Annotated in this window: 107 protein-coding genes, 1 other RNA gene and 2 pseudogenes (2 of these 110 cut by a window edge); 38 read left to right on the forward strand and 72 right to left on the reverse strand. The window is 64.9% G+C overall.

What is annotated here, in order from left to right; all coding sequences use genetic code 11:
• The 18 genes and pseudogenes from SKP52_RS14880 to SKP52_RS14965 form a co-directional block, all read right to left on the reverse strand.
• Positions 1–172, reverse strand: the 5' portion of a protein-coding gene (locus tag SKP52_RS14880; protein WP_039575976.1) for a DNA gyrase inhibitor YacG. 11 nt of this gene lie to the left of the window's left edge; the window shows 172 of its 183 coding nt (coding positions 1–172); its start codon is at positions 170–172; the stop codon falls past the left edge of the window.
• On the reverse strand, positions 162–1,151 hold the full coding sequence (locus SKP52_RS14885; protein ID WP_039575978.1) for a ribonuclease: 990 nt from the start codon (positions 1,149–1,151) through the stop codon (positions 162–164). The genes SKP52_RS14880 and SKP52_RS14885 overlap by 11 nt, the downstream gene beginning before the upstream one ends.
• Positions 1,144–1,734, reverse strand: a complete 591-nt coding sequence (locus tag SKP52_RS14890; RefSeq protein ID WP_081997395.1) for a Maf family protein — start codon at positions 1,732–1,734, stop codon at positions 1,144–1,146. Before SKP52_RS14890 ends, SKP52_RS14885 begins: the two co-directional genes overlap by 8 nt.
• On the reverse strand, positions 1,731–1,949 hold the full coding sequence (gene infA, locus SKP52_RS14895; protein ID WP_010162480.1) for a translation initiation factor IF-1: 219 nt from the start codon (positions 1,947–1,949) through the stop codon (positions 1,731–1,733). The genes SKP52_RS14890 and infA overlap by 4 nt, the downstream gene beginning before the upstream one ends.
• 82 nt (positions 1,950–2,031) lie before the next feature.
• Positions 2,032–2,898 carry a cupin-like domain-containing protein gene (locus SKP52_RS14900; protein WP_039575989.1) on the reverse strand — a complete coding sequence of 289 codons (867 nt, stop codon included), beginning with the start codon at positions 2,896–2,898 and terminating at the stop codon, positions 2,032–2,034.
• Positions 2,895–4,079 (reverse strand): GNAT family N-acetyltransferase, encoded by a 1,185-nt coding sequence (locus SKP52_RS14905; RefSeq protein ID WP_039575991.1) that lies wholly within the window; start codon positions 4,077–4,079, stop codon positions 2,895–2,897. Before SKP52_RS14905 ends, SKP52_RS14900 begins: the two co-directional genes overlap by 4 nt.
• 77 nt (positions 4,080–4,156) lie before the next feature.
• Positions 4,157–6,051: pseudogene (locus SKP52_RS14910) on the reverse strand (XrtA/PEP-CTERM system amidotransferase).
• An 11-nt stretch (positions 6,052–6,062) separates the two neighbouring features.
• Entirely contained in the window at positions 6,063–7,538 is a 1,476-nt protein-coding gene (xrtA, locus tag SKP52_RS14915; RefSeq protein WP_052208355.1) for an exosortase A, read from the reverse strand.
• Complete coding sequence (locus SKP52_RS14920; protein WP_039575993.1) at positions 7,535–8,740, reverse strand: TIGR03087 family PEP-CTERM/XrtA system glycosyltransferase; 1,206 nt, start codon at positions 8,738–8,740, stop codon at positions 7,535–7,537. The genes xrtA and SKP52_RS14920 overlap by 4 nt, the downstream gene beginning before the upstream one ends.
• Positions 8,740–9,801 carry a FemAB family XrtA/PEP-CTERM system-associated protein gene (locus SKP52_RS14925; protein WP_228383662.1) on the reverse strand — a complete coding sequence of 354 codons (1,062 nt, stop codon included), beginning with the start codon at positions 9,799–9,801 and terminating at the stop codon, positions 8,740–8,742. The genes SKP52_RS14920 and SKP52_RS14925 overlap by 1 nt, the downstream gene beginning before the upstream one ends.
• Positions 9,798–10,658 (reverse strand): XrtA system polysaccharide deacetylase, encoded by an 861-nt coding sequence (locus SKP52_RS14930; protein ID WP_039575995.1) that lies wholly within the window; start codon positions 10,656–10,658, stop codon positions 9,798–9,800. Before SKP52_RS14930 ends, SKP52_RS14925 begins: the two co-directional genes overlap by 4 nt.
• A gap of 45 nt (positions 10,659–10,703) precedes the next feature.
• Entirely contained in the window at positions 10,704–11,945 is a 1,242-nt protein-coding gene (locus SKP52_RS14935; protein ID WP_039575997.1) for an XrtA/PEP-CTERM system-associated ATPase, read from the reverse strand.
• A 21-nt stretch (positions 11,946–11,966) separates the two neighbouring features.
• On the reverse strand, positions 11,967–13,679 hold the full coding sequence (locus tag SKP52_RS14940) for a hypothetical protein (RefSeq protein ID WP_039575999.1): 1,713 nt from the start codon (positions 13,677–13,679) through the stop codon (positions 11,967–11,969).
• A complete protein-coding gene (locus tag SKP52_RS14945) occupies positions 13,679–14,716 on the reverse strand; it encodes a P-loop NTPase (RefSeq protein ID WP_039581202.1) in 1,038 nt (345 codons plus the stop codon). Before SKP52_RS14945 ends, SKP52_RS14940 begins: the two co-directional genes overlap by 1 nt.
• A gap of 14 nt (positions 14,717–14,730) precedes the next feature.
• Positions 14,731–16,272: an XrtA system polysaccharide chain length determinant gene (locus SKP52_RS14950; RefSeq protein ID WP_039576001.1), complete on the reverse strand. Its 1,542-nt coding sequence runs from the start codon at positions 16,270–16,272 to the stop codon at positions 14,731–14,733.
• A gap of 46 nt (positions 16,273–16,318) precedes the next feature.
• Positions 16,319–16,975: an XrtA/PEP-CTERM system exopolysaccharide export protein gene (locus SKP52_RS14955; RefSeq protein WP_039576003.1), complete on the reverse strand. Its 657-nt coding sequence runs from the start codon at positions 16,973–16,975 to the stop codon at positions 16,319–16,321.
• A gap of 174 nt (positions 16,976–17,149) precedes the next feature.
• Positions 17,150–18,379 carry a pyridoxal-dependent decarboxylase, exosortase A system-associated gene (locus SKP52_RS14960; RefSeq protein ID WP_039576005.1) on the reverse strand — a complete coding sequence of 410 codons (1,230 nt, stop codon included), beginning with the start codon at positions 18,377–18,379 and terminating at the stop codon, positions 17,150–17,152.
• Positions 18,376–19,908: an acyl-CoA ligase (AMP-forming), exosortase A system-associated gene (locus tag SKP52_RS14965; protein ID WP_039576007.1), complete on the reverse strand. Its 1,533-nt coding sequence runs from the start codon at positions 19,906–19,908 to the stop codon at positions 18,376–18,378. The genes SKP52_RS14960 and SKP52_RS14965 overlap by 4 nt, the downstream gene beginning before the upstream one ends.
• Positions 19,909–19,976: 68 nt before the next feature.
• Here SKP52_RS14965 and SKP52_RS14970 point away from each other — a divergent pair, with 68 nt between their 5' ends.
• From SKP52_RS14970 to SKP52_RS14985, 4 genes are read left to right on the forward strand one after another with little or no spacing between them, the layout of a single operon-like run.
• Positions 19,977–20,945 carry a GNAT family N-acetyltransferase gene (locus tag SKP52_RS14970; RefSeq protein ID WP_228383663.1) on the forward strand — a complete coding sequence of 323 codons (969 nt, stop codon included), beginning with the start codon at positions 19,977–19,979 and terminating at the stop codon, positions 20,943–20,945.
• Positions 20,935–21,201 (forward strand): acyl carrier protein, encoded by a 267-nt coding sequence (locus SKP52_RS14975; protein WP_039576011.1) that lies wholly within the window; start codon positions 20,935–20,937, stop codon positions 21,199–21,201. The genes SKP52_RS14970 and SKP52_RS14975 overlap by 11 nt, the downstream gene beginning before the upstream one ends.
• Positions 21,202–21,214: 13 nt before the next feature.
• Positions 21,215–21,883 (forward strand): alpha/beta hydrolase family protein, encoded by a 669-nt coding sequence (locus tag SKP52_RS14980; protein WP_039576013.1) that lies wholly within the window; start codon positions 21,215–21,217, stop codon positions 21,881–21,883.
• A complete protein-coding gene (locus tag SKP52_RS14985; RefSeq protein WP_039576014.1) occupies positions 21,868–22,662 on the forward strand; it encodes a hydrolase 1, exosortase A system-associated in 795 nt (264 codons plus the stop codon). The genes SKP52_RS14980 and SKP52_RS14985 overlap by 16 nt, the downstream gene beginning before the upstream one ends.
• A 315-nt stretch (positions 22,663–22,977) precedes the next feature.
• Here SKP52_RS14985 and trxB read toward each other — a convergent pair whose 3' ends face one another.
• Positions 22,978–23,943, reverse strand: coding sequence for a thioredoxin-disulfide reductase (gene trxB, locus SKP52_RS14995; RefSeq protein WP_039576018.1), 966 nt, complete (start codon positions 23,941–23,943; stop codon positions 22,978–22,980).
• A 93-nt stretch (positions 23,944–24,036) separates the two neighbouring features.
• Here trxB and SKP52_RS15000 point away from each other — a divergent pair, with 93 nt between their 5' ends.
• The gene (locus tag SKP52_RS15000) at positions 24,037–24,660 is read left to right on the forward strand and encodes a class I SAM-dependent methyltransferase (protein ID WP_039576019.1); all 624 of its coding nucleotides are present in this window, start codon (positions 24,037–24,039) and stop codon (positions 24,658–24,660) included.
• Positions 24,661–24,675: 15 nt separating this feature from the next.
• Here the strand turns inward: SKP52_RS15000 and trhO are convergent, their stop codons facing one another.
• Positions 24,676–25,410, reverse strand: a complete 735-nt coding sequence (trhO, locus tag SKP52_RS15005; protein WP_081997573.1) for an oxygen-dependent tRNA uridine(34) hydroxylase TrhO — start codon at positions 25,408–25,410, stop codon at positions 24,676–24,678.
• Positions 25,411–25,438: 28 nt separating this feature from the next.
• Positions 25,439–27,454, reverse strand: coding sequence for a GMC family oxidoreductase N-terminal domain-containing protein (locus SKP52_RS15010; protein ID WP_039576022.1), 2,016 nt, complete (start codon positions 27,452–27,454; stop codon positions 25,439–25,441).
• Positions 27,455–27,656: 202 nt separating this feature from the next.
• Here SKP52_RS15010 and SKP52_RS26185 point away from each other — a divergent pair, with 202 nt between their 5' ends.
• Entirely contained in the window at positions 27,657–28,199 is a 543-nt protein-coding gene (locus tag SKP52_RS26185) for a hypothetical protein (RefSeq protein ID WP_148309150.1), read from the forward strand.
• Between the two features lie 145 nt (positions 28,200–28,344).
• Here SKP52_RS26185 and SKP52_RS15020 read toward each other — a convergent pair whose 3' ends face one another.
• Together SKP52_RS15020 and SKP52_RS15025 are read right to left on the reverse strand one after the other, a co-directional pair.
• The gene (locus SKP52_RS15020; protein ID WP_052208360.1) at positions 28,345–28,722 is read right to left on the reverse strand and encodes a GFA family protein; all 378 of its coding nucleotides are present in this window, start codon (positions 28,720–28,722) and stop codon (positions 28,345–28,347) included.
• The gene (locus SKP52_RS15025) at positions 28,722–30,818 is read right to left on the reverse strand and encodes a malate synthase G (protein ID WP_039576027.1); all 2,097 of its coding nucleotides are present in this window, start codon (positions 30,816–30,818) and stop codon (positions 28,722–28,724) included. Before SKP52_RS15025 ends, SKP52_RS15020 begins: the two co-directional genes overlap by 1 nt.
• 202 nt (positions 30,819–31,020) lie before the next feature.
• On the opposite strand from SKP52_RS15025, the gene SKP52_RS15030 reads away from it, so the two are divergent.
• The gene (locus SKP52_RS15030) at positions 31,021–31,320 is read left to right on the forward strand and encodes a WYL domain-containing protein (protein ID WP_039576029.1); all 300 of its coding nucleotides are present in this window, start codon (positions 31,021–31,023) and stop codon (positions 31,318–31,320) included.
• Position 31,321: 1 nt separating this feature from the next.
• Here SKP52_RS15030 and SKP52_RS15035 read toward each other — a convergent pair whose 3' ends face one another.
• A complete protein-coding gene (locus tag SKP52_RS15035; RefSeq protein ID WP_039576031.1) occupies positions 31,322–32,497 on the reverse strand; it encodes a GGDEF domain-containing protein in 1,176 nt (391 codons plus the stop codon).
• 194 nt (positions 32,498–32,691) lie between these two features.
• On the opposite strand from SKP52_RS15035, the gene SKP52_RS15040 reads away from it, so the two are divergent.
• From SKP52_RS15040 to SKP52_RS15075, 8 genes are all read left to right on the forward strand, one after another.
• Positions 32,692–33,903, forward strand: coding sequence for a hydrolase (locus SKP52_RS15040; RefSeq protein WP_039576033.1), 1,212 nt, complete (start codon positions 32,692–32,694; stop codon positions 33,901–33,903).
• The gene (locus SKP52_RS15045; protein ID WP_039576035.1) at positions 33,900–34,901 is read left to right on the forward strand and encodes an arginine N-succinyltransferase; all 1,002 of its coding nucleotides are present in this window, start codon (positions 33,900–33,902) and stop codon (positions 34,899–34,901) included. Before SKP52_RS15040 ends, SKP52_RS15045 begins: the two co-directional genes overlap by 4 nt.
• Position 34,902: 1 nt before the next feature.
• Positions 34,903–36,153 carry an N-succinylarginine dihydrolase gene (locus SKP52_RS15050; RefSeq protein WP_039576037.1) on the forward strand — a complete coding sequence of 417 codons (1,251 nt, stop codon included), beginning with the start codon at positions 34,903–34,905 and terminating at the stop codon, positions 36,151–36,153.
• Complete coding sequence (locus SKP52_RS15055; protein ID WP_039576040.1) at positions 36,150–36,821, forward strand: spermidine synthase; 672 nt, start codon at positions 36,150–36,152, stop codon at positions 36,819–36,821. Before SKP52_RS15050 ends, SKP52_RS15055 begins: the two co-directional genes overlap by 4 nt.
• 17 nt (positions 36,822–36,838) lie before the next feature.
• The gene (locus SKP52_RS15060) at positions 36,839–37,141 is read left to right on the forward strand and encodes a UBP-type zinc finger domain-containing protein (protein WP_039576042.1); all 303 of its coding nucleotides are present in this window, start codon (positions 36,839–36,841) and stop codon (positions 37,139–37,141) included.
• A gap of 62 nt (positions 37,142–37,203) precedes the next feature.
• The gene (locus SKP52_RS15065; protein ID WP_039576044.1) at positions 37,204–38,154 is read left to right on the forward strand and encodes a DUF5996 family protein; all 951 of its coding nucleotides are present in this window, start codon (positions 37,204–37,206) and stop codon (positions 38,152–38,154) included.
• A gap of 132 nt (positions 38,155–38,286) precedes the next feature.
• Positions 38,287–38,526 carry a hypothetical protein gene (locus tag SKP52_RS15070; protein WP_039581211.1) on the forward strand — a complete coding sequence of 80 codons (240 nt, stop codon included), beginning with the start codon at positions 38,287–38,289 and terminating at the stop codon, positions 38,524–38,526.
• A gap of 46 nt (positions 38,527–38,572) precedes the next feature.
• Positions 38,573–39,328 (forward strand): alpha/beta fold hydrolase, encoded by a 756-nt coding sequence (locus SKP52_RS15075; RefSeq protein WP_039576046.1) that lies wholly within the window; start codon positions 38,573–38,575, stop codon positions 39,326–39,328.
• On the opposite strand, the gene SKP52_RS15080 is transcribed toward SKP52_RS15075, so the two are convergent.
• From SKP52_RS15080 to SKP52_RS27045, 4 genes and pseudogenes are all read right to left on the reverse strand, one after another.
• A complete protein-coding gene (locus tag SKP52_RS15080; RefSeq protein ID WP_052208361.1) occupies positions 39,279–40,325 on the reverse strand; it encodes an alpha/beta fold hydrolase in 1,047 nt (348 codons plus the stop codon). The two genes, SKP52_RS15075 and SKP52_RS15080, sit on opposite strands and share 50 nt — an antisense overlap.
• Positions 40,326–40,382: 57 nt before the next feature.
• Positions 40,383–42,049: pseudogene (locus SKP52_RS15085) on the reverse strand (MFS transporter).
• Between the two features lie 181 nt (positions 42,050–42,230).
• Positions 42,231–43,616 (reverse strand): DEAD/DEAH box helicase, encoded by a 1,386-nt coding sequence (locus tag SKP52_RS15090; RefSeq protein WP_039576048.1) that lies wholly within the window; start codon positions 43,614–43,616, stop codon positions 42,231–42,233.
• Positions 43,617–43,766: 150 nt separating this feature from the next.
• Complete coding sequence (locus SKP52_RS27045; RefSeq protein ID WP_148309152.1) at positions 43,767–44,006, reverse strand: hypothetical protein; 240 nt, start codon at positions 44,004–44,006, stop codon at positions 43,767–43,769.
• On the opposite strand from SKP52_RS27045, the gene SKP52_RS15095 reads away from it, so the two are divergent.
• Positions 43,984–45,456 (forward strand): glycerol kinase, encoded by a 1,473-nt coding sequence (locus SKP52_RS15095; protein ID WP_039576050.1) that lies wholly within the window; start codon positions 43,984–43,986, stop codon positions 45,454–45,456. The two genes, SKP52_RS27045 and SKP52_RS15095, sit on opposite strands and share 23 nt — an antisense overlap.
• Before the next feature lie 27 nt (positions 45,457–45,483).
• On the opposite strand, the gene rpmE is transcribed toward SKP52_RS15095, so the two are convergent.
• The 12 genes from rpmE to rpsB all read right to left on the reverse strand — a co-directional run bounded on the left by rpmE (position 45,484) and on the right by rpsB (position 57,146).
• Positions 45,484–45,711 (reverse strand): 50S ribosomal protein L31, encoded by a 228-nt coding sequence (gene rpmE, locus SKP52_RS15100; RefSeq protein ID WP_039576053.1) that lies wholly within the window; start codon positions 45,709–45,711, stop codon positions 45,484–45,486.
• A 237-nt stretch (positions 45,712–45,948) separates the two neighbouring features.
• Positions 45,949–46,428: a 3-hydroxyacyl-ACP dehydratase FabZ gene (gene fabZ / locus SKP52_RS15105; protein ID WP_039576055.1), complete on the reverse strand. Its 480-nt coding sequence runs from the start codon at positions 46,426–46,428 to the stop codon at positions 45,949–45,951.
• A 5-nt stretch (positions 46,429–46,433) separates the two neighbouring features.
• Positions 46,434–47,123 (reverse strand): OmpH family outer membrane protein, encoded by a 690-nt coding sequence (locus SKP52_RS15110; protein WP_039576057.1) that lies wholly within the window; start codon positions 47,121–47,123, stop codon positions 46,434–46,436.
• Positions 47,123–49,828, reverse strand: a complete 2,706-nt coding sequence (bamA, locus tag SKP52_RS15115; RefSeq protein WP_039576058.1) for an outer membrane protein assembly factor BamA — start codon at positions 49,826–49,828, stop codon at positions 47,123–47,125. The genes SKP52_RS15110 and bamA overlap by 1 nt, the downstream gene beginning before the upstream one ends.
• Before the next feature lie 71 nt (positions 49,829–49,899).
• A complete protein-coding gene (gene rseP, locus SKP52_RS15120; protein ID WP_039576060.1) occupies positions 49,900–51,030 on the reverse strand; it encodes an RIP metalloprotease RseP in 1,131 nt (376 codons plus the stop codon).
• Positions 51,023–52,189, reverse strand: coding sequence for a 1-deoxy-D-xylulose-5-phosphate reductoisomerase (locus SKP52_RS15125; protein ID WP_039576064.1), 1,167 nt, complete (start codon positions 52,187–52,189; stop codon positions 51,023–51,025). Before SKP52_RS15125 ends, rseP begins: the two co-directional genes overlap by 8 nt.
• A gap of 1 nt (position 52,190) precedes the next feature.
• Positions 52,191–52,868 (reverse strand): phosphatidate cytidylyltransferase, encoded by a 678-nt coding sequence (locus tag SKP52_RS15130; RefSeq protein WP_039576066.1) that lies wholly within the window; start codon positions 52,866–52,868, stop codon positions 52,191–52,193.
• A 3-nt stretch (positions 52,869–52,871) separates the two neighbouring features.
• Positions 52,872–53,558, reverse strand: coding sequence for a polyprenyl diphosphate synthase (gene uppS / locus SKP52_RS15135; RefSeq protein WP_039576067.1), 687 nt, complete (start codon positions 53,556–53,558; stop codon positions 52,872–52,874).
• A gap of 122 nt (positions 53,559–53,680) precedes the next feature.
• Positions 53,681–54,235, reverse strand: a complete 555-nt coding sequence (gene frr / locus SKP52_RS15140; RefSeq protein ID WP_039576069.1) for a ribosome recycling factor — start codon at positions 54,233–54,235, stop codon at positions 53,681–53,683.
• A gap of 23 nt (positions 54,236–54,258) precedes the next feature.
• Positions 54,259–54,984 carry a UMP kinase gene (pyrH, locus tag SKP52_RS15145; protein ID WP_039576071.1) on the reverse strand — a complete coding sequence of 242 codons (726 nt, stop codon included), beginning with the start codon at positions 54,982–54,984 and terminating at the stop codon, positions 54,259–54,261.
• Positions 54,985–55,217: 233 nt separating this feature from the next.
• The gene (gene tsf / locus SKP52_RS15150) at positions 55,218–56,144 is read right to left on the reverse strand and encodes a translation elongation factor Ts (protein WP_039576072.1); all 927 of its coding nucleotides are present in this window, start codon (positions 56,142–56,144) and stop codon (positions 55,218–55,220) included.
• Positions 56,145–56,276: 132 nt separating this feature from the next.
• Positions 56,277–57,146 carry a 30S ribosomal protein S2 gene (gene rpsB, locus SKP52_RS15155; RefSeq protein ID WP_039576074.1) on the reverse strand — a complete coding sequence of 290 codons (870 nt, stop codon included), beginning with the start codon at positions 57,144–57,146 and terminating at the stop codon, positions 56,277–56,279.
• 312 nt (positions 57,147–57,458) lie between these two features.
• Here rpsB and SKP52_RS15160 point away from each other — a divergent pair, with 312 nt between their 5' ends.
• Positions 57,459–57,719, forward strand: a complete 261-nt coding sequence (locus SKP52_RS15160; protein WP_039576075.1) for a hypothetical protein — start codon at positions 57,459–57,461, stop codon at positions 57,717–57,719.
• Here the strand turns inward: SKP52_RS15160 and SKP52_RS15165 are convergent.
• Together SKP52_RS15165 and SKP52_RS15170 are read right to left on the reverse strand one after the other, a co-directional pair.
• The gene (locus tag SKP52_RS15165; RefSeq protein WP_052208363.1) at positions 57,703–58,476 is read right to left on the reverse strand and encodes a CDP-alcohol phosphatidyltransferase family protein; all 774 of its coding nucleotides are present in this window, start codon (positions 58,474–58,476) and stop codon (positions 57,703–57,705) included. The two genes, SKP52_RS15160 and SKP52_RS15165, sit on opposite strands and share 17 nt — an antisense overlap.
• A 1-nt stretch (position 58,477) precedes the next feature.
• Positions 58,478–59,212 carry a phosphatidylserine decarboxylase gene (locus tag SKP52_RS15170; protein ID WP_039576077.1) on the reverse strand — a complete coding sequence of 245 codons (735 nt, stop codon included), beginning with the start codon at positions 59,210–59,212 and terminating at the stop codon, positions 58,478–58,480.
• A 162-nt stretch (positions 59,213–59,374) separates the two neighbouring features.
• Between SKP52_RS15170 and SKP52_RS15175 the strand changes: the two genes are divergently transcribed.
• Entirely contained in the window at positions 59,375–60,589 is a 1,215-nt protein-coding gene (locus SKP52_RS15175; protein WP_039576079.1) for an NADP-dependent isocitrate dehydrogenase, read from the forward strand.
• A gap of 64 nt (positions 60,590–60,653) precedes the next feature.
• Positions 60,654–62,438, forward strand: a complete 1,785-nt coding sequence (locus SKP52_RS15180) for a cation:proton antiporter domain-containing protein (RefSeq protein ID WP_039576081.1) — start codon at positions 60,654–60,656, stop codon at positions 62,436–62,438.
• 104 nt (positions 62,439–62,542) lie between these two features.
• On the opposite strand, the gene SKP52_RS15185 is transcribed toward SKP52_RS15180, so the two are convergent.
• Positions 62,543–65,494, reverse strand: a complete 2,952-nt coding sequence (locus SKP52_RS15185; protein ID WP_039576083.1) for a M16 family metallopeptidase — start codon at positions 65,492–65,494, stop codon at positions 62,543–62,545.
• 84 nt (positions 65,495–65,578) lie between these two features.
• Between SKP52_RS15185 and SKP52_RS15190 the strand changes: the two genes are divergently transcribed.
• Positions 65,579–66,445, forward strand: coding sequence for a carbon-nitrogen hydrolase family protein (locus tag SKP52_RS15190; protein ID WP_228383664.1), 867 nt, complete (start codon positions 65,579–65,581; stop codon positions 66,443–66,445).
• A gap of 137 nt (positions 66,446–66,582) precedes the next feature.
• Here the strand turns inward: SKP52_RS15190 and SKP52_RS15195 are convergent, their stop codons facing one another.
• Positions 66,583–66,813, reverse strand: a complete 231-nt coding sequence (locus SKP52_RS15195) for a hypothetical protein (RefSeq protein ID WP_228383665.1) — start codon at positions 66,811–66,813, stop codon at positions 66,583–66,585.
• Positions 66,814–66,985: 172 nt separating this feature from the next.
• Complete coding sequence (locus SKP52_RS15200) at positions 66,986–67,780, reverse strand: NUDIX hydrolase (RefSeq protein WP_052208987.1); 795 nt, start codon at positions 67,778–67,780, stop codon at positions 66,986–66,988.
• A gap of 109 nt (positions 67,781–67,889) precedes the next feature.
• Between SKP52_RS15200 and SKP52_RS15205 the strand changes: the two genes are divergently transcribed.
• Together SKP52_RS15205 and SKP52_RS15210 are read left to right on the forward strand one after the other, a co-directional pair.
• Complete coding sequence (locus tag SKP52_RS15205) at positions 67,890–68,516, forward strand: DUF4126 domain-containing protein (protein ID WP_039581229.1); 627 nt, start codon at positions 67,890–67,892, stop codon at positions 68,514–68,516.
• 147 nt (positions 68,517–68,663) lie between these two features.
• On the forward strand, positions 68,664–69,158 hold the full coding sequence (locus SKP52_RS15210) for a hypothetical protein (protein WP_039576088.1): 495 nt from the start codon (positions 68,664–68,666) through the stop codon (positions 69,156–69,158).
• A gap of 73 nt (positions 69,159–69,231) precedes the next feature.
• On the opposite strand, the gene SKP52_RS15215 is transcribed toward SKP52_RS15210, so the two are convergent.
• The 3 genes from SKP52_RS15215 to SKP52_RS15225 all read right to left on the reverse strand — a co-directional run bounded on the left by SKP52_RS15215 (position 69,232) and on the right by SKP52_RS15225 (position 71,891).
• A complete protein-coding gene (locus SKP52_RS15215) occupies positions 69,232–70,455 on the reverse strand; it encodes an NAD(P)/FAD-dependent oxidoreductase (RefSeq protein ID WP_039576090.1) in 1,224 nt (407 codons plus the stop codon).
• 99 nt (positions 70,456–70,554) lie between these two features.
• A complete protein-coding gene (locus SKP52_RS15220; protein WP_039576092.1) occupies positions 70,555–70,839 on the reverse strand; it encodes a hypothetical protein in 285 nt (94 codons plus the stop codon).
• On the reverse strand, positions 70,839–71,891 hold the full coding sequence (locus SKP52_RS15225) for a Leu/Phe/Val dehydrogenase (protein ID WP_039576093.1): 1,053 nt from the start codon (positions 71,889–71,891) through the stop codon (positions 70,839–70,841). Before SKP52_RS15225 ends, SKP52_RS15220 begins: the two co-directional genes overlap by 1 nt.
• Before the next feature lie 125 nt (positions 71,892–72,016).
• On the opposite strand from SKP52_RS15225, the gene SKP52_RS15230 reads away from it, so the two are divergent.
• The gene (locus SKP52_RS15230; RefSeq protein ID WP_039581232.1) at positions 72,017–72,478 is read left to right on the forward strand and encodes an Lrp/AsnC family transcriptional regulator; all 462 of its coding nucleotides are present in this window, start codon (positions 72,017–72,019) and stop codon (positions 72,476–72,478) included.
• Between the two features lie 118 nt (positions 72,479–72,596).
• Positions 72,597–75,587 carry a DUF2339 domain-containing protein gene (locus SKP52_RS15235; RefSeq protein ID WP_039576095.1) on the forward strand — a complete coding sequence of 997 codons (2,991 nt, stop codon included), beginning with the start codon at positions 72,597–72,599 and terminating at the stop codon, positions 75,585–75,587.
• Between the two features lie 101 nt (positions 75,588–75,688).
• Here the strand turns inward: SKP52_RS15235 and SKP52_RS15240 are convergent, their stop codons facing one another.
• The 10 genes from SKP52_RS15240 to SKP52_RS15285 form a co-directional block, all read right to left on the reverse strand.
• On the reverse strand, positions 75,689–76,888 hold the full coding sequence (locus SKP52_RS15240; protein ID WP_039581235.1) for an ABC transporter permease: 1,200 nt from the start codon (positions 76,886–76,888) through the stop codon (positions 75,689–75,691).
• Between the two features lie 8 nt (positions 76,889–76,896).
• A complete protein-coding gene (locus tag SKP52_RS15245; RefSeq protein ID WP_081997397.1) occupies positions 76,897–77,625 on the reverse strand; it encodes an ABC transporter ATP-binding protein in 729 nt (242 codons plus the stop codon).
• A complete protein-coding gene (locus SKP52_RS15250; protein ID WP_039576099.1) occupies positions 77,622–78,932 on the reverse strand; it encodes an efflux RND transporter periplasmic adaptor subunit in 1,311 nt (436 codons plus the stop codon). Before SKP52_RS15250 ends, SKP52_RS15245 begins: the two co-directional genes overlap by 4 nt.
• A complete protein-coding gene (locus tag SKP52_RS15255; RefSeq protein WP_052208365.1) occupies positions 78,929–80,341 on the reverse strand; it encodes an efflux transporter outer membrane subunit in 1,413 nt (470 codons plus the stop codon). The genes SKP52_RS15250 and SKP52_RS15255 overlap by 4 nt, the downstream gene beginning before the upstream one ends.
• 169 nt (positions 80,342–80,510) lie before the next feature.
• Entirely contained in the window at positions 80,511–81,467 is a 957-nt protein-coding gene (locus tag SKP52_RS15260) for a copper resistance protein B (RefSeq protein ID WP_039576103.1), read from the reverse strand.
• Positions 81,464–83,254 carry a copper resistance system multicopper oxidase gene (locus tag SKP52_RS15265; RefSeq protein ID WP_148309153.1) on the reverse strand — a complete coding sequence of 597 codons (1,791 nt, stop codon included), beginning with the start codon at positions 83,252–83,254 and terminating at the stop codon, positions 81,464–81,466. Before SKP52_RS15265 ends, SKP52_RS15260 begins: the two co-directional genes overlap by 4 nt.
• Before the next feature lie 58 nt (positions 83,255–83,312).
• On the reverse strand, positions 83,313–83,879 hold the full coding sequence (locus SKP52_RS15270; RefSeq protein WP_039576107.1) for an RNA polymerase sigma factor: 567 nt from the start codon (positions 83,877–83,879) through the stop codon (positions 83,313–83,315).
• Positions 83,876–84,313: a periplasmic heavy metal sensor gene (locus SKP52_RS15275; RefSeq protein ID WP_039576109.1), complete on the reverse strand. Its 438-nt coding sequence runs from the start codon at positions 84,311–84,313 to the stop codon at positions 83,876–83,878. The genes SKP52_RS15270 and SKP52_RS15275 overlap by 4 nt, the downstream gene beginning before the upstream one ends.
• On the reverse strand, positions 84,313–84,579 hold the full coding sequence (locus SKP52_RS15280) for a hypothetical protein (RefSeq protein WP_039576112.1): 267 nt from the start codon (positions 84,577–84,579) through the stop codon (positions 84,313–84,315). The genes SKP52_RS15275 and SKP52_RS15280 overlap by 1 nt, the downstream gene beginning before the upstream one ends.
• A 94-nt stretch (positions 84,580–84,673) precedes the next feature.
• A complete protein-coding gene (locus SKP52_RS15285) occupies positions 84,674–85,309 on the reverse strand; it encodes a cation transporter (RefSeq protein ID WP_039576113.1) in 636 nt (211 codons plus the stop codon).
• Between the two features lie 68 nt (positions 85,310–85,377).
• Between SKP52_RS15285 and SKP52_RS15290 the strand changes: the two genes are divergently transcribed.
• On the forward strand, positions 85,378–85,788 hold the full coding sequence (locus SKP52_RS15290; protein ID WP_039576115.1) for a MerR family transcriptional regulator: 411 nt from the start codon (positions 85,378–85,380) through the stop codon (positions 85,786–85,788).
• A 177-nt stretch (positions 85,789–85,965) separates the two neighbouring features.
• On the opposite strand, the gene ssrA is transcribed toward SKP52_RS15290, so the two are convergent.
• Both ssrA and mscL read right to left on the reverse strand, forming a co-directional pair.
• Positions 85,966–86,321: a transfer-messenger RNA gene (ssrA, locus tag SKP52_RS25545) on the reverse strand.
• A gap of 38 nt (positions 86,322–86,359) precedes the next feature.
• Positions 86,360–86,776: a large conductance mechanosensitive channel protein MscL gene (mscL, locus tag SKP52_RS15295; RefSeq protein WP_039576117.1), complete on the reverse strand. Its 417-nt coding sequence runs from the start codon at positions 86,774–86,776 to the stop codon at positions 86,360–86,362.
• Between the two features lie 116 nt (positions 86,777–86,892).
• On the opposite strand from mscL, the gene SKP52_RS15300 reads away from it, so the two are divergent.
• The 4 genes from SKP52_RS15300 to SKP52_RS15315 all read left to right on the forward strand — a co-directional run bounded on the left by SKP52_RS15300 (position 86,893) and on the right by SKP52_RS15315 (position 89,678).
• Entirely contained in the window at positions 86,893–87,495 is a 603-nt protein-coding gene (locus SKP52_RS15300) for a LemA family protein (protein WP_081997399.1), read from the forward strand.
• Positions 87,496–87,502: 7 nt separating this feature from the next.
• The gene (locus tag SKP52_RS15305; protein WP_407695106.1) at positions 87,503–88,333 is read left to right on the forward strand and encodes a TPM domain-containing protein; all 831 of its coding nucleotides are present in this window, start codon (positions 87,503–87,505) and stop codon (positions 88,331–88,333) included.
• Positions 88,334–88,345: 12 nt separating this feature from the next.
• On the forward strand, positions 88,346–89,032 hold the full coding sequence (locus SKP52_RS15310) for a TPM domain-containing protein (protein WP_039576121.1): 687 nt from the start codon (positions 88,346–88,348) through the stop codon (positions 89,030–89,032).
• 100 nt (positions 89,033–89,132) lie between these two features.
• The gene (locus SKP52_RS15315; protein WP_039576123.1) at positions 89,133–89,678 is read left to right on the forward strand and encodes an NUDIX hydrolase; all 546 of its coding nucleotides are present in this window, start codon (positions 89,133–89,135) and stop codon (positions 89,676–89,678) included.
• Here the strand turns inward: SKP52_RS15315 and SKP52_RS15320 are convergent.
• From SKP52_RS15320 to carA, 5 genes are all read right to left on the reverse strand, one after another.
• Positions 89,675–90,310 carry a rhomboid family intramembrane serine protease gene (locus tag SKP52_RS15320; protein ID WP_039576124.1) on the reverse strand — a complete coding sequence of 212 codons (636 nt, stop codon included), beginning with the start codon at positions 90,308–90,310 and terminating at the stop codon, positions 89,675–89,677. The two genes, SKP52_RS15315 and SKP52_RS15320, sit on opposite strands and share 4 nt — an antisense overlap.
• Positions 90,311–90,323: 13 nt before the next feature.
• Positions 90,324–90,800, reverse strand: a complete 477-nt coding sequence (greA, locus tag SKP52_RS15325) for a transcription elongation factor GreA (protein ID WP_039576126.1) — start codon at positions 90,798–90,800, stop codon at positions 90,324–90,326.
• A gap of 95 nt (positions 90,801–90,895) precedes the next feature.
• Complete coding sequence (gene carB, locus SKP52_RS15330) at positions 90,896–94,216, reverse strand: carbamoyl-phosphate synthase large subunit (RefSeq protein ID WP_039576127.1); 3,321 nt, start codon at positions 94,214–94,216, stop codon at positions 90,896–90,898.
• Entirely contained in the window at positions 94,216–94,494 is a 279-nt protein-coding gene (locus SKP52_RS26195; RefSeq protein ID WP_148309154.1) for a hypothetical protein, read from the reverse strand. The genes carB and SKP52_RS26195 overlap by 1 nt, the downstream gene beginning before the upstream one ends.
• Before the next feature lie 23 nt (positions 94,495–94,517).
• Positions 94,518–95,702, reverse strand: a complete 1,185-nt coding sequence (gene carA, locus SKP52_RS15335) for a glutamine-hydrolyzing carbamoyl-phosphate synthase small subunit (protein ID WP_039576130.1) — start codon at positions 95,700–95,702, stop codon at positions 94,518–94,520.
• A gap of 131 nt (positions 95,703–95,833) precedes the next feature.
• Here carA and SKP52_RS15340 point away from each other — a divergent pair, with 131 nt between their 5' ends.
• From SKP52_RS15340 to SKP52_RS15370, 7 genes are all read left to right on the forward strand, one after another.
• Positions 95,834–96,286, forward strand: coding sequence for a GatB/YqeY domain-containing protein (locus tag SKP52_RS15340; protein ID WP_039576133.1), 453 nt, complete (start codon positions 95,834–95,836; stop codon positions 96,284–96,286).
• A gap of 113 nt (positions 96,287–96,399) precedes the next feature.
• Positions 96,400–96,792: an endonuclease domain-containing protein gene (locus SKP52_RS15345; protein ID WP_039576135.1), complete on the forward strand. Its 393-nt coding sequence runs from the start codon at positions 96,400–96,402 to the stop codon at positions 96,790–96,792.
• Between the two features lie 64 nt (positions 96,793–96,856).
• Entirely contained in the window at positions 96,857–98,746 is a 1,890-nt protein-coding gene (gene dnaG / locus SKP52_RS15350; RefSeq protein WP_039576137.1) for a DNA primase, read from the forward strand.
• Positions 98,747–98,783: 37 nt separating this feature from the next.
• The gene (gene rpoD / locus SKP52_RS15355) at positions 98,784–100,808 is read left to right on the forward strand and encodes an RNA polymerase sigma factor RpoD (protein ID WP_039576139.1); all 2,025 of its coding nucleotides are present in this window, start codon (positions 98,784–98,786) and stop codon (positions 100,806–100,808) included.
• Positions 100,809–101,503: 695 nt separating this feature from the next.
• Positions 101,504–101,800 carry a PspC domain-containing protein gene (locus SKP52_RS15360; RefSeq protein ID WP_039576141.1) on the forward strand — a complete coding sequence of 99 codons (297 nt, stop codon included), beginning with the start codon at positions 101,504–101,506 and terminating at the stop codon, positions 101,798–101,800.
• A 269-nt stretch (positions 101,801–102,069) separates the two neighbouring features.
• On the forward strand, positions 102,070–102,741 hold the full coding sequence (locus tag SKP52_RS15365; RefSeq protein WP_228383667.1) for a DUF6975 family protein: 672 nt from the start codon (positions 102,070–102,072) through the stop codon (positions 102,739–102,741).
• A 207-nt stretch (positions 102,742–102,948) separates the two neighbouring features.
• The gene (locus tag SKP52_RS15370) at positions 102,949–103,794 is read left to right on the forward strand and encodes an AAA family ATPase (protein ID WP_039576143.1); all 846 of its coding nucleotides are present in this window, start codon (positions 102,949–102,951) and stop codon (positions 103,792–103,794) included.
• 123 nt (positions 103,795–103,917) lie between these two features.
• Here SKP52_RS15370 and SKP52_RS15375 read toward each other — a convergent pair whose 3' ends face one another.
• Positions 103,918–105,315, reverse strand: a complete 1,398-nt coding sequence (locus SKP52_RS15375; protein WP_039576145.1) for a methyl-accepting chemotaxis protein — start codon at positions 105,313–105,315, stop codon at positions 103,918–103,920.
• Positions 105,316–105,428: 113 nt separating this feature from the next.
• Here SKP52_RS15375 and SKP52_RS15380 point away from each other — a divergent pair, with 113 nt between their 5' ends.
• Positions 105,429–106,004, forward strand: a complete 576-nt coding sequence (locus SKP52_RS15380; RefSeq protein ID WP_039576147.1) for a phosphoribosyltransferase — start codon at positions 105,429–105,431, stop codon at positions 106,002–106,004.
• Positions 105,997–107,040, forward strand: coding sequence for an adenosine deaminase (locus SKP52_RS15385; protein ID WP_039576149.1), 1,044 nt, complete (start codon positions 105,997–105,999; stop codon positions 107,038–107,040). Before SKP52_RS15380 ends, SKP52_RS15385 begins: the two co-directional genes overlap by 8 nt.
• 243 nt (positions 107,041–107,283) lie before the next feature.
• On the opposite strand, the gene mreB is transcribed toward SKP52_RS15385, so the two are convergent.
• The 6 genes from mreB to SKP52_RS15415 form a co-directional block, all read right to left on the reverse strand.
• Positions 107,284–108,324: a rod shape-determining protein gene (mreB, locus tag SKP52_RS15390; RefSeq protein ID WP_039576150.1), complete on the reverse strand. Its 1,041-nt coding sequence runs from the start codon at positions 108,322–108,324 to the stop codon at positions 107,284–107,286.
• A 179-nt stretch (positions 108,325–108,503) separates the two neighbouring features.
• Positions 108,504–108,983 carry a hypothetical protein gene (locus tag SKP52_RS15395; RefSeq protein WP_039576152.1) on the reverse strand — a complete coding sequence of 160 codons (480 nt, stop codon included), beginning with the start codon at positions 108,981–108,983 and terminating at the stop codon, positions 108,504–108,506.
• Between the two features lie 87 nt (positions 108,984–109,070).
• Positions 109,071–109,385 (reverse strand): reverse transcriptase-like protein, encoded by a 315-nt coding sequence (locus SKP52_RS15400; RefSeq protein WP_321164054.1) that lies wholly within the window; start codon positions 109,383–109,385, stop codon positions 109,071–109,073.
• Positions 109,386–109,462: 77 nt separating this feature from the next.
• Complete coding sequence (locus tag SKP52_RS15405; protein WP_039576156.1) at positions 109,463–111,562, reverse strand: TonB-dependent receptor plug domain-containing protein; 2,100 nt, start codon at positions 111,560–111,562, stop codon at positions 109,463–109,465.
• Positions 111,559–112,305 carry a hypothetical protein gene (locus SKP52_RS15410; protein ID WP_148309155.1) on the reverse strand — a complete coding sequence of 249 codons (747 nt, stop codon included), beginning with the start codon at positions 112,303–112,305 and terminating at the stop codon, positions 111,559–111,561. Before SKP52_RS15410 ends, SKP52_RS15405 begins: the two co-directional genes overlap by 4 nt.
• A 113-nt stretch (positions 112,306–112,418) precedes the next feature.
• Positions 112,419–113,067, reverse strand: the final stretch of a protein-coding gene (locus SKP52_RS15415) for a M56 family metallopeptidase (protein WP_039576160.1). 1,076 nt of this gene lie beyond the right edge of the window; 649 of the gene's 1,725 nt are visible here — the last part of the coding sequence; the start codon falls outside the window, past its right edge; it ends in the stop codon at positions 112,419–112,421.

A 113,067-nucleotide genomic window follows, 5' to 3' on the forward strand; every position in this document is an offset into this window, starting at 1 on the left:
CGAAACGATCGTCGTCGGCGGTGCCGTCGGGCGCCTGATCGACCGGGACGCGATAGCCTTCGCCGAACCAGGTCAACAGGTCGCGGTCGCGGCAACCGCGACTGCAAAAGGGTTTAAATTCAGGCTCACGCGGCTTGCCGCACAGCGGACAGCGCGGTGGTTTACTGGGCATGACCCGCTCCTTTCATGGCCGCGTCCGCCACCAGGAAAACAGGGCGGCCGGACCGATTCTGCAGCGCGTGGACCCACGCCGGATGCGCCGCGATATGATCGATTACGCTGGCACGCGCGGTCAGGGTCAACGCGCCCGTTCCCTGCGCACGCTCGCCCTGCCTTAGCAGCAAAGCGGCATCGGTCGCGACGGGATCGAGACAGACCTGCTCGATCAACGAAGGACGATCGCGGCGACGGATGATCTGCATCAGGCCAAAGCCGTTTACGGCAGTGCGCTCGAACGGCGCCGGCAACGCGGCATCGACCGCCGCGTCGACCGCGTGGCGTCCCGCCCGATCGGGAAGCGACGGAAAATCGATGCCGATCGAGCCGCCGATGTCGCAACGGCGGATCACCGCCGCGGCCGCGCGCGCGCCCGACCTGGCGAGCGCCAGCGCATCGCCTTCGCCGTCGATATCGATCAGCACCATCGCGGGGGTCGCATCGACCCACAGCGCGCCGCTGTCGAACGGCCAATGTCCGGCGCGTACGCAATCGATCAATTCGGACCATCCCGCCTGTTCGAGGCGGTCGGGATCTGTCGATCTGAGATCGACCACGGGCGTACCGCTCGCCGCGATACGCGCGCGCAAATCCGGTCCAGCAGCCAGCGCCCCGCCGGGTTCGGCGAGCCGCGCTCGCGCCGGCTTGTCGCGCCCGCGTTCACGCAGCGCCATGCGGGTGATCTCGACCGTGAGCCGCGCGCCCGTGGCCGTCGACGCCGGCACCTCCACGAGCGTTGCCTGGGGAGCGCCGGGACAATCAAGCACGATCAGCCCACCCTTGCCCCGCGCCGCCTCGACGAGCTTCGCGGCGACGATCGCGCCCACGCGCGGCCCCTCACCGTCGCGCTCGATCCGCGCTTCGATGATTTCGCCATCCTCGACCAGCGCCGCGCGGACCTCGCCAATCCCGGCTTCGTAGAGCCACTCAGCCAAGCGCGATTCCGGCGCTCGTCAGCAGCGCGCGCGTTTCGAACAGCGGCAGACCGACGACGTTCGAATGGCTGCCCGACAGGAAGCGGACAAAAGTCTCGGCCCGACCCTGGATCGCATAGCCACCCGCCTTGCCCATGCCCTCACCCGATTCGACATAGCGGTCGATCTCGGCGGCGCTCAGTGCCTTGAACGCGACGACCGTGTCGACGACGCGCACGCGCGCTTTTCCATCGGTTCCGACGACGCAAATCCCCGAATAGACATGGTGCCGCCGACCCGAGAGCAGGCCCAGCATGCGGCGCAGATCGGCCTCGTCGGCGGGCTTTTCCAGGATACGGCGGCCAACCGCGACGGTGGTGTCGCCGGCAAGCACGACCTCGTCCGGCCCGCGCTCGACGGCCAGCGCCTTGTTCCTGGCGAGCCGCGCGACATAGTCGCGCGGCAGCTCCGCCTTGAGCGGCGTTTCGTCGATTTCAGGCGCGGCGATGCGCGTCGGCACAAGGCCGATCCGCGCCAGCAATTCACGCCGGCGCGGCGATGTCGAAGCAAGCACCAGCGCGGGAGAGTTCGCCGCGCTGCTCACTTGAAGCGATAGGTGATCCGACCCTTGGTCAGGTCATAGGGGGTGAGCTCGACGAGGACTTCGTCGCCCACCAGAACACGAATACGGTTCTTACGCATCTTGCCGGCGGTGTGACCCAGAATCTCGTGGTCATTTTCCAGTTTGACGCGAAACATCGCGTTGGGCAGCAGTTCGACCACTTGGCCGCGCATTTCCAGAAGTTCTTCTTTCGCCATCAGTCCTCTATGGGCTCGAAATCAAGGATGCGGGCCCATAACCGCAATTTGCGGCAATTGAAAGCAATCTGTCGCGGGGTTTTCACGACACCAGCCGCAGCCGGCGCGCGATACGCCAGCCGACTGTTTTCGCCCACGCATAGCTCGGCCAGCGTGGCGGCATCGCGGGGTCGAGCCCCATCCGGCGGAGCGTCGCATTGGCGGCGTGCGCCTCGGACTCGCGATAGCTCCATTCGCTGCGCCAGGTGATCGACAGCGAGATCGAAGGTGCGTCGCCATTGGCGACGAAATGCGGCGCCATCACCGGCATCAGCACCGCGTCGCCGGGGCCGAGCGGCACCTGCTGCGCGTCGCCCTGATAGGCATTCTGCCACGGCAGGTTGCGATGGCCGCCGGTGTGGTAGCGTTCGTGCTCGCGGCGGTGGGCGAAGCGTTCGTCGCCCGACGGCCAGACGTTCATCACCTTGGTACCGCGCAATTGCAGCAGGATATTATGCTCGGGATCGAAATGAAACGGCGTGATCGATCCCGGCGACGAGATGAAGATGAAACCCTGCGGCGTCAGCATCGCGCCGGTGCGCGGCTCGACCACCGATTTCAGCTCGCCAAGCAGGTCCATCAGCAGCGCGCGATAGGCAGGGACATTCTCGATATTCTTTAGCACCGCCCAGCTGCCGTTGCTGTCGATCGTCCGGATCGTCTCGCCGATTGACAGCCCGTTCGACGGGATATCTTCCGGAACGATGCCGATCGGCACATTGCCCGGATTATATTCAACCTCGTTCGCGGGCAGGCTTTCGCCGAGCTGTGCGAGCGCTTCCAGCGAGAGCAACGGATGGTCAGGCAGACGATGATGCAGCAGCCCTGCCTGTAGCGGGTAGAGGGCAGCCATCCGCTCGAGCGTTTCGGCGGAAAATACCGGGCTAGTGATCGACTGGTGCGCGGTCATGACGGGCTTTCTACTTCATTTTCGGCTGCTGAGGCACCCTTCCAGCGCCGCCACAGCCGCTCGGTCTTCGTCAGCATGGCGAAGCGGAGGCGGTCGGATGGCGCCGACAACGGAACATTGACCCATATGAGTGCGCGGCGTTCGCGCCAGACGCTGTCGATCATCGGATGGCCGGGCGCGGCACAGCTATCGACCCAGGCGATGTGCGGGTCGTCGAGCAGTTCAAGGTTCGCCTGTTGCAGCAGCACGCCGGGCGAGAAGCGGGCATAATCCTCGTCGAACGCAGTCTTGAACGAGAAGCCGCCGGGCGGACAAAGGAAGTTGACGAGCATCGCGAGTGGACGGTCGTCGAGGTCGAGCGCGCGCATGTCGAGCCGGCCCGCATCTCCTGCCGCAGCAAGAATCGCGCGGAACCACGCCTGCGTATCGCTCTGGCTCGCAAGCGCGGATTTGGCGCGCCCCTTCCAACCGCGCGCCTCGAGGTCGAGGAAGGCGTCGATCCACGGATCGACCGCCTCGCCCGGCCGCCAACGGCGAAACGCGATGGCGCCCTGTTCGGCGAGGCGGTTCGCCTGCCGCCGCAATTCTTTACGCTTTTTCGCGCGCACCGCGGCGTCCCAATAATCCTCGGGCGACAGATCGCTTTCGAGCAGCGCGCGCTCCTCGCGGTGCACCGCCTCCGCCGCGCCGCCGCGCATCCGCGCGACGTCGACGAGCGCGCGGTGGAGCGGGCCGTCTTCGGTCAGCCGCGGCACATGTACGAGCGTGCGCGCCCACGGCGCCGCGTCGCACCAGCCGAGCAGGATCGACCAGAACAGGCGTTCGAAACCTGCGCGCACCAGCGGCGCGCCGTGAAAATGATTGTGATGTGTCCAGCCGGTGACGTGACGCAGCGGAATGCGGCCATAATGCGTCGCGGCCGCGAGGGGCATGATGCCGATCACCGGCCCGTCGCTGCCGTCGCGGACAAGGACGAGACGCGCGTGACGGTCGGGATCGAGCAGGTGCAGCGCAGACTGCAGACACCAGCGCTCGGCAAAGGGATTGGGTTCGCTTGCGTCGTCCGCCAGTCGATCCCACTGCGCGGCAAGGTCCGGTGACAGCGCCAGCGGATCGACGACGCGCACGGTGAGCGGAGCGGCTTCGGCAGCGCTCGTCGGAAAGGCAGGATGGACCGTCATCGGCAGCGAGCCTAGCAGCCAAGCGTTAAGGATGGGTGGCAAATCGCATCGCGCCCCGCCCTTTCGCTAAGGCGAAATCAGATCCCGAACAGCTTCGCCAGCGATTTTTCGAGCATGAAAAATTGCCAGATCAGCCGCCCATGATCGCGCCGCCCCGACTGGTGCGCCGCAACGATGCGTTCGATTTCGGCCATGTCGAACCAGCCCGAACGCGCGAGCGTCGAAGAGGCCGCGAGCGCCTTCGCCTGCTGGGCGAGCGGACCGCGGAACCAGTGCGATACCGGCGTCACAAAACCCATTTTCGGGCGGTACAGGATATCGTGCGGCAGATAGCGTTCCATCGCCTGCTTCATGATCGCCTTGCCCGTCCCGCGCTTGACACGCATCGACGCGGGCAGGCTCGCGGCGAATTCGATCAACCGGTAATCAAGCAGCGGCTCGCGCGCCTCCAGGCTGACCGCCATGCTCATCCGGTCGGTCTTGGTCAGGATGTCGCCGGGTAGCCAGATTTGCAGGTCGGCATATTGCGCGCGGTCGAGTGGCTCGCGCGCGGGAGCCTCGGCCATCGCTTTCCAGTACCGCGTCTCTGCGACATGATCGCCGAGTGCATGATGCGCGGCGTCGTTGAACAGACGCGATCGTTGCGCCTGCCCCGTCACCCCAACCGCCTCGGCATAACCCTCAGCGCCGCTTTTCGACAGGCTGGCGAGCGTCGCGCGGGCGCGCAGCGGGCGCGGCGCCCAATCCATTTGCGGCCAGACGTGCGACAAGGGGCCGAGCAGGCCGCGACGCAAGAAGCCGGGAATCAGGCCGCGAAGCCTTTCTTCCTGGTGCTGGAACACAAGGCGGCGGTATCCCGCGAAGGCTTCGTCGGCGCCGTCGCCCGATAGCGCTACCGTCACCTCTTCGCGCGCCAGTTCGCAGACGCGATAGGTCGGCAGTGCGCTGGCATCGGCAAAGGGTTCGTCGAAGTGATCGGCAATCTTGTCGACGAGCGTGAAGTCGCCCGACGACACGGTGCGCGCGCGATGATCGGTCGCGAAACGCTCGGCGATCTGCTGGGCGTAGGCCGTTTCGTCGAGCGCTGCCTGATCGAAGCCGATGGTGCAGGTCTTGACCGCCTTCGCGCTCGCCTCGGCCATCAACGCAACAACCGCGCTACTGTCGACCCCACCCGACAGAAAGGCACCGAGCGGCACGTCGGACACCATGCGGTCGGTCACTGCGGCGCGCATCAGATGGACGAGATGCTCGGCCGCCTCGCCTTCGCTCGCGCGGATGCGTTTCGAGAAATCGGGCGCCCACCAGCGCGTCGGCGCGGGCACGGGCTTGCCGCGCTCGAGCATCAGATAATGGCCGGCGGGCAATTTTCGACACCGGCCACGATACAATTGTCGTCGGGGACATAGCCGAAGGCGAGGAAATCCTCGATCGCGGTCAGATTCGCTTCCTGCCGCAGAAGCGGATTGCGGAGCAGGCCCTTCAATTCCGATGCGAACGCCACCGACCCATCGGACAGGCGAACATAATGGAGCGGCTTTACCCCCAGCCGGTCGCGCGCGAGAAACAGGCAACCGCGTTGATGATCGTGGATCGCAAAGGCGAACATGCCGTTGAGCCGCGACAGGCAATCCGGACCCCATTGGCGCCACGCGGCGATGATGACCTCGGTGTCGCCGCTGGTGCGGAACCGGTGACCGCGATCCTCAAGTTCGGCGCGGAGTTCGCGGAAATTGTAGATTTCGCCATTATAGGTGAGCGTCACGAGTTCATCGTCGCTCGCCATCGGTTGCGGACTGCCCGCGATATCGATGATCGAGAGGCGAAGGTGACCGAGCCCGACGCCGGGCGCGGTCCATTCGCCCGATCCGTCGGGGCCGCGGTGCTGCATCGGCTGGAGCATCGCGCGAAGGCGTGCGGGGTCGACCGGCTTGGCCGTCTCCAGATGATAGATGCCCGCGATCCCACACATATAGCCGAGGCCTAGCGGGTTTTGAGCGCGCGGTCAGCCATCGCTTTGGCTCCGCCCGACGCGGAAACGAAATCCTCTATCGCATTGCGTCCGCCCTGACGCTCTTCGCTCGATATGATCAACGACAGCGCACGCGGGTCGCCGCCGAACAGTCGCGCCTTGAGGCCCGCAAGTTTCGCGCGGCGCGGATCGCCGGTCACGTCGCCGCCAACGGCATACCAGGTCGCAACGTCGCGCAGCACTGGGCCGGGATGCAACAGCCGTTCGGTCTTCGCCCCCTCGATCGACGGCAGCGGCGCGCTCCACGCCCACTTGCTGTCGGGGTCGATCGCGCCTTGACCGAATGCGACAACTTCGCGGCCTTCGGCCTGCCGTTCGTAGCCGCCCATCGCGACGGCCACTGCTTGTCCCCTGTCATTGGAAAAATGGTGCAACTGCCGCCGATCGGCCCCGTCGAAACGCGGGGCCCACGTCGTCCCCTCAGCCCGCGCCTCGCTCCATCCCGGCGGCGCCTTTATCGAAATATCGGATAGTGTGGCGCTGCGACTACCCACCAGATGACCCCAGCCGACGAACAGCAAGGGAATCGCAAGCGCCGCAGGCAACACCGCTTTTTCCGGCCCGGCAAAGCGCGGCACACCCGCCAGCCCGCGCACATCGACCGCCGCATCGTTCGCCGGCCGGTCGAACCAGCGACGCGCGACGAGCATGACAAGCAGGATTACCGCGCCGAAGAAGAACCATCCGTAAAAGACATGGTCGATTCCCCCCGCAGCCTCGATCCCCCAGATTTCAGCGGCGACCATCGTGCCGTATGCGCGCAGCGCGTTGGCGAGGATCGTCGTTGCCAGCGCGAGCAGGACGAAAATGATCCGCCGCGTCCAGCTACGAAAGCACAGATGCGCCGCGAATGTGGCGTAAGCGAGCATCGCAATCAGGAAATTGACCCCCGAGCACGCTTCGGCAACCTCGAAGAAGCCGGCGGGGGTGGTGATGAAGACACCCTCCATCTCCGCCCGGATGCCCGACAGATGGAGCAGCACCATGCTGATATGCGCGGTGAGCGTCTGGAGCAGCGGCACCAATTCCTCGCCGAATGGCACCAGCAGCAGCGCATAGCCGAGCGGGAAGAGCAGTCCGCGCACAAGCTTTTCGCCGAGCGCCGCCGCAACCGCGCCCTGCAGCATCAGGATCAGGCCGAGTTGGCGGAACAGGGCGACACCCGCAGCCTCGCCGACGAGCCACACCAGCCCCGCGCCCGCCATCCATATCAGCCCCGGCCACCAAAAGACCGGCGTCAGCGGCCGCAGCAGCGCGATACGCTGCGACACCAGCCAGCCGATCATCGGCACGATCAACAGGCAATGGGTGAAGGTCGAACTGTTCCACCAGATGCCCGCGACATCGGCAGCCTCGCGCCAGAAGATCGCAAAGATCGCCGCCGACAGCAGCGCCAGCGCGCCAAGGTGGCGTTGCCACAGCGTCATGCTGGCAATCCCAGTAGATCGCCGAGCGGCGCGAGCCGGGCGTCCCAGCCATAGCGCACGGTCATCCGCGCACGCGCCGCCTGCCCCATCTTTGCCGCCGTGCCGCGGTCGTCGAAAAGCGAACATACGGCGTCGGCCATCGCGGCAGTATCGTCGGCGACGAGCAGATGTTCGCCCGGCGTCGCATCGACCCCTTCGGCCGCGGCGGCGCTTGCAACAACCGGGCGCGCCATCGCCATCGCCTCGAGCAGCTTGTTCTGCACGCCGCGCGCCAGCAGCAGCGGCGCGACCACCGCGTCGGCGGCGGCGAGCCAGGGGCGCACATCGGGAACCTCGCCGGTCACCGTCACGCCGGGGAGTGTTGCGAGCGCGCGCACCTCATCGGTCGGTGCGCGGCCGACGATCGCAAAGCGCGCTTGCGGTTGACGGTTGCGGATCAACGGCAGGATGTCGGCCGCGAACCAGCGCACTGCGTCGATATTGGGGCGATAATCCATCTGGCCGGTGAAGACTGCGAGCGGTCCCTCGCCAACGCCGACAGGTTCCAGCATCACCGCCGGATCGAAGCGATCGGTGTCGATGCCATTCTCGACCGCGCGCACCTTGCCGGCGCCCAGCCCGCTGCGGCTACGAAACAGCGCCGCCTCCGCCTCGCTGACGAATAGGCTGGCATCGACGCGGCGTGCGACTTCGGCCTCGTAAGCGCCAAGCACGCGCGCTTCGCGTCGATGCACCCAGTTCAGCGGCAGGCGTTTGTCCTGTTCGGCGTAGGTTGCGAATTTGGCGGAGTCGACGTCGACGAAATCCATCAGCACCGGACCGTTGAAAGCGGCCGGGATATATTGCGCCATCTGGCCCGAGAAGGCGACGATATGCGTGATGCCGCCTCCGCCAGTCAGTTCATCGACATGGCGCGCCAGCGTCGCATTGCGGAACAGCCGGTTCGATACGGGCTCGCCGTGCAGCACCGCTTGCGCCAGCGCCAATAGACGCGAAGCATCGCGCACTTCGATCGTCAGGCTCTTGCAAAGTGGCGCCATTTTCTTGCGCGCAGATTCGGCCTCTTTCTTATTGTCGGCGAACGCCGCGACATGGAGGGGCGCGAGCTTCGCCAGCGCTTCGAACATATGCCAGCTGCGGATCCGGTCGCCGCGGTCGGGGGGCCAGGGCGCGCGGTGAACGAGGAACAGGATTTCGGCCATTACCCCAGCCCGCGCGCGATCAGCGGCCCGATCCGGTTCGCCGCCCACAGCGGCAGTTTCTTCCACAGGTCGACCTGCAGCCGGTATTTGGCGCTGTTCGGATTGGTGTCGCGCGCGACCTCGCCCGGCGCGAGCCAGCGGGCGTAGACGAGCGGCTGGGGCTCGAAACCCCAATTCTTCTTGTAGGCGAAGGGCCCGGTCCCAATCTTCGACCGGCCAAAATCGAAGCGCGTGCAACCCTTGGTTCGCGCGTGACGCATCAGGGCGAAGTACATGAGTTCGTTGGCGCGGAGGCGGCGGGCGTCGGTGGTGCCGCCGCCCCAATAGGGCATGACGGTGCCGCGCCAAGTGAGGCTGAGGACGCTGGCCACAACTTCACGATCATTGCGCACATTGAGGATGTCGGCATCGTCGCCGAAGGCGTCAATTACGCATGAAAACAATGATTTAGGGAAAACTGGGGTGCCGAGGTTGCGGACGCTGGTCGCATAGATGCGATAATGGTCGCGTTGGTCCTGTTCGGAACGGCCGGTGGTGACGGTGAGGCCGCTTTCGAGCGCCTTGCGAACCTCGGCGCGCTGTTTGCGCGGGATACCTAGGAGTTCGGCGTCGTCGTCGAGGGCGAGGTCGCGGGCGAAGCCGGCGTAAGTGCCTTCCTCGACCTGCCAGCCCTCGGGCAGGGGACCCCCGCGCAGTTCGACCGATGGAACGCCGAGTGAGCGGGCCATGTCGGCCGCGCCTTGCGCGAGCGTCGCCGCCACGGCCGCATTGTCGGCGAGGATGCCGCCGCCCACCGCGAAACCGCTGGCGACCAGCGCCTGCCCGAATAGTCGCGAGCGGATATGATGGAGCGGCAGGAGACCGGTCACCCTGCCTTCGGCATCGCGCGCGGTGACGAGATGGCAGCGGTGGCCGGTCGCCTTGGTGATCGCCTCGCACCAGCTGCGGCTTTGAAAGGGGGTCGCGTCCGGGTGCGCGGCGACATAGGCATCCCATGCGACCGCATCAGACAGTGGCGTGCCGGAAAATCCGTCCTTCGCGGGAAGCGTCGGCGCGTTCACGCCGCGGCGCGCCAGGGCAATGCGCGCTGTTGCTGCGCGAAGAGCAAGGCGTCGGCCCGGGTCCATTCGAAATCGGTGAGCAATTTCTTCAGCTTGCCGGCCATCGCCGACAAGCCGCTGTAATGCCGGATCTTCGACCGCATCGGCGCATCTGCGACGCGCGGCTGGCCGGGGTCGATTTCCCACGGATGGAAATAGAGGATCGCCGGATGCCCTTCCTCGTTCATTCGCGCGATCGCCCAGCGCGTGAAGCGATAAGGCAGCATCCGCATGAAACCGCCGCCGCCCGCGGCCAGCGTGCGTCCGGCAAAGCGCGCGGTGGTGACCGGCCATTCGACAAGGTCGCTGTCGGGGAGCGGGCGCCAGGCATGGCGCGGGCTTTGCGGCCAACCATAATGATCGTGGACGACGGGCGCGACGCTCGACGAATAGGCATAGCCCTGTTCGGCGAGCACGGCATGCGCCCAGGGCGTGCGCGTATCGACCGAGAAGCTCGGCGCGCGATAGCCGTGGATCGCAACCCCGCCGAGGTCTTCGAGGATCGCCCGCGTCTTCCGGAGGTCCGCCGCAAATTCGTCGGCGGTCATGTTGAAGACGCGCTTATGGTCATAGCCGTGGCTGGCAAGCTCGTGCCCCGCCGCAACGATGCGCTTGATCAGCGCGGGATAGCGTTCGGCAACCCAGCCCAGCGTGAAGAAGGTTCCCTTTGCCCCCGCCTCGGCGAAAATCTGCAGCACCGTGTCGCAATTCGCCTCGACGCGGCATTCGAGGGTCGGCCAGTCGGCACGGTCGATCGTGCGCTCAAAGGCGCCGACCTGGAACCAGTCCTCGACATCGACCGACAGGCCGTTCTGCATTTTTCGTCACCTTCATCAGCGGGATAGCCGATTTCGGCCGGGTTGTCAGGCAGCCCAGGTCCGCGAATTTGCCGGATTGGGTGCATTTTCGGGATCGCGCTCGACCCATTCGATCAGCAAGTCGAGCACGCGGCGGAGCGCGGCATCCTGTTCGACGAGGCGGTCCTCGAGCGACGCAATCTGCTTTTCGAGCGCGGCGAGCTGTTCGGGGTCGACCGTGGGCAAGGCCGGAGTCGGGTCGGGCGAGGTCTGCGTGACGACCGGTGTAGGTTCGGCGAGCACGGGATCGGCAGGCGCGGCGAAGGGCGCCGGACCGTCGGCAACCGGCGCCGCGGCGCGTGCCGGCCATTCGAGTGTGGTTTCGTTCGCGGCTTGCGGTGCAGCGAAGGGCGCCGGGGTCGGCGCGACCGCGGTTGCGGCAGCGGCGACGACGTCGTCGACGGGCAGCGGCGTGAGCGTTGCCGCGTCGATACCGCGATCGGCCTCGATCTCCGCAACCACCGAGCGCACGTTCTGCGCGGTGATGCGGTGCATCTGTTCGACCGCGCCGTAAAGCAGCAAACGGCTGACCAGCACGTTCAATTTGCGCGGCACGCCTTCGCTGTAATCGAAGATTTCCTCGAACGCGTCGGGGCTGAAGCTGGGATTCCCCGTCCAGCCGACCTTGCCGAGGCGGTGGAGGATATAGGGTTCGACCTCCTCAGGCTCCATCGGGTCGAGGTGGTGCGTCGCGATCACCCGCTGGCGCAGCTGTTCGAGCGTCGGCGAGTGGAAGAGCGTCTGGCGGAATTCGGGCTGACCGAGCAGGAAGATCTGGAGCAGCGAATGACCGCCAAGCTGGAAGTTCGAGAGCATGCGCAGCTCTTCAAGCGCCGAGATGGCGAGATTCTGTCCTTCGTCGACGATCAGCAGCGTGCGGCGACCGGCGCGCGCTTGTTCGCGAAGATATTCCTCCATCGAGCGCAGCAGCTCGGCCTTGCTCTGCCCTTCCCACTCGATGCCGAATTGTTCGGCGACGAGGCGGAGAAGATCGTCGCCCTCGACCTGCGTGGACACCAGCTTGACCGCGGTCAGGCGGTTCGGGTCGATCGTGTTCATCAGATGGCCAACAAGCGTCGTCTTGCCCGCGCCGACGTCGCCGGTGATGACGATGAAGCCTTCGCCCTGCGCGAGGCCGTAACCGAGGTAGGACATCGCTTTGCGGTGCGTGCCGCTTTCGAAATAGAAATGCGGGTCTGGCGTCAGCTGGAACGGACGCCCGGTAAAACCATAGAACTGATCGTACATCGTAAAATTCCCGTTGCTTGGTCAGAAGTTGTAACGAAGTCCCACCAAAGCTGAACCGATAAGCTGGCTGTTGAAACCTTCTTGGTCGAAGGCGTTGATGCTGGCCGCGGCGGTCCCCGTGAGCCCGCGCCAGAAGCGCCGCGCATAGGATGCGGTCAGGCCCGCCGACTGGACGTCGCTGGCGCCCGGCGCGCCATTGTCGAAATAATTGACGTAACCCGACAGGCCGAGGTCGGAATCGACGTCGAGCTGGCGCCCCGCGGAGACGAAGAGATAATAATTCTCGTCCTTGATCCCGTTGAGGCTGCCGATCGGCGACAGCAAGGGCGCGAGCAGTTTGCGCCGGTCGTAACCGATGCCGACGCCATAGCTCCACCCGCCGAAGCGCGACGACAAAGTCGCCTGCACGCCGCGGCTGCGGTATTGCGCCGAGGTCGAATTGCCGAGTTGGTTGCTCAAACAGCCGCCACCCTGCTGCCCGAAGACGCAGGGATTTATGTCGCCGCTGATCGGATTGCGGATCGGGTCGAATTGCGTCGGCAGCGCCGCAAGCCCACCCGACAGGCCGCGGCCGAAGCTCGACAGCCCGTCGTAAACGCCAACCTGGATCGAGGTCGCATGGTCGGCGCGATAGGTGAAGCTGCCGGTGTAGATCGTATCGCCATAGCGGCGGCCGACCTTCGCTGTCAGCGATGTGCGGCGGCTCGGCTGCCACATCACTCCGGCGTCCCAGATCAGCCCGTCGGTGTCGAACGACAGCTGGCGCGGGGTCGATTTGTCGGTGATGAATCGGCCGTTCGAATCGCGCACCGGCACGCCGTTGGCGTCAACCACCGGATTGCGCTGGCCGATCTCTATATCCTCGTAACCGACGCCGCCGAGCAGCGCGACCGTCGGGCCGATCGGCATCGTGACGTCGGCGCGGACGAACTTGCCCTCGTAGCGTTGATCGAGCTGGCTGGCATCCTCGCGCTCGTAGCCGCCCGACACCTGCCAGCCGAACGGCAGATCGCCCGGCCGCGCGCCGACGCTGGCCCAGGCGACATGGTTGGTGGAGCTGTCGAAAATATCCTGCGGCTGCGTTCCCGGCGACAGGATCGCGGGTTCGTCGACTTCGACCTTGGTATAGCCGAAGCGATAGCCGGCCCCGACGTCGAGCCCGCCGATGCGCCGTGCGAAGGTCGGGCCGGCATAGAGCGAGTAAATGTCCGCGACATTGCTGGCATCGCCGATGAACAGACCGCTCGCCGCACCCTGTCCGTCGGCGCGGGTGCGCGTCGCGAGCGCGCCACCTTCGAGATTGAGGCCGCGCGCCGCCTCGATTCGGCCGCGGAGGAGGCCGCTGACAACATCCGAATCACCGAGATCGTCGTTCCATCCGATGCGATGTTCGTAGCGCACCGATCCGGCCAGTTCGGCGCGGTTGGTGACGATCGCGGCATCCACCCCGACCGCAAGGTTCGTATAGGTGAGGACATCGCCCCCGTTCTTGAGGTCGGCGGTCAGCACCTGGTCGATTTCGAGATAGGGGCTGACGTCGACCGTCCGCTGCGTCCGGCGCCCTTCGGCGCGCTTCGCTGCGCGGCCCTCGGATGCCGGGGCGCGGGTCGAAGGCTTGTCACCGCCAGCCGGACCGGGATCGCCCGAAAATTGCGCATGCGCGCCCGTCGCCGTCCCGGCGAGCAGCAGGGCCGCCAGCGTCGATATATGACGCATGGTGGTCGTGGTGCGCATCACGCGCCTCCTTGTCCGTAATAGGTGCCGAAGCGGCGCCCGCCCGGCGAGAATTTGACCCCGTTGAGGAGCAGCTGGATATGGGGGCACGCGCCCATCAGGCCGATCGCGTCGCGCAGCGCCGATTCGAGCGTTTCGTCGGCGCGCACAACCATGATCGTCTGCCCGACATGCCCCGCGAGCACCGCGGCGGGCGACGCCGCAAGCACTGGCGGCGAATCGATGATGAGGATGCGGCCGGGCGCGCCCGCTTCGAGCTGCGCGAGCAACGCCTCGGTCCGCGCCGAGGCGAGCAGTTCGGTATCGTGCATATGGCCGGTGCCCGCGGGCATGACCTTGAGACCCGGAATGTCGGTCTGGATCAGGCAGTCGCCGAGCGGCAAATGCGGATCGGCGAGCGCGTCCATCAGGCCGGGACCGTCATCGAGCCCGAGCGCTTCGAGCACGCTCGGCTTCGCGATGTCGGCATCGATCAGCAGCACGTCGTGATCGGCCTCGACCGCGAGGCTCAAAGCAAGGTTGACCGCCGAGAAAGTCTTGCCCTCGCCCGGGTTCGCCGAGGCGATCAGTACGCGGTGGCCGCGCGGCAGGATCGGGCGATTGCCGACGCCGCCGAAATTGCGGATCAGTTCGCGCTTCACGATGCGATATTCTTCGGAAATGCCGGTGACAGGGGTGCCGGGGACGATCATGCCGCGCGATGCGAGACGGTCGCGGTCGACCGTTCCCTGCCGCGTCGGCACGATCGCGGGCGCGGCCTTGGCGACGTCCTTGCGCGGCGACGGTTTCGGCGCGGCGGGCGCGGCCTCGACCGCGGGTGCCGCCTCGACGACGGGCTCCAGGATTTCGGGCTGCGGCGTTTCCACGACGGGCTCGGCGGCCTCGGCCGGGTGCGCCTTCTTCGCCTTTTTGGGCGCTTCGGGCGGCAGTTTCGACACGTCGATCGTCGGCGCATTGGCGGCGGGATCGAGGCCGAACATGTCGGCGGCACGTTCGAGGAGCGAGGGCGGGCGCTTGACTTTGCGTTGGTCGTTCATGTCATCGTCCCCCGTCACGCAACCATGCCGCGCTGGATGAATTCGGCGACTAGCAGCAAGGCATAGAGGCCGACGAGCGCGCCCCCGCCGCTCGCCAGCCAGACGAGCTTCTTGCGCCGATCGAGATGGCGTTCGGGTGTCACGACTTCGGTAATCGATCCGATGACGGGCAGCCCGCTGGCGCGTTCGAGCTTAGCCGCGGTCGCATAGCTGGTGCGTATCTGGGCGAGCCCGAATGCGGCGCCGACGCCGCCGCCGATGCCGGCGAGCAGGACGAGCGTCAGGAACAGAGGCCGGTTGGGCGCCGCGGGGCTGGTCGGTTTCGATGGCGGGTCGAGCAGTTCGATCTTGATCGCGTCGGTCTCGGTCTGCACCTCGCCGCGCATGCGGACCTGTTCGCGCTGTGCGAGCAATTTGTCATATTGCGCCTTGAACGCGGTATATTCGCCGTTGATCCGGTCATATTCGGCGGCGATGCCGGGGTTCTGAATCTGCTGCGACGTGATGCGGGCGATGTCGCCGGTGAGCTGCGCCTTGCGCGCCGACAGCGCGCTGACCGTCGCTTGCCGTTCGGCGCGCATCGCCGACAGCGAGGCATAGGCCGGGTTCTGCGAATTGCCGCCACCGCCCGCGCCTGCGCCTTCGCGGTCGGCCATCGCTTTCAGCGAGGCGATCTGGCTTTTCAATGCGATGACGTCGGGGTGCGCGTCGGTCAGCCCGCGCGCGCGCATCGATGAGAGTTCGTTCTGCGCACCGGCAAGCTGTTGCCGCGCGACGCCGCCGCCGACACTGCCCATGCCGGGAATATTGATCGTCGCCGGGGTCGAGGAGAGCTGACCGTTCGCGGCGGCAAGCTGCGCCTGCGCCGACACGAGCTGCGAATCGATCTGGCCAAGTTCGGCGCGCGCGGCTTCGACGCGCTGCGCGGGCGACCCGCTGCCGCCCGGGATCAGGCCGATATTCTGCGCCTCGAACGCGCCGCGGCGCGCTTCGACTTCGCGCAGCGCCTTTTCGCGGTCGGCGATCTGGGCATCGAGGAATTTCAGCCCCTCGCGCGCGTTCATCCGGCCGCCGCGCAGCTGATCGTCGCGAAACACGGTGATCAGGCTGTCGAGCACGCCCGATGCGAGCTTGGCATTGTCGGCGTCGGACAGGCTGCCGACCGCGACGCTCGAGGTGATTTCGAAGATATTGTCCTGCTGCGGAACGACCTTGATATTCTTTTGCAGCATCGCGACCGCGCCCGCCTTTTCGCGTTCGTTCGCGCCGGCGGGGAGCAGGCCGGTGGTCGCCGCGACCTTTTCCATGTTGCGCGCGCTGGTCAGCGTTTCGCGAATCTGGTCGAGCTGCGGACGCCCGCCGCCGCCCTGCGCGTCGTCGGGCAGGATTTCGTTGACGTCGACGAGCAGGCGCGCGCGGCTGTCATAACGATTCGGGATCGACGCGATCGCCAGCCAGCCGAGGATGCAGATGCCCCACGCCACCGCCAGCACGAGCCACCGGCGCGTCCAGACGCTGTGCAGCGCGACCCGGAATTCGTCGTAAAGGCTGGTCATCGCGTGAAATCGATCCTTGGGAGATGGGTGGGTTGGCGGCCTGGGGTCAGAACATGCTTTCGGGGATGATGATCACATCGCCGGGCTGCAGCCGCACATTCGCCTTGATATCGCCGCGTTTGATCAGGTCGTTCAGCCGCAGGCCGAACTCCTGCTGCTTGCCGCTGCCCTTGTCGAAACGGACGAGTCGCGCTTTGTTTCCAGCGGCATATTCACCGAGGCCGCCGACTGCAATCATTGCGTCGAGCACGGTCATGTTGGCACGGAAAGGGATCGACGCGGGCTTTTCAGTCGCGCCAACGACCCGCACCTGTTGCGAGAAGGTGCTGTTGAAGGTCGTGACGATGACGCTGACGATCGGATCGGTGATATATTGGCTGAGCTGGAGCTTTAGGTCCTGCTGCAGCATCGTCGGCGTCTTGCCGACCGCGGGCATGTCGGTGATCAGCGGGGTGGTGATGCGGCCGTCGGGGCGCACCTGGACCTTGCCGCCGAGTTCGGGGTTGCGCCACACGAAGATCTGGAGCTCGTCGAGCGGGCCGATGATATATTCCTCACCCGGCCCTTCCTGGTTCTGGACGAAATTCGCGCTCGGCAGCTGCGGCGCCGTCCCTCCGGCGCCCATGCAGCCGGTCAGCGCGGTCGCGGCGATGCCCGACACGAGCGCGGCGCGCGCGATACGGAGCGAGGGGAACGAAGCCATAATCCATCAACCTTTCGGGGCCGCCGGGGGAGCCGCGGTCCGGAAACTCGGCGGCGACAGCCATTGTGTCAGCTTCCGCCATTGCTCGAAAAGGGTGAACATAATGTTAGTATTGACATAAGTTTGGACCGCGCTTGTCGCAAACTGTCCTGATAAGGAACAGATTCAGGCGTGTCAGACGAGCATTTCGCGCGCCGGTCCCTGCCCCAGGAAGGTCGCCGGGCTCGCGCTCGCGCCATAGGCGCCCGCGAGGAAGATCGCGATCAGGTCGCCGACGTCGGCGCGCGGGAGCGCGACCTGGTCGCCGAGGCGATCGAGCGGGGTGCAGAGGCAGCCGACGACCGAGACGGTCTCGTCGGGCTCGCGTCCGAAGGCGCCCGCGACCGCGATGGGATAATTGCGACGGATCACGGTGCCGAAATTGCCGCTCGCGGCGAGCTGGTGGTGGAGGCCGCCGTCGGTGACGAGGAAAGTTTCGCCGTGGCTGGTCTTCCGATCGACGATGCGGGTCAGATAGACACCGGCTTCGGCGACGAGCCAGCGGCCGAGTTCCATCGCGAAGTGGCTCTTTGCGAGAACGGGGTCGCGCGCAGCCAGCGTCTCGGCGAGCGCCGCGCCGACGGCGATGACATCAACCGGCTTGTCGCCGGGGAAATAGGGCACGCCCATGCCGCCGCCGAGATTGACGAGCGGCGGCATGGCGCCGATTTCGTTCGCGAGCCGCGCGGCGAGCGCGACGGTCTGCGCCTGCGTGTCGGCGATGGCGGCGGCGTCAAGCGCCTGCGATCCCGCGAAAATATGGAAACCCTGCCAGTCGGCACCGGCATCGATCAGGCGCCGGACAAGCGCTGGAACCTCGGTCGCGTCGACACCGAATGGCTTGGCGCCGCCGCCCATCTTCATGCCCGATCCCTTGAGGTCGAAGTCGGGATTGACGCGCACCGCAAGGCTTGGCGTGAGGCCAAGATGCCCGGCGATCGACAGGGCCCGCTCGGCCTCGCCCACCGATTCGAGGTTGAGCGTCGCGCCGGCGGTGATCGTCGCTTCGAGTTCGCGGTCGCGCTTGCCGGGGCCGGCGAAGCTGATGTCGCCCGCCGGCATCCCGCTGGCGAGCGCGGCCTTGAGCTCGCCGCCCGATGCGACGTCGAACCCGTCGACCAGCCGCACCATGAAGGCGAGCAAAGGCGCATAGGGGTTCGCCTTCATCGCATAGTGCAACTGGACGTCGGCGGGCATCGCGGCGCGCCATTCGGCGACGCGCGCGGTGAGCATCGCGCTGTCGTAAACGAACAGCGGCGTATCGCCCGAAACATCGGCGAGCGCTTCGGCGCGGTCGCCGCCGATGAGCAGCATGTGGCTTGCATCAGCGCGGAAGCCGGGCGGGATCGGGCCGTGTGGTTTCATGCCATGGGCTCCTTCGTCCAATCGGCGGCGATCGCCACGCGGTCGAGCTTGCCATTGGGATTGCGCGGCAGGGCGCCCCGCCATTCGATCGCCTGCGGCTGCATGAAATTGGGGAGATTCTGGCGGAGATAGGCTGCAAGCCCTTCCTCGTCGGCGACGCCGTCCTTGCCGCGGACGATCAGGGTGATCGCAGCGCCGAGCCGCGCGTCGGGAACGCCGAACGCCACCGCTTCGTAAATCAGCCCCGATGCGACCGCGACATCCTCGATCTCGGTCGGGCTGACGCGATTGCCCGCGGTCTTGATCATCGCGTCGTCGCGCCCGACGAAATAGAGGAGATGGTTGGCGTCGCGGCGCACCGTGTCGCCCGACCACACCGCCATCCCGCCATATTCGGACGCGCGCGGGGCGGGCTTGAAGCGTTGCGCGGTGCGTTCCTCGTCACGCCAATAGCCCTTGGCGACGAGCGGGCCGCAATGGACGAGCTCGCCGGGTTCTTCGTCGGCGGTGATCGTGCCGTCGGGCCGACACACGAGAATTTCCGCATGCGGGATCGCGCGACCCATCGATGTCGGATGATCGGCGACGAATTTCGGGTCGAGGTACGTTGAGCGGAACGCCTCGGTCAGCCCGTACATCGGATAGATGGCGGCCTTCGGGAAGGTGGCCCGCATCGCGTCGATCAGCGAGGGCGTGAGCGCCCCGCCGCTGTTGGTCAGGCGCGTCAGATGCGCCGCGGTCTCGGCAGGCCATTCGGCCTCGACGAGTTGCACCCAGAGCGGCGGCACGCCTGCGAGCGTCGTTGCCCGGTGCCGCGCGACCGCCTTCACGACGTCGCGCGCGGTCAGATAATCGAGCGGCGCGACCGCGGCGCCCGCATACCAACTCGAAAGCAGCTGGTTCTGGCCATAATCGAAGCTGAGCGGCAGCACGGCGAGCACCCGGTCCTGGGGCGCGATCTTGAGATAGGAGGCGACGCTTTCGGCGCCGAGCCACAGGTTCGCGTGGCTGAGCATCACGCCCTTGGGCCGGCCGGTCGAACCGCTGGTGTAGAGGATCGCGGCGAGATCGTCGGGCTCGGCGATCGAGAGCGGCAACCCCCGTCCCCCCGAATCAATGACTTCCTCGCCGATCTTGATATCCTGCACCACGCATTCGCCGGGGAGGCCATCGCCGAGCATCTCGGCGCGCGCGCCATTGGTGACGAGCAATTTCGCGCCGCTGTCGGACAGGATGTGGGCGACCTGCGCGCCCTTGAGCAGCGGATTGACCGGCACATGGATCAGCCCGGCGCGCGCCGCGGCGAGCGGCATCAGGCAGGCAAGCCGCGTCTTCGCGCTCCAGCTTGCGACACGTTCTCCGGGGCCGCCAGCCTGATCGAGCAACCATGATGCCAGCCGTCCGACGCCGGCGTCGAGCTCAGCAAAGGTCGTGACCCGGTCGCCGATCAGCAGCGCAGCCGCGTCCGGCGCGCCGCAGCGGGTGAGATGGTCGATCGGCCTGGAAGATAGGTTTTCGGCTTTGGTCATCGGCTGTTAGGAGTGGAGTGATAGAGGGCGGCACCATGCAAGGGAACGGTGAACATCACGCTAATGATATGCGGCTGCCCGCCACAGCGCGCGCGGCCGGCTTTGCGTCGCCTTTCGACCGGGCGGCCTGGTTCGACTTGCTCGAGGCGCATGGCTTTGCCGGCCGCGGCCGTTTCGATGCCCATGCCAGCGCCGGTTCGACGACGGCGTGGCTGCCGCTGCGGATCGAGAAACCTGGCGAATTTGCCGGACTCACCAACTGGTACAGCTTTTCGATCCGCCCGCTCTTTACTGGCGACGAAGGACGAAGCGACGCCTTGCAGGCGCTCTTTGCCGACCTTCGCCGAAACGCCGCACGCCTGACGCTCTATCCTGTTCCCGAGACTACGGAACTTACCGCCGCGCTCCGCGCCGCAGGCTGGTGGGTGAAAGTGGCCCCGGCGGGCGACCGCCACTGGCTCGACCTCGCCGACATGGACCATGACAGCTGGTGGGCCAGCCGGCCGGGCGCGCTGCGCAGCACCGTCCAGCGCAAAGCGAAGAAAGGCGTCGTCGATATCCAGTTGCTCACCGAGTTCGATCCGGGAAGCTGGGCGGCCTACGAACAAATCTATGCCGCGAGCTGGAAGCCCGAAGAGGGTCATCCTGCCCTGCTCCGTGCCTTTGCCGAGGCCGAGGGTGCGGGCGGACGGCTGCGCATGGGGATTGCGCGTATCGACGGCCTGCCCGTTGCAGCGCAGTTCTGGACCGTCGAGGACGGCACCGCCTTCATCCACAAACTCGCGCATGTCGAGGACAGTCTGAAAGCCTCGCCCGGCACGTTGCTATCGGCGGCATTGTTCCGTCATGTGATCGCGGTCGATGGCGTGAAGCGTATCGATTTCGGTACCGGCAACGATGGCTACAAGCGCGACTGGATGAACCGGCACGACCCGCTGTGGCGTATCGAGGCTTTCAATCCGTCGCGCATCGCGGCATGGGGACCGGCACTGACGGCATATGCCCGTTCCGTGTTGGGGAAGAAAAGTGACCGATAACAGCTCCGTCGACGCCACCCTTCGCGCCCTGCTCGCCGATGTGCTGGGCCTCGGCGAAGCGCGCGCCGCCGCGCTGACCGACGACAGCGGCTTGTTCGGCGAACTGCCCGAATTCGATTCGATGGCGGTCGCCACCGTCTTGACCGAGATGGAAGACCGGCTGGGCGTCATCATCGACGATGATGAAGTCGACGGCGAAATCTTTGAAACCTACGGCAATTTGCTCGCCTTTTCGCTGCGCAAAGTGACCGACTGATCCCGGTGCGGGCATGAGCGAACATATGCTGCGCATCGACCCCGCGGGCACACCCCGCGCCACCATCCTGATCGTCCCGCCGCTGTTCGAGGAAGCGAACCGCACGCGCCGAACCCTGGCGCTCGCGATGCGCGCGCTGGCGGCCGAGGGGTTTGTGGCGGTGCTGCCCGACCTGCCGGGGCAGAATGAGAGTCTTGTTCCGCTCGTCGAGGTCGATCTGGTGCGCTGGCAGAATGCGCTTGCCGAGTTGGTATCGGGAATCGATGGCCCGACGATCATCGCCTCGTTTCGCGGCGGCGCGCTGATCGACCACAAGGCGAAAGCCAAAGCATGGTGGCGCCTTGCGCCCGTCGGCGGGGCGTCGCAGCTCCGCACCTTGATGCGCGCGCGGGTAAGCGCCGACCGCGAGGCGGGCGTGACCTCTTCGCTCGAGGCACTGCACGAACAGGCGAAGGCCGCGCCGCTGCTGCTCGCCGGCAATCTGCTGTCGCCCGCCATGATCGCCCAGCTCGGCACGAGCGAGGCGCAGGCCGTCGAACCATTGCGCAGCATCGGCTTGGGCATCGATGGCATCGCGGGCACGCCGCTCTGGCTCCGCGCCGAGCCGGGTGAGGATGCGCCGATGGCACACGCGATCGCCGCCGATATTTCCGCGTGGAGCAAGACATGCGGCATCAGCTGAGCTTCGCCTGCGAAGGCGCGGCGCTCGCTGCGAGCCTCGACAATGCGCCGGGCACGACGGGCCTGCTGATCGTGTCGGGAGGCAACGAGATCCGCAGCGGCGCGCATCGCGGGATGGCGATGCTGGCGGCGCGGATCGCCGACGCGGGGTATCCGGTGTTCCGTTTCGACCGGCGCGGGATCGGCGACAGCGAGGGCGCGAATGGCGGCTTTGAAAGCAGCGGGCCCGATATCGCCGCATCGATTGCGGCGTTTCGCGCGGCGGCGCCGCAGGTCACGCGCATTATCGCCTTCGGCAATTGCGATGCGGCGAGCGCGTTGTTGCTTCACCAGCCGCTGGAGCTCGACGGGCTGATCGTCGCCAATCCGTGGACTTACGACAGCGACACGGAAGAAACGGAGGAGCCGGCGCTGCCGCCGGCGACGGCGATCCGCGCGCGCTACCTGTCGCGGCTGAAGGATCCGAAGAGCCTGCTCCGGCTGATCAAGGGCGAGGTCGATTTCCGGAAGCTGTTTCGCGGGCTGTCGGCACTGAAGCCGACCGCGCCCGCTGCGCCCGATAGTCTTGCCGGCCGGATCGATTGTGCTGTGTCCGCACTCGGCGCGCCCGCGACGATCCTGCTCGCGACGGGCGACCGGACCGCGCAGGCCTTTATGGAAAACTGCCCGGCGGCGCTGGACCGCGTATCGGTCGAGCGCCTCGCCAGCCCGTCGCACAGCTTCGCGGGCGATGATGCCGCGTGGCTGGCGGAGCGTATCCTGGACATATTGCGACGATAACGGCGGCCCGAGGCCCGTGTAGGCTATGGGGTGGAAAGCGGACGTTGCCCGCTTCGTCATCCCGGACTTGATCCGGGATCCAAGACAACGGCGCGGCGATGGATCCCGGATCAAGTCCGGGATGACGATGGGGGAAATATCCTCCCTGTGCCGCAGGCATGGGGAGGTGGCAGCGCGAAGCGCTGACGGAGGGGCTATGGCGCTAACGTCGCGGCCCCTCCACCACCGCTTCGCGGCGGTCCCCTTCCCCATCGCTGCGCGACAGGGAGGATATTACGGCTGCAACCGGTCGCTTCCCGCCGTTACAGTGTCGCCTCAGGCCTCGGCCATCGCGTGATACTCCGCCTCAGCCAAAAAGCGCTCGGCATCGAGCGCGGCCATGCAGCCCATGCCCGCCGCCGTCACCGCCTGGCGATAGACCTTGTCGGCGACGTCGCCCGCCGCGAACACGCCGGGGATCGAGGTGAGCGAGGTGCCCGGCGTGATCTGAAGATAGCCGTCGTCGTCGAGCGGCAGCTTGCCCTTGAACAATTCGGTCGCCGGGCTGTGGCCGATCGCGACGAAGCCGCCGTCGGTGGGCTCGTGGCTCGCCTCGCCGGTGACGGTGTCGATCAGGTCGACGCCGACCAGCCCCGACACGCCCTCGCCCGCGACGAAACGATCGACGCGCTTGTTCCAGAGAATTTTGATCTTCGGATTGACCATCAGCCGGTCCTGCAGGATCTTTTCGGCGCGCAGATGGTCGCGGCGGTGGATCAGCGTCACATCCTCGCTATGGTTGGTGAGGTAGAGCGCTTCCTCGACCGCGGTGTTGCCGCCGCCGATCACCACGACCTTCTTGCCGCGATAGAAGAAACCGTCGCACGTCGCACAAGCCGACACGCCCTTGCCGCCGAGTTCCTGTTCGCCCGGAACGCCGAGCCATTTCGCCTGCGCACCCGTCGCAATCACCAGCGTTTCGGCCATATAGACGTCGCCGCCGTCGCCGGTCAGCTTGAACGGGCGGCGCGTCAGGTCGACGTCTACGATCGTGTCCCAGATCATGCTGGTGCCGACATGCATCGCCTGCGCCGTCATCTGTTCCATCAGCCACGGGCCCTGCACCACCTCGGCAAAGCCGGGGTAGTTTTCGACGTCGGTGGTGATCGTCAGCTGGCCGCCGGGTTGCAGCCCCTGCACCACGATCGGCATCATGCCCGCGCGCGCCGCATAAATGGCCGCCGACAGGCCCGCGGGGCCGGAGCCGAGGATGAGCATCTTGGTGTGGTGAACGCTGGGCATGACGATCTTTCTTGGGCTGTGCCGGTACGCACAGATGGGTGTTGCCAACCGCGCTAGCAAGGGTCACCTTCCGCGCCAAGGGGAGACTGTCGAATGGCAAGCTGGTGGGAACGTCATGGGGTGCCGCGGCTGATCAAATGCGCCTGTTCGCAGGGGCAGATCATGAAGGTGCGGAGCAAGGTCGTACCGCACGCGCGCGGCCATGTGCTGGAGCTTGGCTGCGGCGGCGGGATCAACATGGAATTTTACCGCCCGGGACAGATTGAGAGCTTCAGCGGGATCGATCCGTCACCCGAACTGCTGGCGATGAGCGTCGCGGCGGCGGCGGCGCGCGGGATCGAGGCCGATATCCGCGCAGGGGTCGGCGAGGCGATGCCTTTCGAAAGCGGGTCGTTCGATACGGTGGTCACGACCTTCACTTTGTGCTCGGTGGGCGATCAGGCGGCGGTGCTGAGCGAAATCCGCCGCGTGCTGAAACCCGGCGGGACCGCGCTGTTCCTGGAGCATGGCGCAGCGCCCGATGCCGACGTCGCGAAATGGCAGCGGCGGATCGAGCCGGTCTGGAAACGGATCGGCGGCAATTGCCACCTGACGCGCCCTATCAGCGAAGCTTATGAAAAGGCAGGATTTGCGGTCGAGCGGCAGGCGGCCGCTTATATCCCGAAAACCCCGCGGCCGTTCGGCTGGTACGAATATGGTGCGGCGCGCCTCGCCTAGCGCCGCGAGGACCACTCAATCGGGGTCGGATCTCTCCCCGACCTCGACCAGTCCGTGGCCGACGCTCACCCGATCGTCGAAGACGAAGCAGCTGCCGTGCCAGCGGCTGTCGGCTTCGGGCACCTGTTCGAGATAGGCGAGGATGCCGCCCTTCAGGTGGACGACGTTTTCGACCCCTTCGTGGCGCAGGAAAGCCGTCGATTTTTCGCAGCGGATGCCGCCGGTGCAGAACATCGCGACGCGCTTGCCCGCGAACCGGTCGGCGTTGGCGCGCCACCAGTCGGGAAATTCGCCGAAGCTTTTGGTCGCGGGGTCGACCGCGCCCGTAAAGCTGCCATAGCCGACCTCGAAGCCGTTGCGCGTGTCGATCAGTACCGTATCGGGGTCATCGACGAGCGCGTTCCATTCGGCGGGGTCCACATAAGGCGCGGCGTCGCGCGCGGGGTCGAGCCCCGTCACCTTCATCGTCACGATTTCCTTTTTCAGCCGCACCTTCATCCGCTGGAACGGCATGTCCGCGGCGGTCGAATATTTGACGTCGAGATCGGCGCAACCCGGCACGCCGCGAATATGGCCAAGCACCGCGGCGATCCCGCCCTCGGTCCCGGCGATCGTGCCGTTGACGCCTTCGCGTGCGAGCAGCAGCGTGCCCATAACGCCCTCTGCCACGCAAAGGTCCAGCAACGGCTGGCGCAAGGCGGCGGGATCGTCAAATGGCGCGAAACGATAGAGGGCGGCAACCTGGAACATGCGCGCGCCATGTAGGCGCGATTGGGCTTTAACGAAAGGGATCGCGCCGCCCGGTCGCATATTGCGCCATCGCCATCGTCGTCCATTGCGCGTTGACGCGGATGCAGCTGGGGAAAACGCTGGCGTCGGTGACGAACACATTGGTCGTCCCATGCACCCTGCAGTCGGGGTCAACGACACCATGCTGCGGATCTTCGTTGATCGCATTGCCGCCGTGCGGATGGCTGCTCGACAGCGTGACATCATCCTGTTCGCGGATCGCATCGCGGAAAAAGGCATCGACGTCCATGTCGCGCGTGATCGTCTGTCCCCTCGCCAGCGCCGGATAGCATTCGAGCGCGCCTGCGGCGAAATGCACCTTGGTCAGCGTCGCCATCGCATCGCGCAGCACCGGGATATCGTCGTCGATGTCGAGGCTGAACTTCAGCTTGCCGTCGGCGATCTGCCCGCGCCGGTCGGCGGGAAACAATATGCCCGCCGAATGGACGCGGCCGAAATTCTTCATCCGGCTGGCATGGTCGCCGAACCAGCCGGGCATCAGCGACGCCATCGACATCGGCGGCTGGAAATGGCTTTCGAGCAGGAAGTCGCCGCAGTCGACATAGCTCGACATCTGATCCTCGTCCCACGCATCGCCGCCGACGCCCTCGGGCATCAGCGCAACGACGGGCGAGGCGACGTTGAGCGACACCTGATAGCCGGTGCCGTCGATATCGCTGCGGTCGAGCAGCTTCGACGAGGCGATCGTCCCTGCCGCGACGACAACGCCGACGCGCGCGCGGACCAGCCCCTTCGACTGGTCGGGCAGGATCAGCTTCACCGCCTCGGCCTCGCGGCGGCCGTCGAACGCCGTCTGCCAGACGATCCGATCAGCCTTGGTGCCGGGAAGGATGCGCGCGCCATGGTCGCGGCACGCCTCGGGCAGATAGGTTTGCGCAATCCCCATGCGGCGGCCATAGGCGCAGCCCGAATTGCAATAGCCACAGTAAGCGCAGGCGTTGACCGTATTGGGGGGACCAAAATTCTTGGCGAACCAGTCGGCGACCGCGCGCTTTTCGCGCGGATCGGTCGATGCTGCGGCGTAATTATGCCAGCCGTTGATCAGATGCGGGCCGTTATGGCGACCGCTGCGCGGTTCGATCGGCGCGATACCGAGCTTCGCCTGCACAGCGTCATAGCTGGCGTGAAAGGCGGCGGCATCGACCGGCGCACCGATGCTCGCCCATTTGGCGAGCACGTCCTTTGCATCGGGGTGCGTGCGTCCCGCCTCGTTGACGCGTAGGCATATCCCGTTGTTGATCGTCGACGACCCGCCGACGCAGCGCCCCTGAAACACCACGAAATCGCGGTTGGTCGAAGTTTGCAGCGCGCCATGCTTGTAAAGACTGGCGATCATGTCGAGCTCATGGTGGGTGATCGCATGGCTGGGATAGAAGGGCCCCGCCTCGACGATGAGCACCTTATAACCTTGTGCCGCGATATTATATGCGGCGACGCCGCCGCCCGCGCCCGATCCGATGACGATCACGTCATATTCGTCCTCAAGGCTGTCGGCATCGAGGATATGCGCGGGGTCGATCTCGCGCCCACGGACCGGCTCCAGCGGCACGTCATAACTGCCGCGCTGGCGGAATTTCGGCAGGGTGAAACCGATCTGGCGATGCACCGGGTTGGCGGCGTTGGCGCTCTGGTCGCCGGGTTCCAGCCCCGGCTGCCAATGGCCGTAATAGCAGGCGTAGATGATGCCGCGCAGCCGCGCCATGTCCTGAAACAGATCGATCTGGCTGTTCTGCAGCCGATCTTTCAACTTCTGCGCGCGCCCCGCGACATCGTCCTCGGTAAAAAAGGGGCCGCCGAGGACAAATTCGGTCGCGGTCAGCGACAGCCGGATCTCGTCGAGCTTGGTCCCGCCGACCTTCGCGAACAGGTCGCAGACATTGGCGACGACCTGATCGGGCGTGATCGCCATCTCGGCCTCGTGAAACAGCGCCTCGGTCAGCGCCTTCAAAAATTTGAGCTGCCCGAAATTAAACGGTGCCGTCATCGCCCTGCCCCCCCGGTTTGCGCATGCCGCAAAATGCCGGACTATAAGGGGTGAAGGCAAGGCGTATTGTATGGAAGCGGCGGGAGGGGGGTGGGCAGCGGTCGGACGGTTTCCGGCAGAAAATCTGACAAGGCAGACGGTGATCATTGCAGACGTAGTGGAACTGCCATAACGCTCTGGCTCTCGCAGAAGCCAAGGTTCGATGATGATGTCCAACAACGTCAGTGTAACAGTGGCAAACCGGCCCGACTTAAGTCATGCTTATAGCTCGCTCCGCTTTTTTAACTTTGGCATTAATCTGTTTAGATTGACTCCAGGGACCGGCAGCGTTTCCCAAACTGGGCCACACATATTTCTCAACATTCCAAGTGGTGTTGTAATTGATTGTTTCGAACGCGACATGTCTGTTATCAAGTTCGAAGGGCCATGTATTGGAACTCTTCGTGAGCGCGATGGATTGGCGGCGTATGAGCACGGTGGATTTCTCGAGCACGCTGTTTCACAACTGCTCTTGACGTTCAAGGTTGATCTGCAAGCCGAGGAATTTCGCTTGCAAGTAACTGGTAAGCTCTCACCCAAGCGCCAGACTAAGGATGAATGGGAAAAGCCGAAAAATTTGTCTGACTTTCAGATTGACGCTCGCTTTGCATTTGAAGAAGTGGGGTCGCTATTCGAAGGCAAGTCGGACGAAATGCAGGCCGCAGTCGATAGGGCTTTAGTGCGACTCGCCAAGAGCAAAGTATGATCTGAGAAGTCGGTTGTTTTGTGGTCGTGTTGGCCTGCGCACCACGCGACTTTGCCATTCGGCGACTGCCCGACAAACAGGTTATTCCCGTCATTGACGGCTTTCGGGGGCGGCGCGAGCCGCGACAGATGACCGGCATCGGTCGTCAGCCGTCCCTTCCCTCGACGCCCGCTATCCAGTCCCAGCCGTCGGCGCGGTGGCTTACGGTGAGGCGGCGCGGGGCGGGCAGCGCGTCGATCAATCCGCCGCGGAGACGGAGTATGCCGGGCGAGTCGTCGCGGCGGCTGTAGACGGGCGCGCCGCATCCCGAGCAGAAGGCGCGATATTTGCCCGGCGAGCTTTCATATTCGCAAACGGCGTCGCGTGCATCGAACGCAACGTCAGCCGCATCGGCCAGAACCGCCACGTTGAACGCTCCACCGTTGGCGCGGCGGCACTGACCGCAATGGCACAGCACCACCTCGTCGATCGGGCCCGACAATGTGTATCGCGTCGCGCCGCAAAGACACGAAGCGGACAGCATCACGCCGCCGCCTTCTTCGCCTGCCGGAACTTGTGCAACAACGGTTCGGTGTAGCCCGACGGTTGGGTCATGCCCTCGAAGATCAACGCCCGCGCCGCCTGATAGGCAATTCCGTCGGGCGTCAGCTTTTCGTAGAGCGCATCGTCGGCGTTCTGCGCATCGACCTTTGCCGCCATGCGCGCCAGCGCGGCGTCGACCTGTTGCGGGGTGCAGATGCCGTGGAGCAGCCAGTTGGCGAGCGCCTGGCTGGCGATCCGCAGCGTCGCGCGATCTTCCATCAGGCCGATGTCGTCGATGTCGGGCACCTTGGAGCAACCGACCCCCTGATCGATCCAGCGCACCACATAGCCGAGAATGCCCTGGCAATTATTGTCGAGTTCGCGCGTGATTTCGGCCTCGCTCCAGTTGCGGCCGGTGGCAACGGGGATGTTGAGCAGGCGATCGAGCGAGGGCACCGCTTCGCCCACGATCTCCCGCTGACGCGCGAAAACGTCGATCTGATGGTAATGGAGCGCGTGGAGCGTCGCGGCGGTCGGCGAAGGGACCCAGGCGGTGTTGGCGCCGCTCTTGGGGTGGCCGATCTTGGTTTCCAGCATGGCTTTCATCAGGTCGGGCATCGCCCACATGCCCTTGCCGATCTGCGCCTTGCCCGAAAGGCCGCAGGCGAGGCCGATGCGGACATTGCGATCCTCGTAGGAGGCAATCCAGTCGCTCGCCTTCATCTCGCCCTTCGGGATCATAGGACCCGCGCGCATCGAGGTGTGGATTTCGTCGCCGGTGCGGTCGAGGAAGCCGGTGTTGATGAACACAATGCGGTCCTTCACCGCGTGGATGCACGCCGCGAGGTTGGCGCTGGTGCGGCGTTCCTCGTCCATCACGCCGACCTTCATCGTGTGGCGCGCGAGGCCCAGCATATCCTCCACCGCATCGAACAGCCGATCGGTGAAACCGCACTCTTCCGGTCCATGCTGCTTCGGCTTGACGATATAAATGCTGCCAGCGCGGCTGTTGTTCAGATGCCCGAGACCCTTGAGATCGTGGAGCGCGCAGAGGCTGGTGATGACGGCGTCGCACAGACCCTCGGGCGCTTCGGCGCCGTTCGGCAGTTTGATCATCGGCGTCGTCATCAGATGGCCGACGTTGCGCACGAACATCACGCTGCGGCCATGCAGGACGACCGGATCGCCTGCCGGTGACGTCCATTCGCGGTCGGCCGCCATCGCGCGCGTCACCGTCGCCCCGCCCTTGGCGAAGCTTTCGGTCAGGTCGCCGCGCATCAGGCCGAGCCAGTTGGTGTAGCCGAGCGTCTTGTCCTCGCCGTCGACCGCGGCGACGCTGTCTTCGAGGTCGATGATCGTCGTCAGCGCGGCTTCAAGGATGACATCGGCGATCCCCGCGGGGTCGGTCTTGCCGATCGCGCTCGCCGGATCGATCACCAGTTCGATGTGCAGGCCGTTGTGGCGGAGCAGGATGCCGCCGGGCTTGCTGCCGACCCATTGCGTGGGATCGGCGAGGATGAGCTGACCGCCCTGCCAGTCGGCCCAGCTTCCCGACGCCAGCGGCACCGCTTCGTCGAGGAATGCCTTGGCGCGCGCGATCACCGCCGCCCCGCGGGCGGCATCATAGCCGCCGGGCTTCGCGGGCGGCGCGTCGAGCGCGTCGGTGCCGTACAGCGCATCGTAGAGGCTGCCCCAGCGCGCATTGGCGGCGTTGAGCGCGAAGCGGGCGTTGAGCGCGGGCACAACGAGCTGCGGCCCTGCCATCGTCGCGATTTCGGGATCGACGTTTTGCGTGCCGATTTTGAACGGCGCGGGCGCAGGAACAAGGTAGCCGATCTCGCGCAGGAACGTCTGATAGGCGGCGGCGTCATGCGGTTGGCCGGAACGCGCTTCGTGCCAGGCATCGATCTGCGCTTGCATATCCTCGCGCTTCGCCAGCAATGCTGCGTTTTCGGGAGCGAACTTGCCGAGCAATCCGGCGAAATCGCTCCAGAATTTATCGGCGTCGAGCCCCGTCCCCGGCAGCGCGCGCTGCTCGATAAAATCGGTCAGTCGCGAATCGACGGACAGGCCGGAACGGTCGAGAAATATAGTCATTGTGCACCCTCTGGTCGGCGCGGCTGCGCCAGTGGACCCGGGGAGGAAAGGGCCGCCGCCCTATGCCGCGATTGGTTTCGATTGGCAATGGGCCGCATTTCCCGCATAGGTTTTCAGCCATTCTGCGCTTGCTCACCCGGTCTGCATGTGCATTATGCTGCAACGCACAACAGAATCTTTTCTCCCCGAACGGCCTTGAACCATGGACGACACGCGACTGAAATTGATGGAGGCGATTGCCCGCAAGCGGAAGGTGACGGCCCAATATAATGGCCAGACGCTGACGCTGGCGCCGCACCTGTTGTTCGAACGGCGCGGCGACCTGTTCATCAGCGCGCTCAATTTGAACAAGAGCTGGCGGTCGGACGAGGATCCGCGTCTGGGACATTTCAAGCTGGGCGGTCTTGCGTCGATCGAATTGATCGATGAAGAATTCGATCCCCTGCCCGGCTTCGAAGCCGCGGCGCCGCACGAGGAAGACACGCCGCTGCTCGCGGTCTGACTCAGCCCACTCCGACGGCGGGCATCGGTGCCAATTCGCCGAGCGCAACGCGAACCTGATTTCGCCCGCCCGCCTTGGCGCGGTACAGCGCCGCGTCGGCGCGGCGCGACAGATCGAACAGCGAATCGTCCAAGGTGCGCTGAGCCACGCCGAACGACGCCGTAAACCCCCGGTCGACCCCAAGCACGGGCAATTGCGCCGCGGCGAAGGTCATGCGCACGGTTTCGGCATAGAGGCGGCCGTCGGACAGCAGCGCATCGGGAATGAGGACCGCAAATTCTTCGCCCCCGACCCGGCCGACGATCGCGCCCGCCGGCGCCGCATCGACCAGCATCGCGGCGAAATGCGCGATGACCCCGTCGCCTGCGGCGTGGCCGAAGCTGTCGTTGATCTTCTTGAAATCGTCGAGGTCGGCCGCGACGAGCACCGCCGCATCCGCGCCGCGCAGCAGCGCGAGTTCGGCATGATGTTCGAAACCACGGCGGTTGAGCACGCTCGAAAGCGGATCGGTTTCCGAGCGCGCCACCATCTCTGCCGTGGTGTCGCGCATGATCACGAGCAGCATGACGAGGGCGATGGCCATGAGGGTGACGACGCTGCCGCTCTGCGAAATGGCGGCATAGGTCGTCGCCATATAGCCCTGCGGCGCGCTTGCCGTCCCGACGATCGACGCGATAAAGGGTTTGGCGAGGTAGATCGTTGCCGCGATCGCCTGCAGCGCGATCAGCAGCAGGTCCAGCGCCTGGCGCCGACCCGAACGCCAGATCATAAACCCGAGCAGCGTCTGCATGGCAAAATAGGGCAGCTGGTAGAGCGTCAGCCGCAGCGTCGAGCCATAGGTCAAGCTGAAGATCACCGGCACCGCGAGGATCGTGACGACCCAGATCGCCGCCATTGTGCCCCATGGCGGCGGGGCCCGATAATGATGGGCGATGCCGACCAATGCAAAGCTAAGCGCGAGCAGAAAAACGAGGAAAATGCCGATGCCGACCGGGGTCGGATCGACCTGCCGCGTCAGCAGAAATTCGAGCGCGACATAGATGATGCCCATGCCATAGCCGGCCGCAAGCCAGCGCGCACCGCGCGCGCCGCGGTTCGTCGCCGCGACCACGGCGAACGCCACGGCAAAAATGCCGGCAACGGACATATTGATGCCAAGCACAAAGGCGGCAGTCATCGGCTCACTCGCTTATCGGTTCGGTCTGCGTAACGAAGCGGTTCCGAACTTTTGGTTAATGCGTTGCGATTCGGTGCAATTCGGCTGCGTCATTACCCAAGCGAGCGTCCCGGCACAGTGACTTGCGGCACAGCAAAGACAAAAGTGCCAGCCCGGGGGTGCAAAAGCCCCGCGTCGCTCGCTATAGCCAGCCCATGGTCAATCTCACCGCGACAGAAAATCATGCGCTCGAAAACGCCGCCGATGCGCCGATGCTGGCGCAGGTCGAAAAATGGGCGGCGATCAACAGCGGCACGGGCAATCTGGCGGGATTGAAGACCGTCGCGGGCGCGCTTGCCGATGCCTTTGCGGTGCTGCCCGGCGCGGTTCGTCTGGTTGCCGCCGATCCGGTCGAAAGCGTCGATAGTGCCGGCACCGTGAACACCGTCCAGCGCGGCGATCATCTGCATGTGCGTGTGCGGCCCGAGGCGCCCGTGCAGCTGCTGCTGACCGGGCATATGGACACGGTGTTCGCCGCCGACCATCCGTTCCAGACATTGAAATGGCTGGAAGCTGGCGTCCTCAACGGCCCCGGCACCGCCGACATGAAGGCGGGGATTTCGGTGATCCTCGCGGCGCTGATCGCGCTCGAAACTTCGCCGCTCGCATCGCGCATCGGCTATGACGTGATGATCAACAGCGACGAGGAAACGGGCAGCCAGGCGTCCGCCGCGCTGATCGCCGAACTGGCGAAGGGGAAGACCGCAGCGCTGACCTATGAACCCGCGCTGCCCGACGGCACGCTCGCGGGGGCTCGTCCGGGGAGCGGAAATTTCTCGGTCATCGTCCACGGCCGCGCCGCGCATGCCGGGCGCAATCCGCAGGACGGGCGCAACGCGCTGCTCGCCGCGGCCGATCTCGCGCTGCGGCTCGGCGCACTGAAATCCGACGCGCTGAAGGTGAACCCGGCGAAGATCGACGGCGGCGGCCCGAACAATATCGTACCCGACAGCGCGATCCTGCGCGTCAACATGCGCCCGTCGACGCCCGACGCGATGGCCGCCGCCGAGGCCGCGATGCGCGACGCGATAGCGGCGGTGTCGCGCGACCATGACGTCCATTGCCACGTCCACGGCGGCTTTAACCGTCCGCCCAAGCCGCTCGACGCCGCGGCGACGCGATTGTTCGAGCTGGTCCGCGACTGCGGCGCCGCGCTCGGCCTGCCGCCGATCAGCTGGAACGCGACCGGCGGCGTGTGCGACGGCAATAATATCGCGGCGTGCGGCGTTCCGGTGGTCGACACGATGGGCCCGCGCGGCGGCGCGATCCATTCTTCGGACGAATTTCTGATCGTCGATAGTCTCGCCGAACGCGCGCAATTGTCGGCACTGACAATGATAAGAATAGCAGAACGGGGGACGGTGTGAATTATGTGATCCGGGCGGCCAAGCCGGGCGACCTGCAGAGCATTTACGAGATGGCGAAGCTGACCGGCGGCGGCTTCACCAACCTGCCCCCCGACAAGAAGGCGCTGAGCGCCAAGCTCGAACGCACCGAAGCCTCGTTCGCGAGCGACAAGGAATATCCGTCGGACGAGCTCTACCTGCTCGTGCTCGAAGACACCGACAGCGGCGAAGTGCGCGGCACATGCCAGATTTTCGGGCAGGTCGGCCAACGCTGGCCCTTCTACTCCTATCGCATCGGCACCGACAGCAAGCATAGCGAACAGCTCGACCGCACCTTTCACGCGCAGGTGCTGATGCTCAGCAACGACCTCAATGGGGCGAGCGAGGTCGGCGGGCTATTCCTGCATCCGGCGGCGCGCGCCGGTGGGCTCGGGCTGCTGCTCGCGCGCTCGCGCTATCTGTTCATCGCGCGCCACCGCGCGCGTTTCGGCGACCGCATCCTTGCCGAGCTGCGCGGGGTGATCGACGAGGCGGGCGGATCGCCCTTCTGGGACGGGGTCGCCGGCAAATTCTTCGGCATGAATTTCCAGGAAGCCGACCAGTTCAACGCGGTTCACGGCAACCAGTTCATCGCCGACCTGATGCCCAAGCACCCCGTCTATATCGCGATGCTGAGCGATCATGCCCGCAGCGTCATCGGGGTGCCGCACCCGACCGGGCGTGCCGCGATGCGCATGCTGGAAAATGAGGGCTTCGCGTTCGAAAATTATGTCGACATCTTCGACGGCGGCCCGACGATGACCGCGCGGACCGACCAGGTCGCGAGCGTCCGCAACGCAAAGCATATCGAGATTTCAGCCATCGCCGAAACGGGGCAAGACGCGCTGGTCGCGACGGGGCAGCTTGCCGATTTCCGTTGCTGTTTCGGCAAGATCGGTGACGGCGCGACGCTCGATAGCGAGGCGGCAAAGCTGCTCGGCGTTGGCAAGGGCGGCGAAATAAGCTGGATCGGGCGCTGATATGCTGACCGAAATCAATTTCGACGGGATCATCGGTCCGAGTCATAATTATGCCGGGCTCAGCCGCGGCAATATCGCATCGGCGTCGCACGCCGGCGACGTGTCGCAGCCGCGCGCCGCGGCGCTGCAGGGCATCGAAAAGATGCGCCACAATCTGGCGCTCGGATTGCCCCAGGGTTTCTTCATGCCGCTCGATCGGCCCGACGCGCCATGGCTTGAAACGCTCGGCACGACGCCCGAAGACGCCGAGGGCCATCTGCGCGCGCAGGCCTGGTCGGCGTCGTCGATGTGGGCCGCCAATGCCGCGACCGTCTCCCCCGCCCCCGACAGCGCCGACGGCAAATGCCACCTGACCATCGCGAACCTCGTCACCATGCCGCACCGCAGCCACGAATGGCCGGGAACGCTGACGCAGCTTCGCCTCGCCTTCGCCGACCCCGCCTTCACCGTCCATGCGCCGATCCCGGCGCCTTTCGGTGACGAGGGCGCGGCGAACCATATGCGGCTGTGCAGCGGGCATGACGCGGCGGGCGTCGAAATCTTCGTTTACGGGGTCGGTGGCGGCCGCTTCCCGGCGCGCCAGCATCTCGACGCGTCGAAAGCGGTCGCGCGCCACCACCGGCTAGATCCGGCCCGCACTCTGTTCATCCGCCAATCGGACAGCGCAATCCACGGCGGCGCCTTCCACAACGACGTCGTTGCTGTCGCGAACGAGCATGTGCTGTTCACCCATGAAACCGCCTTCGAGGACCGCGAAGCCGCGCATGCCGAAATCCGCGCCGCCTTCCCCGCCGTCGAGATCGTCGAGGTGCCGGCGAGCGCGGTCAGCTTGCCCGACGCGATCAAATCCTATCTTTTCAATGCGCAGCTCGTCAGCCTGCCCGATAGCGGCGGCATGGGACTCGTCCTGCCGACCGAGGCGCAGGCCATCCCTGCCGTGTGGCAATGGCTGGAGACGCATGTCGCGGGCAACGGCCCGATCCGCCGTCTGCTGCCCGTCAACGTGCGCCAGTCGATGGCGAACGGTGGCGGGCCCGCGTGTCTGCGCCTGCGCGTCGTTGCCGACCCCGCGACGGTCGATCCGCGTTTCATCGCCGATGAGGCGAAGCTCGACCAGATATCGGAGGTTGTCGCGAAGCACTGGCCCGAGCGTATAGCGCCGGGCGACCTCGCCTCGGCCGCGTTGGCCAGCGACGTGCGCAAGGCGCGTTCGGCGCTGCTCGACACGCTCGATCTGGGCGAGTTGAATTGAAGATACGCGAATTGATCGGCACCGCCGAGGTGCCGGGCGGCGACGAACTGCGCCTGTACCGGCGCGGCGACGATTTCATCATTGCGATCGATCGCAACGAGTTGATGAGCAGCCGGATGAGCGGCTCCGAAGAAGCCCTGGCGACGATGACGTGCGACCGGCTGCGCAGCACCAAAGCGGCCAGCCTGCTGATCGGCGGCTATGGCATGGGCTTTACCCTGCGCGCGGCGCTGGGGGTGCTCGGCGCCGACGCGAAAATTGCCGTCGCCGAACTGGTACCGGGCATCATCGAGTGGGCGCGCGGTCCGATGGCCGAACTGGCGGCGGGCTGCCTTGACGATCCGCGGGTCGAACTGATCCTCGGCGACGTGTCGAAGGCGATCGGCGCGGCTACGCGCCGCTATGATGCGATCCTGCTCGACGTCGATAACGGTCCCGACGGCCTGACGCGCGAGGCCAATGAGGGGCTCTATTCGGCGACGGGCCTCGCAACGGCCAAGGCGGCGCTGCGGCCCGGCGGGATATTAGCGATATGGTCGGCGGCGCCCGACGCGCGTTTTACCCGCCGGTTGACCGCGGCGGGCTTTCAGGTCGAAGAAGTCGGCGTGCGCGCGCGCAGCAACGGCAAAGGGCCGCGGCATGTGATCTGGTTTGCGCGGGCGAACTGAAGCATAAAGGAAACGCCATGACCTTCTGCTCGCATGAAACCGCCATCCAAGAGGTCGTCCCGAGTGCGAAAGGGTGCGAAGAGTGTCTGCGGGTCGGCGGCATCTGGGTGCATCTGCGCCTTTGCCGCTCGTGCGGTCATGTCGGATGCTGCGACGATTCGCCGCATCGCCATGCGCGCGCGCATTTTCATGAAACGGCCCACCCAATCATCGAGGGCTATGACCCGCCCGAAGGCTGGGGATGGTGCTATATCGACGATGTGATGGTCGAACTTCCCGACCAGACGCCGCAGATCGGACCGATTCCACGCTATTTTTAGGCGCGAAAGCGGCTAAACATCACGCGGGGGCTACGTGCGATATTTGTCGAAGGAAAGCCGCGATGTCACCAACCGAGCAATCCGCGATCTGGCCCGAACTGCGCTGGGCCGACTGGCGCGATACCGCGATCACGTTGCAATTGTGGACGCAGATCGTCGGCAAGATCCGCCTGTCGCTGGCCCCATGGCTCAACCACGGCTGGCAGGTGCCGCTCTATGTCAGCGCACGCGGCCTCACGACATCGCCGATCCCGGTCGGGCATGAACTGCTCGAGATCGAATTCGATTTCATCGTCCACCGTCTGATCTGCCGCACCAGCCAAGGCCAGGAACGCGAGTTGGTGCTCGAACCGCGCAGCGTCGCCGATTTTCACGACCGGCTGCTCGGGCTGCTCGCCGACCTGGGTATCGCGGTGCATATCCATGGCGTGCCCAACGAGGTGCCCGATCCGATCCCGTTTGCGCGCGACGAGAGCAACAAAAGCTATGACGCCGATGCCGCGCATCGTTTCTGGCGCGCGCTGGTACAGGTCGACCGCGTGTTCAAACTGTTCCGCAGCGGTTTCCTGGGCAAGGCGAGCCCGGTGCATTTCTTTTGGGGAAGTTTCGACCTCGCGGTCACGCGCTTTTCGGGCCGCGCGGCGCCGCCGCATCCCGGCGGGGTGCCCGGCCTGCCCGACCCGGTGACGCGCGAGGCCTATTCGCACGAGGTCAGCAGCGCAGGTTTCTGGCCCGGCGGCGATGCTTTTCCAGAACCCGCATTCTATTCCTATGCCTATCCCGAACCGGCCGGGTTTCGTGACCATCCCGTGCCCGCCGCGGCGCGGTTCGATACGGGCATGGGCGAATATATCCTGCCCTATCAGGCCGTGCAGGCGGCGGCGTCGCCCGATGCCCTGCTGCTCGATTTCCTCGAACAGACCTATGGCGCGGCGGCGGACGCCGCACACTGGGATCGCGCCGCGCTGGAGTGCCCGCTGGGGACGCCGGGACGCGTTCGCGAGACAAGTTGACCCGCATGTTCGATGAGCGGATGCCGCCGCATCTTGCCCGTATCTGTCGGATTAACTTACAGTTTACCATAAGCCCCGCGCGCCGAATCGCGCATTTTAGCCAGTGGCACGGCGCTTGCTTAGGCTATGGTGATGCTGAAGAAGATCGGACGCCTGTTCGTCATCAAGACCCGCTTTGAAGCGTGCCTGATCATCTATGCGCTTGCCGTGGGCGCGATGGCGCGCGGCGCGGCCTATTTGCACGAATATCCCGGGACCGGCGGCAAGCTGTTGCTGATCGCGTGCACCGGTTCGGTGTTCCTCGCAGGCGCGAAGATTTTCGATTGTCTGCGGTTCGAGCAAGCCGCCGAAGCCCCGCGACAGGCCGAGTAGATCAGCGATCTTTCGCCGATCATCCAGATATGCGAAGGCGGGCCCCATGAGCAGGATCAGCGGCCGCCCGGCCATCAGCAGCGAGCATGTTTACGGCCTGAACCTCCGCGTCGCGCGTTGGCGCGAGGGCACGCCCGGTACGCCTTTGCTCTTCCTCAACGGCATCGGCGCCGACCTGAGCGCTGCCGCGCCCCTGCTCGCGCAGATTCACGGCCGCGAGGTGTGGACGCTCGATATGCCCGGCGTCGGCGGCTCGCCCGATGCGTTACTGCCCTATGGCGCGCCGACGATCGCCGCGGTGGTGATGGAGATCGCCGATCGCTTTGGGCACAAGATGATCGACGTCGCCGGGTTCAGCTGGGGCGGCGCGCTGGCGCAGCAGATCGCGATCCAGTTTCCGGGCCGCGTGCGCCGGCTGGTGCTGATGGCGACGACGCCGGTCATGGGCGCGCCCGGAATCGGTTGGGCCGCGATGTTCGACGACGACATGCTGGCGAGCGGGCTCAAGGTCCAAACCGCGACGCCGCTTGGTATCGCTTACCAGACTGCCGCGATGGCGGGATGGAGCAGCGTAGGTTTCCTGTCGGGGCTGAAACAGCTTCCGACGCTGGTGCTGATGGGCGAGCAGGATGGCGTGATGCCCGCCTGCTATGGCGAGATGCTCGCGGACCAGATCGACGGCGCGGTGATGGAAGTCGTGCCCGGATCGCACCTCTTCCCCTTCACCCATGCCGCGGCCATCTCGGCGCGGATCAGCGCCTTTCTGGATCAGTCGGCGCCGTCGAAACAAGCCGCCGCGTAAGGAAATCGGCGATCGCCGCGGCGGTCGCATCGGGCGCCTCCTCCATCGGCAGGTGGCCGATCCCCGGCAGCATCACGACTTCAGATCCCGCGATGCGTTCGTTGAAGGTCTTTGCCGCGCTGGGGTTGATCACCCGGTCCTTGTCGCCGAACAGAATCAGCGTCGGCGCCGTAATCTCGCCGACGCGCTCGGCCATCGCGGGTTCGCGATTCATCCGCGTGCGCATCACCGTCGCCGCGCGATTGCCCGGAAAACGCAGCAATTCCCAATAGCGGTCGATCATCTTGTCATCGACGATCTCTTGTTTCTCGACCGATCCGCGCAGCGACTGCTCGACGAGCATCCGCGGCGTCACGCGCGTCGCGAGCCAGCGGCCGAACGGATATTCGAGGACGCGGAAACCGACGTTCGATTCGGGACGCTTTTCGCCCTTGCGCAGCGGCATGCCGCTCGCGTCGAGCAATAGCAGCGCGTCGACGCGGTCGGGTTCGGCGAGCGCATAGCGCCAGCTGACCCAGCCGCCCATCGAATTGCCGCCAATGACAAAATGATCGAGGCCGAGCTTGGCCGCGACCACATCGACCGCCGCGATCATGCCCTCGGCCGAATAATCGGTGTCGGGGGTCGCGCCGGTCAGCCCGTGGCCAGGCAGATCGAGCGTGACGACGCGCCAGGTCTCGCCGAGCCGCTGCACCAGCGGCTCCCACGTCTGCAGGCTGCTGTTCGCGCCGTGGATCAGAATGATCGCCTCGTCGCCGCGCTTGCCTTGATCGCGGTAGTGAATGCGCTGTCCGGCCGGGCCGGCCACAAAGGCGCCGGCGGGTCCGCTATATTTCGCAATCATTTCGTCGCGATCGGTATCGGGGGTGCGCAGCAACAGGAAGGCGCCAAGGATCAGCAGCATGACGCCGAGCGGAATCAGCACCCGCTTGCGCCGGAACAACGGGCGCCGCCGCGGCGGCGGCTCGTCGAAATCCATGTCGTCGGCAATCATCATGCCCCCCTTCAAGGCCTGGCGCGAACCTAATGCACAAGTTCGGTCGGTCAATCTATCCTAAGGGTGGAGAGACCGGCGGAAGGTTTCGGGCAGGAACAGCAGCCCGACGATCAATGTAATCACCGCGACGATCACCGGATACCACAGGCCATAATAGATATTGCCCGTCGCCGCGACCATTGCAAAGGCCGTCGTCGGCAGGAAACCCCCGAACCAGCCGTTGCCGATATGATAGGGCAGCGACATGGCGGTGTAGCGGATGCGGCTGGGGAAGAGTTCGACGAGCAACGCCGCGATCGGGCCATAAACCATCGTCACCAGCAGCACGAGATAGAAGAGGATCGCGACAACGAGCGGCTTGTTCATCGCATCGAGGTCGGCCTTGGCCGGATAGCCCGCAGCGGCGGTTGCGGCGGCGAGTTCCTTGCGGAATGCTTCGGCGGCGGCAGCGCGATCTTCCTCGGCGAGGCGCCAGGGTTCGGGGGCGACGAGCACGCGTTTGCCGATCCATACGTCGGCGGGTTCGCCGGTGCGGCGCGGGCGCGTGACGCTGGTGTAGCTGACGCCGGCCTTGGCGAGCGCCGATTTGGCGATGTCGCAGCCGGTGCTTTCGAACTTTTCCTTGCCCACCGGGTCGAATTGGAAGGCGCAGGCGCCGGGATCGGCGTTGACAGTGACCGCGGCGCTCGCCTGCGCTTTTGCCATGACGGGGTTCGCGGCGGTGGTCAGCATATGGAAGGCGGGGAAATAGGTGAGCGCCGCGAGCGCGCAGCCCGCGAGGATGATCGGCTTGCGCCCGATCTTGTCGCTGAGCCAGCCGAAGAGGATGAAGAAGGGCGTGCCGAGTGCGAGCGCGATGGCGATCAATATATTCGCCGTTGCGCCATCGACTTTCAGCGTCTTTTCAAGGAAGAAGAGCGCGTAGAATTGGCCCGAATACCAGACGACCGCCTGCCCCGCGACCGCCCCGAACAGGGCGACAATCACCCATTTGAGGTTTTCCCAGCGCCCGAACGCTTCGGTGAGCGGTGCCTTCGAGGTCGTGCCCTCCTCCTTCATCTGCTTGAAGACCGGGCTTTCCTCAAGCTGCAGGCGGATCCACAGCGAGACGCCGAGCAGGATTACCGAGATCAGGAAGGGAATGCGCCAGCCCCAATCGGCGAACGCCGCCTCGCCCATCGCCGAACGAATGACGATGACGACGCGAGCGCCGCGAACAGGCCGAGCGTCGCGGTGGTCTGAATGAAGCTGGTGAAGAGGCCGCGTTTGCCGTCGGGCGCATGTTCGGCCACATAAGTAGCTGCGCCGCCATATTCGCCGCCGAGCGCGAGGCCTTGGAGCAGTCGCAGGACAACGAGCAGGATCGGCGCCGCGACGCCGATCGACGCATAGCTGGGCAGGATGCCGACGAGGAACGTCGACGCCCCCATCAGCCCCATGGTGACGAGGAAGGTATTCTTGCGACCAACAAGGTCGCCGATACGGCCGAAGAAGAGCGCACCGAACGGCCGCACGGCAAAGCCTGCGGCAAAAGCGGCAAGCGCGAAGATAAAGCCGGTGGTTTCGTTGACGCCCGAAAAGAATTGCGCCGAGATGATCGTTGCGAGCAAGCCGTAGAGGTAGAAATCATACCATTCGAAGACCGTGCCGAGCGACGAGGCGAGGATCACCTTACGTTCGCTCTGCCGGGTGTCGATGGGTGCTACCGCTGCTTCGTTCGTCATCCGCTGCCCCATTTTCAAGCCCCTCCCCTTCAGGGGAGGGGTTGGGGTGGGGTCCCGAACCCTTGCGCAAGGCCGATAGGCCCCACCCCGCTATGACTAGCGAACAAGTTCGCAAGTCTCGCTGCCCCTCCCCTTAAGAAGAGGAGGGGACAGAGAGGGTCTAGCGGGTGTCAGCCGCGCGTCAACCGACGCGCTTCACCGCGCCCTTGTGCGCGCCGACGCTTTTGTTGCGCGGGCGGAAACGGCGCTTGCGCTGGCCCTCGGCGCCTTCGCCTGCCGTCCCCTCACGGCGGGGGCCACGCTCGCCTTGCGGCTTGCCGTTACCGCCGCCACGGTGGCGATGCGCGTCCTGACGCTGGCGATTGGGGTCGCGGCCCTGGCTGCCGGTGTCGCGCGGCGGCGCCACGGGCTTGGGCAGGTTGCGCACCAACTCGTTGAAATTCTCGGGCAGCGGCATCGGCTCGGACTTGCTCCGCGTCACGCGCTCGATGTCGCGCATGTACGGCCGCTCGTCGGGGGCGATGAAGCTGATCGCCTTGCCCTCGGCCCCGGCGCGCGCGGTGCGGCCGATGCGGTGGACATATTGTTCGGGGACGTTCGGGATCTCGAAGTTGATCACATGGCTGACGCCCGACACGTCGATGCCGCGCGCGGCAATGTCGGTCGCGACGAGCAGCTTGATGTCGCCCGAGCGGAAGGCCTGCAGCGCGTGGGTGCGCTGCGACTGGCTTTTGTTGCCATGGATCGCCATCGCCTTGATGCCCGCGCCCGCGAGGTGACGCACGACGCGGTCGGCGCCATGCTTGGTGCGGGTGAAGATCAGCGCGCGATCGATATCCTCGCTGGCGACGATCGCGTGGAGCAGCGCCTGCTTTTCCTTCTGTTCGACGAAGGTCGCATACTGGCTGATCTTTTCAACCGTGGTCGCCGCCGGGGTCACCGACACGGTGACCGGATCCTCGAGGAACTGTTCGGCGAGGTGCGCGATTTCCTTCGGCATCGTCGCCGAGAAGAATAGGTTCTGGCGACGCGACGGCAGCAGCTTGGCGATGCGGCGGAGCGAATGGATGAAGCCCATGTCCATCATCTGGTCGGCTTCGTCGAGGACGAAGATTTCGACATCGTCGAGGCGCAGCGCGCGCTGGTCGATCAGGTCGAGCAGACGGCCCGGCGTGGCGACAAGGATATCGACGCCGCCCGACAGGTCGCGGATCTGCTTGTTGATCGGCACGCCGCCAAAGACGGTCGTGACGCTGAGCTTGGTAAAGCGGCCGTAGTCGCGGCAGCTTTGCGCGATCTGCGCGGCAAGCTCGCGGGTCGGCGCGAGGACGAGCATTCGGCAGCCGCGCGGGGTCGGGCGGTGCGGATAGGTCAAAAGGTGATGGATCGACGGCAGCGAGAAGCCGGCGGTCTTGCCGGTGCCGGTCTGCGCGATACCGCACAGGTCGCGGCCCTTCATCAGCGGCGGGATCGCCTGGACCTGGATCGGGGTCGGGACGGTATAATCCTTGGCGGCAAGCGCGCGATTGATGTCGGCGTGCAGGCCAAAGTCGTTAAAAGTCGTCATAAGATACTCACATAGGGCGACGCGCAGGCGCATCCGTTCGTATCGAACGGACGGCGCACGGGCCGCGGGTTCGAAACGACCCGCGTGAAAGGGTGCCTCTGGGGACAAAGCGCTGGTCCGGCTCGCCCGCGCCTGAAAATGGGCGGGAAATCACGCTGCCGGTGGTTGCGGCGAGTGATCCCGCCATGCTGCGCTGGGTGGCCATATGGCATGGGTTGCGCAGTTTTGCAAGATAATTGCGCGCTTACCTATTCCATTCGCCTTGAGCTTGTCGAAGGAGTGTTCTTTCTTCATCAAGGCGAGAGGGAAATATGGTGCATCGACAAGCCGGATCAAATCCGGGGACGAACGGATGAGGGGAAACGCGTTGGCCGAGAAGATCATCGTCATCGACGAGGGTACGACGTCAACGCGCACGATGCTTTTCGGCGCCGACGGTATTCCGCTGGGCAGCGCGCAGCGCGAGATCCGGCAACATTATCCCGGCCCCGGCCTGGTCGAACATGACGCCGCCGAAATCTGGGAGGCCACCCTCGCCTGCACGCGCGAGATGATCACGCAGGCGGGCGGCGCCGACCATGTCGCCGCGATCGGGATCACCAACCAGCGGGAAACCGTCGTATTCTGGGACCGCACGACGGGCGAGCCGCTGGCGCCCGCGATCGTTTGGCAGGACCGGCGCTCGGCCGCCGATTGCGCGGCGCTGAAAGAGGCGGGCCACGAACGCGCGGTGCAGGCGAAAAGCGGGTTGCTGCTCGATCCCTATTTTTCGGGAAGCAAGATCGGCTGGGCGCTCAAGAACTGGCCACAACTGCACGAAGCCAACGACCGGCTCGCGGTCGGGACGGTAGAATCCTATCTGGTGTTTCGCCTGACCGGCGGTGTGCATGTCAGCGACGCGAGCAACGCGTCGCGCACGCAGTTGATGGATATCAACGGCGCTGGCGGCTGGGACGCCGACCTCTGCGCCCTGCTCGGCGTGCCAACGCCTTTGCTTCCCGAAATCACCGGCTGCACGACACGCGTTGGCACGACCGATCCGGCGCTGTTCGGCGGCGCGATCCCGATTTGCGGCATGGCGGGCGACCAGCAGGCGGCGACGATCGGCCAGGCGTGCCTGTCGCCGGGACAGACCAAGGCCACCTTCGGAACCGGCGCCTTCATCCTGTCGGCCAGCGGCACGGTGCGGCCGGTATCGAACCATCGCCTGCTAGCGACGGTGCTCGTGCAGGAAGGCGACGTTCGTTCCTATGCGCTCGAGGGATCGGTCTTCGTCGCGGGCAGCCTGATCAAATGGCTGCGCGACGGGCTCGGCCTGCTCGCCAATGCGGGCGAGAGCGAGGGGCTGGCGCGGTCAGTGGCCGACAATGGCGGCGTCTATCTGGTCCCTGCCCTCACCGGGCTCGGCGCTCCGCACTGGCGCCCCGATGCGCTCGCCGCGATATCCGGGCTGAGCTTTGCGACGACCAAGGCGCATGTCGCGCGCGCGGCATTGGAAGCGCAGGCCTATCAGGCGCAGGATTTGAAATCGGCCTTTGCCGCCGACGGGGTCGATTGGGCAGAGCTGCGCATCGACGGCGGCATGGCGGCGAACGACTGGATGGTGCAGGATCTGGCCGATGTGCTGAACCTGACGGTAGAGCGCCCCGATTTTGTCGAAAGCACCGCGCTGGGTGCCGCAATGCTCGCCGCGACCGGCGCCGGGCTCTACCCCGATCTGGCGAGCGCAGCGGCTTCGATGCGCGGCACCGCGACGCGCTTTACGCCCGCGCTGGAGCCTGAGAAACGCAAAACGCGCCTTGCCGGGTGGCAAAGCGCGCTTGCAAAGGTTTTGGGCTGATCCCCGTTTGCGCGAGGACGCGCGCCATTAGCGCTTGAGGGTGAGACCACCAAAACGCTTGTTGAACTTCGCGACCTGGCCCGCGGCGTCGAGCATGCGGCCGCTGCCGCCGGTCCATGCCGGATGCGCGGTGGGGTCGATTTCGAGCGTCATCGTGTCGCCCTCTTTGCCCCAGGTCGAGCGCGTCTGATATTCGGTGCCATCGGTCATCTTGACCGTGATCATGTGATAGTCGGGGTGAATGTCGTTCTTCATGTCTTGGGCTCCTGTGCCGCTGGTTTCCGACCAGCCGCGTGAGTCTGTGCGTCCGGGGACGCGAAGTTGGCGCCATTAGTGGGCAATGGTGGAAAATGCAAGACTACACTGAGAACATCGTGCCCCTGCGAAGGCAGGGGTCCATCTCCCAGTTTATCGTTTCTCCAGCGCCATTCGCCGGTGCATCACTACGGCAGGAGCTGGGCCCCTGCCTTCGCAGGGGCACGGGGGGCATCTTCAGTCGCTCGGCGGATCCGCAATCATTGCCGTGAACTGGCATTCGGTCGCCAGCTGGCCGCCCAGCATCGCCTTGCCTTCGAACTTGCAGATATTCCGCTTCGCCTGAAGGATGGTGACGTGGAGGTCGAGCAATACGCCGGGTTCGACGGGCTTGCGGAATTTCACCCCGTCGATGCCCATGAAATAGACGAGCTTGCCCGAACCGCCGAGGCCCAAGGATTCGACCGCCAATATGCCGCCGGCCTGCGCCAGCGCCTCGACGATGAGGACGCCGGGCATGATCGGCCGACCGGGGAAATGCCCCTGGAAAAAGGGCTCGTTCATCGTCACCGCCTTGACCGCGTGGATCGAGGTGTCCTTCACCATCGAAACCACCCGGTCGACGAGCAGCATCGGATAACGATGCGGCAGCAGCGTCAGGATCCGGCGGATATCCACCGGCCCCATTGCCCCTGTCCCGTTTTCCCCGTCCGACATGCGACTTAGCGGGTCGTCGGTGCGGTGCCGGTCGGTGCCGGGGTCGCCGGACGCGTACCCTGCGCGGCGCGCGCCTGGTCCATCAACTGCTGGTTGCGCTGCTGGACGAGCTGGCCGGCCTGATAGCCCGCGGGAACTGCGGTCGACACGGTCGGGAGGATGCGGTTGAGTTCGGCAACCACCGCGTCAGTGATGTCGACATTGTTTTCGCGCGCGATCACGGCTTCGGGGTTGACGAGCAGGTCGACCTTTTTCGCGGTCATCGCGGCCTTGATCGCCTCGTTCATGCGAACGCTGATCTGGTCCTCGACATAAGCGATGGCGAGGTCGACGGGTGCGCCGATCTGACCGAGTTCGGTCTGCGCGGCCTGACGCTTGTCCTGGACGGCCTTGGCAGCTGCCTGCAGCGCCGCCTGGTTCTGCGGGGTCTTTTTCGATTCCTCGTTATATTTGGCGATCAGGACGTTGATTTCAGCCTGCAACGTCTGGCCGCGCGACTGCTGCTGGTCGATCTGCGCCTTGTAGGTCGTTTCGATCTGGGTCGACGCGGTCTGGAACGCGTTCGATCGGGCGGCGGCGACGCGGACGTCGGCGACGGCGACCCCCTTGGCCTGCGCGATGGCCGGAGCCGACATGATGGGCGAGACCGACAGCGTGGCAACCGCCAGCGCCGAGGCGACAAGGATTTTCTTCATTAGAATTGGGTTCCTACATTGAATGAGAAGCGTTTGGTATCATCGCCCTCTTCTTTGCGAAGGGCGTAAGCGAAATCGATCCGGAAGGGACCGAAAGGAGAGTTCCAGTTCACCCCGGCGCCGATCGACACGCGCGGCATCCAGGTGTCACCAAAGAAGCGTTCCTCGAACGGATCGAGGCGCGAGAAATCGGTCGGGCAGGTCGTGTATTGGCCCGTGCCGCTCGGAACGCCGCCCTCCGGCGTCGTAAAGGTTTCCGTTGCGAACTGGGTGACGCCCGTGTTCGCATTACGGCAAAGCGACTTGGTGAGGCCGAAACCGGGCGCATTGGGATCGGTTTCCCGGAAATTGGCAAGCGTCGTCAGCTGCGGCCGGCGGACGCTGAACACCGATCCCACGTCGACGAAGATCGACGGACGAAGCCCCATTTCCTTCGCACCGGTGCCGAGCGGAATATCGAGCTCGATCCGGCCCTGATAATAAGCGCGGCCGCCGAGCGCGTCGTCGATCTGGCCGCGATCGCTGTCGCCGTCGGTGACGACAATCGGATTGGCGGGGTCGCTGTTATCGACGCCATAACGAATGACACGGGGGCCGACGCCGCGAATGTCGAAGCCGCGCATCTGCGGCTCGCCGAGGAAGAAGCGGTCGGTCAGGCGAACCTTGTCGCTGGTCGGCGTCGGACGGCCGCCGAACGGATAGATGTAGCCGCCCTCGGCCGAGAGGTTGAGGATGAAACGGCTGCCGAGGTTGAAGTGCTTCGATCCGTTGAGGCGCGTGCGGACATATTTGACGCTGCCGCCAAGGCCCGCGAAATCCTGGCTCAATGACAGCGACTGGCCGCGCGTCGGGCGCAGGCGGTTGTCGCGATCGTCATAGGCGAGCGTGTAGCCGAGCAGCGACGTGGTGCGGTTGCCAAGCGCGTCGCAAAGATAACGGCCGGCGACGAGCGGGTCGCATTCGTCGCCGAAATAATAGATTCCCCTATCAAGCGTCACATCGTCGAAGTTGATGCTGTATCGCGCGAAGAATGACATGAATTCGGTCAGCGGCACGCCGGCGTTGAGCTGCAAGCCGGTGGTGACCTGCTGGAACGTCGTCCGGCGGTCGTTATTGATGAAGTTGAACGAGTTCAAATCGCGGCGATAGATGCTGCCGCCCACCGAGATGTTGCGGTCGAACAGATAGGGTTCGGTGAAGCCGAGTTCGATCGACTTCGAATAGCTCGAATAGTTGACCGACGCCTGGAGTTGCTGACCGAGGCCGCGGAAATTGCGCTGGCGGATCGACGCCTGGAGCAGGAAATTCTCGATCGACGAGAAACCGGCTGACAGCGAAAGTTCGCCGGTCGGCTTTTCCTCGACATTGGTTTCGAGGATGATGCGATCGGGGGCGCTGCCTTCCTTGCGTTCGATTTCCAGATTTTCCTGGAAATAGCCAAGGCTGTTGATACGGTTCTCGGTACGCTTGACGCCGAAGCTGTTGAAGGCGTCGCCTTCGTTCAGGCGGAACTCGCGGCGCACGACCTTGTCGTGGGTCAGCGTGTTGCCGTTGACGTCGATGCGCTCGACGTAGGTACGCGGGCTTTCGGCGACATTGAAGGTGATCGCCATCGTCCGCGTTTCGGGGTCGCGGCGAAATTCGGGGTTGATGTCGGCAAAGGCGTAGCCGAACAGGCCCGCGGTTTCGCTCAGGCTCTCGACCGTGTCCTCGACCTGCTTGGCGTCATACCAGTCGCCGGTCTTCATCGGCAGCAGCTTTTTCAGCATTTCGGGCTGGAAGTCGCGAATTTCGCTCTTCACGTCTACGTCGCCGAACTTGTAGCGTTCGCCTTCCTCGACCACATAGGTGATGATGAAGTCCTGCTTGTTGCTCGTCAGCTCCGCCACCGCCGAAATCACGCGGAAATCGGCATAACCGTTGGTCAGGTAGAAGAGGCGCAGCTTTTGCTGGTCATAAGCGAGGCGGTCGGGGTCGTAGCTGGTGTTCGACGACAGGATCGTCATCAGGCTCGCCTGCTTCGTCGCCATCTCGTCCTTGAGATCGCCGTCGCTGAACTTTTCGTTGCCGATGATGTTGATCTGGCGGACCTTCGACTTCGGCCCTTCGTTGATTTCGAACACGACGTCGACGCGGTTCTGGTCGAGCGACACCATCTTGGGCTCGACCGTCGCGGCGAAGCGGCCCTGACGCTTGTAGAGTTCGATGATGCGCGCAACGTCAGCGCGGACTTTCGAGCGGGTGAATATCTGGCGCGGCGCGAGCTTGATCTCGGGCCGGATCTTGTCTTCCTTCAGGCGCTTGTTGCCCTCGAGGATCACGCGGTTGATCACCGGATTTTCAGCGACCTGGATCGTCAGCGCACCGGCATTGTCGGTGATCTGGAAATCCTTGAAGAGTTCGGTCGCGGCGAGGTCTTTCAGCGCCTGATCGAGCACCGCGCGGTCATATTGCTGACCGACGCGCAGGCGCAGATACGACAGGATCGTCTGCGCCTCGAGCCGTTGGTTGCCGACAACGGTGATCGACTGGACCGTCGTCGCGGTCGGAGCCGCTTCGGGAGCCGGAGCCGGAACGGTCGGAGCGGGGACTGGCGGCGGTGAAGCCTGCTGCGCCGCCACAGGCGTCGCAAGCATCGTGCCGGCCAAAAGAACCACCGACAGCTGCGTCCGGCCCAAGAATTTGTGTGAAGCCACGCTGTTCATCCCGAAAAAATAACTAAAAGCGACAAACCCGCCTGACCGCGGGTTCGCGCGCACTCCCTGCCCCAGACTCGCTAGCCAATCAAGCGCGCGATCCCGTCCCACAGGCCCAATGAGCCCAAATCGTTGAAAGTTACGACCAGCATCAACGTGACCACCGCCGCAAAGCCGAATCGAAACGCCCATTCCTGCACTTGCGGCGGCGCGGGGCGCCGCCGAACCGCTTCATAGGCGTAGAAGAGCAAGTGACCACCATCGAGCATGGGCAATGGCAAGAGGTTGATGAACCCCAGATTGATGGAGATGAAGGCGATGAAGGAGATGAGGGCCACGATCCCCAGGCTCGCCATTTCGCCGGATTGTTTTGCGATCCGGATTGGCCCGCCCATTTCCTTGACCGAACGCTGGCCGGTAATGAACTGGCCAAGGATATTGCCAGTCAACCGAACCAATGCCCAAGTCTGCATTGCGCCCGCACGCACCGCCGTCAAGAGACCGACCTCCGTGTACACCGGCGCGCCGGGCATGATGCCGATGATCGCCCGTTCCGCCTTGTTGCCGAACGGATCCTTTTCCGAAATGATCCGCGGGCGTAATGTTACTTCAAAACGTTCCGCGCCGCGTTCAACATCCAGCATGGCCGGTTTACCAAGCTCGTAGCTGACCGCGAGACGGATATCCTCGAAAGTTTCCATCGTCCGGCCGTTGATGGCAGCGATGCGATCGCCCGCGCGCAAATCGGCTTCGGCAGCAGCGCTCGCTGGCGCGACCGCACTGACCACTGGCGGCGTCTGCGGTGCGCCATAGATCATGAAAAACATTGCGAAAATCGCAATCGCAAACAGAAAGTTGGTCACCGGTCCTGCGAGCACGATCAGCGCGCGTTTCCATACCGGCTGAGCGGGAAACGTGTGCGACTTTTGCTCCGCCGGCAGTTGCTGCCAGTCAGCGTCAGGCTGGCTGACCGCGTCACGATCGCCCGCGAACTGGACATAGCCCCCAAGCGGCAGCCAGCCGATCTTCCATTCGGTACCGCGCTTGTCGGTCCAGCCAAGGACCTTGCGTCCGAAGCCGATCGAGAAAGTTTCCGCCTTCACCCCGCACCAGCGACCGACGATATAATGGCCATATTCGTGCACGAACACGAGCGGCCCCAGCACGGCGAGGAATGCGACGAAATAAAGCCAGATGGGTACGTCAGGCATGTTCATATTGGTCCACAAATTGCTGGGCAGCCGCGCGGGATGCGGCATCGACGCTGAATATGTCCTGAAGCGATGACGGAGTCGCGGGCGCCGCGGCGTCGATCACGCGGCGCACCGTATCGACGATCGCGGGGAAGGAAATGCGGCCCGCGAGAAACGCGGCGACCGCGACCTCGTTCGCGGCGTTGAGCTGTGCCGGGCGAGCGCCGCCCTCGGCAATCGCGGCGCGGCAGAGCGCGGTCGCGGGGAAACGCACCTCGTCGGGCGCCTCGAAATCGAGCCGCGCGATGCTGGCGAGGTCGAGCGGGGCGCACGGCGTCGCCATCCGCTGCGGCCAGGCGAGCGCGCTGCTGATCGGGATGCGCATGTCGGGCGAGCCGAGCTGCGCGAGCGTCGAGCAGTCGATATATTCGACGAGGCTGTGGATCACCGATTGCGGGTGGACGAGGATTTCGATGCGGTCGAGCCCGACCGGGAACAAATGATGCGCCTCGATCAGTTCGAGGCCCTTGTTCATCATCGTCGCCGAATCTACGCTGATCTTGGCGCCCATCGACCAATTGGGGTGGGCGACGGCCTGTGCCGGGGTGACGATGGCCATGTCGGCGGAGCTCATCGTGCGGAACGGGCCGCCGCTTGCGGTCAGGATGATCCGCCGCACCTGATCGATGCGTCCGCCCGCGAGGCACTGGAAGATCGCATTATGCTCGCTGTCGACGGGCAGGATCGTCGAACCGGACGTGCGCGCGACCGCCATCATCAGCGCGCCCGCGGAAACCAGCGCTTCCTTGTTCGCGAGCGCGACGTCATAGCCGGCGGCCAGCGCCGCCATCGTCGGCGCAAGCCCCGCAGTGCCGACGATCGCGGCCATAACGAGGTCGGTGGGTCGCTGTGCGGCTTCCACGAGCGCATCGGCGCCCGCGGCGGTTTCGATCCCGGTGCCCGCCAGCGCGTCCTTCAACTCGGTGTGGCGCGCTTCGTCGGCGATCACCGCGACGTCGGGACGGAATTCCTTCGCGAGCTTCGCCAGCTCCGCAACGTCGCTGTGCGCGGACAGCACGCCGACCTGCCACGTCTCGCCATCGCGGCGCACGAGATCGAGGGTCGATTGCCCGACCGATCCCGTCGCACCGAACAGCGAGAGGCGGCGCTGCGTCATCTCAGCCCGCCGCCCGCACGGCGATCTGGCCGACAAACGCCAGCGCGCCGAGCAGCAGCGCGACCGGCAGCACGCCGTCGACGCGGTCGAACAGCCCGCCGTGGCCGGGGATGAGCTTGCCCGAATCCTTGACCCCCGCGCGGCGTTTCATCCAGCTTTGCGCGAGGTCGCCGAGCTGCGCGAGCAGCCCCATGAACAGGCCGATCCACAGCGGCACGCCGACAATGCCCGCGCGGTCGCCGATCGTGGCGCTGGCGATCAGCGCGGCGATCATGCCGCCGATCAGGCCCGACCAAGTTTTAGAGGGGCTGATCTTGGGCGCAAGGCGCGCGCCGCCAAAGGCACGACCAGCGAAATAGGCGCCGATATCGGTCGCCCAGACCATGCCGAAAACCCACAGCGCCGCGGTGACGCCGAGCGCATCGCGAATGAACCACAGTCCCGCCATCGCGCCGAGAACGAGGAGCGGGCCGAGGATATGAAGGCCGGTCCGGGCGCCGGTGCCGAGCGGCATTTGCTTTACGAGCTGGAACCATTCGACGAGGACCAGAGCCCCGCCGACGAGAAGCAGCAGGCCAAAGGCGATGCCGCCAAACCATAGCGCGGTGCCCGCGATCGCAAACAGGACGATCGCCGAGGCGATCCGCGCCCAGAAATCCGATTTACCCGCTGTCGCCATTCCCTAAAGTCCCCCGTAACGGCGGTCGCGCCGTGCAAATTGGTCGAGCGCCGCCTTGAGGTCGGCCGGCTTGAAATCGGGCCACAGCGTATCGGTGAAATAGAGTTCGGCATAGGCCGACTGCCACAGCAGGAAATTCGACAGCCGCACCTCGCCCGAGGTGCGGATGAGCAGGTCGAGCGGCGGCATGTCGGCGGTGTCGAGATGCGCGGCGATCGTTTCCTCGGTAATCGGGCCCGCGGCAGCGGCGGCGGTGGCGGCGCGGACCAGCTCGTCCTGCGCGCCATAGTTGAGCGCGACCGCAAGCGTCGTGCGCTTGTTGCCCGACGTGCGTTCGAGCGCATTGTCGATGAGCTTGACGACGTCGGGCGCCAGCGCGCGCCAGTTGCCGATGACCTTCAGCTTCACATCGTTCGCGGCGAACTCGTCGAGGTCGGACAGGATGAAGCGTTTCATCAGCCCCATCAGGTCGCTGACCTCTTCCTCGGGCCGCTTCCAGTTCTCGGACGAAAAGGCGTAGAGCGTCATCGCCTCGATGCCGAGATCGCCCGCCGCGCGCACGATCGTCCGCACGGCCTCGACTCCGGCCTTGTGGCCGGCGACGCGCGGCAGCAGGCGTTTTTTGGCCCAGCGGCCATTGCCGTCCATGATGATGGCGACATGGCGCGCGCCGTGGTTAGCTATCGTCATGCGAAAGCCTTAAACCCCGTTCGCATCGAGCGAAGTCGAGATGCCCATCGCGGTAGTGCAAGGTCGATAGGTGCCTCGACTTCGCTCGACACGAACGGAAAGAGAGCGCGTGCAGAAAAGCACTAGCCCAGGATTTCCTTTTCCTTGGCGGCCGCGGCGGCGTCGAGTTCGGCGATCGTCGCGTCGGTCAGCTTTTGCACCTCGGTTTCGTGGCGCTTGCGCTCGTCCTCGCTGATTTCCTTCTTATTCTCGTCGGCCTTCAGATTGTCCATGCCGTCGCGGCGGACGTTGCGGACCGCGATGCGGGCTGCCTCGGCATATTTGCCGGCAAGCTTCGACAGCTCCTTGCGGCGCTCCTGCGTCATTTCGGGGATCGGCAAGCGCAGCATCTGGCCGTCGACGATCGGATTGAGGCCGAGGCCCGCCGAGCGGATCGCCTTGTCGACCGGGCCGACATTCGACTTGTCCCATACCTGCACCGACAGCATGCGCGGTTCGGGCGCGCTGACCGAGGCGACCTGGTTCAGCGGCATCTGGCTGCCATAAACCTCGACCGTCACCGGATCGAGCAGCGCCGTGTGCGCGCGGCCGGTCCGCAGGCCCGAAAGGTCGCTCTTCAATGCTTCGACCGCGCCGTGCATGCGGCGTTCGAGGTCGGCCTTGTCATATTTCGCCATCGTCTTTTCCTCTCTTGATTTGGTCAGGCCGCGGCGTCGGAAACGACGGTCGAAACGCCCTCGCCCGCCAGCACGCGCGCCAGATTGCCGGGTTCGCGGATGTTGAACACGACGATCGGAATATGGTTGTCGCGGCACAGCGCCACCGCGCTCGCGTCCATCACCTTCAGATTGTCGGCGAGCACGCGGTCATAGCTCAGCCTATCGTAGCGGACCGCGTTTAGGTCCTTCTTGGGATCGGCGTTATAGACGCCGTCGACGCTGGTGCCTTTCAGCAGCGCGTCGCACTTCATCTCGGCGGCGCGGAGCGCGGCGCCGCTGTCAGTCGTGAAATAGGGAGCGCCGACGCCCGCGGCGAAAATCACGACGCGGCCCTTTTCCATATGGCGTTCGGCGCGGCGGCGGATCACCGGCTCGCACACCTTGTCCATTTCGATCGCCGACTGGACGCGCGTTTCGACGCCCAATTGCTCGAGCGCATTCTGCATGGCGAGTGCGTTCATCACGGTGGCAAGCATGCCCATATAGTCGGCCTGCGCGCGGTCCATGCCCTTCGCGGCGCCCGCCATGCCGCGAAAGATGTTGCCGCCGCCGATGACGAGGCAGATTTCGAGCCCGCGCTCCTTGGCTTCCTTGACCTCGGCCGCCATGCTGGCGACGGTTTCGGGGTCGATGCCAAAGGGACTGGAGCCCATCAGCGCCTCTCCCGACAGTTTCAGCAAGATACGTTTCATGCCGGGCAGAGCCATGATCGGGGGAACCTCATGTAATCGATGAATAAGCGAATGGCGCGCACCCTAGAGCGGGCACGCGCCATTGCCAAGCGGACTGCGGCGCCCGCGATTGCATATCCTCACCTTCGTCACCCCGGACTTGATCCGGGGTCCATCTGCCCTCGAAGGCCGGAGTGGATGCCGGATCAAGTCCGGCATGACGAAAAATGGGATGTCAGCTCAATCGCGACGCGACAGCCCAGTTCTTATCAGACGCCAGCGACCGCCGCGACTTCCGCCGCGAAATCGCTTTCTTCCTTTTCGATGCCTTCACCGAGCTGGAAGCGCACGAAGCCCTTGAGCGTGATCGCTGCGCCGACATCCTTGCCGGCTGCGGCGACGACTTCGGCGACCGGGGTCTTGCCGTCCATCACGAAGAGCTGCGACAGCAGGGCGTTTTCCTTGCGGAACTTCGCGATCGAACCATCGACCATCTTCGAAACGATGTCGGCGGGCTTGCCCGACTGGGCGGCCTTTTCTTCGGCGATCGCGCGTTCGCGGGCGACGAGGTCGGCGTCGAGATCGTCGCCGTTCAGCGCGAGCGGGTTCGCGGCGGCGACGTGCATCGCCAGCTGCTTGCCGAGCGGTTCGAGAACGTCGGCACCGGCGGTCGATTCGAGCGCGACGAGCACGCCGATCTTGCCCATTCCGGGCGCGGCGGCGTTGTGGACATAGCCCGTGACGACACCCGAGTTCACCGAAACGATAACGCTGCGGCGCAGCGACTGGTTTTCACCGATCGTCGCGATGTTGCTGGTCAGCTTTTCGGCAACGGTGCCGCCGCCCGGATAGGCAGCCGCGCCGAGCGCTTCAATGTCCGAGATGCTGCCGGCGAGCGCGACCTGCGTCACGTCGCGGACGAATTCCTGGAACTGCTCATTCTTGCCGACGAAGTCGGTTTCGCTGTTCACTTCAACCATCGCGCCGCGCGTGCCGTCGGTGGCGACGCCGACAAGGCCTTCGGCGGCGACGCGGCCGGCCTTCTTGGCGGCGGCGGCAAGGCCCTTGGTGCGCAGCCAGTCGATCGACGCTTCGATGTCGCCGTTGTTTTCGGCGAGCGCCTTTTTGCAGTCCATCATGCCTGCGCCGGTGCGGTCGCGCAGTTCCTTGACGAGAGCGGCCGTAATTTCAGCCATGGAATGTTCCTTTCAAAAGGGGCGAGCGCATCTGGCCCGCGGGACGCCCGCGCGCATGGCGGGGCGATAAGTCAAAGGGATGACAGGGACGGCACCAGCCTTGTGCGGCGCCGTCCCGTCATGCCCGAGCGATTATGCGTCGCTCTGACGTTCGGTTTCGGCAGCAGCTTCCGCCGGGATCTGTTCGTCCTCGGTCACCGGCGCGGCTTCGACGGCGGGGGCTTCTTCAGCAACCGGAGCGGCTGCTTCTTCGGTCAGTGCCGCTTCGGCGACGGGTTCGACAGCGGCGCCGAGATCTTCGCCGCGGTTCGCGCGGGCCTGCTGGCCGCCACGGGTCGCTGCCTGGGCAACCGCATCGCAGTAAAGACGAATGGCGCGCGCTGCGTCATCGTTCGCCGGAACCGGGAACGCAATGCCGTCGGGCGAGACGTTCGAGTCGAGGATCGCGACGACGGGGATACCAAGGACGTTGGCTTCCTTGATCGCCAGCTCTTCCTTGTTGGCGTCGATCACGAACATCACGTCGGGAATACCGCCCATGTCGCGGATACCGCCCAGGCTCATTTCGAGCTTGTCGCGTTCGCGCGTCTTGTTGAGCACCTCCTTCTTGGTGAGACCCGAGGTGTCGCCCGAGAGCTGCTCTTCGAGCATCTTGAGACGCTTGATCGAACCCGAGATCGTCTTCCAGTTGGTGAGCATGCCGCCCAGCCAGCGGTGGTTGACGAAGTGCTGACCCGAAGCGCGGGCTGCGTCGGCGATCGGACCCTGCGCCTGGCGCTTGGTGCCGACGAACAACACCTTGCCACCGGCGGCCGACGAGGAGGCGATGAAATCGAGCGCGCGCGCGAAAAGCGGCACGGTCTGCGACAGGTCGAGAATGTGGATGCCGTTGCGCGCGCCGAAGATATACGGCTTCATGCGCGGGTTCCAACGGTGGGTCTGGTGGCCGAAGTGGGCGCCAGCCTCGATAAGATTCTGCATCGTGACGACAGGTGCCGCCATAGTCTTTCTCCTTCCGGTTGGTCCTCTGGAAAGCAAGAACCGAAGGTCCGCAAGCGGACGATCCGGCACCGGTTTATGTGCGCCTTCCATGTGGAATGGGCGGGCCGTTAGCTGCCTTGGCTGTCAAAAGCAAGGGGTGCGCATAGGTTTTCGGACCGAACGGGAATGAATCTCCCGACTCAACTCGGCGACAAAGCGACTCCGTTCGTCGCAAATGTGTTGAGAACAAAACGGGAACATGGAACGAAAAGCCCAACGAAACCGTCGCTGGTTAACAAAAGGTTTCGCACACGAAAGCCGAAAGGACAAGACATGGTTCAGGTCGCAGCCGCTCTCCTCTTCACACTCGCCGCCGGCATCGGCGTCACGGTGATCCTGGCCATGCTCCAGAATAACGAGAATGCGATTCTCTCGGCGCTGCTGGGCGAAGGCGCCTTCCCGGTGGAAACCGCACCGCAGTCGGGTCCGCTGCCTCACAAAGTGACGCTGCGCCGCTCGCCGGCTCGCCGCGACGCCCCTCGTCCAATCCCCGCCGCAGTCCGCATGCAGCCGGCGCTCAGCCGCGCCGCTTGACCTTCGCGTAACTCGCCAGCCCGAAAGGCAATGTCCCCGCATAGAGCGCACACACCGCGAGCAGGGTAAGCCAGGGTGCGGTGACGAGTGCGGCGCCAAGAAGGCCGACGCCCGCCAAGGCGAACAGGCGCCACGAACGGCGCAGGCGGATCGACGACCAACTGTAGGTGGGGATCGCCGAGATCATCAGCATGGCGATGCCGAGCGCCCACGGCATCACGACATACCATTCACGAAACAGGTCGCTGCCCGTCGTCAGCCAAAGATAGACGGGGACGAACGACAGGCCCGCGCCCGCAGGTGCGGGAATTCCGGTGTTGAAACCGGCAGACTTGTGCGGCTGAAAGTCCGCATCCATGCGCGAATTGAAGCGCGCGAGCCGCAGCGCGCAGCACACCGCGAGCGCCAACGCCGCGGTCCAGCCGAATTTGGGCGCGTCGGCGAGCGACCAGAGGAACAGAATCATCGCCGGCGCAACGCCGAAGGCGATCACGTCAGACAGCGAATCGAGCTCGGCACCGAATTTGCTCTGCGCACGCAGCAACCGCGCGATGCGCCCGTCCATGCCGTCGAGCACCCCGGCAACGATGATCATCGTGACCGCCGCCGCCCATTCGCCACCGATCGCGAAGCGGACGCCGGTCAGCCCCGAACAGAGTGCGAGGATGGTAATCGCATTGGGCGCAAAGGCGCGCAGGCTGACCCCGGCAATGCGGCGCCCCGCGGCGTCGGGGATGACCAGCTCGTCCTCGGTCATCTCATTGTCCGATGCCGTCGATCGTTTCGGCCTTGCCGATCCGCGCGACGACGGTCTCTCCGGCGAGCGTGCGCTGGCCGAGGAGAACCTGCGGTGTCGTGCCCGAGGGCAAATAGACATCGACGCGGCTGCCGAAACGGATCAGGCCGACGCGCTGACCGGTGGTGAGTTCGTTGCCCATCGTCACGAACGGCATGATGCGCCGCGCGACAAGGCCGGCGATCTGGGTAAAGCCGATGCGCACGCCGTCGGCGCGCTCGACGACGAAATGCTGGCGTTCATTCTCCTCGCTCGCCTTGTCGAGATCGGCGTTCACGAACTTGCCCGGAATATAGACGAGCTTGCGCAGCGTGCCGGCCACGGGGGTGCGGTTGATATGGACGTCGAACACGCTCATGAAAATCGACACGCGGAGCATCGGCGCGGCGCCCAGGCCGTCGGGTCCGGCGATTTCGGGCGGCGGCGGAACTTCGGCGATCTGGGTGACGAGCCCGTCGGCCGGCGCGATGATGACATCGCTTCCAACCGGGGTCACGCGCACCGGGTCGCGAAAGAATGCACCGACCCACAATGTTACGCCCAGCATCAGCCAGCCGATGATTTCCCAGCCAAGCAGCCAGAAACAAAGGGTCACGATACCGGCGATCAAAAGGAATTTGCGCCCTTCCGGATGGATCGAGGGCCAGTGCCATTTGATGCCGCCACCGGGGCGGTTGGAGGATATGATATTGGACATGGCCGTTCTTCTAGGGTGCAGCATCTGCACTGACAACGAATAAGGCAAAGCGATCGTTGCCATCGCGGCATAGCTCGGGAAACGACGGGGCGGTTGATCAATCGCCCTGCTTTGCCTAAGGCCCGCTGCAACTCCGACTCCCCAAGGAAAAAGGCTGAACGCATGGGCAAGATCAAGGTAGCCAACCCGGTCGTCGAACTCGACGGCGACGAAATGACCCGGATCATCTGGCAGTGGATCCGCGAACGGCTGATCCTTCCCTATCTCGACATCGACCTTCATTATTACGACCTCGGCATCGAGGAACGCGACCGCACCGACGACAAGATCACCGTCGAAGCCGCGAACGCGATCAAGAAGCACGGCGTCGGCGTGAAGTGCGCGACGATCACCCCCGACGAAGCGCGCGTCGAGGAATTCGGCCTGAAAAAGATGTGGAAATCGCCGAACGGCACGATCCGCAACATCCTGGGCGGCGTCGTCTTCCGCGAACCGATCGTGATGCGCAACGTCCCCCGCCTCGTCCCCGGCTGGACCGACCCGATCGTCGTCGGCCGCCACGCATTTGGCGACCAGTATAAGGCAACCGACTTCCGCGTCCCCGGCCCCGGCAAGCTGCGTCTGGTGTTCGAAGGCGAGGACGGCACGCTGATCGACGAGGAAGTGTTCCAGTTCCCGTCGTCAGGCGTCGCAATGGGCATGTACAACCTCGACGATTCGATCCGCGACTTTGCGCGTGCCAGCCTCAACTATGGCCTCGCGCGCCAGTGGCCCGTCTATCTGTCGACCAAGAACACGATCCTCAAGGCCTATGACGGCCGCTTCAAGGATCTGTTCGAGGAAGTATTCCAGGCCGAATTCAAGGCGCAGTTCGACGAAATCGGCATCGTTTACGAACATCGCCTGATCGACGACATGGTCGCCTCGGCGCTCAAGTGGAGCGGCAAGTTCGTCTGGGCCTGCAAAAATTACGACGGCGACGTCCAGTCGGACACCGTTGCGCAGGGCTTCGGCTCGCTCGGCCTGATGACCAGCGTGCTGATGACCCCCGACGGGCAGACGGTCGAATCCGAAGCCGCGCACGGCACCGTCACGCGCCACTACCGCATGCACCAGCAGGGCAAGGCGACCTCGACCAACCCGATCGCGTCGATCTTCGCCTGGACCGGCGGCCTCAAGCACCGCGGCAAGCTCGACGACAATGCGGCGCTGATCAAATTCGCCGACGACCTTGAAAAAGTCTGCGTCGCGACGGTCGAAAGCGGCAAGATGACCAAGGATCTCGCGCTGCTGATCGGCCCCGACCAGAATTGGCTGACCACCGAAGGCTTCTTCGAGGCCATCGTCGAAAATCTCGAAAAGAAGATGGGCGCCTGATCAAGCGATTTACTTGAGATAGACGTCTAGCCAATCGGGGCCGGCCTGCATAAGGTCGGCCCTAATGGTATCCGAAACAGAAACCTCCGCCATCGGCAACGCGCTCGTGGTCCTTGGTGCCGCGGGCATCGTGATCCCGGCCTTCGCGCGCTTTCGCATCACTCCCGTCATCGGCTTCATCCTCGTCGGGCTGCTCGTCGGGCCGTCGGGGCTCGGCGCGCTCGCCGGCGATTACCCGTGGCTCAAGCATGTCACAATCGCCTCGACCGAAGACATCGCGCTCTTTGCCGAATTCGGCATCATCCTGCTGCTTTTTTCGATCGGGCTCGAACTGTCCTTCCGCCGCCTGTGGCAACTAAGAAAGCTGGTGTTCGGCGTCGGCGCCGCAGAACTGCTGCTCAGCGGCGCGATCCTCGGCGGCGGCCTGTGGTTGCTCGGCGGCCTGTCGACGCCTGCGGCCTTCGGCCTGGGCATTGCGCTCGCGCTGTCCTCGACCGCGCTCGTGCTGCCAATAGCCGGCACGAAATCGGCGGTCGGCCGCGCCTCCTTTTCGATGTTGTTGTTCGAGGATCTCGCGATCGTCCCGATCATCTTCATCCTCGGGGCCTTCGCGCCCAATGTCGCGGGCGACAATGCCGAACTGCTGCTGACGACGCTGTGGCAGGGCGCGCTGGTCGTCGCGATCCTGGCGGTCGCGGGGTGGTTCCTGCTTCCGCGCATCTTTGCGCAGGCGGCGCGCGCCAAGGACCCCGAATTGTTCCTCGCTGCCAGCCTGCTCGTCGTCATCGTCGCTGCGATGGCAACTGCGGCGGTCGGCCTGTCGCCGATCGTCGGGGCACTGCTAGCCGGACTGATGATAGCCGAAACCGAATATCATGGGGAGGTCGAGGCGATCACCGCGCCGTTCAAGGGCCTCGCGCTCGGCGTGTTCCTGATCAGCGTCGGCATGGGCTTGAACCTCAAGACGATCGCCGAACAATGGCCGCAACTGATCGCTGCGGTCGTCGGGGTCGTCGCGATCAAGGCGATCGTCACTGCGGCGCTGCTGCGCTTCTCGGGCGCGCGGCGCGGCACCGCCGCCGAAGTCGGCCTGCTGATGTCGAGCCCGTCGGAAACGACGCTGATCGTGCTCACCGCCGCCCTCGGCGCGCGGCTTATCGACCCCGAGACCGCCAGTTTCTGGCAGCTCGTCACCGCGATCGGCCTGACCATCACCCCACTGCTCGCGCGCGTCGGTCACGATATCGCCCGACGGATCGAGATGCGGAGCGACGACACGCCCCAGGACGAAGAGGCCGCCGCGCGAACCGTGATCGTTGGCTTCGGTCGCGTCGGACACACGGTTGCCGAACTGCTGCGCGACCACGGCCGCCCCTATATTGCCGTCGACGCCGACATCGACACGGTCGCGCTCGCTCGGCGCGATGGCTTTTCGGTCCGCTTTGCCGACGTCGCGCGTCTGGGCAGCCTTGACAAGCTGGGCATCGAAAACGCCGACGCGATCGTGCTGACGATGGACGACCCGGTGCAGCAGCTGCGCATGACCAAGCAGATGCGCCAGAAATATCCCGATCTGCCGATCATCAGCCGCGCGCGCGATGCCGATCATGCCGCCGCCCTCTATCGCGCCGGAGCAAGCGATGCGGTGCCCGAAACGCTCGAAAGTTCGCTGCAACTCGCCGAAGCGGTACTGATCGACCTGGGCGTCGCGATGGGGCCGGTGATCGCGTCGATCCACGACGTCCGCGCCAAGATGCGCCATGACATCATGACCAAGGGTCAGCTCGAACGCGAACCGCGCATACGGAAATTGCGAACGATCGTGCGGACACCCGGCGGCGATAGCTAGCGTTCGGCGGACACCCGATGTGGCCGCAAGACCCCGATCATGATCGCCCCGCCAAGCGTCGACGATGACGGCGAACCGATCGCGCGGCGCAGGTGGAACCGCGCTTAGCGCCCACCCGCCGCCGCCGCCGGCACAGGGGCCGGCGCGGGGGCAGCCCCCAATGCCGACGCATCGGCCAACGTCATGCCCTTGGGCAGGATCGCCAGCGACCATTGGCGATCGGGCGTCAGATATTGCCGCGCGAGCCGCTGGACGTCGGCGGCGGTGACCGCCGCGATATCGTCCTGGATCGACAGCGCCGACGCGGTGACGCGCGGGTCGCGCGTCGCGCCTTCGAGCAGGAACATCCAATAGACATTGCCCGTCGAGGCGCGCGCGACCTGTTCGCGGATCGGCCCGGCGTTGCGCGCCAGTTCGTCGGCGGTGATCGGCTTGGCGACGAGGTCGGCCGCAATATCGCGGGCGATGCCGTAAAAGCGGTCGAGATCCTTCGGCGCAAGCAGGCTGCCGACGAGCAGATAGCCGCCGGTGTCGAAGCCCGTCGGCCAGTGGCTGTCGACGACCGGGCCATAGCTCGCCCCCTGCTCGGCGCGCAGGCGGTCGAACAACCGGTCGTTGAAGATCGCCGCGAGCACCTCGAGCCCGCGCGCGTCGCGCGGATTGGCCAGGCCGCCGCTGGTCGGCCAGGCGGTCATCGCCGCCGCCTGCCCTTGCTCGCCGCGATGATAGGCGATTTCGGGCACGGTGACATGCTTGGCAAAATCGACGCGCTGGCCCGCAGGCGGCGCGAGAGTCTGACGCGGCGGCAGCGCGCCGAACGTTTCGGCCAGGATCTTCTTATAGTCGACCGATTCGAGATCGCCGAAAACCTGCACCTCGATCGGCCCGCTGGCGAGCCGCGGTTCCCAGAAGGCGCGGAAGGCGGCGGGGGTCAGCGCCGAAATCTGCGCCTTGTCGGGCGCAGCCCAGCGCGCGTCATTGTTGGTCAGCCAGCCGCGCAGATTGCGGTCGAGCACCGCGTTCGGCGTCGCGTCGTTAAGATCATATCCTGTGAGAAATCCGATGCGCAGCCGCTCGACCGGCGACGGGTCCCAGCGCGGTTGCGCAAGTTTTCCGGCGATCAAGCGCATCTGGTCAGTCAAATCGGCGGGATTGCTCTCGGCCGACAGCTCGAACGCATCATCGTCGATAGCAAAGTTCATCTGGATCTGGCGGCCATTGGTCAGTTGGTCGATCTCATTCTGACCCCATGGGCCGATCCCGCTCGCGACGAGCGCATAATCACCCGTCCAGAGCAGGTTCGGTGCATCGGCGGCGACGCTGCGGTTGCCGGTGCCGAAACGTACATTGACGCGCACCTTGCCCGGCTCGACCTTGTTATTCGATACCAGCGCGGTCACGCCATTGGCGAACTCGATCCGCTCGGCACGGAGGCCGAGGAGGCTGCTGGTCGCGGTGATAGTCCCCGGCTGGCCGATCGCGGGAAGCTGTTTGAAATCGGCCTTAAGCGTCGCCAGTCGGTCGTCGCGCGCGGTGACCGGGGCCTTCAGCGCGGCGAGGACGGCGGCGTCGCCGCCCGCCGCGGTCGGCGTCGTCAGCACGACGCGGGTTACGGGCGCGGCGAAGATCGCCTTGCTGATATCGAGCATCACTTTCGGCGTGGCAGAGGCGCGAATCGCCTTGAACATATCGACCTGGCCCTGGGGGCTCGTCACCGTTTCGCCGATGTCGACCGCGCGCACCATGTCGTCGGCGAGCCTCGCGCCGGGCTCATTGCGCGCATTTTCGAGTTCCTTGACGAGGAACGCCTGAATCTCATTGGCTTCGCGGTCGATATCGGCCTGCGACGGCGGGTTTTTCACCGCGTCGGCGATGACGCCGCGCACGTCGGCGAGCGCGGCCTTCCAGTCGCTCAAGGGGACGATCGACGCCATTGTCACATCGACGCTGCGGCTGACATATTGCTGCTCGACCGTCGCGACCAGATAGCTGCCGCCGCTGCGCGCGCGGTTTTCCAGCCGCCGGTTGACCAGCGCCTGCGCGATGAATTCGAGGTAGAGCCGGCGGGTGTTCTCGACCGTGTCGATCCGCTTTTTCCACGGCCGCACCATCGCCAGCGTCAGCGCGAGCGGCTGGTTCGCCTCGACGATTTCGCGCGCGGCGGGTTTTTTCGGATCGGGCTTGCCGAAATCGGGATCGGCAGGATTGGGGCCGTCGGCTTTCCAGTCGCCATAATATTTCGCGACCAACCCAGCGAGGACCGCCGGATCGGCATCGCCGACGATGACGACGACCGCGCGGTCGGGGCGATACCAGCGATTGTGAAAGGCGGTGACCGAGGTCGCGCTCGCCTTGCCCAGCGATGCGGTCGTGCCGATCGGCGAGCGGTCGCCGAGCAACTGGCCGGCGAACAGATGCGCATTGGTCGCGTCGGCGATGCGTTTTTGCGGGCCGTCCGATTCGCGGAGTTCCGACATCACGACGCCGCGCTCGGCGGCCACCGCGAGTTCGGAAATGCGCGGTTCGCGGACCATGCCCGACAGCAATTTCATGCTTTCATCGAGGTTGGCGGGCGTAACGCTCGGCAGATCGAGTTGGTAGACAGTCTGGGTCGGGGTCGTCTGCGCGTTCGAATCGCTGCCGAAGGTGACGCCGAACCGCTGCCAGATACGCTTGGCTTCGCCGTCGGGAATATGTTCCGACCCGCGGAAGGTCAGATGCTCGAGCAAATGGGCGTAGCCTCGCTCCTGCTCGGTTTCGAACATCGATCCGACATCCATGCGGACGCGGATCGACACCTGCCCCGGGGGGACGCCATTGTTGCGCACCGCGTAACGCACGCCATTGGGCAGCACGCCGAACTGCCACGCGGTATCGCGCGGAATGTCGCTGCCGACATAAAGCCAGTCGCTGTTTTTCGCCTGGGTTTGCGCGGTAGCGGTCGGGGCGCCGCCCTGCGCGTTCGCGGCGAGCGGCGTCAGCAGGAGCGCGGCGGTGCCGGCGAAAAGGAAAGAACGGGCGAACTGAAGCGGCTGGCGCGCAAAAATATTGGACATTGGCCCATCTTATCGCCTTCGAACCTTGCTGGCCACTGAACTGTCACGCGACTTGTCCTGCGGACGCCACGGGCTTAGCCAGATATGATGGATAATTTTTCGCACGCCGCTCCCCTCGCCGCGCTCGTCCAGATGACGAGCGGCATCGACCCCGCCGCCAATCTGGCGACGATCGACCGCGCGATGGGCGAAGCCGCCGCGCGCGGTGCCGTGATGGCCTTTTTCCCCGAAATGTCGTTGCTCCTCGACCGCGACCGCGCGCGATCGGGCGCACACATGACCTGCGAAGCCGACAGCCCCTGGCCCGCCGCACTGCAGGCGAAGGCGCAAAAGCACGGGATATGGCTGCATTCGGGATCGATGCCTTTGCTGTCCGACGACGGCGAACGGCGCGTGAACCGCAGCCATGTCATCGCCGCCGACGGCAGCATCAGCGCGCGCTATGACAAGATCCACATGTTCGACGTTACCCTGCCGTCGGGGGAAAATTGGCAGGAATCGGCGGCCTATGCCGGGGGCGATGCGGTGGTAGTCGTCGACACGCCGCTGGGAAAGCTGGGGCTCAGCGTCTGCTACGACCTGCGCTTTCCCGAACTTTACCGCGCCCTCGTCGATCGCGGCGCGACCTTGATCGCGATCCCCGCCGCCTTCACCGTGTCGACCGGCGAGGCGCATTGGCATGTGCTGATGCGTGCGCGCGCGATCGAAACCGGCTGTCATGTCGTGGCAGCGGCGCAGGGCGGGTCGCACGAAGACGGACGGCAGACCTTTGGCCACAGCATCGCGATCGACCCTTGGGGTGCCGTCCTGGCCGATGCAGGCGTCACGGAGGAAATGCCGGGGAAAGGCTATGCGCTGACGCTCGCACCCATCGATGCGGCGGGCGTGAATCGTGCCCGCGAAGCGATTCCGCTGGGGCGGTCACGGGCCAGGCGGAAGATCACGCTTTAATTCGGAGAGAGATCGGTTCCGCACCGACAAAATTTCGGCGGCACACTCCCGGAAGCCCAATACACCCCGAAACCCAATACACAAAGGGCCCCGAGCGAAGCTCAGAGCCCTTTGGTATCAGTATCGATCAGCCGATATTACGGGCTGGTCGGCGCATCGTCATCGTTGTCCGACGCGATGATGATGCCACCGACGACAGCAGCGAGAGCGAGGACAGCGATGATCCAGCTCGTGCTGCCTTCGAGTTCGCTCTGGCCGTCAACGGCCGAAGCAGCGCGGGCTGCGGGAGCAGCCGATGCAGCCACCGGGGCCGCAATCATCGAGGTAGCTGCGAGAGAGATCGCGGCTTTCTTAAGCAGGTTCATCATATTCTCCGTCCACTGGATTACTTTTGTCGAATCACACCGGAGATTTCTCCCCGGTCTGCTTCTGCAGGGCCTTCTTAGGCACCGCATTCAGCAATTGCAACGACGTTTTGCCCTACCCCGGCAAATCTTAGTAAATAATAAATATGGGAAAAGTTGTTGCGAACCACGCCATTTATCCGCGCCGTACGCGCTCAAAGGATTCGCTCGTAACGGGATATCCGAGATGCTCCGGAATGCAGAGAAGGGTCCCTCCGTCCCGTTCCTCGATCCAGGGCGTGATAAGTTCCACCGGAAACTGTCGGGAGTGTGCTGAAAAGCCGGAAAAATCTGTCGATAGCGCCAGCCGCTCGAGATTGCGGCGGGTCGGGAAGATCACCGACACATCGCCGCGATCGGCCATCGCCAGCGTTTCCTTCGCGCTCGCCCAGAAGATATGGCTGTGCTCGGCCTCTTCCACCGTCAGTTCATGGCTGTGCGGCGGGGCCGCGACGGCATAGAATCGCGTGTCGAACGTCCGCGCCTCTTTGAAATTGGGGCACCAGCGCGCGAAAGGGACGAAGGATTCCAACGCGATTCGGTCGCCGCGCGCGGCCAATATGTCAGAGAGCAGCGTTCCGCCGAGCAGCGCTTTCCGCACATCGGCGACATCGCTTTCCGTCAGCCCCGGCCAGCCGACCGCCAGCCCCGTTTCTTCCAGCGTCTCGCGCAGCGCCGCGACCCGCGCCGCGCCGTCGGCCTCGTCGACGCCCAGCCCATAGAGGCGCGCCACGCGATAATCGTCGGGGTCGACGCGGCCGCCGGGAAACACGACCGCGCCCGCCGCGAAGGCCATGGTGGTCGACCGCTTGACCATCAGAATTTCGTCGGGACCGCCGCTGTCCGACGGCCGCATGATGACCAGTGTCGCCGCGGGGATGGCGCCGTCGGGCAAGGTCTCTGTGGGCGGGGTGGGCTGTGTATCGCTCATGAAACCAGCGATAACCAGCGCGCGCCGCCTTGTCATCCCGGCATTGCGAGCGCGCGCGGACGGGTGCAAGATGACGCCCGACAAGGGATCCGGCACGGGGAACAGGATATTGGGAATCGTCGAGATTTTGGGCGTCGCCGGCAGCCTCAGCCTGCTCGCCGGCTGGCGGCTCTACCTCACCATATTGGCGACCGGCATCGCGATGCATTTCGGCTGGCTGCCGCTGCCCGAACATCTCGCCGCCCTGCAGGTGCTCGCCAATCCCTGGGTGCTCGGAGTCGCCGCCGTCGGCACGATCGCCGAGTTCCTTGCCGACAAGATCGCGTGGGTCGATTCGATCTGGGACACGATCCACAGCATCATCCGCCCGCTGGGCGGCGCGCTGCTGGCGCTGGCGCTGGTCGATACGTCCGACCCGGCGTGGCAGGTCATCGCCTTTCTGCTCGGTGGGGGCGGCGCCTTGCTCAGCCACGGGGCCAAGGCGACGACGCGCGCGGTCGTCAACGTCAGCCCCGAACCGTTCAGCAACGCAGTGGTCTCGACCGGCGAAGATGTCGCCACGGGGGGCCTGCTCGCACTCGCCATCGCCTATCCGCCGCTGGCGATCGTCATCGCTATCCTGCTCGCGGTTGCCGCCGTCATCGTCATCATTGCCCTGCGCCGTCTGTTGCGCAACATCAAGGCGACGTTGAAGCGCGCATTGGGCGACGAGCCGCCCATTACTTTTGATGCTTAGTAATTTGGCAACATTCACTTTATAGACTGGCCGGCAGGGGGCAAAAAGGGATTGATATCCTAGGCCCCTCAAATCCACTCTGAAGCCGCTTCTGCTGGCGTCGGTCGCGGGCGTCGCACTAGCGCAAGCCTTCCCCGCCCTCGCGCAATGTGTTTTCACGCCCACACGGCCGGTAACGATAGCCATGTTTGCAGCAGCGGGACTTCGCTCGGCGGCCTGCCCGATACAGGTGGGAACAACCAGCTTACCCTCCCGACCGGCGGGACCGGGGTCATCGCCGGCAATGTGACCTTCGGCGGCGGAAACGACGTCGTCGTGATCGATTCGGGCCGGATCAACGGCGGCGTCGATCAGGGCAATGGCGACGACCGGTTCCAGATCAGCGCCGGGACGGTCACCGGACAGGTCCAGCAAGGCGAAGGCATCGACGATGGCGACACCGCCCGGATGAGCGATGGGCGCATCGGGCGGGTGGACATGAAGCTCGCCGACAATCTGTTCGCCTATGAATATTTCCTGTTCCGCGGCGGCACCACGACCGGAACGGCAGAGAATTGGTATCTGCGCTCGACGCTGCCGCCACCGCCGCCCGAAAACCCGCCGCCGCTCCAGCCAGGGCCCGCGCCGCGCCGTCGGCCTTGACGACACCGCCGCCGGCGACCGCGCCCGAACCACTGCCGCCCGAAAGGTCGGCGTGACGATCAGCTAGTAGGCGTCAGGCCGGAAGCAGCGCCTTCAACGGCGTTTCGGTGTCGGCGAGTTGCTCCGCCGTCGCCCGCAGTCCCGCCGTGACGATCATCCGGCCCTGGACATAATCCTTGGTCGCGTTGACGCAGTCGATCGCGATCACTTTGCCGTCTTTGAGGTAGACGACCGAGAAGCTGCGCGCCCTGGGATCGCCGCGCATCACTGCGCGGTCGTGCCCGGTGGACAGCCCCGCGGTCTGGAGCTTGAGGTCATATTGGTTCGACCAGAACCAGGGGATCGCATGATAGGGCGCTTCGTCGCCGACGATGCCCTTTGCGACGACATTGGCCTGATCATTGGCATTCTGCACCGATTCCAGCCGGATCACGACGCCCTCAGCGAAATGATTTTCATGCGCCGCGCAGTCGCCGATCGCATAAATGTCGGGCAGGCTCGTCTTGCAGAACGAGTCGACCAGCACCCCGTTGCCGCCCGCAGCACCCGCGGCGATCAGCGGTTCGACCGCGGGAACGATGCCGATGCCGACGATGACCAGGTCGGCGGGCACGACCTCGCCGTCAGACAGGCGCACGCCGGTGACATGATCGTCGCCTTCGATCGCGTCGACACCGACGCCGAGGCGCAAGTCGACGCCGTGATCGCGATGTTCCCGTTCAAAGAAGCGCGACAGTTCGTGGCCCGCAACACGCGCGAGCACGCGGTTTTGCGCTTCGAGCAGCACGACCTTCTTGCCCGCTTTGCGCAGCACCGCTGCGGCCTCGAGCCCGATATAGCCGCCGCCGATCACGACGATCTGTTTCGCGGTGTCGGACGCAGCCTTCATCGCATCGGCATCGGCGCGCGTGCGCACCCCCTGCACGCCCGGCAGGTCGCCGCCGGGAATCGGGAGCATCCGCGGAGTCCCGCCCGTCGACCAGACAAGCTTCCCATAGCCGATCGTCTCGCCGCTATCGGTGGTGACAAGATGCGCCGCCGGATCGACCGACACGACGCGCTGGCCGAGCAGCATCGTCACCTCGCGTTCGTCCCAATATTTGGCAGGGCGCAGCTGGATGCGTTCGAATTCCTTTTCGCCCGCGAAATATTCCTTCGACAGCGGTGGACGTTCGTAAGGCAGTTCGGGCTCGTCGCCGATGATCGCGATGCTTCCGGTGAATTTCTGCGTCCGCAGCATGATCGCCACCTGCGCCCCGCCATGCCCGGCACCGACAATCACCACGTCGAACTGCATCGCCTTCGTCTCCCGCTATTTGTCAGCGCGGCACTTGCACGCACAGCGAGGCGAGGCAAGACACCCCTGCCTCACCCCCGCGAAAGAAAAAGTTGAAGGTCAGCCCACGGCGGTCAGAGCTGGCCGCGCCCGATCGGAAGCCGAAACCGCCCTTTCGACGCTTTCAAGTTCGGATCGCATGACCGCAACCACCTCCCCCAGCTTGGCCGCGATGACCTCCGCCTGCATCGCGTCCAACCCAGCGACGTCGATCTCGATATGCATATGCGTCGGCAGGACCCGCATTGTCATCGCAGCGGGCACGATCGACCGCTGCGCGAAATGGTTGGCGACGCGCGGCAGCGATTGCGGATCGACGATCGCGTTGACACGGAAACGATGCATCACGCCGCCTCGCGCTGCGCACCCGCGATCACCTCTTCGGCCATCTCGTCGGCGACGAGCGCGGGCGAGCGGCCTTCGCGCGCGGCGCGCTCGAGCAGCGCGCCGACGCGGGGCGCGATCTCGGCGACGCGAAACTTCACATCCTCCTCGTCCTCGCCCAGATATTCGGCCGACACATTGATGATCCCGCCCGCGTTGACGACATAGTCGGGGGCGTAAGCGATCCCGCGCTCCATCAGCAGCGCCGCGACATCGGGGGTGGCAAGCTGGTTGTTCGCCGCGCCGCAGACGAGCCTGGCCTTGAGCTTGCCGACCGTCTCGCGGTCGAGCGCGCCGCCGAGCGCGCAAGGCGCGAAGATGTCGGCATCGACCGACGCGATCTCGGAGACATCGACAACCTCGGCGCCGTGCACTGCCCGCAGTCGGTCGCGGCGCGCCGGATTGACGTCAGCGATCACCAGCCGCGCACCGGCTTCGGCGAGTCGGCGGCAAAGGTCGGCGCCAACATTGCCGGTGCCCTGCACCGCGACCGTCAGCCCCGCTAGATCGCGCGCCAGCGCAAATTCAGCCGCGACCTGCATCGATTCGAACACGCCCTTGGCCGTCCAGGGCGACGGATCGCCTCCCGCGCGTCCCGCCACTGCGGGCAGCCCGGCGACATGGCGCGAGACCGACGCAACCTCCTGCATATCCTCGACCGATGTGCCGACATCCTCGGCGGTGACATACAGGCCGCCCAGATTTTCGACCGCGCGGCCGAAAGCGCGGAACAGCGCCACCCGGTCGAATTCGCCCTCAGGTTTCCGCAACACCGCCTTCGCGCCGCCGAGCGGCAAGCCCGCAAGCGCATTCTTGTAGCTCATGCCCTCGGCAAGCCGCACGGCATCGCCCAGCGCCTGCTTCATATCGGGGTAGGACCACAGGCGGCAGCCGCCCGCCCCCGGCCCCAATGCGGTCGAATGGATCGCAATAAATCCGTCGAGCCCCGCTTCGAGATCATAAAGCCGCACGCATTCGAGCGGCGGGGCCAAACGGGCAAGACGGACAACCATGAAAACACTCCCCTTTGATGGAGCGCCTTTGTCGCATTTCGGTGCTGGGCAATCTTGATCGATTATCGACCGGCCGTGCAGATTTTTGCATGTTATGATCCGCAAAAATGACATACAAGGTCAAAATGACCGATCTTGACCCTTTCGAGATGAAAATTCTCCGCGAATTGCAGCGTGACGCGAATCAAACGACGGCCGAGATTGCCGAGCGCGTCGGGCTGTCGGTGTCGCCATGCTGGCGCCGCATCGACCGCCTCGAGCGCGAGGGGTTCATCAAGAAGCGCGTCGCGATCATCGATCGGCGCAAGGTCGGGCTCAACGCGCATGTGTTTGCGCAGGTAAAGCTCAACGCCCACGGCCGCGCCAACCTCGACGAATTCAGCGCGGCGATCCAGGGATTCCCCGAGGTGCTCGATGCCTATGTGCTGATGGGCACGACCGATTTCATGCTGCGGATCGTCGCCAAGGACATCGACGCCTATGAACGCTTCTTCTTCGACCAGCTGAGCAAATTGCCGGGGGTGCAGGAAATCAACTCGACGGTGGCGCTGTCGGAGATCAAGGCGACGACCGAGCTGCCGCTTTAAGGTCGAGAAGCGGCGGAAACGGCGAAGGTCGTCACCCGCGCGTCCAAATTTCGGGGCCGCAGCAAACGGATCGAAATTGCACGCGCCGCCTGCTACGAGGCAGGTTGAAGGGATCAACTTGTTCGACTTCCTCGCATTTCTTGCCATCGTCATCTTGTTCGTCCTGTTGATGGACACGCGCGGTCGGCTGAAGCGGGCCGAAGCTACGCTGATGGAGGCGGCAAAACGGATCGGGGCATTGCAGCGCGGGGCCGCGCCGCCCCCGACCCGGGATGACGTCGTTACGGAGATGGCGACGGCCGTCCCCGACATCGCCGCTCCCGCACAGCGCACGCCCGCTATCCCCGCCGATGCGTCGTCGCCCGCCGCGCTGTCATCCGATCCCGTGGCGACGCCGGGCACCATTGAAGCGCCGCCTTCGCCCGCAGCCGCCGCCGCGCCCTCCCCGAAGCCGGAGCCCGCACCTGCCCCGTCCGGACCGCCGCTCAGCCTCGCGTCGCGCTTTGAAAATCTGTTCGGAAAGACGCTGCCGATCTGGGCCGGCGGGCTCACCCTCGCGATCGCCGGCGTATTGATCGTCCGCTATGCAATCGATGCCGGCTTCTTCGCGCGCGTCTTCACGCCGGGCGTCCAGATCGTCGCAGGGCTGTTGTTCGGGCTCGGCCTGATCGGCGGCGCCGAATATGCTTGGCGGAACGAGGAAAAGTTACGCGACGTGCGCGTCCCGCAGGCGCTCTCGGGCGCAGGCATCGCGACGCTTTATGCCGCGATCATGGTCGCCGCGAACGTCTATCAGCTGATCGGGCCGCTGCTCGCCTTTCTGTCGCTCGCGCTGATCACCGCCGCGGCGCTCGGCCTGTCACTCCGCTTCGGGCCGCCCAGCGCGCTGCTCGGCCTTGCGGGCGGGCTCGCGGCGCCGGCGATGGTCGGGGCGGTCGAGCCCAATATTCCGATGCTCGCGGTCTATCTCGCGCTGACGATCGCGGGGCTCACCGGGGTCGCGCGCGCGCGGCGCTGGCCGTGGCTCGCGCTCGCGGCGTTGATCGGCGGGATCGGATGGGGGCTGTGGATGGTCCTTGCGAGTACCGCGCTCGATGTCGTCGCGTCGCTCTCGATCGGCGGCTTCGTCCTTCTCCTCGCCATCGCGCTGCCGATGATGGCGTTCGACGGGCCACGCTCGACATTGCTACGCACCGCCTCTGCGGTCGTCGGTGCGGTCCAGCTGGCGCTGCTCGTCGGCTATGGGGGCTTCGCGCCGCTTCATTGGGGCCTGTTCATATTGATCGCCGCCGCGGGACAATGGCTGGCCTGGCGCGAACGCGATTTTGCGATCGTTCCGGCCATCAGCCTGCTGCTTTCGCTCGCGCTGCTGGTGGCGTGGCCCGATCCGACGCTTTTCTGGTTCGGCCTGATCGGACTGTCGTTGCTGGCTGTCCATGCCCTCCCGCTGCTGTTGCGGATGTGGGCGCTCCCCAAAAGCCTGCGCCCGACGCTCGAGCTTTGCGTAATCGCGCTTGCGGGCGCGCCCCTCACCAAATGGCATTTTTGGGGCGTCAGCGACGGGACACTCGCGCTGGTAGCGCTGGGCGGCGCGCTGCTGGCCTCCGCCGGAATCGTGCGCGGCTGGAGCGTTGAAGGGCGGACAGGCGAAAACCGCTTCGCGTGGCTGGCAGCGGCGACGGGCACCCTTCTCGCGCTCGCTATTATCCTCGTCATTCCCGCCTGGCTGGCGCCGCTTGGCATCGCCGCGGTTGCAACCGCATTGCTCTTCTTCGGCAAGGCCGCGCTCGATCCGCGCATCGAACGTGTCGCGGCGGGTTTCGTCGGCGCCGCGCTCATCGCGCTGGTCGCGACACCGCGCGCTCTGGTCGAACTGCCGCGACTGGTCGAGGGCGCCGATGGCGCGGACGGCATGGGGATCCTCCGCTGGGCCGGCCTGACCGCCGCCGCGCTGCTGTTCGCGTTTCGCGCAGAAGGCGCGATCGTCCGCCGGCTGGGTCAGATTGCCGCGGCCCTGTTCGCTTACGGCGCGTTCGCGCAGTTCCTCCCCGCCAACATATTGATGCTCGTTCCGGCACTAGGCGGAGCCGCGACGCTTCTTGCTACCCATCGCATCGCCTTCAACCGCGTCGATGGCGCGGCCGCCAGCCTTGCCGCGCTCAGCCTCGCCTGGGCCGCCCTCCCGATTGGCATCTGGTCGACAAAAGCATCGCTGTCGCTCGTCGGCGTCCCGATGCAATTCGATGTCGCGCTGCTCACGATCGAGCCGTTGCTGCTGCGTCTGCTGCTCCCCGCTCTGCTATTCGCGATACCGGTGTGGCTGACCCGCGATGCGCTCCCTCGCTGGCTGTGGATCGCGGCCATCAGCCTCGCCGCCATAGTCGGCGGCGTCGCCATCCATTCGCTCTACCGCCTCGGCTTCGCGGCAGTGGCTGGTGACGATTTCGCCGCAACGGGCATCCTCCAGCGGCTGATCTGGGAAGCGCTGCTGATCGGCGCTGGCTGGTTCGCGATGGGACGCGGGCTGAATGGCGCTGCCCGTCCGCTGGTCGTCGCGGGCGCTGCGCATGCCCTCTTCTACGGCCTCATCCTGCACAATCCCTTGTGGTCGGCGCAGGCGGTGGGAGCCTGGCCGTTCGTCAACCTCCTCGCCCCGCTCTTTCTGCTGCCGTGGCTCGGGCTGATGCGGATGCCGGCGTTTTTCGCCAAGGCGCCCGCATCGTTCGATCGCGCGATCCAGATCGCGACGATGCTGCTCGCGCTCGGCTTTGCATGGGCGACGCTTCGCCAGCTCTTCCACGGATCGCTGCTCGCGCAGCCGGGTGTCACCGACGCGGAAAATATCCTGCGTTCGATCCTCATCCTCGCGCTCGCGCTTGGTTTCCTGCTCTGGGGCATAAGGGCCAAGCGCCACGACTGGCGCATCGCGTCGCTGGTGCTGATGATCGGCGCGGCGGGCAAGGTCTTCCTGTTCGACGCCTCGGGGCTCGAAGGGCTCGCACGGATCGGCTCGTTCGTCGCGCTCGGGTTCAGCCTGATCGGCATCGGCTGGCTCTACAGCCGCCAACTCGCCCCCGACCGCGACAATGCCGCGCCAACGGCGGTCTGAAGCCATTAGAATGATGCTGCGCAACCTGCCCGCCCAGTCCCGGCCTGGTCATCAGCGCGTCGGGAGACCGGGCGGCGGCGGCGGTCACCGCGCTGCCGCCGCTATTCGTGCCGCAGCGCGTCGATCGGGTCGAGCTTCGACGCCCGTCGCGCGGGATAAAAGCCAAAGGTGATCCCCATCAACGCCGAAAAGAGAAAGCTCAGCGCGTTGACCAGCGGATTGAACAGGAAGGGCACGTCGATCACCCCGGCCATGCCCCACGACAGCAGGAAGGCGAGCGCGATGCCGACGACCCCGCCGAAGCAGCAGAGGACAACGGCTTCCGTCAGGAACTGAAGCTGGACCTCGCGCGCAAGCGCACCGATGGCGAGGCGAATGCCGATCTCGCGCGTCCGTTCGGTCACCGAGACGAGCATGATGTTCATGATGCCGATCCCACCGACGAGCAGGCTGATCCCCGCGATCACCGCGACCATTGCGGTCAGCGCCCCGGTCGCCGCGCCCAGAGCCTGATTGACCTGCGCAGTATCGACGACGTTGAAATCATTGGCGGCCGTCCCCTGAAGCAACCGCCGTTCGCGCAGTAGGGCGACAAGCGAGGCCTGGATCGTCGTACTCGCATAGGCGCCGTCATATTTGATCACGAAATATTGCAGGTCGTCGTTTCCGGTGAAGCGCCGCTGCACGGTTTTCAGCGGCATCATCACGACATTGTCGCTATCTTGGTCGGGCCCGCCGCCCTCGCCGCGTTCCTTGAGCAGGCCGACCACGGTACACGACACATTGTCGAGGCGGACTTTCGCGCCGAGCGGGCTCGCGCCCGCGACGAAAATCGCCTGCCGCACCTTCGGCCCGATCAGGCATACGCTTTTGCCCGCGCTCTCTTCCTCGTTCGAAAAGGGACGGCCCTCCTCGACCTCGACCGACCGGGCGCGGAGGAAGGCGTTTTCGACGCCCTGCACGCTCGTCTGCCAGCTCTGCCCATTGTGGAAGGCGGTAGCGCTCGACGATACGCTGCCCGACACATCCTCGACCCCGGCGATCTGGCTGCGCACGGCGTCGATATCGTCCTGCTTGAACGGCCGCGGCGCGCCGCGATCGCCGCGGACCGGAAAGACGATCAACACATTCGACCCCAGCGAGGAAATCTGGCTCTGGATCGACGCGGTAACGCCATTGCCCAGCGTCACCATCGTAATCACCGCCGCAACGCCGATGATGATCCCGAGCGTCGTCAGGAAGGAGCGCAGCAAGTGCCGCCGGATTTCGCGGAAGGCGAGCAGCAGCGTCGCACCGAACATGCCGAGCATCAGCCGGCCTCCCCGGCAATCGCGCGTTCACGATGCTCGACACTTTCGACGAGGCCGTCGCGGAACCGCACGACGGTGCGCGCGAACGCCGCCATTTCCTCTTCGTGCGTGACCATCAATATGGTGATGCCTTCGCCGTTCAGCCGCGTGAGCAATTGCATGATCTCGATCGAGCGTTCGGTATCGAGATTGCCCGTTGGCTCGTCGGCGAGCAGCACCGCGGGCTCGGTGACGAGCGCGCGCGCGATGGCGACGCGCTGTTGCTGGCCGCCCGACAGTTCGGCAGGAGTATGAACGGCCCATGGCGCGAGCCCGACCTGATCGAGCGCGCGCATCGCGGCGGCATGGCGCACCGCCTTTTTCTCGCCGCGATAAAGCAAGGGCAGTTCGACATTTTCGACAGCCGACGTGCGCGCGAGCAGGTTGAAGCCCTGAAACACAAAGCCGAGATATCGGCGGCGCAGCAGGCTGCGCTGGTCGCGGTCAAGCGCCTGCACCTCGACCCCGCGAAAGCGGAAGATGCCGCTCGTCGGCACGTCGAGACAGCCGAGGACGTTCATCGTCGTCGACTTGCCCGACCCCGAAGGCCCCATCACCGCGACGAAATCGCCGCGCTCGACGCGCATGTCGACGCCCTTCAGCGCCTGAAAGGCCGCCTCGCCCTTGCCGAAGGTCTTGGTGATGCCTTCGAGCTCGATCAGCGGCGGCGAGGACGGATTGGCGGTCACTGGGGCGCGGCCGCCTTGCCCGTCACGACTTTCATGCCTGCACGCAATTGCTTCGACGTCACCGCGGTCAGGCGTCCGTCGCTCTCGCCCGTGACGACGTCGATCGGCTTCAGCTTGCCGTCGGTCTGCAACACCCAGACGCGCTGGCGGCTGCCCGCCCCGATCGTCGCGCGCTGCTCATTCTTTTCGAGCCCGATTTCGGGATTGAGCACGCTCGCCTCGCCCTTCTCCTTTGCGTCGGGCTGGAAGCGCAGTGCGCCGTTGGGAACGAGCAATTGCTTGCCTGTGCTGCCGGTGGCGATCGTCGCGGTGGCAGTCATCCCCGGTCGCAGCACGCCCTCGGAATTGGCGACCGCGAGCCGCGCTTCGTAACTGACGACGGCGTTGCTGCCCGCGGTAGCGGCGGCGGTCTGCTGGCTCGCCTGCGACGCGGTGTTGCTCGACGCCTGATCGACGCGTTCGACGCGCGCGGGAAAGCGGCGGCCCGGATAGGCGTCGACGGTGAAGCTTGCCCCCTGCCCTTCGCGCACCTGACCGACATCGGCTTCGTCGATTTCGACGCGAAGCTGCATCGCCGAGAGATCCTCGGCGAGGATGAACAAGGTCGGGGTGTTGAAGCTCGCCGCGACGGTCTGCCCCGGCTCGACCTGCCGCGCGAGCACGACGCCCGAAACGGGTGAGCGGATCACCGCGCGATTGCGGTTGGTGACCGCAGTCGACAGCTGCGCCTCGACCGCGCGGACGTTTGCATTCGCCGCGGCAACTGCCGCGACGTCGCGTTTGACCGCGCCCTTCGCCTGATCGAACTCGACCCGCGACGGCACCTTGCCGCCCGAGATGCGGAAGACATTTTCCAGCCGCGCGAGCTGCGCGCGGTCGACGTCGAGCGTCGCCTGCGCCTGCGCCACCTGCGCGCGCGCGGCGTTCAGGTTGGCCTGCGCCTGCGTGATCTGATCCTCGATCACGTCGGTGTTGATCTGCGCCAGCACCTGCCCTTTGGTCACCCGGTCGTTCACATCGACATAGATATTGTCGATCTTACCCGACACTTCGGACCCGACCTCGACCTGGTTGGTCGGGCGCAGATTGCCCGTCGCCGTCACGCTGAGCACCAGCGCGCGCTCGGCCACCTTTTCGGTGATATATTCGGGCTCGCCGCTGCCCCGCGAGCAGGTCGCGACGCCGAGGAGCACCACAAGCACCAGCAACGCCGGCAACCAATATTTCATCCAGCGCCGCCAGCGCGGTTGCGGCTTGGCACCGAGGAATTCATCAAGTTCCTGCGGATGGGTCGCGGCATCGGTCATTCTGTCATTCCTCCGTCCGGACCCAAATTCATATCTATCGCCCCGCCGCCAAGCGCCTGGTTCAGCACGATAAAGGCGTTGGCCTTTTCGGCCTCGCTGGCGGCGAGCGCGTTGCGCGCGCCGAGCAGCTGGTTCTCGGCCGTGAGCAACGTCTGGAAATCGATCAGTCCCGACTGATATTGGCTACGCGCTAGCAAGGCGGCATTATTCGCAGCCTCGAGCGCCGTGCTGAAAAGCAGGACCCGCTCGCGCGCCGCCGTCAACGCGACCGCCGCGCTTTCGACATCCTCGAGCGCGCCGAGGATCGCCTGCTCCCACGCCGCGAGCGACGCCTGTGCCGCCGCCTCGGCCCCGGCGATCTGCGCACGGGCGCGTCCGCCGTCGAAAATGAGTTGGCTGACCCCGGCGAAGAGACCGCCGGTGACGACGTCGAACAGATTGCCGATCCCGAACGACGAGGTCCCGATATTGCCCGTCAGCCGCACCAGCGGCAGCAACTGCGCGCGCGCGACGCCGATGCGCGCGGTGTCGGCGAGCAGCGCCGCTTCGGCCTGACGCACGTCGGGCCGGTTACGTAGGATCGCCGCCGGCGTGTCGAGCCCCGCCGTCTCGGGCGGGATGGGGATCGGGCGGAAATCGGCCGCGAGCGCCGCCCGCACCGCACCGGGCGGCTCGCCGATCAATGTCGAGATGGTATTTGCCGCCTGCGCGAAATCGCGTTCGAGCGCGGGGATGCTCGCCGCGGTCTGCGCACGCTGCGCAGCCGCCTGCTCGACGTCGAGGCTGGACACGAGGCCGGCCTGCAGGCGCCAGCGCGCGATTTGCAGATTTTCGTCCTGGATCGTCAGCGTTTCGCGCGCGATCGAGCGCTGCACCGCCAGCGCGCGCGCCGACACCGTCACCTGCGCGACCTGTCCCACGATCAGTCGCTGTAGATCGGCGAGGCCATAATCCGCCGTCGCAAGATCGGCGCGCGACGCCGCGACATTGTTGCCGATCCGGCCGAACAGGTCGATTTCCCACTGCGCGTCGGCGCCGAGCGAGAATTGCAACCGGTCGTCGGCAAGGTCGCCGACATCGCGCCGGACGCCGCCCGAGGCGTCGATCTGTGGCAGGAAGCTGGCGCGCGCGGCGCGCACACCGGCGCGCGCCTGCGCCACGCGCGCGGCGGCCTGTGCGATGTCGCGGTTGTTCGCCAGCGCGCGCTCGACATGGCTGTCGACCAAGGGATCGTTGAGCCGGGTCCAGTATTTGACGACGCCGGCTGGCTGCGCGTCCGTACCGTCCGACCAGCGATCGGGCACCACAACCGCCGGCCGCGGAGCGGTCTGCGTCGCAATCGGGGCGCAGGCAGCAAGCCCGCCGACAAGGCCCGTAGCGATCAGCCACTGCATTCCAGCTTTTCGCATGCGCCCCCTCAAAACTGTTGAAGCCTCATTTTCACATGTGAAACCGGCGAGGCCATAATGTATTGAATGGGCATAATTTCGCGGCGAGACAATATCTAATCGCCCCGGGTCACAACCATTTCTCTTCTATTTCTAATTCTCTAGCCCATTTGTCCGATGCCCTGGGCGGTCAGAACCACGCCTTCACCCCGACATCCAGGCTGACGCTATCGGGATCGTCACCGGCCGCGCGAGCGAAGCGCGCGGTGTCGCCGACCTTCCGCGCCCATTCGACCCCGACATAGGGCGCCAACTCGCGAACGATCTCGTAGCGGAGCCGCAGGCCGAGCTCGATATCGGAAAGACCCGAACCGATCGCGCTTTCGGGGACGTCCTGCAGCGCAAAATTGACTTCGGCCATCGGCTGCAGGATCAGTTTCTGGGTAATGCGCTGATCGTAGGAGCCTTCGATCCGTGCGAGCAGATTGCCCTTGTCCGACAGGAACAGCGCGCCTTCGGTCTCGAACCAGTAGGGCGCCAAGCCTTCGAAGCCGATCGCTGCGTAAGTGCGGTCAGGTCCATGCCCCAGATCCTGCCGGATGCCGCCCTGCGCATTGAAATAGGGCCCGATGGCACGACTGTAGAGAAATTGCAGTTCGGCGCTTTCGGAGCCTTCGCCAAAGACCGCTTCGCCTTCGCTTTTTACTGTGAGGCGATTGATGTCGCCGCCATACCAGCCCTCACCCTCCCACCGGAAACCGTCGCGCCCTTTGCGCGCCTGATATTCGGCGAGGTTGATGGCGATGAACGCGGTCTTCTGGCCGCCATTCTCGATCATCATAGCGTGGCGCGAATGATCCATCTCGGCCTTGGAAAAATAGCGGTCGGCATACCAGTCGCCGGGCGGCGATGGTGCGGGCGCATCGCCCGCGGGCAAATCGGTCCCGGTGGCGCCCGCTGGTCCGTCGGCTTGAAGATCCTTGGGGGTGCAATGCCCCATCGCCGCATGCTCGGGCGAACAGGCGGGATCGGCATCCGTTTTCGCGGGCGCTGGCTGCTGGTGCCCGCCATGATGCGACTGGGCCGCGACAGGCGCGGCGACGGCGAGCGGCGACAGGCCGGCGAGCAGAATCGCGGCGCGCATCATGCCGCCGCTCCACGCGGGCGAACGCTGACCACCCGCATCATCCCCGCGTGCATGTGATAGAGAAGGTGGCAGTGGAAGGCCCAGTCACCGAGCGCGTCGGCGGTGAAATCGAAGGTCGCGATGCCGCCCGGCTGGACGATCACCGTATGCTTGCGCGGCGCGCGGTCGCCCTTGCCCGTTACCAGCTCGAAGAAATGGCCGTGCAGGTGGATCGGATGGCTCATCATCGAATCGTTGATCAGGTTCACGCGCACGCGCTCGCCCTCGATGAAAGGGATGGGTTCGTGATGGTCGGACATCTTCACACCGTCGAACGACCACATGAAGCGTTCCATATTGCCCGTCAGGTGGATGTCGAGCGCGCGTTCGGGCGCCCGGACATCGGGGTTGCGATCAAGCGCGATCAGGTCGCGGTAGGTCAGCGCCTTGTGCCCGGCATCCTCCAGCCCCTGCCCGGGCTCGCCCATCCGGTCGACGGGCATCGGCGAAATCGACTGGACGCTCGGGTCGCGCTTGACCTGCGGCGCGACCGAAAAATCGCGCATGCTGTGGTTCATGCCGCCGGCGGCGGCGCCGTGTTCCATCGCGGCATGGTCGGGAGAGGCGTCCGCCGGAGCGCAATGTCCCATCGCCGCATGCTCGGCCGCGCACGACGCGTCGCCACCCGCCATCGCGCCCATGCCCATGTCCTTCATCGTCGCGAGCGGGCGCCCCCGCAGCGGCGGAACCGCGGCCGCCATCCCGGCGCGCGGCGCCAGCGTCGCGCGCGCCATGCCCGATCGGTCGCTGGCCTCGGCCACGAAACTATAGGCGCGGTCTTCGGCCGGCGTGACGACGACATCATAGGTTTCGGCAACGCCGATCTGGAATTCGTCGATCTCGATCGGGACGACGTTGAGGCCGTCAGCCTGCACCACCGTCATGCGAAGCCCCGGTATGCGAACGTTGAAGATCGACATCGCCGACGCGTTGACGATGCGCAGCCGGACACGCTCGCCCGGCGCGAACAGTGCGGTCCAATTGTCGCGCGGCCCGTAACCATTAACCAGAAACCGATATGTCGACCCGTTGACGTCGGCGACGTCGGTCGGATCCATCCGCATCGCGCCCCAGCGGACGCGTTCCTTTAGCGACTGGTCCTTGCCGTCAAGCAGCCCCGACAAAGTCTGCCGCTGCATGTTGAAATGCCCCGGATTGACCTTGAGCTTGCGAAAGATCGCCTCGGGCGACAGCTCGCTGTGGTCGGACAGCACGACGACATGCTCGCGGTCGTAACCGACGGGGTCGGCACCCGCCGGGTCGATGATCAGCGGCCCATAATGGCCGATCTGTTCCTGCAGCCCCGAATGGCTGTGATACCAATAGGTGCCCGACTGCTTGACGGGAAATTCATAGACGAAGGTCGAGCGCGGCTTGATCCCCGGAAAGCTGACGCCGGGCACGCCGTCCATCTGGAACGGCAGGATCAGCCCATGCCAGTGGATCGAGCTGTCCTCGTCGAGATCGTTGATGACCGTGAGCCGGGCCTGCTGCCCTTCCTTCAGCCGCACGAGCGGCCCCGGCACCGTGCCGTTGATCCCGATCGCCCGGCTGACCTTGCCATCGACGCGCATCGTCTGCCGCGCGATACGCAGCGTGATGTCCGTTCCTGAAACGGTCGGAAGCGTCGAAGCGATGCCATACGAGACAGGCTGCGCCCAGGCTGGATACCATGACGCCAACGCGGCCAGCGCGCCTCCGCCCAGTGCCCCATTCACGAACCTACGCCTGCTAATCCGCATAAAAATCCCGGCTGCCCCTATCTGTCTCTAGGGACATACGCGAAGCGAAGGCCCGCCCCTCATCTCAATTTTCGTCGAGCAGCATCCGCAGTTTCAAGCGCGCGCGATAAAGGCGCGTTTCCACGGTCTTTTCGCTGACCTTGAGCAATTGCGCCGTTGCCGACTGGCTGAGGTCTTCGACGCCGCGAAGCACCAGCACCTCGCGCAAATTATGCGGTAATCCGGCCATCGCCTTCCGTACCCGCGCCAGTTCCGCGCGGTCGCCGGCTTCGACGTCGGGCGCTGGCGCCTCGATTGCCACGTCATGCGCATTTTCGAGCGGCAGCGCGCGAGTGAAAAAGGACCGCACGGCGCGCCGGCGCGCCCAGTCGCGGCATTTGTTGAGCGCGATACGCGAAATCCATATCCGGAACGGCCGGTCGCCATCATAGCGTTCGATCGCGGCGAAGGCGGCGACAAAGCTTTCCTGCGACAGGTCCATCGCTTCCTCGGCGTGGCCGACATGATGTCGGATCAGGCGAAAGACCGGCGCCTTGTATCGCGCCAGCAGTTCGCGATAGACATCCTCCCGTCCGGTGCGGGCGAGCGCGGCGAGTTCGCGGTCGCTACATTGCGATAGGTCGAGGCTCACCTTGCATCGGCGGTCAGGGCCTCGACCACGGTCTTGTCGAACATCTCGGCCTGATGACGATCGAGCACGGCGCGCATCGCGAACAGATGCTGGAGCGTCTCCTTCTGTAGTTCGCCCATCACCTCGTGCGTCTCGTCGATCGCCTGGGTGACGCGGGGGCCATAGCCATGTTCGGCCTCGATCGCCTGCGCCAGCCGGATATTTGCCGCGCGCATATCGCGTTCGAGCGCGTCGCGCCGCGCCGCGAAGCGCCCCTCGATCGCATGGAGTTTTCGCTCCTGTTCGTCCGAGAGCTTCGCCTCGCGGTGCAGGATCGCGTGGAGTTCGGTCTCGCTCGCGCGCGGCGCATCGACGAGCATCCGTCCGACAAACACCCCCGCTACTGCCGCCAGAAAGGCGATCAGACCGACGATCCAGATGCGGCGCAGCGCCATCAGCGTCCGTTCAGCAAAGTCGACGGCGCCAACGGACTGTCCAGTACGAGCGGCGTAAGCGGACCCGCTGCCACCGCGTCCGGAACAAAGGCGCTGCCCGCGGCGACACCGCCGCCGAGCGACACGAGCGCAGCGACCAGCATCGCGCGTCGCATCGCGACCGCCTCGCGCCGCCGCGCCGCGAGCGCGGTCAGGACGCGCGCGTCGAGGGCATCGAGTGCCGGCGGTATGTCCGCCGCGTTCAGGATCCGAAGTTCGTCGTCCATGGGCCTTTCCGCAGTCCCTTCAAAACAGGATACGCGCCCACGCTGCTTACCCCTCAAATCCCATGCTCGATAGGATCGTTTTGCTGAAAACGGCCTATGCGGCCTCGCCGGCGGGCATCGCGGCAAGCTCGCTGCGCGCCTGCCGGAACACTTCGGCGCTGCCCCAGATCGCGAGCCCGGCCATGATCGCCGCAACCGCGAGGTCGGGCCAGCTCTGCCCGGTGCCGAACACGCCGAGCGCCGCGCCCATCACCGCGACATTGCCGATCGCGTCGTTGCGCGAGCAGATCCACACCGAACGCATGTTCGCGTCGCCGGTGCGATAACGATAGAGCATCAGCGCGACCGCGACATTGGCGGCCAGCGCGAGCGCGCCGATCAGCCCCATCGTCTCGGCATGCGGCGCCGATCCGCTGACGAAGCCCCAGACCGCCGAGCCAAAGACCCACAGGCCAAAGACGAGCATCGTTGTGGCTTTCAGCAAGGCGGCGCGCGCACGCCACGCGAGCGCCATGCCGGCGACGCCCAGGCTGATCGCATAATTGGCGCTGTCACCGAGAAAATCGAGCGCGTCGGCCTGCAACGCGCGCGAATCCGCCGCGACGCCCGCGACGATTTCGACGCCGAACATCGCGGCATTGATCAGCAGTGCGATCCACAGGATACGCCGCCACTTGCGGTCATTGAGCGCGGTCGTGCCGCTTTTGCCGGCACAGCATTGATCGGCCACGTCGAAAGCTCCTGTCATCTTCGAGTCGGCACCCTATATGCACCCTGTAGCAACTACAGGGTCAAGCGATGAAAATCGGCGAACTGTCGCGGGCGACCGGGACCAATATCGAAACCATCCGCTATTATGAGCGGATCGGGCTGTTGCCCGCGCCGGGTCGCACTACAGCAAATTACCGCAGCTATGGCGACGCGCACCGCTCGCGGCTCAGTTTTGTGCGCCATTCGCGCGATCTGGGGTTCACGATCGACGATATCCGTTCGCTGCTCGACCTGTCGGACGATCCGGCGCGCGACTGCGGCGAGGCCGACCGGATCGCGACACGGCATTTGGAACAGGTCGAGGAAAAGATTGCTCAGCTCACATCGCTGCGCGACGAACTCGCGCGTATTATCGGCCGCTGCCGCGGCGGTGTCGCCGCCGATTGCCGTGTCATCGAGGCGCTCGGTGATCATCGTCACTGCGAAAGCGCGCACTAACCACCACCATCGTCATTCCCGCGAAAGCGGGAACCCAGCGGACCAACGCATCGTCCTCGGGCTCCGCTTGCCGGTCAGACGCAGGAACCGGGTTCCCGCTTTCGCGGGAATGACGATGGTTGGCGATGTAATGAAAAAGGTGGGACGATTCTGTTGCCCGGCTCGTCCCCAGCCGCTGGTATCCGATTCTGTTGCCCGGTTCGGTCCGAACCGCGTTCTATTTGTCTAACCTTAGGCCGTGAGGCTTATCGGTTAGGCAGCCAGAGCGAGTGCTTCGTTATCGTTAGCACCTATTGGTTTTGAGCCTTGAACGGGTTACTCAGCCCGGAAGAAAATATCGTCTTTGAACACACGTCGATCCTGGTTCGGCCCCGTCAGAAACCCGCGCGCCCATCAAGAAACACGGGTTTGTGGTGGAGCCGCCGGGTACTGCCCCCGGGTCCGCTGTGTCTATTCCACGACACCATTTATCCTCATAGCCGGCCGAAACCGGCACGACTTATATAGGAAGCCCGCCCGCACTTGGAAAGAGCGCAGGCAGGCTATTCGTCCCGTAACCGGCCCGGATCCCTTATTTCTTTCGCAATTCGTCGCGAATTTCGGTGAGGATGTCGACCTCACTCGGCCCAGCGGGCGCGTCGGGCCCCTTGCGCACGACCTTGTTCACCGCTTTCACCAGCAGGAAGATGATCCACGCCAGAATCAGGAAATTTATCGTCGCCGTAATGAAGGCGCCATAGCCGAACATTGCGACCCCGGCCTCTTTCAGCTTGGCATAGTCGGTCGGGGAGACGCCGGCGGGCACGTCGCCCAGCAGGATGAACATGTTCGAGAAATCGACCCCGCCGAAAATCGCGCCGACGACCGGCATGATGATATCCTCGGTCAGCGACTTGGTGATCGTCGCGAACGCGCCGCCGATGATCACGCCGACCGCGAGGTCGATCACATTGCCGCGCGCGATAAATTCCCTGAATTCATTCAGCATCTTGTCGTACCCCGGATTGTTGAGCCTTGCCTTGAAAGGTGCCGCGACGATTGCACAAAGGCAAGCGGCTTCCTATTATGTGTATTGTTGCGGCAAAACGCCGCCGGAGGGAGTTTTTGACTATGACCTATCGTTCCGCTCGCTGGTTGATCCTGCCTGTCGCCGCGATGAGCCTGTCCGCCTGCGGCATCAACAGCGTTCCGACCAAGGAAGAAGCCGCCAAAGCCAAATGGGCCAACGTCGAAGCCGCGTATCAGCGCCGCGCCGACCTGATCCCGAACCTCGTCGAAACGGCCAAGGGCGCGTCGAAGATCGAACAATCGACGCTCGAAGGCGTCATCCAGGCGCGCGCGTCGGCAACGCAGGTCAAACTCAGCACCGACGATCTCAACGATCCCGCCAAGGTTCAGGCGTTCCAGCAGGCACAGGGCAATGTGTCGGGCGCGCTCGGCCGCCTGCTCGTCACCGTCGAACAATATCCCGACCTCAAGAGCCAGGCGCGTTTCGCCGACCTGATGACCCAGCTTGAGGGCACCGAAAACCGGATCAACGTGTCAGTCCAGGACTATAATGGTGCGGTGCAAGATTATAACACGACGATCCGCACCTTCCCCGACATCATCGGCGCCAAGATCGTTCATGGCGCGCAGCCGATGACGCCGTACAAGGCGATCACGCCCAACGCCAACCAGGCGCCGAAGGTCGATTTCGGGCAATAAGGTGACCCTGCCCACCCTTTTGCGTCCACTGGTAACAGCGGCCCTCACAGGGCTGCTGTTGCTGGGGGGACCGGTCGCCGCGCAGACCTTTCCAAAGCTCGTAGGCAATCCGGTTGTCGATCAGGCCGACATCATTCCCCCTGCCGAGGAAGCGGCGCTTAACACGCAGCTGCTCGAACTGGAGAAGACCACCGGGCACCAGCTCGTCGTCGCCACGGTCAACGACCTCGAAGGCAATGACATCGCCGATTACGGCTACAAGCTGGGCCGCGCCTGGGGCATCGGCGACGAAGCGAGAGACGACGGCGTCGTTTTCCTCATCGCGCCGAATGAGCGGCGGATGAATATCGCGGTCGGGCTGGGGCTCGAACCCGTGCTGACCGACGCGCTATCGGGCCGGATCATCCGTGACGTCGTGACGCCCAAATTCAAGGCGGGCGACATGCCCGGCGGGATTCAGGACGGGGTCAATGCGATCGCGCAGCAGATCCAGCTGCCGCCCGAAGAAGCTGCGGCGCGCGCGGCCGCCGCCGACAAGGCCGAACGCGACCGCTCCGGCGATGGCAATTTCGGCGGCCTGTTCTTCGTCGGTTTCATCATCCTGATCTTCTTCGTCCTGCCGATGCTGTCGCGCATGGGGCGTGGGAAAAAGCATCGCCGCAGCGGCCCGTGGGGCGGCGCACCGATCATCATCTGGGGCGACGACGACTGGGGCGGCGGCAGCGGCGGCTCCTCTTGGGGCGGCGGTGGATCGAGTTGGGGCGGCGGCGGCGGCTTCGGCGGCTTTTCGGGCGGCGGCGGTTCGTTCGGGGGCGGCGGCGCCTCGGGCGGCTGGTAGGGAGCGCAGGACGTGCCACAGAAGATTAGCCATGTAAGCGAAGCCGACCACGATATCGTCACCGCCGCGGTTGCCGCGGCCGAGGCGCATACGAGCGGCGAGATCGTCACCGTCGTTGCGGCCAAGTCGAACGATTACGACGATGTGGCATTGGTGTGGGCGAGCGTCATCGCCTTCATCGCCATGTCGGCGATCGCGCTGTTCCCCGAATTTTATCGCGGGCTTTACGACCGGCTGACCGGCGGCTGGGGTCACGAGCTCACCGCCAATCAATGGCTTGGAACGGTGATTGCCGTCGGCGTGCTCAAATGGATCGGCATGTGGTTGATCCTGCTCTGGCGCCCGCTGCGCATGGCTTTGACCCCGCGCGCAATCAAGGCGCAGCGCGTCCGCGCCCGCGCGATCGACCTGTTCAAGGTCGGCACCGAGGCCAAGACGATCGGGCGCACCGGCATCCTCCTCTACCTCAGCCTGAAAGAGCATCGCGCCGACATCGTCGCCGACGAGGCGATCGCCGCCAAGGTCGCGCCCGGCGTGTGGGGCGAAGCGATGGCGGCGCTGATCGAGCGCGTGCGCGCCGGCAAGCCCGGCGAAGGCATGGCAGAGGCGGTGCGTCAGATGGGTATCGTGCTCGCCGAGCATTTCCCTAAGGGCGATGAAAATCCCAACGAACTTCCCGACCGCCTGATCGAACTTTAGGCCTGTCGTCATTGCGAGCGGCGAAGCCGCGTGGCAATCGGGCGTGGCCTCCACCGCCGCGACTGGCCCTGCTGCGCTCGCGACAACGATAAGGACAGATATGACCCGCCCCGCCCCCGACACCCCCATCGAGACGCGGTGGGAAGGCCGCTTCATCACCGTGAAGCAGCAGGGAACGTGGGAATATGTCTCGCGCTCGCGTGGCATTCATGCCGCGGTGATCCTTGCGATCGACGAAGATGTCGACGGCCGCCACGTCATCCTCGTCGAACAATATCGCGTGCCGCTGAAAGTCCAGTGCCTCGAGCTGCCCGCCGGACTCGTCGGCGACGACACTGCCGGCGAGGCGCCCGAAATCGCGGCAGAGCGCGAGCTCGAAGAGGAAACCGGCTACCGCGCCGACCATTGGCGCACCGTCGGCGAATTCTACAGCTCGCCCGGCATGGTCAGCGAAAGCTTCACCCTGCTGGTCGCGACCGGGCTGACCAAGGTCGGCGAAGGCGGCGGGGTCGATGGCGAGGACATCATTGTCCACCGCGTCGCGCTGGACGGCATCGCCGATTTCGTCGCAGCGAAACGCGCCGAAGGTTGCGGGATCGATGTGCGCGTCGCGATGCTGCTGGCGGGTGGGTTGCTCGGGGTCTAGCGCGCCCCGAAACGCCAGCGAAGCAGCGGGCGTGCGAGCAGCAAGCCGGCGAGGAAGCCGCCGACATGCGCCCATATCGCGATCGCGCCAAAGCCGCCGCCACCAGCGAGGCCGATCAATAGTTGGAGCCCGATCCACGCCGCCGCGAGCCATAAAGCCCGCACCCAGTGCCCCGGGATCGGGCCGATAGCGGGTGCCTGCGAGCGGCTGAAGATCAGCGCATATACCGCGATCAGTGCCGATATCGCGCCGCTGGCGCCGATCATCGGCACGGCCGATTGCGGATCGGCAAGAAACTGCGCGAGCGCGCCGCCATAGGCGCCGACGAGCAGCAACACCGCCATCGCCTTCGATCCCAGCGGCGCTTCGAGCTGGCGCCCGATGAAGAGCAGCACGATGACATTGAAGACGATGTGCAGCACCCCGCCGTGCAGCAAAGCCGACGAAAGCGGGGTCAGTACAAAGGGAACCATCGTCCCCGGCGGAAGGATCAGCTCATTGCCGAAACGCGCAGGGATGAACCCCGCGCGCACGATCGCGTCGACCTGGAATCCGGTGATCGACAACAGGACAAAGACGATGACGCAAACGAGCGCATAGCCCGTAACCAGCGGCGCTTCGTGCGGCTTCATCGCCCAAAACCCATCAGATGAATTCGATCTTCTTCACCAGATAATATTTGTCGCCCGCAGGCACGGTGACTTCGATCTCGTCGTCGACGCGGCGACCGATCAGCGCGCGGCCGAGCGGCGAATTATAGCTGATCTTGCCATCCTTCGCATCCGCTTCGGCCTGGCCGACGATCTGATATTTGACCGGCTTGTCGTCCTCGTCGGCGAGGGTAACGGTCGCGCCGAACACGATGCGGTCGCCGGACAACATCGTCGGGTCGATCACCTGCGCGCGCGAAAGCTTGTCTTCGAGGTCGCCGATCGTCGCTTCGACCTGGCCCTGACGTTCCTTCGCTGCGTGATATTCGGCATTTTCCGAAAGGTCGCCATGCGCACGCGCTTCCTCGATCGCATCGACGATCAGCGGTCGCTCGGCCTTGAGTGCCGTGAGCTGCGAGCTCAGCTTCTCATAGCCTTCTGCCAGCATCGGCACCTTTTCAACGCTTGCCATTATCCTGTTGTCCTTCGTCAATAATCCAGCGCCAGCGAAGTTTCGCCGGGCGGCTGCGCCGCTGATCCGTCAATGTCGGGGGGTGGAGCGGTGCCTCAATAATAGTCCTGAAGCGGCTTCACTTCAAGACTGTGCGAGCGCAACGCACCGATCGCCTGAGTGGCTGCATCGCTGGCCGCCGCGGTCGTATAATAAGCGATGTCGGCCGCCAGCGCCGAGGCGCGGATCGACTGCGAGTCCTGCAACGACTGCCATCCCTCGGTGGTGTTGAAGATCAGCTGCACATCGCCGTCCTTGATCCGGTCGACGATATGCGGGCGCCCTTCGGCGACCTTGTTCACGCGTTCGACCTCGATGCCCTGTTCGGCAAGATAGTCTGCGGTGCCGCCGGTTGCGATCACCTGCCAGCCCCACCCGGTCAGCCGGCGGACGGCATCGAGTACGCGCGGCTTGTCGCTATCCTTCACCGAGACGAAGACGCGGCCCGTCGTAGGCAGGCGGTCGCCCGCGCCAAGCTGGGCTTTGGCGAAAGCGAGGTTGAAATTGCTGTCGATTCCCATGACTTCGCCGGTGGACTTCATCTCGGGCGACAGCACCGGGTCGGTGCCGGGGAAACGTGCGAAGGGGAACACCGCTTCCTTCACCGCGACATGTTTGATGTCGCGGTTGATCTTCGGCAGGTCGGCCAGCTTCTCGCCCGCCATCACCCGCGCCGCGATCTTGGCGATCGGCGAACCCACCGCCTTGGCGACGAAGGGCACGGTGCGGCTGGCGCGCGGGTTGACCTCGATCAGATACACCTCGTCGCCCTTGACCGCGAACTGGATGTTCATCAGGCCGCGGACTTCGAGCGCGCGTGCGAGCGCCTCGGTTTGCCGTTCGATTTCGGCGATGATGTCGGCGGGCAGGCTGTACGGCGGGATCGAGCAGGCGCTGTCGCCCGAATGGACGCCGGCTTCCTCGATATGCTGGAGCACGCCCGCCACCACGACGTCGGTGCCGTCGCACAAGGCGTCGACATCGACCTCGATCGCGTCGCGCAGATAGCGATCGATCAGCACCGGCGAATCGCCCGATACCTGCACCGCGGTCTCGATGTAATTTTCGAGCTGCGCCTGATCGTCGACAATCTCCATCGCGCGGCCGCCGAGCACATAGGATGGGCGCGTGAGCACCGGGTAGCCGATGCGCGTCGCCACCGCGATGGCTTCTTCGCGGCTGCGCGCGATGCCGTTCTCGGGCTGCTTGAGCTTCAACTTGTTGACCAGCGCCGCGAACCGCTCGCGGTCTTCGGCGAGGTCGATCGCGTCGGGCGACGTGCCCAGGATCGGGATGCCCGCGTCGGACAACGCTTGCGCGAGCTTGAGCGGCGTCTGCCCGCCGAACTGGACGATCACACCCACCAGCTCGCCCTTCGACATTTCGACGTGCAGGATTTCCAGCACATCCTCGGCGGTCAGCGGTTCGAAATAGAGGCGGTCCGACGTGTCATAATCGGTGCTCACCGTTTCCGGGTTGCAGTTGATCATGATCGTTTCATACCCCGCCTCTTCGAGCGCGAAGCAGGCGTGGCAGCAGCAATAGTCGAACTCGATCCCCTGCCCGATCCGGTTCGGTCCGCCGCCGAGGATGACGACCTTTTTCCGATCCGACGGGTTCGCCTCATTCTCGGGTTCGCCAAAGGTCGGGGCTTCATAGGTCGAATAGAGATAGGGCGTCTTGGCCGCGAATTCGGCGGCGCAGGTGTCGATCGTCTTGAACACCGGCCGCACGCCCAGCTTGTGGCGCAGCGCGCGCACTTCGCCTTCGGTGACGCCGCCGGTCATCGCCTTCACGGCTTCGTGGATCAGCCCGCTTCCCCGCGCGGTCGCCTGCCGCGATCCGGGGCGCAGGTTCGCCGACTGGAGCGCAAGATAGGCGAGGCGCTTGTCCGAAAAGCCCATTGCCTTCAATTTGCGCAGCCCCTCGGCATCGCGCGGCAGGCCGTTTTCGCAAACCTCCTGCTCGGCGGCGACGATCTCGGCGATGCGTTCGAGGAACCACATGTCGTAACCCGCAATGCGGTTGATCTCCGACAAGGGCAGGCCCTCGCGGATCGCCTGCGCCGCGTTGAGCAGCCGGTCGGGGGTCGGTTTCGCCAGCTCGCTGCGCAGCGTGTCGTGGCTCGCACCCTTCAGGCGGTCGACGAAGTTGAAGCCCGAAAGCCCCGTCTCCAGCCCGCGCAGTGCTTTCTGCAAAGACTCGTGGATCGTGCGGCCGATCGCCATCACCTCGCCGACCGATTTCATCGCGGTCGACAGCGTCGCCTCGGCGCCCTTGAATTTCTCGAAGGCAAAGCGCGGAATCTTCGTGACGATATAGTCGATCGTCGGCTCGAACGACGCCGGGGTCACGCCGGTGATGTCGTTCATAATCTCGTCGAGCGTGTAGCCGACCGCGAGCTTCGCCGCGACCTTGGCGATCGGGAAGCCCGTCGCCTTCGACGCGAGCGCCGACGAACGCGACACGCGCGGGTTCATCTCGATCACGATCAGGCGGCCGTCCTTGGGATTGACCGCGAACTGGACGTTCGACCCGCCCGTTTCGACGCCGATCTCGCGCAGCACCGCGATGCTCGCGTTGCGCATGATCTGATATTCCTTGTCGGTCAGCGTCAGCGCGGGGGCGACGGTGATGCTGTCGCCGGTATGCACGCCCATCGGATCGACATTTTCGATCGAACAGATGATGATGCAATTGTCCTTGCGGTCGCGCACCACCTCCATCTCATATTCTTTCCAGCCGAGGAGCGATTCCTCGATCAGGACTTCGGTGGTCGGCGACGCGATCAGGCCGCCGCGGACGATATGCTCGAATTCCTCGCGGTTATACGCGATACCGCCGCCGGTGCCGCCCATGGTGAAGCTTGGGCGGATGATCGACGGCAGGCCGGTGCGTTCGAGCACCGCGAATGCCTCGTCGAGCGTATGCGCAATGCCGCTGCGGGCGCTTTCCAGCCCGATCTTGTCCATCGCGTCGCGGAACTTGATGCGGTCCTCGGCCTTGTCGATCGCCTCGGCATCGGCGCCGATCATCTCGACGCCATATTTCGCCAGCGTGCCGTCGTTGAACAAAGCCAGCGCGGTGTTGAGCGCGGTCTGCCCGCCCATCGTCGGCAGCACCGCATCGGGGCGCTCCTTCGCGATGATCTTCGCGACGATCTCGGGCGTGATCGGCTCGACATAGGTGGCGTCGGCCAGCTCGGGATCGGTCATGATCGTCGCCGGGTTGGAGTTGACGAGGACGATGCGATAGCCCTCCTCCTTCAACGCCTTGATCGCCTGTGTCCCCGAATAATCGAACTCGCACGCCTGACCGATAACGATCGGACCGGCGCCGATGACGAGGATGGATTGGATGTCGGTTCTTTTGGGCATTATTTTTGTTCTTCTGCTGCGTATGCTTCGTTGCCGACGAAGCCGAGTTTGATGTGGTCTGCGAATTCGGGCTTCTTCAGCTCTCGAAACACACACTCAATCGTTTCGTATTTTGCATCGGATGCCGGCATCACGGCGACCAAGTTATCACTATTGAGTTTCAAGGTACCCGGCTTTGCACCGCACTGCGTCTCCACACGCACCAGCCCAGCTTTCAGCCTATCCGCTTGGGAAGCTGCTGGACTCGTGGCGCATCCCGTCAACAACAGAACGGACATGATTGTCGGAACGGCGCGGGCAATCACTTCAACCCACCCACAAACTTCTCGAACAGATAGAAGCTGTCCTGCGGCCCCGGGCTCGCCTCGGGGTGATATTGCACGCTGAACGCATTCTTGCTCGTGATCGCGATGCCGCAGTTCGATCCGTCGAACAGGCTCTTGTGCGTCTCGACCACGCCGGCGGGCAGCGTCGAGGCGTCGACCGCGAAGCCGTGGTTCATGCTGGTGATCTCGACCACGCTGTCTTCCGCGCGCTGCACCGGATGGTTCGCGCCGCGGTGACCCTGATGCATCTTCATGGTTCTAGCCCCCGCGGCGAGCGCGAGCAGCTGGTGGCCGAGGCAAATGCCAAAGATCGGGACATTGCGTTCGAGCAGCCCCTTGATCACCGGCACCGCATATTCGCCCGTCGCCGCCGGATCGCCGGGGCCGTTCGACAGGAACACCCCCGCGGGGCGCAGCGCGACAATCTCTTCGAGGCTGGTCTTCGCGGGCACCACGGTGACGCGCGCGCCGGCCTTCACCAGGTTGCGGAAGATATTGTCCTTGGCGCCATAATCGACCGCGACGACATGGGGCGCGGGATCGCCCGCGCGCTTGTGATCCGACACATCATAGCCCGAACCCAGATGCCAAACCCCCGCATCCCAAGCGCCCTGCCGTTCACGCGTCACCGTCTTGGCGAGGTCCATGCCCTCCAGCCCCGGCCAGCCCTGCGCGAGCATCAGCAGCTTGTCGATATCGAACTTGCCCTCGGGATGGTGCGCGACCACGCCGGTCGGCGCACCACCGTCGCGGATGCGGCGGGTCAGCGCGCGCGTGTCGATGCCCGCCAGCCCGATCAGCCCCTGCGCCGCCATCCAGTCGGGCAAAGTCTGGACGCTGCGGAAATTACTGGGCAGCGTCGGCAGTTCGCGCGTGACGCACCCGATCGCGGCGCGCTTGTCGCGCTCCATATCCTCGGGGTTCGCGCCGACATTGCCGATGTGCGGAAAGGTGAAGGTGATGATCTGACCCGCATAAGAGGGGTCGGTCAGGATTTCCTGATAGCCGGTCATCGCGGTGTTGAAACAAATCTCGCCCACACCGGCGCCGCTGGCACCATAGCCGATGCCCCACAGGACGGTGCCGTCCGCAAGGACGAGGACGCCGGTGGCGCCCGAGGGCTGGACCGCAGGCGCGGCAGAGGGGTTGGCAGGTGCCATTCAACATGCTCCGGACGGGGGGCTAAACGGCCGACCAAGTAGGCGGCAAAAAAGTGATTCACAAGCTATCGGATTAGGAATCTTCTCGCTAGAGAGGGCCTTTCCGAAATTTGCAGCGCATGGGGACACGTATGATTCGTGATGACATCAAGGCTGCGCAGGTCGCGGCGATGAAAGCCGGCGACAAGGCGCGGCTCGGCACCATCCGGCTGATGTTGGCCAAGATCAAGGACAAGGACATCGAGCTTCGCACCGGCACCGCGCCGGCCGACGACGATGTTCTCGTCACCGACGTCTTGCAGAAAATGGTCAAGCAGCGCCGCGAATCGATCACCATGTACGAACAGGGCGGCCGCCAGGAACTCGCCGACATCGAGGCGGCCGAGGTCGTCGTGATCGAGGATTTCCTGCCCGCGCAGCTGAGCGACGATGACGCGATGGCCGCGATCAAGGCGATCGTGGTGGAGTTGGGCGCCGAAAGCCTGAAGGACATGGGCAAGGTAATGGCCGCGGTGAAAGACCGGCTTGGAAGCCAGCTTGATATGAGCAAGGCGAGCGGGTGGGTGAAGGCGGCGTTGAGCTGAGACAGGCCCTCCCCTAGCCCCTCCCGCAAGCGGGATGGGAACCAGACGACAGCGATCTTGCTTCCCCCCTCCCGCTTGCGGGAGGGGTCGGGGGTGGGCATATCGCTAGATATATGGACGGACAGTTTCAGCCACGAGATACACTGCGGGCGAAGGAGTTGCGAAATAGCGCGACGCCGGCGGAGCGAACGTTGTGGCATTGCCTGTCAGGACGAAAAGTCGGTGGATGGAAATTCAGCCGACAAATGCCCGTCGGCCCCTATTTCGCAGATTTTCTGTGCCGCGAAGCGCAATTGATCGTCGAACTCGATGGATATTCGCATGACGTGCGCCAAGATTATGATGAGCACCGGGATCATTGGCTTGCCGAAAACGGTTATCGGGTGCTTCGCTTCACGAACAGCGACGTGATGGCGAACGTCGAAGGCGTCGTGAGTGAGATCGAGCGCGGTCTTGCCCTTCTGCCCACCCCTAACCCCTCCCGCAAGCGGGAGGGGGACAAGTGAAGCCATACGCAATTCTTCTCCCCTCCCGCTTGCGGGAGGGGTCGGGGGTGGGCATGCCACGCGCATGACCCTCACCCCGCAATGGCTGGACGAACTGCGCTCGCGCGTCACCCTGTCGACCCTCATCGGCCGAACCGTGAAGGTCACGCGCGCCGGCCGCGAATATAAAGCCTGCTGCCCCTTCCATAACGAAAAGACGCCCAGCTTCACGATCAACGACGAAAAGGGCTTCTACCACTGCTTCGGCTGCTCCGCGCATGGCGATGCGATCCGCTGGATGACCGACCAGCGCGGCCTGTCGTTCATGGACGCGGTGAAGGAACTCGCCGCCGAGGCCGGCATGGAGGTCCCCGCCGCCGACCCGCGCGCCGCGAAAAAGGCCGAGGAGGCGGCGAGCCTACGCGATGTCGTGCAGGGCGCCGCCGACTGGTTCACGCAGCAGCTCGGCAGCAGCAATGGCGCCCCGGCGCGCGAATATCTGGCGAAACGCGGCATTTCGGAGGCGACGCGCAAGGCGTTCGGCTTCGGCCTGGCGCCCGAAAGCCGCAGCGCGCTGAAAGAAGCGCTCAAGAAATTCCCGACCGCGATGCTCGTCGAATCGGGGATGCTGATCGCGGTCGAGGATAAAGAACCCTACGACCGTTTCCGTGGCCGCCTGATGATCCCGATCCGCGACGCGCGCGGGCGCGTGATCGCGTTCGGCGGGCGCATCTTGGGCGACGGCGAGCCCAAATATCTGAACTCGCCCGACACGCCTTTGTTCGACAAAGGCCGTGTCCTCTACAATCTCGACAAGGCCTCGCCGGCGTCGCGGCAGACGAACCGGATCATCGTCGTCGAAGGCTATATGGACGTCATCGCGCTCGCCGAAGCCGGGATCGCCGACGCGGTCGCGCCGCTCGGCACCGCGTTGACCGAAGCGCAGCTTGGGCTGATCTGGCGGATGGTGCCAGTGCCGGTGCTCTGCTTCGACGGCGATAGTGCCGGGCAGAAAGCGGCGATGCGTGCCGCGATGCGCGCGCTCCCCCTGCTCCGCCCCGGCTTCAGCCTTGCCTTTGCGACGCTGCCCGCGGGGCAGGACCCCGACGATATCGTCCGTGCGCGCGGCGCCGAGGGGTTCAACGCCATCCTGGACGAGACGCAGCCGCTGGTCGAACGGCTCTGGGCGCATGAGGTCGCGGCGGGGCCGCTCGCCACCCCCGAGGAACGCGCCGCATTGAAGACGCGCCTGCTCGCGCACGCCGACGCGATCGAGGACGCCGACGTCCGCCATCACTATCGCGAAGCCTTCCGCGAGCGACTCGATACGCTGTTCGCGCGCAAGCAGCCCGAGCGCACGCAGCGCCAACCATGGACGCCAAACGCACCGCGCGGCGGACAATATGGCGGGGGCAATCGCCGCTTCGGTCCCGACCCGCGATTGCAACCTCCGGCGGATGAGACGCGTTCCATCGGACAGGCGGGGATCGCGGCCCCGCTGATCGCCGCCCTGATCGGTGGATTGCTTCGCTATCCGGGCATTATTCGACGCCATGACGAAGAGTTAGCGAGGCTGTCGATCGGCGATCCGGCCGATGCCGAACTGCTCGATGCGATGCTTGACATCGGAATGCGGCAAGAAGGGCTTGATTGCGAGGGGTTGCTTGCCATATTGGAGCCAATGAAAGTGTATAATAGGGCGACGACATTGCTCCGAGCCGATGGAATGCACTTCTCATTCAATCGCTCGCCGAAAAAGAATGAGGCTATCGATCACGATCGGGCGCAGAGGGAACTTTCCGAGTTTATCTCTCTCGTAAACACGCAGGCGGAGCTGAAAATGCGCCGGTTGCGAGCCGATGAGATCGCCAGGGCCAGACTTGATGAACAGTCGATCGCGGAGCAGCAGCGGCTGCGAGCGATGGATGAAGACCTGATGCACCGGCTCCAGGCGCTGCGCGAAGGCAGCGCCTAGAACCGAAACCACTTATTGCCCCTAGGCAGGAACAAAAATGGCCACCAAGAACACCGCCGAAACCGATACCGACACCGACGGCCCGCTGATCGACCTCAATGAGGCCGACGTCAAAAAGCTGATCGCGCGCGGCAAGAAGCGCGGTTACCTGACCTATGACGAGCTGAATGCGGCGCTGCCGCAGGACGAGATGTCGTCCGAGCAGATCGAGGATATCATGTCGGCGATCTCCGACATGGGCATCAACATCGTCGAAAGCGACGAAGATGTGCAGGAAGAGGCCGACCAGGAGCCCGACGACGAAGTCGATGTCAGCGCCGGCACCGGTTCGGTTTCGAACCCCGCAATCGAAAAGAAGAAGGAAACGGTCGATCGCACCGACGATCCCGTTCGCATGTACCTGCGCGAAATGGGCGCGGTCGAGCTGCTCAGCCGCGAGGGCGAAATCGCGATCGCGAAACGCATCGAGGCGGGCCGCGACACGATGATCCTCGGGCTTTGCGAAAGCCCGCTGACCTTCAACGCGATCATCGACTGGTCGAACGCGCTGAACAATGGCGAGATGCAGCTGCGCGAGATCGTCGACTTGGAAGCGATGCTCTCGAAAGACCCGGTTCCCGAGAATCTCGAGGAAGAGGGCGCCGAAGACAACGGCGAAATCAGCGAAAAGACCGCCGGCGTGTCGTTCAAGGACGAGGATGAGGTCGAGGAAGAGCCCGCCGCCGATTCGGATGACGAGGACGGCGAAGGCTCGTCGGGCAAACGCGAAACCTTTGAGGAGGATGAGGAAGACAACACCCTCAGCCTCGCGGCGATGGAAGAGCTGCTGAAGCCCGACGCGCTCGAAAAATTCGCGAACATCACCAAGAGCTTCAAAGCCTTTTCGAAGCTGCAGGAAGCGCGCCTCGAATCGCTTTCGGGCGGCGAGGAATTCCCGTCGGCGTCGGAGAAGAAGTACCACAAGCTGCGCGAGGAGCTCACCGCGCAGGTCGAGAGCGTGCAGTTCCACAACACCAAGATCGAATATCTCGTCGACCAGCTCTACAGCTATAACCGGCGCCTGACCGCGCTCGGCGGTCAGATGCTGCGCCTTGCCGAACGCCACAAAGTGCCGCGCAAGTCGTTCCTCGACAATTATGTCGGGCGCGAGCTCGAAGAGAATTGGATCGATGGTGTTTCGTCGATCGACAAGAAATGGGCCGCCTTCGCCGAGAACGAGGCCGGCGCCGTCGACCGCATCCGCATCGAGATTTCCGAAATCGCGCAAGCCGCGGGCATGAGCCTGACCGAATTCCGCCGCGTCGTAAACATGGTCCAGAAGGGCGAGCGCGAGGCGCGTATCGCCAAGAAGGAAATGGTCGAGGCGAACCTGCGCCTCGTGATCTCGATCGCCAAGAAATACACGAACCGCGGCCTGCAGTTCCTCGACCTGATCCAGGAAGGCAATATCGGCCTGATGAAGGCGGTCGACAAGTTCGAGTATCGCCGCGGCTACAAGTTCAGCACCTATGCGACCTGGTGGATCCGCCAGGCGATCACCCGCTCGATCGCCGACCAGGCACGCACGATCCGCATCCCGGTCCATATGATCGAGACGATCAACAAGCTGGTTCGTTGCAGCCGCCAGTTCCTCCACGAAAGTGGCCGCGAGCCGACCCCCGAGGAAATGGCCGAGCGTCTGTCGATGCCGCTCGAAAAGGTCCGCAAGGTGATGAAGATCGCCAAGGAGCCGATCAGCCTCGAAACGCCGATCGGCGACGAAGAAGACAGCCACCTCGGCGATTTCATCGAGGACAAGAATGCCGTCATCCCGGTCGACGCCGCGGTGCAGTCGAACCTCAAGGAAACGGTTACGCGAGTTTTGGCGTCGCTTACGCCGCGTGAAGAGCGTGTTCTCCGCATGCGCTTCGGCATCGGCATGAACACCGACCATACCCTTGAAGAGGTCGGCCAGCAGTTCAGCGTGACGCGCGAACGTATCCGCCAGATCGAGGCGAAGGCGCTCCGCAAGCTGAAGCACCCGTCGCGGTCGCGCAAGATGCGGTCGTTCCTCGACCAGTAAGCGCGGATCAAGAGCGAGAATTCAAGGGCGGTCCGGCAACGGGCCGCCCTTTTTACGTCCGCTTAGGGGTGGTGAGCGGACGTTCCCTCTTCTTCGTCATCCCGGACTTGATCCGGGATCCATGACTTCAGCGCCGCAGTGGATCCCGGATCAAGTCCGGGATGACGATGATGCAAATATCCTCCCTGTGGCGAAGCCATGGGGAGGTGGCAGCGCGGAGCGCTGACGGAGGGGCAATGGCGCTGCCGTTGCCGCCCCTCCACCAACGCCTGCGGCGTCGGTCCCCCTCCCCATGGCTTCGCCACAGGGAGGACCCTATGTCCACTACTGGTCGCCTCCGGCCATTCGCCACCCCGGCCAAACGAAGGCGCGCAGAGCACGATCTGGCGCCGCCCCGCGCACATGCTGCACCGCACAAATATTTTGCCCGATCCTCTTTAAATCTTCATATTTCAACGCCAGATAGCCGTCGTCACACCAATGCGGCGCGCTTCATCAAGGGTTCAGCCGCGACCCATCAAATGGCAATCATTCCCACTCGTTGGGAAAGGATTCATAAGAACTAGCGGAAAGCCCGTCGGGGCGAAACAGAAAAGCCCGGAAATTCGAGGGACTGCACAAATTGGCACGGCCTTTGCGATGCATTCGGCATCGGCGCGGGGCAGTGCCCGCCGCCCAAGGGAAAGACAAAAAAGATGGAAAACGAAACCACCAACCTCTTCCGCCGCCGCGACACCTTTTTCGGTATCTGCGAGGCTGTTGGCCAGGATTTTGGCTTCAACCCGCTGTGGCTGCGCCTTGCCTTTGTCGCGCCGCTCTTCTTCTTCCCGGTCCAGACCTTCATCGGCTATTTCGCCCTTGGTCTCGTCGTGCTGGCCTCGCGCCTGATCTTCCCTGCCAAGGCGGCAGTGGCTTCCCAGCCCGCGCCGAGCGCGGTCGAAGTCGACGCACCGAAGGCGGAAAAGACCGAGGAGCTCGCACTCGCAGCTTGAGCAGAGCGGCCGGACGCTCCCTCTCCCATCAGTCCGGCCGCTCCGCTCAATGGCGTCCCCCCGGCGCCATAAAGATGAGACCGGCAAGCCTTCCCCGGGGTTTGCCGGTCTCTTCGCGTCTGGGCGGCGTATTTGTCCCTGACTGAAACACTCATGTCACAAATCAAACGCCGCTTATAAACGCGACGTTTACGACGTGGGCTTATGATCGATCGCTGTAATTCCATTGGCTTGGGGCGCAGCGCCCCCGCCACAGCGAGGATCAAGCGTTGAGCCCATCGACCCAGCCCAAGCTGCCGACGCGCGGCGTCGCCGAAATGCTCGATTCGCTGGTCGCCAGCGACGGCACCGGCGCGCACTCGCACGTCCGCTCGGGCGCATTGTCGAACGGCCCCGACGCGATGCGCAACCTCGCCGATGCGGTCCATTTCCTCTGCCTGCTCCACGGCCGCTATCCGGGCGTGATCGACAATGCCGCGCGCAAGGCGGTCGACCCCGCCTCGCGCCGGTGGATGAGCGAAGCAGCCGATGCCTTCGTCCAGGAACGCGCCTTCCTGACCAAGATCGCCTCCGCGGTCGGCCCGGTGCCGAGCACGCAGGGCCAGGCGCAATGCGAAGCCGCGGTCGCCGCGCAGCGCAAGGCAATCGACATGCTCGCCGAGTCGGACCGGCACGGCTGCGCGGTCGGTGCCGCAATCGCACTGACGCTCGACTGGCGGACGATCCGCGTCCTGCTCGACATCAGCGCGCAGCGACTCGACCTCAGCCCGCCGACCTGCACCCTCCCCGACCTTCGCGACACCGCGCGGCTCGCGTCGACGGTCGCCGACACGCCTGCGGTCGAACGCGCGATGGTGTTCGGCGCGCAGCAGTTGATCACTCAGCACAGCGGCCTGTGGGATCTGATGGCGACGCGCGCCGCGAGCCGGACGATAACCTAAACCGACGAAGCGATTGAGCGCGACAAGTCCCCCTCCCGCTTGCGGGAGGGGTTAGGGGAGGGCATGTCGAATAGCGCGAGCCTTTGGAACACGCCCTCCCCCGCCCCCTCCCGCAAGCGGGAGGGGAGAAGAAGCGGCCGCTTGCACCGCTCCCCCGCCCCCGCTATGCCTGCTTGACGTTCACGTTAAGGGAAAGGCCGCGAGCCGATGCGTTTCGAAGGTACCAGCGCCTATATCGCCACCGACGACCTGAAGGTCGCGGTCAACGCCGCGACATTGCTGCGCCGCCCTTTGCTCGTGAAGGGCGAACCCGGCACCGGCAAGACCGTGCTGGCCGAAGAAATCGCGAAAGCTTTCGACGCGCCGTTGATCACCTGGAACATCAAATCGACCACCAAGGCGCAGCAGGGCCTCTACGAATATGATGCGGTTGCGCGCCTGCGCGACGGCCAGCTTGGCGAAGAGCGCGTCCACGACATCCGCAACTATATCCGTAAGGGCAAATTGTGGGAGGCGTTCACCTCGCCCAAGCTCCCCGTCCTGCTGATCGACGAGATCGACAAGGCCGACATCGAATTTCCGAACGACCTGCTTCAGGAACTCGATCGCATGGCATTCCATGTCTATGAGACCGACGAGACGATCACTGCGAAGGAACGTCCGATCGTCGTCATCACCTCGAACAATGAAAAGGAATTGCCCGACGCCTTCCTGCGCCGCTGTTTCTTCCACTATATCAAATTCCCCGACCGCGACACGATGGCGTCGATCGTCGACGTCCATTTCCCGGGCATCCAGAAGACGCTCGTGTCGCGCGCAATGGACATCTTCTACGAAGTCCGCGACGTGCCCGGCTTGAAGAAAAAGCCGTCGACGAGCGAGCTGATCGACTGGCTGAAGCTGCTGCTCAACGAAGACATGCCGCTCGAGGTGCTCCAGAACCGCGACGTCGGCAAGGCGATCCCGCCGCTCCACGGCGCGCTGCTCAAGAATGAGCAGGATGTGATGCTGTTCGAAAAGCTGGCGTTCATGGCGCGCCGTCAGGGCAGCTGACTAGCCCCAACCAGACTGCGTATCCCCGCGAAGGCGGGGATCCATCTCCCGTTGGCTCTATCTTGCTCGGTCAGGAGATGGGCCCCCGCCTTCGCGGGGGAACAACGCTTTTATCGGCGCGCCCTACAGCTGGTAAGCCACCTCGACATCACCCCAGCGGCGGCCGTTGATCACCGCGGGCATATAGACGTTGCGCACCGTCAGATAATTGATCCCATCGCCTTCCTGGCGATAAACCGTCATGAAGAAGGGCGCGGTGCTGCGTTTTGCCGCGGCGTCAGTCTCGTCATAGAGCAGACGCCCGTTGCGGCAATGCGCGGTGTCATGTTCGAGGTCGCCGGTCGGCGCACGCGAGCATTCGGTGATATGCGTCGGCAGGAAGCCGTTCATGTCGCCCGCCGACGACATCTTTATCTCGGGATGGCTGGCGACGATGCGATCGAACAGCGGCCGCCAATTGGCATCGGCCCAGTCGCAGAGCGTCGTGCGGAAGCGTTCGGGGTTCGAATTCGGCACACGCACATAATTGGTGTCGAACAGCTGTTCCATCGACAGCTCGCCCCGCGCAACCGCGCGTTCGGCCAGCCCGACGAATTCGTCGCGTACCTTGGCCGCCAAGGCGACGATCGCCGAATCCTGGGGCGATACGCCTGCCGAGATCACGGCGTTGAACATACGGTTCGACACATGCTCCATCGACAGGATCGAATCGCGCGTTCCCACTAACGTCGAACTATTGTCGCGTACCGAGGTGACGACGCGGTCGAGCGCCTCGCGCACCTTCGCGCCATTGGCGTGCACCATGGCCGAGCTTTGCGCGATGCGGTCGCTCTGGTCATCGAGCAAGGCGACGAGATGCGTCGCGTCGTGCAGCGCGTCGGTGATCGTTTCGAACTGCGCCTCGGCGCGGCTCGACTGTTCGACCCCCGACTGGATTTCGGTGACGAGCCCGCTTGCTTCGGCGGCGAGGCTGCCGATGCTGCGGCGGATTTCGTCGGTGGCGCCGCGCGTATTCTGCGCCAGCTTCTTCACCTCGGCGGCGACGACGGCAAAAGTGCGACCGGCATCGCCGGCGCGTTCGGCCTCGATTGCAGCGTTGAGCGCCAGCATGTTGGTGGTCTTGGCGATCGACTCGATCGACTGGCTGACCTGCTGCACCTGCGCCATCACCGCGGCGAAATTGGTGACATGCGTGCCGAGCCGCGCGACGAGGTCGATCACCGAACGAAATTCGGTGACCGCCGCATTGACGCGCTCGGCGCCGGTATCGAGCTGTTCGCATGCGCGCGCCGACAGGATTTTCGCCTCGTCGGTCGAATCGGCGATCTGGCGCTGGTCGGCCTCGAGGCTGACGACATATTCTTCGAGCCGCCCGAGTTCGCCGATCTGGCGGTCCATCTGATCGGTCGCGAGCTTGATCCGCCCTGCGGCATCGCTGCACCCGACAGCCAGCTCGCCGCAATCGCTCGCGACCGACTGGTCGAGGATCTGCGCAACCGGGTTGATCGGATCATATTTCATTGGCTTGCCCACGTCCCTGGATGATCGCGAAGCTATGACGGGCAATGGTTAACGGCGGGTCAATGGGTGGATCCCGCCTTGCCCCGCTCCGCGCCCGCGATTAGGCCTGCACCATGAGCGGCGAGAAAATCTTCATCAGCGCGAACGACCTGCTCGCCGACTCCTTCCGCCTCGGCATGCAGGTGCTGGACAGCGGGTTCAAACCGACGCACCTCGTCGGCATCTGGCGCGGCGGCGCGCCGGTGGGCATCGCAGTGCAGGAACTGCTCGATTATCACGGCCAGCATTGCGACCATATCGCGATCCGCACCTCCTCCTACCACGGCATCGACAAGCAGGATGCACACGTCAAAGTCTTCGCCTTGGGCTATTTGATCGACACGCTGAACCCCGAGGACCGGTTGCTGATCATCGACGACGTTTTCGACAGCGGCCGCAGCATCCGCGCCTTCATCGCCGAACTGAAAGCGCGCTGCCGCAACAATATGCCGCGCGATATCCGCATCGCGACGGTCTGGTATAAGCCCGGTCGCAACGTCACCGACCTCCGCCCCGATTTCTTCGTCCACGAAACCGACCAGTGGCTGATCTTCCCGCACGAGGTCGACGGGCTGACGGTCGACGAAATCCGCCGGCACAAGCCCGAGGCGGCGATCATCCTGCGCGAGGAGCCAAAACCCGATGCCTGATGGTTTTGCATCAACCGAGGAGCGCGCCACTTTCATCGCCGCGCTGCCCAAGGCCGAGCTTCACCTTCATATCGAAGGGTCGCTCGAGCCCGAGTTGATGTTCGAACTGGCGCAGCGCAACCATGTCGCTATCCCCTTTGCGTCGATCGAGGAAGTGCGCGCCGCCTACGCCTTCTCGAACCTCCAGGATTTCCTCGACATTTATTATCAGGGGATGGGCGTCCTCCACACCGAGCAGGACTTTTACGACCTGACCGCCGCCTATCTCGCGCGCGCGAATGCCGACGCGGTCCGCCACGTCGAAATCTTCTTCGACCCCCAGGGGCATACGGCACGCGGTATCGCCTTCGAAACCGTCGTCGCGGGCATCACCCGCGCGCTCGACGATACGGCGGCGAGCTACGGCATGACGTCGAAGCTCATCATGTGCTTCCTCCGCCACCTCAGCGAAGCCGAGGCCGAAGCGACGCTCGACGAAGCCCTGCCCTTCCTCGATCGCATCGACGGTGTCGGCCTTGATTCGTCGGAGGTCGGCCATCCGCCCGCGAAATTCGAACACGTCTTTGCGCGCGCCCGCGGTCTCGGGCTCAAGATCGTCGCGCATGCCGGCGAGGAAGGCCCGCCCGCCTATGTCCTCGAAGCGCTCGACCTCCTCAAAGTCGACCGCATCGACCATGGCAACCGCAGCCTCGAAGACCCCGCGCTCGTCGCGCGCCTCGCGGCCGAGGGCATGACGCTCACCGTCTGCCCGCTTTCGAACCTGAAGCTCTGCGTCGTAGGCGACATCGCCGACCACCCGCTGCGCACGATGCTCGATGCGGGGCTCGCGGCGACGGTCAACAGCGACGATCCCAGCTATTTCGGCGGCTATGTGAACGCCAATTATCAGGCCGTCGCCGACGCGCTCGACCTGTCGAGGGACGAACTGCTCACGCTCGCACGCAACAGTTTCACCGGATCGTTCCTGAGCGACGCCGACAAAGCGCGCCACCTCGCGGCGATCGATGCCTACGCCCGACCCGCGCCACGAGTTTAGAGACGGCCGCCAACGACCGAAAGCAGAAATAATATCCTCCCTGTGGCGAAGCCATGGGGAGGTGGGAGCGCGAAGCGCTGACGGAGGGGCCAATGGCGCGAGGTCGCGGCCCCTCCACCACCGCCTGCGGCGGCGGTCCCCCTCCCCATGGCTTCGCCACAGGGAGGATTAACGTCAGCTCACCACCCCAAAGCGGTCATTTGTGCCCCGCTTGGAGCAGTCCATCGGGCAGAAATTTTCAGCTCAAGCGGTGATCAGCACGCCATGATAGGCGGGATCCTCGAACGCGCGTCCCGCGCCCATCGCGACGCAGATCAGCGCGTCGTCGGCCACCACCACCGGCAGCCCCGTCGCGCTCGCGATCGCCTCGTCCATCCGCCGCAGCAACGCCCCGCCGCCGGTCAGCGTAATGCCCTCATCGATAATATCGGCCGACAGTTCGGGCGGCGTCTGTTCCAGCGCCGCGCGTACCGCGCTCACGATCTGGCCGACGGGTTCGGCCAGCGCCTCGGCGATTTCGGCCTCGGTCACCTGCACCTCGGCGGGGCGGCCGGTCACCAGGTCTCGGCCCTTGACGCCCATGACCATGCCGTCGCCGACCGGCGGCGTCGCGCATCCGATCGTCAACTTGACGCGCTCGGCGGTCATTTCACCCACCATCAGATTATGTTTGCGGCGGATCGAAGAGGAAATCATCTCATCCATCTTGTCGCCGCCGACGCGCACCGAATTGCTGTAGGCGACGCCGCTCAGCGATAGCACCGCGACCTCGGTCGTGCCGCCGCCGATGTCGACGACCATCGCCCCGCGCGGTTCGGTGACGTGCAGCCCCGCGCCGATCGCCGCGGCGAGCGATTCCTCGATCAGCCGCACCGACACCGCGCCGGCATTGGTCGCGGCGTCGCGGATCGCGCGGCGCTCGACCATCGTCGATCCCGACGGCACGCAGATCACGACATGGCTCCGCTGCCTGAACCGGCTGGCGCCGCCCTGCGCCTTGTCCATGAAATGCTTCAGCATTTGTTCGGCGACATCGATGTCGGCGATCACCCCGTCGCGTAAGGGACGGATCGCCTGGATATTGTCGGGGGTCTTGCCCATCATCGGCTTGGCTTCGTTGCCGACGACCTTGACGCGGCGCACGCCATCGCGGGTTTCCAACGCAACGACCGACGGTTCGTTGAGGACGATGCCCTTGTCGCGCACATAAACGACGGTGTTAACGGTACCCAGATCGATGGCCATATCGTGCGCGGTCGACGCAAACCGATTAAAAAACTTCATATTCGGGGCAAATGCCTTCGGGAATGATGGAAGAATCAGGCGCAGCGGGGCCTTTGGCGCCCCCGACGTCTGTCATATATCGCTGCGTCCAAGGGGGCATGACGTCAACTCCGACTGCCCCACTTGCTGCCAGAACGGTAGTTTCTCAGGCCCGACCGATCCCCTCGCCCTCGATTTTCCTAGTCGTGCGCGCCCGGCGCAAGGAACTTCAGGCCCTGCAATTTGACGACCTGGTCGCCCGCACAAACCGGCGCGGCGATCAGCCGCATCCACCGCCGCGGCGCCGCGGCGGGCTGGATTTCGACATCGAGGGTGAAGCCGCGGCGGTGCTTGATCGCATAGGCGCGCAATTTCTCCATCGCCGCCCGCGACCCTTCGCAATAGAGCGCCACCGTTTCCTCGCGCGTAATAGCTGCATCGCGCGGGATGCCGAAAATGTCATAAATCTCGCCCGACCAGCTAAGCCGGTTGTTGTCGACAAGGTCGCATTCCCACACCCCCGGCTGCATCTGCCCCGGCCGCGCCGATCCCACGATATACGTAATATCTGGCACCGGATCCAGCGTGTCGCAGCCATGGATCTGCCCCAATTCGAAAAAACGGTCGCGCTCATAGAGCGGCCAGCTGTGGTGGACGGGCAAGGGATAGGTCTGCTTCAACGTGCGGGTCTCCCATCGGGTCCACCAAGAATAGGCCAGCCGCGCTTAACAACTCGTGATGCCGATGGACAGCCCTTCGGCGCGCTATCACCCGCGCGCCAGCGCAATTCCCGCCAGATTTTGCGTCCGCTTGATATAACGCACGGCCGGCATCGCCCCCTCGCCGACTAGCGCGCGGAAATTAGCCAGATGGTGTGCCCCCTCCCCGCGCGCGCGCACGGCGCCATTCGCCTGTTCCACCACCGCCGCCGCGTCGCCGAGGAGGACGAAATTCGTCAGCCCCAGCTGCTGCGCCAGCCGCAGCGCCGCGATCAACGCCAGCCACTCGGCATCCATGCTGCTGCCGATCCCCGCGTCGCGCACGACCGTCGCGGCGCCGCCGGTCACGACGGCGGTTTCCATCTTCCCGGGATTGGGCCGGCACCCGCCATCGAAATAGATTTTGATCCGGCGCGCCACCATCAAACTCCCTTAGCCGGTCAGAACTTCCCGCGCACCGAAAAGGAAAAGATCGGCCCGATCAGCCGGTCGCGTTCCTCGATGAAGCTGACCGGGCTTTCGCCGCGAACCCCGGTATAGGCCGTCCGGTCGCGCCTCGATCGCGCATTGGCGATGTTGCGGATCGACGCCCGGACAGTCAGGCCCAGCACATCCTTATGCTCGACGAAAACCGACGCCCACACCGGGCCTTCCCATACTCTGTCGGTCTGGTTGCGGCGATAACTCGGCTGATAGTGCGAATATTCGACATCGCCGCCCCACGCCCAGTCGCTCGCCGGGATGTCGTGGCGCAGGCCGAGGCTGATCACCGTGTCAGTAAAGCCGTTCCACTGCCTTTTCTCGCCGGTGAAGGGATCGCGCAGCGAACTTTTCTGTAGCAACATCCGGGGCTCGAGCTTCATTCCCTTGATCCCCGCGGGGTCGAGGTTGATCGTCGCCGTCCAGTCGATCGCGCCCGCCTTCGCCTTCGCGATATTGCCCACCGCCTCGCCATCGGTGCCGATCGGAATCACATCGACGCGGTCCTCGACGTCGCGATAGATGAGGATGAGCTTGGTCGAGCCCCACGCGCCGAACTTCTTGTTGATCTCGGCCTCATACGACCAATCCTGCTGGGGCCTGAGATCGTTGTTGCTCTCATTCTGGTTGCCGTCGTTCAGGAAAGCCCGCGCCAGGAAGTCATAGAAGGACAATTGCAGCACGCGCCGCCGCATCTTTACCGACACGTCGAAATCGGCGGTTGGCGTCCAGGCGAGCGAGATCGACCCCTTGGGCCGGAAAAAGCTGCGCGTCAGGCCGTTCATGCCGGTCTGGGTGATCGTCGAATGTTCGGCGCCCGCGACAATCTGGAAATTCAGCTTGTCGGTCAGCTTGCGCCCGAAGCTCAGGAGACCTTCATAGCGGTCCTCGCTCACCCCGCCGGTGCCGCCCTCGAACGGCTGGTCTACCCATGCTCCCGTTGGATCAAGCACCGCGATCGACGCTACATTGTCGAGCGTGTTGAACGCCGCCTCACCTGACAATTGCCAGTCGCCGCCGAACATCTTCCACTGATATTCGCCGCGCCCGATCGTCTCGCCAAGGTCGCCGGTCTGAGCAAAACGGTCGCCCGTCGCGACGCCGCCGTCGGGGGTCGTGATGATCTCCTGCCGGTACGGCTCGTGGCTGAACCGGCGGAGCCCGATCAGCTTCAGCTTTCCCGGTCCGACGCCGAATTGATAATCGCCGCTGAACTCATAATTCCAGCTGTCGGCATTTTCATATACCGTGCGGATGCTGTCGGGCAGGCCCGGTCCGGTGCGCAGGCCATCCTCATAATAGCGGTCATATTTGCGCTGATAATGGCCGCCGAGATTGGCGACGGTGTCGCCCGCCGGATCCCACATAATTCGCCCCGACAGCTTCGGCGTGTCATAATGCGTGTTCCAGATGTCCTTGCGCCGCTCGGTGATGTTGCGCGCGCCGTCATAGAGGAGCGTCGGCCCACCCGCGCCGCTGCGCGCCGAATCGTCGTTATTCAGCGCGACCTCATATTCGACCGCCCCGCTGCGGCCGCGCACCGACACGTCGGCGCGGGTGAACAGGGGATCGGTGTAATGGGCGCGAAATTCGGGCTTCCACGAAAACTGCCCCGAAAAGGCATCGGCGCGATAGACGACATTGGCGACCTGTCCCGACAGTCCCGGAATATCGAGCGTCGCGCCGTCGACGACCTCGATCCGTTCGACATTGCCTGCGGGAATGCGCGACAATTGAGTGTACATGTCGTCGCCCTTGTTCGACGGCCGTTCGCCATTGAACAGGACATTGCCCGTCGCCTGCCCCAGCCCGCGCAAATTCTCGTTGTCGCGGATCTGGAAACTCGGAACCTGGATCAGCATGTCATAGGCGTTGTTGGGCGAATAGCGCGCGAAGTCGGCGGGCGTATAGACCTGCCGCGCTGCGCTGCTGATCCCGCCCGCCGGTACTTCGGTTGGTGCCGGAGGTGGGGTATCGCCGTTCGGCGCCGCGGCCTCCTGCGCCAGCGCGGGGGTGGCCAGCGCGGCCGCAACCGCTATCAGACTGCTCCAACGCTTCACTTGGAAACTCCCCCCGCGGCACGGTTCATCGCCTGCGCATATTCGCCCGTCACACCCATCGCCTTCATCCCGACGACCTCATCTGCGCTAAGCCTCCTGTATCCCGCCGCGGCAAGCCCGCGCACATAGGCGCCATCGACGCCAAGCGCCTTGCACGCGATCGCATCCTCGACGTCGGCAAGGACCAGTGCTTCGGACCGGAGGTCGCGAATATATTCGGGCCGCACCTCAAGTGCCGCAGCGGCGATTAGGTCGTCGGCGTCCTTCGGTCGCACCCCTTCGCGCGTCAGCCCGTCGGCCAGCTCAATTGTCGCATCGACGAGGAGCATCGCGAGCAGCGTCGAACGTCGATCCGGCGCTAGACCGCGGTCACCCAGCGCGCCCTCGAACGCGGGGTCGGAGGTGAAGCGGCATTCGCCTTTCCCGTCGAACGCGCGCGTCAGCGTGCCGGTGCACGCCAGCGTCCCCGCATCATGCGTCACGACAAAGCTGACCGGCCCCGGCGTCGTCCGGCCGAGCGCAGCCTCGGCGGCGGCGAAATAGGGGCGCGAGCCGTCGAACGTCTGATCACTGCTCGACTTTTTGTGCTGGATGCGGACGCGCGGCGCACCCCTCTTTCCGCCCGCCGGTTCGGCAACCCAGCTGACGTCGCTCAACACGAGCGGATCAGCAGCGGCGCTCGGCGCCGAACAGGCGAGGATCGACAGCAGCGCGGCGCCGCCGGTAAGATACAGGGCTTTCATTTGGTGCACTCCTCCCTCCGTGCGCCGGGCGAGCGCCATCGCTCGCCGCCGCAACGGCGTTTCCAAACAGGGTTTCGATTAAGCGTCCGCAGCTGCGGACGAATGGCCGGGCGTCAGTCGCGGACGGGCGGCTCCGGCGGTTCGGGTTTCACGGGGAATGCAATCTGGGCGGTCCGGCCGTCGGCGGCCCGCGCCTCGATAACGCCACGTTCCATATCGACCACCGCGACATTCTCGCCGCGCACCGCTTTCGTGGCCGAACGGGGCGCCCTCGCAGGCCGCGGTTTCGTCGCCCCGACCCACCCCGTTGCGCGCAGTTCGATAGCATCGTCGGCGCGGCGCATCTTCACCCCCGACCGTTGCATGTCGGTGACGAAATCGCAGTCGACCCCCATCGCCTTCAGCGCGATCAGGTCGTCGATGCCGACGTCGGGGAAATGCGATTTCATGTCGCGGGCGAAGGCGGCATTGACGCCGACATGACGTGCGCCGACCAGTTCGTCGAAATCGGCGCCGGGAATGACGTCGCGCATCTGCCGGATATAGGCCGGGTCGATCCCGCTCGCCTTCGCCGAGATGATCTCGTCGGCATCGAGCGAGCCGCCATGCTCGCGCATCTGGGCGACATATTCGGGGGTCACACCGACCGCGCGCATGCTCACCAGCTGTTCGGCGCTGAGCGTCTTCGACGTCGCTGCTGCGCGGCCCGTATCATCGGTCTGGGTTGCCTTTGCAGCTGCGGCGGACTGCGATGTCACGGTC

Origin of the sequence: Sphingopyxis fribergensis (assembly GCF_000803645.1) — a bacterium.
Taxonomy (GTDB): Bacteria; Pseudomonadota; Alphaproteobacteria; order Sphingomonadales; family Sphingomonadaceae; genus Sphingopyxis; species Sphingopyxis fribergensis.

Excerpts from the sequence above, each read along its gene's own strand:
- SKP52_RS15320 (WP_039576124.1), bottom strand. The coding sequence starts at position 90,310 with ATGAAGCCGCACGAAGCGCCGCTGGTTACGGGCTATGCGCTCGTTTGC.
- mscL (WP_039576117.1), bottom strand. The coding sequence starts at position 86,776 with ATGCTGAATGAATTCAGGGAATTTATCGCGCGCGGCAATGTGATCGAC.
- SKP52_RS15215 (WP_039576090.1), bottom strand. The coding sequence starts at position 70,455 with ATGCAGTTCGACGTGGTGATTGTCGGTGCCGGGCATGGCGGGGCGCAG.
- SKP52_RS15125 (WP_039576064.1), bottom strand. The coding sequence starts at position 52,189 with ATGACGCAGCGCCGCCTCTCGCTGTTCGGTGCGACGGGATCGGTCGGG.
- SKP52_RS15225 (WP_039576093.1), bottom strand. The coding sequence starts at position 71,891 with ATGGTTGTCCGTCTTGCCCGTTTGGCCCCGCCGCTCGAATGCGTGCGG.
- SKP52_RS26195 (WP_148309154.1), bottom strand. The coding sequence starts at position 94,494 with ATGTCCGTTCTGTTGTTGACGGGATGCGCCACGAGTCCAGCAGCTTCC.
- tsf (WP_039576072.1), bottom strand. The coding sequence starts at position 56,144 with ATGGCTGAAATTACGGCCGCTCTCGTCAAGGAACTGCGCGACCGCACC.
- dnaG (WP_039576137.1), top strand. The coding sequence starts at position 96,857 with ATGACCCTCACCCCGCAATGGCTGGACGAACTGCGCTCGCGCGTCACC.
- SKP52_RS15200 (WP_052208987.1), bottom strand. The coding sequence starts at position 67,780 with ATGAGCGATACACAGCCCACCCCGCCCACAGAGACCTTGCCCGACGGC.
- SKP52_RS15360 (WP_039576141.1), top strand. The coding sequence starts at position 101,504 with ATGGAAAACGAAACCACCAACCTCTTCCGCCGCCGCGACACCTTTTTC.
- SKP52_RS15260 (WP_039576103.1), bottom strand. The coding sequence starts at position 81,467 with ATGATGCGCGCCGCGATTCTGCTCGCCGGCCTGTCGCCGCTCGCCGTC.
- greA (WP_039576126.1), bottom strand. The coding sequence starts at position 90,800 with ATGGCAAGCGTTGAAAAGGTGCCGATGCTGGCAGAAGGCTATGAGAAG.
- SKP52_RS14900 (WP_039575989.1), bottom strand. The coding sequence starts at position 2,898 with ATGACCGCGCACCAGTCGATCACTAGCCCGGTATTTTCCGCCGAAACG.
- rseP (WP_039576060.1), bottom strand. The coding sequence starts at position 51,030 with ATGCCTGACGTACCCATCTGGCTTTATTTCGTCGCATTCCTCGCCGTG.
- SKP52_RS15370 (WP_039576143.1), top strand. The coding sequence starts at position 102,949 with ATGCGTTTCGAAGGTACCAGCGCCTATATCGCCACCGACGACCTGAAG.
- SKP52_RS15000 (WP_039576019.1), top strand. The coding sequence starts at position 24,037 with ATGGCAAGCTGGTGGGAACGTCATGGGGTGCCGCGGCTGATCAAATGC.
- SKP52_RS15240 (WP_039581235.1), bottom strand. The coding sequence starts at position 76,888 with ATGTTCGGTGCGACGCTGCTGCTCGCCTTCCGCGAAATCCGGCGGCAC.
- SKP52_RS15340 (WP_039576133.1), top strand. The coding sequence starts at position 95,834 with ATGATTCGTGATGACATCAAGGCTGCGCAGGTCGCGGCGATGAAAGCC.
- bamA (WP_039576058.1), bottom strand. The coding sequence starts at position 49,828 with ATGAACAGCGTGGCTTCACACAAATTCTTGGGCCGGACGCAGCTGTCG.
- SKP52_RS15035 (WP_039576031.1), bottom strand. The coding sequence starts at position 32,497 with ATGACTGCCGCCTTTGTGCTTGGCATCAATATGTCCGTTGCCGGCATT.
- SKP52_RS15280 (WP_039576112.1), bottom strand. The coding sequence starts at position 84,579 with ATGGACGACGAACTTCGGATCCTGAACGCGGCGGACATACCGCCGGCA.
- SKP52_RS15185 (WP_039576083.1), bottom strand. The coding sequence starts at position 65,494 with ATGTCCAATATTTTTGCGCGCCAGCCGCTTCAGTTCGCCCGTTCTTTC.
- SKP52_RS15060 (WP_039576042.1), top strand. The coding sequence starts at position 36,839 with ATGACCTTCTGCTCGCATGAAACCGCCATCCAAGAGGTCGTCCCGAGT.
- pyrH (WP_039576071.1), bottom strand. The coding sequence starts at position 54,984 with ATGGCTCTGCCCGGCATGAAACGTATCTTGCTGAAACTGTCGGGAGAG.
- trxB (WP_039576018.1), bottom strand. The coding sequence starts at position 23,943 with ATGCCCAGCGTTCACCACACCAAGATGCTCATCCTCGGCTCCGGCCCC.
- SKP52_RS15410 (WP_148309155.1), bottom strand. The coding sequence starts at position 112,305 with ATGAAAGCCCTGTATCTTACCGGCGGCGCCGCGCTGCTGTCGATCCTC.
- xrtA (WP_052208355.1), bottom strand. The coding sequence starts at position 7,538 with ATGACGCTGTGGCAACGCCACCTTGGCGCGCTGGCGCTGCTGTCGGCG.
- infA (WP_010162480.1), bottom strand. The coding sequence starts at position 1,949 with ATGGCGAAAGAAGAACTTCTGGAAATGCGCGGCCAAGTGGTCGAACTG.
- rpsB (WP_039576074.1), bottom strand. The coding sequence starts at position 57,146 with ATGGCGGCACCTGTCGTCACGATGCAGAATCTTATCGAGGCTGGCGCC.
- SKP52_RS15080 (WP_052208361.1), bottom strand. The coding sequence starts at position 40,325 with ATGATGATTGCCGACGACATGGATTTCGACGAGCCGCCGCCGCGGCGG.
- SKP52_RS14965 (WP_039576007.1), bottom strand. The coding sequence starts at position 19,908 with ATGACCAAAGCCGAAAACCTATCTTCCAGGCCGATCGACCATCTCACC.
- carA (WP_039576130.1), bottom strand. The coding sequence starts at position 95,702 with ATGGCACCTGCCAACCCCTCTGCCGCGCCTGCGGTCCAGCCCTCGGGC.
- SKP52_RS15380 (WP_039576147.1), top strand. The coding sequence starts at position 105,429 with ATGAGCGGCGAGAAAATCTTCATCAGCGCGAACGACCTGCTCGCCGAC.
- uppS (WP_039576067.1), bottom strand. The coding sequence starts at position 53,558 with ATGACGATAGCTAACCACGGCGCGCGCCATGTCGCCATCATCATGGAC.
- SKP52_RS15075 (WP_039576046.1), top strand. The coding sequence starts at position 38,573 with ATGAGCAGGATCAGCGGCCGCCCGGCCATCAGCAGCGAGCATGTTTAC.
- SKP52_RS15130 (WP_039576066.1), bottom strand. The coding sequence starts at position 52,868 with ATGGCGACAGCGGGTAAATCGGATTTCTGGGCGCGGATCGCCTCGGCG.
- fabZ (WP_039576055.1), bottom strand. The coding sequence starts at position 46,428 with ATGTCGGACGGGGAAAACGGGACAGGGGCAATGGGGCCGGTGGATATC.
- SKP52_RS14930 (WP_039575995.1), bottom strand. The coding sequence starts at position 10,658 with ATGCAGAACGGCCTGTCGGTCGATGTCGAGGACTGGTTCCAGGTCGGC.
- SKP52_RS15220 (WP_039576092.1), bottom strand. The coding sequence starts at position 70,839 with ATGCATCGTTTCCGTGTCAACGCGATCGTCGATCCGCAATCGCTGCCG.
- SKP52_RS14970 (WP_228383663.1), top strand. The coding sequence starts at position 19,977 with ATGCGGCTGCCCGCCACAGCGCGCGCGGCCGGCTTTGCGTCGCCTTTC.
- SKP52_RS14960 (WP_039576005.1), bottom strand. The coding sequence starts at position 18,379 with ATGAAACCACACGGCCCGATCCCGCCCGGCTTCCGCGCTGATGCAAGC.
- SKP52_RS14980 (WP_039576013.1), top strand. The coding sequence starts at position 21,215 with ATGAGCGAACATATGCTGCGCATCGACCCCGCGGGCACACCCCGCGCC.
- SKP52_RS15195 (WP_228383665.1), bottom strand. The coding sequence starts at position 66,813 with ATGATGAACCTGCTTAAGAAAGCCGCGATCTCTCTCGCAGCTACCTCG.
- carB (WP_039576127.1), bottom strand. The coding sequence starts at position 94,216 with ATGCCCAAAAGAACCGACATCCAATCCATCCTCGTCATCGGCGCCGGT.
- SKP52_RS14905 (WP_039575991.1), bottom strand. The coding sequence starts at position 4,079 with ATGACGGTCCATCCTGCCTTTCCGACGAGCGCTGCCGAAGCCGCTCCG.
- SKP52_RS15160 (WP_039576075.1), top strand. The coding sequence starts at position 57,459 with ATGGTTCAGGTCGCAGCCGCTCTCCTCTTCACACTCGCCGCCGGCATC.
- SKP52_RS14935 (WP_039575997.1), bottom strand. The coding sequence starts at position 11,945 with ATGTACGATCAGTTCTATGGTTTTACCGGGCGTCCGTTCCAGCTGACG.
- SKP52_RS15275 (WP_039576109.1), bottom strand. The coding sequence starts at position 84,313 with ATGGCGCTGCGCCGCATCTGGATCGTCGGTCTGATCGCCTTTCTGGCG.
- SKP52_RS15290 (WP_039576115.1), top strand. The coding sequence starts at position 85,378 with ATGAAAATCGGCGAACTGTCGCGGGCGACCGGGACCAATATCGAAACC.
- SKP52_RS15165 (WP_052208363.1), bottom strand. The coding sequence starts at position 58,476 with ATGACCGAGGACGAGCTGGTCATCCCCGACGCCGCGGGGCGCCGCATT.
- SKP52_RS15040 (WP_039576033.1), top strand. The coding sequence starts at position 32,692 with ATGGTCAATCTCACCGCGACAGAAAATCATGCGCTCGAAAACGCCGCC.
- SKP52_RS15375 (WP_039576145.1), bottom strand. The coding sequence starts at position 105,315 with ATGAAATATGATCCGATCAACCCGGTTGCGCAGATCCTCGACCAGTCG.
- SKP52_RS15250 (WP_039576099.1), bottom strand. The coding sequence starts at position 78,932 with ATGACCGATGCCGCGACCCATCCGCAGGAACTTGATGAATTCCTCGGT.
- SKP52_RS15190 (WP_228383664.1), top strand. The coding sequence starts at position 65,579 with ATGATGGATAATTTTTCGCACGCCGCTCCCCTCGCCGCGCTCGTCCAG.
- SKP52_RS14920 (WP_039575993.1), bottom strand. The coding sequence starts at position 8,740 with ATGGCCGAAATCCTGTTCCTCGTTCACCGCGCGCCCTGGCCCCCCGAC.
- SKP52_RS15020 (WP_052208360.1), bottom strand. The coding sequence starts at position 28,722 with ATGCTGTCCGCTTCGTGTCTTTGCGGCGCGACGCGATACACATTGTCG.
- SKP52_RS14955 (WP_039576003.1), bottom strand. The coding sequence starts at position 16,975 with ATGGCTTCGTTCCCCTCGCTCCGTATCGCGCGCGCCGCGCTCGTGTCG.
- SKP52_RS15230 (WP_039581232.1), top strand. The coding sequence starts at position 72,017 with ATGACCGATCTTGACCCTTTCGAGATGAAAATTCTCCGCGAATTGCAG.
- SKP52_RS15315 (WP_039576123.1), top strand. The coding sequence starts at position 89,133 with ATGACCCGCCCCGCCCCCGACACCCCCATCGAGACGCGGTGGGAAGGC.
- SKP52_RS15385 (WP_039576149.1), top strand. The coding sequence starts at position 105,997 with ATGCCTGATGGTTTTGCATCAACCGAGGAGCGCGCCACTTTCATCGCC.
- SKP52_RS15345 (WP_039576135.1), top strand. The coding sequence starts at position 96,400 with ATGGACGGACAGTTTCAGCCACGAGATACACTGCGGGCGAAGGAGTTG.
- SKP52_RS15110 (WP_039576057.1), bottom strand. The coding sequence starts at position 47,123 with ATGAAGAAAATCCTTGTCGCCTCGGCGCTGGCGGTTGCCACGCTGTCG.
- SKP52_RS14950 (WP_039576001.1), bottom strand. The coding sequence starts at position 16,272 with ATGACCAGCCTTTACGACGAATTCCGGGTCGCGCTGCACAGCGTCTGG.
- SKP52_RS15050 (WP_039576037.1), top strand. The coding sequence starts at position 34,903 with ATGCTGACCGAAATCAATTTCGACGGGATCATCGGTCCGAGTCATAAT.
- SKP52_RS14940 (WP_039575999.1), bottom strand. The coding sequence starts at position 13,679 with ATGCGCACCACGACCACCATGCGTCATATATCGACGCTGGCGGCCCTG.
- SKP52_RS15175 (WP_039576079.1), top strand. The coding sequence starts at position 59,375 with ATGGGCAAGATCAAGGTAGCCAACCCGGTCGTCGAACTCGACGGCGAC.
- rpoD (WP_039576139.1), top strand. The coding sequence starts at position 98,784 with ATGGCCACCAAGAACACCGCCGAAACCGATACCGACACCGACGGCCCG.
- SKP52_RS15070 (WP_039581211.1), top strand. The coding sequence starts at position 38,287 with ATGCTGAAGAAGATCGGACGCCTGTTCGTCATCAAGACCCGCTTTGAA.
- trhO (WP_081997573.1), bottom strand. The coding sequence starts at position 25,410 with ATGTTCCAGGTTGCCGCCCTCTATCGTTTCGCGCCATTTGACGATCCC.
- SKP52_RS15170 (WP_039576077.1), bottom strand. The coding sequence starts at position 59,212 with ATGTCCAATATCATATCCTCCAACCGCCCCGGTGGCGGCATCAAATGG.
- SKP52_RS14945 (WP_039581202.1), bottom strand. The coding sequence starts at position 14,716 with ATGAACGACCAACGCAAAGTCAAGCGCCCGCCCTCGCTCCTCGAACGT.
- frr (WP_039576069.1), bottom strand. The coding sequence starts at position 54,235 with ATGGCGAAATATGACAAGGCCGACCTCGAACGCCGCATGCACGGCGCG.
- rpmE (WP_039576053.1), bottom strand. The coding sequence starts at position 45,711 with ATGAAGAACGACATTCACCCCGACTATCACATGATCACGGTCAAGATG.
- SKP52_RS15065 (WP_039576044.1), top strand. The coding sequence starts at position 37,204 with ATGTCACCAACCGAGCAATCCGCGATCTGGCCCGAACTGCGCTGGGCC.
- SKP52_RS15030 (WP_039576029.1), top strand. The coding sequence starts at position 31,021 with ATGGACGACACGCGACTGAAATTGATGGAGGCGATTGCCCGCAAGCGG.
- SKP52_RS15090 (WP_039576048.1), bottom strand. The coding sequence starts at position 43,616 with ATGACGACTTTTAACGACTTTGGCCTGCACGCCGACATCAATCGCGCG.
- SKP52_RS14985 (WP_039576014.1), top strand. The coding sequence starts at position 21,868 with ATGCGGCATCAGCTGAGCTTCGCCTGCGAAGGCGCGGCGCTCGCTGCG.
- SKP52_RS15010 (WP_039576022.1), bottom strand. The coding sequence starts at position 27,454 with ATGACGGCACCGTTTAATTTCGGGCAGCTCAAATTTTTGAAGGCGCTG.
- mreB (WP_039576150.1), bottom strand. The coding sequence starts at position 108,324 with ATGAAGTTTTTTAATCGGTTTGCGTCGACCGCGCACGATATGGCCATC.
- SKP52_RS15255 (WP_052208365.1), bottom strand. The coding sequence starts at position 80,341 with ATGCGAAAAGCTGGAATGCAGTGGCTGATCGCTACGGGCCTTGTCGGC.
- SKP52_RS15210 (WP_039576088.1), top strand. The coding sequence starts at position 68,664 with ATGTGTTTTCACGCCCACACGGCCGGTAACGATAGCCATGTTTGCAGC.
- SKP52_RS15025 (WP_039576027.1), bottom strand. The coding sequence starts at position 30,818 with ATGACTATATTTCTCGACCGTTCCGGCCTGTCCGTCGATTCGCGACTG.
- SKP52_RS15400 (WP_321164054.1), bottom strand. The coding sequence starts at position 109,385 with ATGGAAACCGCCGTCGTGACCGGCGGCGCCGCGACGGTCGTGCGCGAC.
- SKP52_RS15180 (WP_039576081.1), top strand. The coding sequence starts at position 60,654 with ATGGTATCCGAAACAGAAACCTCCGCCATCGGCAACGCGCTCGTGGTC.
- SKP52_RS26185 (WP_148309150.1), top strand. The coding sequence starts at position 27,657 with ATGATGATGTCCAACAACGTCAGTGTAACAGTGGCAAACCGGCCCGAC.
- SKP52_RS27045 (WP_148309152.1), bottom strand. The coding sequence starts at position 44,006 with ATGACGATGATCTTCTCGGCCAACGCGTTTCCCCTCATCCGTTCGTCC.